This is a genomic window from Bacillus sp. JZ34 (assembly GCF_053903205.1).
Genome location: NZ_CP096403.1, coordinates 230,685 through 346,027, shown reverse-complemented (window position 1 = coordinate 346,027; position 115,343 = coordinate 230,685). Strand labels below are relative to the sequence as shown.

At 46.4% G+C, this 115,343-nt stretch carries 113 protein-coding genes (2 of these 113 cut by a window edge); 45 read left to right on the top strand and 68 right to left on the bottom strand.

Translation table 11 applies throughout. From position 1 onward, the window contains the following. Together M1D90_RS01650 and M1D90_RS01645 are read left to right on the top strand one after the other, a co-directional pair. A protein-coding gene (locus M1D90_RS01650; RefSeq protein ID WP_075212885.1) for a S8 family peptidase crosses the window boundary here: on the top strand, positions 1-2,376 show its 3' portion. It extends 45 nt beyond the left edge of the window; only the last 2,376 of its 2,421 coding nucleotides appear in the window; the start codon falls outside the window, past its left edge; it ends in the stop codon at positions 2,374-2,376. Between the two features lie 123 nt (positions 2,377-2,499). Further along, complete coding sequence (locus M1D90_RS01645; protein WP_023857017.1) at positions 2,500-2,748, top strand: hypothetical protein; 249 nt, start codon at positions 2,500-2,502, stop codon at positions 2,746-2,748. Here M1D90_RS01645 and M1D90_RS01640 read toward each other — a convergent pair. Then, positions 2,745-3,752, bottom strand: a complete 1,008-nt coding sequence (locus M1D90_RS01640) for an LLM class flavin-dependent oxidoreductase (protein WP_025810610.1) — start codon at positions 3,750-3,752, stop codon at positions 2,745-2,747. The two genes, M1D90_RS01645 and M1D90_RS01640, sit on opposite strands and share 4 nt — an antisense overlap. 87 nt (positions 3,753-3,839) lie before the next feature. Here M1D90_RS01640 and M1D90_RS01635 point away from each other — a divergent pair, with 87 nt between their 5' ends. Beyond that, entirely contained in the window at positions 3,840-3,977 is a 138-nt protein-coding gene (locus M1D90_RS01635; RefSeq protein ID WP_023857015.1) for a hypothetical protein, read from the top strand. Positions 3,978-4,005: 28 nt separating this feature from the next. On the opposite strand, the gene nfsA is transcribed toward M1D90_RS01635, so the two are convergent. Next, positions 4,006-4,755 carry an oxygen-insensitive NADPH nitroreductase gene (gene nfsA, locus M1D90_RS01630; protein WP_025810609.1) on the bottom strand — a complete coding sequence of 250 codons (750 nt, stop codon included), beginning with the start codon at positions 4,753-4,755 and terminating at the stop codon, positions 4,006-4,008. Positions 4,756-4,899: 144 nt separating this feature from the next. Here nfsA and M1D90_RS01625 point away from each other — a divergent pair, with 144 nt between their 5' ends. Further along, complete coding sequence (locus M1D90_RS01625) at positions 4,900-6,075, top strand: M20 metallopeptidase family protein (protein WP_456283097.1); 1,176 nt, start codon at positions 4,900-4,902, stop codon at positions 6,073-6,075. Positions 6,076-6,100: 25 nt separating this feature from the next. Here M1D90_RS01625 and M1D90_RS01620 read toward each other — a convergent pair whose 3' ends face one another. Together M1D90_RS01620 and M1D90_RS01615 are read right to left on the bottom strand one after the other, a co-directional pair. Continuing rightward, entirely contained in the window at positions 6,101-7,270 is a 1,170-nt protein-coding gene (locus M1D90_RS01620) for an FtsW/RodA/SpoVE family cell cycle protein (protein WP_023857012.1), read from the bottom strand. Between the two features lie 111 nt (positions 7,271-7,381). Then, positions 7,382-8,566 (bottom strand): FtsW/RodA/SpoVE family cell cycle protein, encoded by a 1,185-nt coding sequence (locus M1D90_RS01615; RefSeq protein WP_023857011.1) that lies wholly within the window; start codon positions 8,564-8,566, stop codon positions 7,382-7,384. A 278-nt stretch (positions 8,567-8,844) separates the two neighbouring features. Between M1D90_RS01615 and M1D90_RS01610 the strand changes: the two genes are divergently transcribed. Further along, positions 8,845-10,200, top strand: coding sequence for a YjiH family protein (locus M1D90_RS01610; protein WP_023857010.1), 1,356 nt, complete (start codon positions 8,845-8,847; stop codon positions 10,198-10,200). Positions 10,201-10,606: 406 nt separating this feature from the next. Beyond that, positions 10,607-10,867: a spore morphogenesis/germination protein YwcE gene (ywcE, locus tag M1D90_RS01605; RefSeq protein ID WP_020453353.1), complete on the top strand. Its 261-nt coding sequence runs from the start codon at positions 10,607-10,609 to the stop codon at positions 10,865-10,867. Positions 10,868-10,916: 49 nt separating this feature from the next. Here the strand turns inward: ywcE and M1D90_RS01600 are convergent, their stop codons facing one another. The 8 genes from M1D90_RS01600 to M1D90_RS01565 all read right to left on the bottom strand — a co-directional run bounded on the left by M1D90_RS01600 (position 10,917) and on the right by M1D90_RS01565 (position 20,097). Further along, positions 10,917-12,116 carry a clostripain-related cysteine peptidase gene (locus M1D90_RS01600; RefSeq protein ID WP_065644447.1) on the bottom strand — a complete coding sequence of 400 codons (1,200 nt, stop codon included), beginning with the start codon at positions 12,114-12,116 and terminating at the stop codon, positions 10,917-10,919. A gap of 17 nt (positions 12,117-12,133) precedes the next feature. Then, a complete protein-coding gene (locus M1D90_RS01595; protein ID WP_026580272.1) occupies positions 12,134-12,589 on the bottom strand; it encodes a GNAT family N-acetyltransferase in 456 nt (151 codons plus the stop codon). Positions 12,590-12,600: 11 nt separating this feature from the next. Next, positions 12,601-14,409: an ABC transporter ATP-binding protein gene (locus M1D90_RS01590; RefSeq protein WP_025810606.1), complete on the bottom strand. Its 1,809-nt coding sequence runs from the start codon at positions 14,407-14,409 to the stop codon at positions 12,601-12,603. Beyond that, positions 14,403-16,328, bottom strand: a complete 1,926-nt coding sequence (locus M1D90_RS01585) for an ABC transporter ATP-binding protein (protein WP_224146318.1) — start codon at positions 16,326-16,328, stop codon at positions 14,403-14,405. Before M1D90_RS01585 ends, M1D90_RS01590 begins: the two co-directional genes overlap by 7 nt. A gap of 42 nt (positions 16,329-16,370) precedes the next feature. Then, positions 16,371-18,371, bottom strand: a complete 2,001-nt coding sequence (locus M1D90_RS01580) for an asparagine synthase-related protein (RefSeq protein WP_145654606.1) — start codon at positions 18,369-18,371, stop codon at positions 16,371-16,373. After that, on the bottom strand, positions 18,368-18,832 hold the full coding sequence (locus tag M1D90_RS01575) for a lasso peptide biosynthesis B2 protein (RefSeq protein WP_023857003.1): 465 nt from the start codon (positions 18,830-18,832) through the stop codon (positions 18,368-18,370). Before M1D90_RS01575 ends, M1D90_RS01580 begins: the two co-directional genes overlap by 4 nt. Beyond that, the gene (locus tag M1D90_RS01570) at positions 18,832-19,104 is read right to left on the bottom strand and encodes a hypothetical protein (protein ID WP_026580277.1); all 273 of its coding nucleotides are present in this window, start codon (positions 19,102-19,104) and stop codon (positions 18,832-18,834) included. Before M1D90_RS01570 ends, M1D90_RS01575 begins: the two co-directional genes overlap by 1 nt. 360 nt (positions 19,105-19,464) lie before the next feature. Next, complete coding sequence (locus M1D90_RS01565; protein WP_026580278.1) at positions 19,465-20,097, bottom strand: response regulator transcription factor; 633 nt, start codon at positions 20,095-20,097, stop codon at positions 19,465-19,467. A gap of 171 nt (positions 20,098-20,268) precedes the next feature. Between M1D90_RS01565 and M1D90_RS01560 the strand changes: the two genes are divergently transcribed. Continuing rightward, entirely contained in the window at positions 20,269-20,385 is a 117-nt protein-coding gene (locus tag M1D90_RS01560; protein ID WP_423734433.1) for a lariocidin family lasso peptide, read from the top strand. Between the two features lie 99 nt (positions 20,386-20,484). On the opposite strand, the gene qoxD is transcribed toward M1D90_RS01560, so the two are convergent. The 5 genes from qoxD to galE all read right to left on the bottom strand — a co-directional run bounded on the left by qoxD (position 20,485) and on the right by galE (position 25,876). Then, positions 20,485-20,850 carry a cytochrome aa3 quinol oxidase subunit IV gene (qoxD, locus tag M1D90_RS01555; RefSeq protein ID WP_023857000.1) on the bottom strand — a complete coding sequence of 122 codons (366 nt, stop codon included), beginning with the start codon at positions 20,848-20,850 and terminating at the stop codon, positions 20,485-20,487. Next, entirely contained in the window at positions 20,850-21,464 is a 615-nt protein-coding gene (gene qoxC / locus M1D90_RS01550) for a cytochrome aa3 quinol oxidase subunit III (protein WP_023856999.1), read from the bottom strand. The genes qoxD and qoxC overlap by 1 nt, the downstream gene beginning before the upstream one ends. Before the next feature lie 14 nt (positions 21,465-21,478). Further along, complete coding sequence (gene qoxB, locus M1D90_RS01545; RefSeq protein WP_025810604.1) at positions 21,479-23,428, bottom strand: cytochrome aa3 quinol oxidase subunit I; 1,950 nt, start codon at positions 23,426-23,428, stop codon at positions 21,479-21,481. A gap of 17 nt (positions 23,429-23,445) precedes the next feature. Continuing rightward, positions 23,446-24,414 (bottom strand): cytochrome aa3 quinol oxidase subunit II, encoded by a 969-nt coding sequence (qoxA, locus tag M1D90_RS01540; protein ID WP_095291511.1) that lies wholly within the window; start codon positions 24,412-24,414, stop codon positions 23,446-23,448. A 472-nt stretch (positions 24,415-24,886) separates the two neighbouring features. Continuing rightward, the gene (gene galE / locus M1D90_RS01535; RefSeq protein WP_023856996.1) at positions 24,887-25,876 is read right to left on the bottom strand and encodes a UDP-glucose 4-epimerase GalE; all 990 of its coding nucleotides are present in this window, start codon (positions 25,874-25,876) and stop codon (positions 24,887-24,889) included. An 800-nt stretch (positions 25,877-26,676) separates the two neighbouring features. Between galE and M1D90_RS01530 the strand changes: the two genes are divergently transcribed. The 4 genes from M1D90_RS01530 (at position 26,677) to M1D90_RS01515 (ending at position 29,959) form a co-directional block, all read left to right on the top strand. Next, on the top strand, positions 26,677-26,826 hold the full coding sequence (locus tag M1D90_RS01530) for an anti-repressor SinI family protein (RefSeq protein WP_023856995.1): 150 nt from the start codon (positions 26,677-26,679) through the stop codon (positions 26,824-26,826). A 538-nt stretch (positions 26,827-27,364) separates the two neighbouring features. Further along, positions 27,365-27,928: a flavodoxin family protein gene (locus M1D90_RS01525; RefSeq protein ID WP_025810603.1), complete on the top strand. Its 564-nt coding sequence runs from the start codon at positions 27,365-27,367 to the stop codon at positions 27,926-27,928. A gap of 181 nt (positions 27,929-28,109) precedes the next feature. Then, on the top strand, positions 28,110-28,424 hold the full coding sequence (locus M1D90_RS01520) for a DUF485 domain-containing protein (protein ID WP_023856991.1): 315 nt from the start codon (positions 28,110-28,112) through the stop codon (positions 28,422-28,424). Further along, positions 28,421-29,959: a solute symporter family protein gene (locus M1D90_RS01515; protein WP_025810602.1), complete on the top strand. Its 1,539-nt coding sequence runs from the start codon at positions 28,421-28,423 to the stop codon at positions 29,957-29,959. Before M1D90_RS01520 ends, M1D90_RS01515 begins: the two co-directional genes overlap by 4 nt. Positions 29,960-30,011: 52 nt before the next feature. Here the strand turns inward: M1D90_RS01515 and xylB are convergent, their stop codons facing one another. Together xylB and xylA are read right to left on the bottom strand one after the other, a co-directional pair. After that, positions 30,012-31,511: a xylulokinase gene (gene xylB / locus M1D90_RS01510; RefSeq protein WP_456283096.1), complete on the bottom strand. Its 1,500-nt coding sequence runs from the start codon at positions 31,509-31,511 to the stop codon at positions 30,012-30,014. Further along, entirely contained in the window at positions 31,511-32,857 is a 1,347-nt protein-coding gene (gene xylA / locus M1D90_RS01505) for a xylose isomerase (RefSeq protein WP_023856988.1), read from the bottom strand. The genes xylB and xylA overlap by 1 nt, the downstream gene beginning before the upstream one ends. 196 nt (positions 32,858-33,053) lie before the next feature. Between xylA and M1D90_RS01500 the strand changes: the two genes are divergently transcribed. Next, positions 33,054-34,217: an ROK family protein gene (locus M1D90_RS01500; protein ID WP_456283095.1), complete on the top strand. Its 1,164-nt coding sequence runs from the start codon at positions 33,054-33,056 to the stop codon at positions 34,215-34,217. Between the two features lie 28 nt (positions 34,218-34,245). On the opposite strand, the gene thiE is transcribed toward M1D90_RS01500, so the two are convergent. The 5 genes from thiE to M1D90_RS01475 form a co-directional block, all read right to left on the bottom strand. After that, on the bottom strand, positions 34,246-34,920 hold the full coding sequence (thiE, locus tag M1D90_RS01495) for a thiamine phosphate synthase (RefSeq protein ID WP_026580283.1): 675 nt from the start codon (positions 34,918-34,920) through the stop codon (positions 34,246-34,248). 1 nt (position 34,921) lies between these two features. Next, complete coding sequence (gene thiM, locus M1D90_RS01490) at positions 34,922-35,731, bottom strand: hydroxyethylthiazole kinase (protein ID WP_059230886.1); 810 nt, start codon at positions 35,729-35,731, stop codon at positions 34,922-34,924. After that, positions 35,728-36,645: a cidABC operon transcriptional activator CidR gene (cidR, locus tag M1D90_RS01485; protein WP_456283094.1), complete on the bottom strand. Its 918-nt coding sequence runs from the start codon at positions 36,643-36,645 to the stop codon at positions 35,728-35,730. Before cidR ends, thiM begins: the two co-directional genes overlap by 4 nt. 130 nt (positions 36,646-36,775) lie before the next feature. After that, the gene (locus M1D90_RS01480) at positions 36,776-37,045 is read right to left on the bottom strand and encodes a YwqI/YxiC family protein (protein WP_020453374.1); all 270 of its coding nucleotides are present in this window, start codon (positions 37,043-37,045) and stop codon (positions 36,776-36,778) included. Continuing rightward, positions 37,042-37,470, bottom strand: a complete 429-nt coding sequence (locus M1D90_RS01475; protein ID WP_059230887.1) for a YwqH-like family protein — start codon at positions 37,468-37,470, stop codon at positions 37,042-37,044. Before M1D90_RS01475 ends, M1D90_RS01480 begins: the two co-directional genes overlap by 4 nt. 483 nt (positions 37,471-37,953) lie before the next feature. On the opposite strand from M1D90_RS01475, the gene M1D90_RS01470 reads away from it, so the two are divergent. Next, the gene (locus M1D90_RS01470; protein ID WP_020453376.1) at positions 37,954-38,340 is read left to right on the top strand and encodes a CidA/LrgA family holin-like protein; all 387 of its coding nucleotides are present in this window, start codon (positions 37,954-37,956) and stop codon (positions 38,338-38,340) included. Then, the gene (locus tag M1D90_RS01465; RefSeq protein ID WP_023856983.1) at positions 38,322-39,008 is read left to right on the top strand and encodes a CidB/LrgB family autolysis modulator; all 687 of its coding nucleotides are present in this window, start codon (positions 38,322-38,324) and stop codon (positions 39,006-39,008) included. The genes M1D90_RS01470 and M1D90_RS01465 overlap by 19 nt, the downstream gene beginning before the upstream one ends. 266 nt (positions 39,009-39,274) lie before the next feature. Here the strand turns inward: M1D90_RS01465 and putP are convergent, their stop codons facing one another. After that, a complete protein-coding gene (gene putP, locus M1D90_RS01460) occupies positions 39,275-40,741 on the bottom strand; it encodes a sodium/proline symporter PutP (protein WP_035337945.1) in 1,467 nt (488 codons plus the stop codon). 99 nt (positions 40,742-40,840) lie between these two features. Then, a complete protein-coding gene (locus tag M1D90_RS01455; protein ID WP_023856980.1) occupies positions 40,841-42,031 on the bottom strand; it encodes a class I SAM-dependent rRNA methyltransferase in 1,191 nt (396 codons plus the stop codon). Between the two features lie 142 nt (positions 42,032-42,173). Between M1D90_RS01455 and M1D90_RS01450 the strand changes: the two genes are divergently transcribed. Then, the gene (locus M1D90_RS01450; protein ID WP_144497892.1) at positions 42,174-42,554 is read left to right on the top strand and encodes a VOC family protein; all 381 of its coding nucleotides are present in this window, start codon (positions 42,174-42,176) and stop codon (positions 42,552-42,554) included. Positions 42,555-42,584: 30 nt separating this feature from the next. On the opposite strand, the gene M1D90_RS01445 is transcribed toward M1D90_RS01450, so the two are convergent. The 4 genes from M1D90_RS01445 to M1D90_RS01430 all read right to left on the bottom strand — a co-directional run bounded on the left by M1D90_RS01445 (position 42,585) and on the right by M1D90_RS01430 (position 44,999). Continuing rightward, entirely contained in the window at positions 42,585-43,523 is a 939-nt protein-coding gene (locus M1D90_RS01445; RefSeq protein WP_234025596.1) for a phosphoglycerate dehydrogenase, read from the bottom strand. 149 nt (positions 43,524-43,672) lie between these two features. Continuing rightward, entirely contained in the window at positions 43,673-44,536 is an 864-nt protein-coding gene (locus M1D90_RS01440; RefSeq protein ID WP_101561336.1) for a glycosyltransferase family 8 protein, read from the bottom strand. Positions 44,537-44,655: 119 nt separating this feature from the next. Beyond that, positions 44,656-44,832, bottom strand: coding sequence for a hypothetical protein (locus tag M1D90_RS01435; protein ID WP_095291354.1), 177 nt, complete (start codon positions 44,830-44,832; stop codon positions 44,656-44,658). Further along, positions 44,829-44,999, bottom strand: a complete 171-nt coding sequence (locus M1D90_RS01430) for a hypothetical protein (RefSeq protein WP_105979499.1) — start codon at positions 44,997-44,999, stop codon at positions 44,829-44,831. Before M1D90_RS01430 ends, M1D90_RS01435 begins: the two co-directional genes overlap by 4 nt. A 310-nt stretch (positions 45,000-45,309) precedes the next feature. Between M1D90_RS01430 and M1D90_RS01425 the strand changes: the two genes are divergently transcribed. From M1D90_RS01425 to M1D90_RS01415, 3 genes are all read left to right on the top strand, one after another. Further along, entirely contained in the window at positions 45,310-46,473 is a 1,164-nt protein-coding gene (locus tag M1D90_RS01425) for a sensor histidine kinase (RefSeq protein ID WP_105980583.1), read from the top strand. Next, positions 46,466-47,107 carry a two-component system response regulator YdfI gene (gene ydfI, locus M1D90_RS01420; RefSeq protein ID WP_023856973.1) on the top strand — a complete coding sequence of 214 codons (642 nt, stop codon included), beginning with the start codon at positions 46,466-46,468 and terminating at the stop codon, positions 47,105-47,107. Before M1D90_RS01425 ends, ydfI begins: the two co-directional genes overlap by 8 nt. Before the next feature lie 114 nt (positions 47,108-47,221). Next, a complete protein-coding gene (locus tag M1D90_RS01415) occupies positions 47,222-49,396 on the top strand; it encodes an MMPL family transporter (RefSeq protein ID WP_231005494.1) in 2,175 nt (724 codons plus the stop codon). A 162-nt stretch (positions 49,397-49,558) separates the two neighbouring features. On the opposite strand, the gene M1D90_RS01410 is transcribed toward M1D90_RS01415, so the two are convergent. The 6 genes from M1D90_RS01410 to M1D90_RS01385 all read right to left on the bottom strand — a co-directional run bounded on the left by M1D90_RS01410 (position 49,559) and on the right by M1D90_RS01385 (position 55,334). Beyond that, positions 49,559-50,299: a YwaF family protein gene (locus tag M1D90_RS01410; RefSeq protein ID WP_023856971.1), complete on the bottom strand. Its 741-nt coding sequence runs from the start codon at positions 50,297-50,299 to the stop codon at positions 49,559-49,561. 94 nt (positions 50,300-50,393) lie between these two features. Beyond that, on the bottom strand, positions 50,394-51,725 hold the full coding sequence (locus tag M1D90_RS01405; protein WP_456283093.1) for an MFS transporter: 1,332 nt from the start codon (positions 51,723-51,725) through the stop codon (positions 50,394-50,396). A gap of 61 nt (positions 51,726-51,786) precedes the next feature. Continuing rightward, positions 51,787-52,935 (bottom strand): galactonate dehydratase, encoded by a 1,149-nt coding sequence (gene dgoD, locus M1D90_RS01400; RefSeq protein ID WP_023856969.1) that lies wholly within the window; start codon positions 52,933-52,935, stop codon positions 51,787-51,789. A 15-nt stretch (positions 52,936-52,950) separates the two neighbouring features. Continuing rightward, positions 52,951-53,577 (bottom strand): bifunctional 4-hydroxy-2-oxoglutarate aldolase/2-dehydro-3-deoxy-phosphogluconate aldolase, encoded by a 627-nt coding sequence (locus M1D90_RS01395; RefSeq protein WP_023856968.1) that lies wholly within the window; start codon positions 53,575-53,577, stop codon positions 52,951-52,953. Between the two features lie 26 nt (positions 53,578-53,603). Further along, a complete protein-coding gene (locus tag M1D90_RS01390; protein WP_023856967.1) occupies positions 53,604-54,557 on the bottom strand; it encodes a sugar kinase in 954 nt (317 codons plus the stop codon). A gap of 18 nt (positions 54,558-54,575) precedes the next feature. Beyond that, on the bottom strand, positions 54,576-55,334 hold the full coding sequence (locus tag M1D90_RS01385; protein WP_023856966.1) for an IclR family transcriptional regulator: 759 nt from the start codon (positions 55,332-55,334) through the stop codon (positions 54,576-54,578). A 229-nt stretch (positions 55,335-55,563) separates the two neighbouring features. Here M1D90_RS01385 and M1D90_RS01380 point away from each other — a divergent pair, with 229 nt between their 5' ends. After that, entirely contained in the window at positions 55,564-56,913 is a 1,350-nt protein-coding gene (locus tag M1D90_RS01380) for a M28 family peptidase (RefSeq protein ID WP_025810590.1), read from the top strand. Between the two features lie 54 nt (positions 56,914-56,967). Here M1D90_RS01380 and M1D90_RS01375 read toward each other — a convergent pair whose 3' ends face one another. Both M1D90_RS01375 and M1D90_RS01370 read right to left on the bottom strand, forming a co-directional pair. Further along, entirely contained in the window at positions 56,968-58,329 is a 1,362-nt protein-coding gene (locus tag M1D90_RS01375; protein WP_023856964.1) for an MFS transporter, read from the bottom strand. Beyond that, the gene (locus M1D90_RS01370) at positions 58,330-58,515 is read right to left on the bottom strand and encodes a hypothetical protein (RefSeq protein ID WP_023856963.1); all 186 of its coding nucleotides are present in this window, start codon (positions 58,513-58,515) and stop codon (positions 58,330-58,332) included. It lies immediately after the preceding gene. A gap of 133 nt (positions 58,516-58,648) precedes the next feature. Here M1D90_RS01370 and M1D90_RS01365 point away from each other — a divergent pair, with 133 nt between their 5' ends. Then, the gene (locus M1D90_RS01365; RefSeq protein ID WP_039073066.1) at positions 58,649-58,963 is read left to right on the top strand and encodes a Ger(x)C family spore germination C-terminal domain-containing protein; all 315 of its coding nucleotides are present in this window, start codon (positions 58,649-58,651) and stop codon (positions 58,961-58,963) included. Here M1D90_RS01365 and M1D90_RS01360 read toward each other — a convergent pair. Beyond that, positions 58,957-59,595, bottom strand: coding sequence for a GTP pyrophosphokinase (locus M1D90_RS01360; protein ID WP_031305127.1), 639 nt, complete (start codon positions 59,593-59,595; stop codon positions 58,957-58,959). The genes M1D90_RS01365 and M1D90_RS01360 overlap by 7 nt on opposite strands. A 213-nt stretch (positions 59,596-59,808) precedes the next feature. Here M1D90_RS01360 and M1D90_RS01355 point away from each other — a divergent pair, with 213 nt between their 5' ends. The 8 genes from M1D90_RS01355 to M1D90_RS01320 all read left to right on the top strand — a co-directional run bounded on the left by M1D90_RS01355 (position 59,809) and on the right by M1D90_RS01320 (position 67,142). Then, entirely contained in the window at positions 59,809-59,892 is an 84-nt protein-coding gene (locus tag M1D90_RS01355; RefSeq protein ID WP_016885663.1) for a YjcZ family sporulation protein, read from the top strand. A 243-nt stretch (positions 59,893-60,135) separates the two neighbouring features. Beyond that, positions 60,136-60,285 (top strand): teichoic acid D-Ala incorporation-associated protein DltX, encoded by a 150-nt coding sequence (locus tag M1D90_RS01350; RefSeq protein ID WP_023856959.1) that lies wholly within the window; start codon positions 60,136-60,138, stop codon positions 60,283-60,285. A 14-nt stretch (positions 60,286-60,299) separates the two neighbouring features. Further along, the gene (dltA, locus tag M1D90_RS01345) at positions 60,300-61,808 is read left to right on the top strand and encodes a D-alanine--poly(phosphoribitol) ligase subunit DltA (RefSeq protein ID WP_023856958.1); all 1,509 of its coding nucleotides are present in this window, start codon (positions 60,300-60,302) and stop codon (positions 61,806-61,808) included. Continuing rightward, the gene (dltB, locus tag M1D90_RS01340) at positions 61,805-62,962 is read left to right on the top strand and encodes a D-alanyl-lipoteichoic acid biosynthesis protein DltB (RefSeq protein WP_023856957.1); all 1,158 of its coding nucleotides are present in this window, start codon (positions 61,805-61,807) and stop codon (positions 62,960-62,962) included. Before dltA ends, dltB begins: the two co-directional genes overlap by 4 nt. 15 nt (positions 62,963-62,977) lie before the next feature. After that, complete coding sequence (gene dltC / locus M1D90_RS01335) at positions 62,978-63,214, top strand: D-alanine--poly(phosphoribitol) ligase subunit 2 (protein ID WP_003186284.1); 237 nt, start codon at positions 62,978-62,980, stop codon at positions 63,212-63,214. Then, entirely contained in the window at positions 63,214-64,383 is a 1,170-nt protein-coding gene (gene dltD, locus M1D90_RS01330) for a D-alanyl-lipoteichoic acid biosynthesis protein DltD (protein WP_025810589.1), read from the top strand. Before dltC ends, dltD begins: the two co-directional genes overlap by 1 nt. 171 nt (positions 64,384-64,554) lie before the next feature. Next, a complete protein-coding gene (locus M1D90_RS01325) occupies positions 64,555-65,646 on the top strand; it encodes a branched-chain amino acid aminotransferase (protein WP_035337973.1) in 1,092 nt (363 codons plus the stop codon). Positions 65,647-65,879: 233 nt separating this feature from the next. Next, positions 65,880-67,142 carry an MFS transporter gene (locus M1D90_RS01320; RefSeq protein WP_020453400.1) on the top strand — a complete coding sequence of 421 codons (1,263 nt, stop codon included), beginning with the start codon at positions 65,880-65,882 and terminating at the stop codon, positions 67,140-67,142. Between the two features lie 102 nt (positions 67,143-67,244). On the opposite strand, the gene licH is transcribed toward M1D90_RS01320, so the two are convergent. The 6 genes from licH to M1D90_RS01290 all read right to left on the bottom strand — a co-directional run bounded on the left by licH (position 67,245) and on the right by M1D90_RS01290 (position 73,579). Continuing rightward, a complete protein-coding gene (licH, locus tag M1D90_RS01315) occupies positions 67,245-68,573 on the bottom strand; it encodes a 6-phospho-beta-glucosidase LicH (protein WP_020453401.1) in 1,329 nt (442 codons plus the stop codon). After that, complete coding sequence (locus M1D90_RS01310; RefSeq protein WP_020453402.1) at positions 68,573-68,902, bottom strand: PTS lactose/cellobiose transporter subunit IIA; 330 nt, start codon at positions 68,900-68,902, stop codon at positions 68,573-68,575. Before M1D90_RS01310 ends, licH begins: the two co-directional genes overlap by 1 nt. 15 nt (positions 68,903-68,917) lie before the next feature. Continuing rightward, positions 68,918-70,270: a PTS cellobiose transporter subunit IIC gene (gene celB, locus M1D90_RS01305; RefSeq protein ID WP_026580296.1), complete on the bottom strand. Its 1,353-nt coding sequence runs from the start codon at positions 70,268-70,270 to the stop codon at positions 68,918-68,920. A gap of 14 nt (positions 70,271-70,284) precedes the next feature. Next, positions 70,285-70,590, bottom strand: a complete 306-nt coding sequence (gene licB, locus M1D90_RS01300; RefSeq protein ID WP_003186297.1) for a PTS lichenan transporter subunit IIB — start codon at positions 70,588-70,590, stop codon at positions 70,285-70,287. A 126-nt stretch (positions 70,591-70,716) separates the two neighbouring features. Next, positions 70,717-72,663: a BglG family transcription antiterminator gene (locus M1D90_RS01295; protein ID WP_145625111.1), complete on the bottom strand. Its 1,947-nt coding sequence runs from the start codon at positions 72,661-72,663 to the stop codon at positions 70,717-70,719. A gap of 325 nt (positions 72,664-72,988) precedes the next feature. Further along, positions 72,989-73,579 carry a DNA-3-methyladenine glycosylase gene (locus M1D90_RS01290; RefSeq protein ID WP_020453407.1) on the bottom strand — a complete coding sequence of 197 codons (591 nt, stop codon included), beginning with the start codon at positions 73,577-73,579 and terminating at the stop codon, positions 72,989-72,991. A 226-nt stretch (positions 73,580-73,805) separates the two neighbouring features. Between M1D90_RS01290 and M1D90_RS01285 the strand changes: the two genes are divergently transcribed. From M1D90_RS01285 to prpB, 4 genes are all read left to right on the top strand, one after another. Next, the gene (locus tag M1D90_RS01285; protein WP_003186304.1) at positions 73,806-74,477 is read left to right on the top strand and encodes a GntR family transcriptional regulator; all 672 of its coding nucleotides are present in this window, start codon (positions 73,806-73,808) and stop codon (positions 74,475-74,477) included. 75 nt (positions 74,478-74,552) lie between these two features. Then, positions 74,553-75,668, top strand: a complete 1,116-nt coding sequence (mmgD, locus tag M1D90_RS01280) for a citrate synthase (RefSeq protein WP_020453408.1) — start codon at positions 74,553-74,555, stop codon at positions 75,666-75,668. 36 nt (positions 75,669-75,704) lie between these two features. Next, positions 75,705-77,144: a bifunctional 2-methylcitrate dehydratase/aconitate hydratase gene (locus M1D90_RS01275; RefSeq protein WP_130569284.1), complete on the top strand. Its 1,440-nt coding sequence runs from the start codon at positions 75,705-75,707 to the stop codon at positions 77,142-77,144. 12 nt (positions 77,145-77,156) lie between these two features. Beyond that, positions 77,157-78,074: a methylisocitrate lyase gene (gene prpB / locus M1D90_RS01270; RefSeq protein ID WP_026580301.1), complete on the top strand. Its 918-nt coding sequence runs from the start codon at positions 77,157-77,159 to the stop codon at positions 78,072-78,074. A 42-nt stretch (positions 78,075-78,116) separates the two neighbouring features. Here the strand turns inward: prpB and M1D90_RS01265 are convergent, their stop codons facing one another. The 4 genes from M1D90_RS01265 to M1D90_RS01250 form a co-directional block, all read right to left on the bottom strand. Next, positions 78,117-79,310: a chromate transporter gene (locus tag M1D90_RS01265; RefSeq protein WP_456283092.1), complete on the bottom strand. Its 1,194-nt coding sequence runs from the start codon at positions 79,308-79,310 to the stop codon at positions 78,117-78,119. 12 nt (positions 79,311-79,322) lie between these two features. Further along, positions 79,323-79,631, bottom strand: coding sequence for a PadR family transcriptional regulator (locus tag M1D90_RS01260; protein WP_020453412.1), 309 nt, complete (start codon positions 79,629-79,631; stop codon positions 79,323-79,325). A 144-nt stretch (positions 79,632-79,775) separates the two neighbouring features. Beyond that, entirely contained in the window at positions 79,776-81,491 is a 1,716-nt protein-coding gene (locus tag M1D90_RS01255) for an ABC transporter ATP-binding protein (RefSeq protein WP_035337976.1), read from the bottom strand. 114 nt (positions 81,492-81,605) lie between these two features. Next, entirely contained in the window at positions 81,606-82,268 is a 663-nt protein-coding gene (locus M1D90_RS01250) for a rhamnogalacturonan acetylesterase (protein WP_035337979.1), read from the bottom strand. Positions 82,269-82,586: 318 nt separating this feature from the next. Between M1D90_RS01250 and bslB (M1D90_RS01245) the strand changes: the two genes are divergently transcribed. Beyond that, positions 82,587-83,153, top strand: coding sequence for a biofilm surface layer hydrophobin BslB (gene bslB / locus M1D90_RS01245; protein ID WP_309539595.1), 567 nt, complete (start codon positions 82,587-82,589; stop codon positions 83,151-83,153). A 226-nt stretch (positions 83,154-83,379) separates the two neighbouring features. Next, on the top strand, positions 83,380-83,853 hold the full coding sequence (gene bslB / locus M1D90_RS01240) for a biofilm surface layer hydrophobin BslB (protein WP_023856950.1): 474 nt from the start codon (positions 83,380-83,382) through the stop codon (positions 83,851-83,853). Positions 83,854-83,893: 40 nt separating this feature from the next. Here the strand turns inward: bslB (M1D90_RS01240) and M1D90_RS01235 are convergent, their stop codons facing one another. From M1D90_RS01235 to sigY, 7 genes are all read right to left on the bottom strand, one after another. Next, a complete protein-coding gene (locus tag M1D90_RS01235; protein ID WP_456283091.1) occupies positions 83,894-85,123 on the bottom strand; it encodes a multidrug effflux MFS transporter in 1,230 nt (409 codons plus the stop codon). A 109-nt stretch (positions 85,124-85,232) separates the two neighbouring features. Next, the gene (locus tag M1D90_RS01230; protein ID WP_396278895.1) at positions 85,233-86,009 is read right to left on the bottom strand and encodes an ABC transporter permease; all 777 of its coding nucleotides are present in this window, start codon (positions 86,007-86,009) and stop codon (positions 85,233-85,235) included. Continuing rightward, positions 86,006-86,893, bottom strand: coding sequence for an ABC transporter ATP-binding protein (locus M1D90_RS01225; protein WP_328038110.1), 888 nt, complete (start codon positions 86,891-86,893; stop codon positions 86,006-86,008). Before M1D90_RS01225 ends, M1D90_RS01230 begins: the two co-directional genes overlap by 4 nt. Beyond that, positions 86,893-87,105, bottom strand: a complete 213-nt coding sequence (locus tag M1D90_RS01220; RefSeq protein ID WP_456283090.1) for a PLD nuclease N-terminal domain-containing protein — start codon at positions 87,103-87,105, stop codon at positions 86,893-86,895. Before M1D90_RS01220 ends, M1D90_RS01225 begins: the two co-directional genes overlap by 1 nt. After that, positions 87,102-87,320, bottom strand: coding sequence for a transcriptional regulator (locus M1D90_RS01215; RefSeq protein WP_302052703.1), 219 nt, complete (start codon positions 87,318-87,320; stop codon positions 87,102-87,104). Before M1D90_RS01215 ends, M1D90_RS01220 begins: the two co-directional genes overlap by 4 nt. Beyond that, positions 87,321-87,644 carry a YxlC family protein gene (locus M1D90_RS01210; protein WP_020453422.1) on the bottom strand — a complete coding sequence of 108 codons (324 nt, stop codon included), beginning with the start codon at positions 87,642-87,644 and terminating at the stop codon, positions 87,321-87,323. Then, positions 87,641-88,174 carry an RNA polymerase sigma factor SigY gene (gene sigY, locus M1D90_RS01205; protein ID WP_023856948.1) on the bottom strand — a complete coding sequence of 178 codons (534 nt, stop codon included), beginning with the start codon at positions 88,172-88,174 and terminating at the stop codon, positions 87,641-87,643. Before sigY ends, M1D90_RS01210 begins: the two co-directional genes overlap by 4 nt. A gap of 153 nt (positions 88,175-88,327) precedes the next feature. Between sigY and M1D90_RS01200 the strand changes: the two genes are divergently transcribed. Then, entirely contained in the window at positions 88,328-89,539 is a 1,212-nt protein-coding gene (locus M1D90_RS01200; RefSeq protein ID WP_456283089.1) for an MFS transporter, read from the top strand. 19 nt (positions 89,540-89,558) lie between these two features. Here M1D90_RS01200 and M1D90_RS01195 read toward each other — a convergent pair whose 3' ends face one another. Both M1D90_RS01195 and M1D90_RS01190 read right to left on the bottom strand, forming a co-directional pair. Beyond that, positions 89,559-89,990, bottom strand: coding sequence for a hypothetical protein (locus M1D90_RS01195; RefSeq protein WP_026580310.1), 432 nt, complete (start codon positions 89,988-89,990; stop codon positions 89,559-89,561). Between the two features lie 305 nt (positions 89,991-90,295). After that, positions 90,296-91,894 (bottom strand): catalase, encoded by a 1,599-nt coding sequence (locus M1D90_RS01190; protein ID WP_456283088.1) that lies wholly within the window; start codon positions 91,892-91,894, stop codon positions 90,296-90,298. A gap of 184 nt (positions 91,895-92,078) precedes the next feature. On the opposite strand from M1D90_RS01190, the gene katA reads away from it, so the two are divergent. The 4 genes from katA to M1D90_RS01170 all read left to right on the top strand — a co-directional run bounded on the left by katA (position 92,079) and on the right by M1D90_RS01170 (position 96,390). Continuing rightward, a complete protein-coding gene (gene katA, locus M1D90_RS01185; protein ID WP_023856947.1) occupies positions 92,079-93,536 on the top strand; it encodes a catalase KatA in 1,458 nt (485 codons plus the stop codon). 117 nt (positions 93,537-93,653) lie between these two features. Continuing rightward, positions 93,654-94,070, top strand: a complete 417-nt coding sequence (locus M1D90_RS01180) for a Fur family transcriptional regulator (RefSeq protein WP_020453429.1) — start codon at positions 93,654-93,656, stop codon at positions 94,068-94,070. A gap of 6 nt (positions 94,071-94,076) precedes the next feature. Further along, the gene (hemH, locus tag M1D90_RS01175) at positions 94,077-95,030 is read left to right on the top strand and encodes a ferrochelatase (protein ID WP_020453430.1); all 954 of its coding nucleotides are present in this window, start codon (positions 94,077-94,079) and stop codon (positions 95,028-95,030) included. 334 nt (positions 95,031-95,364) lie between these two features. Next, on the top strand, positions 95,365-96,390 hold the full coding sequence (locus tag M1D90_RS01170) for a pectate lyase family protein (protein ID WP_026580314.1): 1,026 nt from the start codon (positions 95,365-95,367) through the stop codon (positions 96,388-96,390). A gap of 37 nt (positions 96,391-96,427) precedes the next feature. On the opposite strand, the gene M1D90_RS01165 is transcribed toward M1D90_RS01170, so the two are convergent. From M1D90_RS01165 to M1D90_RS01145, 5 genes are all read right to left on the bottom strand, one after another. Further along, positions 96,428-97,279 carry an NAD(P)H-hydrate dehydratase gene (locus M1D90_RS01165; RefSeq protein ID WP_456283087.1) on the bottom strand — a complete coding sequence of 284 codons (852 nt, stop codon included), beginning with the start codon at positions 97,277-97,279 and terminating at the stop codon, positions 96,428-96,430. Positions 97,280-97,442: 163 nt separating this feature from the next. Beyond that, positions 97,443-99,194, bottom strand: a complete 1,752-nt coding sequence (gene cydC, locus M1D90_RS01160; protein WP_456283086.1) for a thiol reductant ABC exporter subunit CydC — start codon at positions 99,192-99,194, stop codon at positions 97,443-97,445. Next, the gene (gene cydD / locus M1D90_RS01155) at positions 99,191-100,915 is read right to left on the bottom strand and encodes a thiol reductant ABC exporter subunit CydD (RefSeq protein WP_145625368.1); all 1,725 of its coding nucleotides are present in this window, start codon (positions 100,913-100,915) and stop codon (positions 99,191-99,193) included. Before cydD ends, cydC begins: the two co-directional genes overlap by 4 nt. After that, positions 100,915-101,931, bottom strand: coding sequence for a cytochrome d ubiquinol oxidase subunit II (cydB, locus tag M1D90_RS01150; protein WP_020453435.1), 1,017 nt, complete (start codon positions 101,929-101,931; stop codon positions 100,915-100,917). Before cydB ends, cydD begins: the two co-directional genes overlap by 1 nt. Beyond that, a complete protein-coding gene (locus tag M1D90_RS01145; RefSeq protein ID WP_020453436.1) occupies positions 101,918-103,324 on the bottom strand; it encodes a cytochrome ubiquinol oxidase subunit I in 1,407 nt (468 codons plus the stop codon). Before M1D90_RS01145 ends, cydB begins: the two co-directional genes overlap by 14 nt. Positions 103,325-104,114: 790 nt before the next feature. On the opposite strand from M1D90_RS01145, the gene M1D90_RS01140 reads away from it, so the two are divergent. Continuing rightward, positions 104,115-104,903, top strand: a complete 789-nt coding sequence (locus M1D90_RS01140) for a formate/nitrite transporter family protein (RefSeq protein ID WP_145625370.1) — start codon at positions 104,115-104,117, stop codon at positions 104,901-104,903. Positions 104,904-104,987: 84 nt separating this feature from the next. Next, positions 104,988-105,377: a DUF1259 domain-containing protein gene (locus M1D90_RS01135; protein WP_020453438.1), complete on the top strand. Its 390-nt coding sequence runs from the start codon at positions 104,988-104,990 to the stop codon at positions 105,375-105,377. Between the two features lie 17 nt (positions 105,378-105,394). On the opposite strand, the gene M1D90_RS01130 is transcribed toward M1D90_RS01135, so the two are convergent. The 4 genes from M1D90_RS01130 to M1D90_RS01115 form a co-directional block, all read right to left on the bottom strand. Continuing rightward, positions 105,395-106,726, bottom strand: a complete 1,332-nt coding sequence (locus M1D90_RS01130; protein WP_456283085.1) for a malic enzyme-like NAD(P)-binding protein — start codon at positions 106,724-106,726, stop codon at positions 105,395-105,397. Between the two features lie 34 nt (positions 106,727-106,760). After that, positions 106,761-108,158 carry a Na+/H+ antiporter NhaC gene (gene nhaC, locus M1D90_RS01125; RefSeq protein WP_456283084.1) on the bottom strand — a complete coding sequence of 466 codons (1,398 nt, stop codon included), beginning with the start codon at positions 108,156-108,158 and terminating at the stop codon, positions 106,761-106,763. 242 nt (positions 108,159-108,400) lie between these two features. Continuing rightward, positions 108,401-109,828, bottom strand: coding sequence for an aspartate ammonia-lyase (gene aspA / locus M1D90_RS01120; protein ID WP_456283083.1), 1,428 nt, complete (start codon positions 109,826-109,828; stop codon positions 108,401-108,403). Positions 109,829-109,850: 22 nt separating this feature from the next. Then, positions 109,851-110,840 carry an asparaginase gene (locus M1D90_RS01115; RefSeq protein ID WP_020453442.1) on the bottom strand — a complete coding sequence of 330 codons (990 nt, stop codon included), beginning with the start codon at positions 110,838-110,840 and terminating at the stop codon, positions 109,851-109,853. 218 nt (positions 110,841-111,058) lie between these two features. On the opposite strand from M1D90_RS01115, the gene M1D90_RS01110 reads away from it, so the two are divergent. Further along, positions 111,059-111,406: a helix-turn-helix domain-containing protein gene (locus tag M1D90_RS01110; RefSeq protein WP_020453443.1), complete on the top strand. Its 348-nt coding sequence runs from the start codon at positions 111,059-111,061 to the stop codon at positions 111,404-111,406. Between the two features lie 86 nt (positions 111,407-111,492). Here M1D90_RS01110 and M1D90_RS01105 read toward each other — a convergent pair whose 3' ends face one another. Then, positions 111,493-112,539 (bottom strand): lactonase family protein, encoded by a 1,047-nt coding sequence (locus M1D90_RS01105; RefSeq protein WP_095291340.1) that lies wholly within the window; start codon positions 112,537-112,539, stop codon positions 111,493-111,495. Between the two features lie 205 nt (positions 112,540-112,744). Here M1D90_RS01105 and M1D90_RS01100 point away from each other — a divergent pair, with 205 nt between their 5' ends. The 3 genes from M1D90_RS01100 to M1D90_RS01090 all read left to right on the top strand — a co-directional run. Beyond that, the gene (locus M1D90_RS01100; RefSeq protein WP_020453445.1) at positions 112,745-113,434 is read left to right on the top strand and encodes a response regulator transcription factor; all 690 of its coding nucleotides are present in this window, start codon (positions 112,745-112,747) and stop codon (positions 113,432-113,434) included. Continuing rightward, the gene (locus M1D90_RS01095) at positions 113,431-114,411 is read left to right on the top strand and encodes an ATP-binding protein (protein ID WP_456283082.1); all 981 of its coding nucleotides are present in this window, start codon (positions 113,431-113,433) and stop codon (positions 114,409-114,411) included. The genes M1D90_RS01100 and M1D90_RS01095 overlap by 4 nt, the downstream gene beginning before the upstream one ends. A gap of 406 nt (positions 114,412-114,817) precedes the next feature. Beyond that, positions 114,818-115,343, top strand: the 5' portion of a protein-coding gene (locus M1D90_RS01090) for an ABC transporter ATP-binding protein (protein WP_020453447.1). Its footprint extends 248 nt past the window's final position; the window shows 526 of its 774 coding nt (coding positions 1-526); its start codon is at positions 114,818-114,820; its stop codon lies off the right edge, out of view.

The following is a 115,343-nucleotide window of genomic DNA, read 5'->3' as shown; positions in this document are numbered from 1 at the left end:
TTATTTTCGTTATCCACATTCCTCACCGGAGTGCAGGCAACATCCGTTCCCGATCAAAAGTCGCCTGAACTTGAGAAAGCTGAAATCTACGGTGATATTGATGTGACGTCTGATAAACAGACAACAGTTATTGTGGAGCTGAAAGAAAAGTCGCTTGCCGAAGCAAAAGCGGATGGGGAAAAGCAAACGAAAGCTTCTTTAAAAACCGCTCGCAGCAAAGCGAAAAACAGTGCGCTGAAAACACTCAAAAAAGCGAAAATAAACCGCGAATACGACCGTGTATTTTCGGGTTTTTCAATGAAACTGCCGGCCAGTGAAATTCCGAAGCTGCTCGCCGTCAAGGAAGTAAAAGCGGTTTATCCGAACGCAGCTTACAAACCTGACAGCATAAAAGGAAAAGACGTGACACTTGCAGCGGATGCCATTTATCCACAGATGGATAAAAGTGCACCGTACATCGGAGCAGATCAGGCATGGAAATCAGGCTATACCGGTAAAGGCATTAAGGTAGCTGTCATTGACACGGGTGTGGATTACACACATCCTGACTTAAAGAAAAATTTCGGCCCATATAAGGGGTATGACTTTGTGGATAATGACTATGATCCACAAGAAACACCGGCAGGCGACCCGCGCGGAGAAGCGACTGATCACGGCACCCATGTTGCGGGGACCATCGCCGCGAACGGTCAGATTAAAGGGGTGGCGCCTGAAGCAACGCTTCTTGCTTACCGTGTGCTCGGCCCCGGCGGCTCAGGAACAACCGAGAACGTGATTGCAGGCATTGAAAAAGCCGTCGCGGACGGAGCAAAAGTGATGAACCTCTCATTGGGCAATTCACTGAACAGCCCTGATTATGCAACAAGCATCGCACTGGACTGGGCGATGGCCGAAGGAGTTGTCGCCGTTACGTCAAACGGAAACAGCGGACCGGAAAACTGGACGGTCGGCTCGCCGGGAACTTCAAGGGATGCGATTTCCGTCGGCGCCTCGCAGCTTCCATATAATGAATATTCTGTGAGGCTTCCTTCGTATTCGTCAGCAAAAGTGATGGGATACCAGGAGGAAAAAGATCTTGAAGCTTTGAACGGTCAAGACGTGGAACTTGTTGAAGCCGGCATCGGACAAGCTGACGATTTCAAAGGCAAAGATGTGAAAGGAAAAGTAGCGGTTATCCAGAGAGGCGTCATTCCATTTGTGGATAAGGCCGAAAACGCCAAAAACGCCGGTGCTGTCGGAGCCGTGATTTACAATAATGTAACAGGGGAAATCGAGGCCAACGTTATGGGGATGGCTGTACCGACTGTCAAATTGTCGAAAGAAGAGGGCGAAAAGCTTGTTCAACAGATCAAAGAAGGGAAACGCTCTGCTGTCTTTTCTTTCAAATTGGACAAAAAGCTCGGGGAAACGATTGCCTCCTTCTCGTCGCGCGGACCTGTCATGGATACATGGATGATTAAACCTGACGTTTCAGCGCCAGGCGTCAATATCGTCAGCACCATTCCGACCCACGATCCGAAAAACCCTCACGGTTACGGTTCAAAGCAGGGTACAAGCATGGCTTCCCCGCATGTCGCGGGAACGGCAGCCCTATTAAAGCAGGCCAAACCGGATTGGACGCCAGAGCAAATCAAAGGCGTGCTGATGAATACGGCGGAAAAATTGACGGATGAAAACGGAAAGCCTCTCCCTCACAATACGCAAGGAGCGGGCAGCATCCGCATCATCGAGGCCCTTCATGCTTCATCAATTGTAACGCCGGGCAGCCACTCATACGGAACGTTCCTGAAAGACAAAGGAAAACAAACGAAAAAACAAGCGTTCACAATTGAAAACCTTTCTTCATTCAGAAAAGCCTATCAGCTCGAATACTCCTTTAAAGGAGCGGGCATCACGGTATCAGGAACGGAACGAGTCGTGGTACCGGCCCATCAAACAGGTAAAGCAACGGCAAAAGTAACCGTCAATTCCGCCAAAACGAAAGCAGGCACATATGAAGGCACGGTTTACGTCCGTGAAGGAGGCAGAAAAGTCGCCGAAATTCCGCTCCTGTTGATCGTCAAAGAGCCTGACTACCCGCGCGTCACATCCGTAACGGTTGAACCGGGGGCAAAGCAGGGTGCTTACACGATCGAAGCCTACCTGCCGGGCGGGGCTGAAGAGCTCGCATTTCTCGTCTATGATGAAAATCTGAACCTTCTCGGGCAGGCCGGCGTTTATAAAAACCAAGGCAAAGGCTATCAATCTTATCAATGGAACGGCAAAATCAATGACGCCGCAACCCTTAAGTCCGGAAAATACTATATGCTAGCCTATGCGTCCGCCAAAGGAAAATCAAGCTACATTCTGACGGAAGACCCTTTTATCGTCGAATAATGACAAGCCTTGTTGAGAACCACTCAACAAGGCTTTTATATGTTAAAATACGGATAATGCGTTCAGGAGAAGCTCTCCCTTCTCTTCAAAACGTGAAAAAAGCAATCGGAGGACATCGTATATATGCTTTCTTTTATCGTATTATTCGGCTTATCCTTCCTTATTGTCTGCTTTATATTTTTCACGATTTTGTACTTCGCCGTCAACCTGCAGAAGCGCGAGCCCAAGCCTTTTCAAAAAGCAACGGAGCAAACCGTCGATACCGTCATCCTCGTTCCGCTCAGCTGGCTGTTTACAGCTTTATACATATGCATTCTGTTTATTCTTTTCCCGATCCGCCATTTTCTCGATTTTTTTCAGCAAAAACGTTAAATTGACTGATGAAACGCTTCGGCCAGCAGCCGGTAAGATTCCAGCCTGTCTTGAAAATCGTGGGTGATCGTCACCGCCATGATTTCATCCGTTCCGTAAGCGCCGGCCAGTTCAAGCAGCTGTTCCTTCACCTGCCGCGGCGTCCCGATGACCATCCGTTTTCGATTGTCTTCCACTCTCTTTCTTTCATAAGGAGAATATTGATATGACAGCGCCGTTTCCAATGATGGAAAGCCTTCGGTCACTATCCCCTGTTCATTGGCTAATAAAGAGAAATCCAAGCTTTTTGCAAGGTTCTCCGCTTTCTCTTCTGTCTCAGCGCAAATCACAAATACAGCAATGATCACGTTTGGCTGTTCACCCAATACAGAAGGTTCGAACCTCTCTTTGTAAAGTCTGGCCGCCTCTTCTCCGCCTTCGCCGTTAATAAATTGGGCAAATGTATACGATGCCCCTGTTTGGGCGGCAAGCCTCGCGCTTTCCCCTGAGGAGCCGAGCAGCCAGACAGCGGGCGCTGCGGCCACGTTCGGCGATGCGATCAAGTTGGGAAAGCGGTGGTGTTCATCGGCTTGATCGTGTAAATATGTGACGAGATCCTGAATTTGTTCGGGATATTGGTCAGTCATCCGTCTTCCTCCATTTTGAAGAGCCATGGAAGCGATCGGCATCCCTCCCGGAGCACGTCCGACACCGAGATCAATCCTTCCGGGCGCAAGTCCTTCCAAGACGCGGAAGTTTTCTGCCACCTTGTAGGCGCTGTAATGGGGAAGCATGACGCCGCCGGATCCTATACGGATCTTCTCTGTTTTAGCCGCAAGATAACCGATCAGAACCTCCGGACTTGATCCTGCCAAGTTTCTTGAAAAATGGTGCTCGGAAACCCAAAATCTCTTGTATCCGAGGCGCTCCGCCGCTTGCGCGAGCTCCACCGTATGCTGTAAAGCCTGTTCAGGTGTGCTTCCTTCAGAAACGGGAGTCTGATCAAGTATGCTTAATGACAACATCTTTTTCACCCCAAGTCTTCGTTTACTTTTCCTGCGCAAAAAGAAATAATAATATCATGGATAAACCTAAAGGAGCTCCTAATACTGATGAATGAGACGAAGCAAAAAACGCACCCGCCAGTCGTAGAAGAACGCTTTGCAAAAGGCTGTTTATTCGGAATCCTTTTCAGTCTTCCCTTTTGGCTGATGTTTTATCTTTTTCTTCAATACATGCTGACAAGATAAGTCCCCTCCGAGTCGGAGGGGACGTTCCTTACCTTTTGTTCAAACCTTTTCCTTTAACGAATTCATTCATATACGCACGCGGTGGCTTTTTGAGGCTTCCGGTGATCTGGTCTGTCCATTTGTCAGACCGTTTGCCGTCTGTCCGCTTTTGATAATAGTTTGAAATCGTTTCGTCATATGCGGACATATGTTTTTTAAACTCGGCTTCGTCCGCTTGATAGGCATTTTCATGATAAATGTGATCAAGCGGCAGACGCGGCTTTTTATCCGACAGGTTGGCCGGATGGCCGACGACAAGCCCGAACAGCGGCAGAACGTATTCAGGTGTTTCCAGAAGCCCGGAGACTTCGTTCAAGTTATTGCGAATCCCGCCGATATAGCAGATGCCGAGGCCCATTGATTCGGCCGCTATTGACATATTTTGAGCGGCAAGAGCTGCATCGATGACGCTGACCATAAAGGTCTCCGTCCCTTCAAGAGAAGCTGTGATATCTACACCCTTTTCCCGGGCCATTTTGTCATGCCGGTAAAGGTCTGCGCAAAATACAAACAGATGGCCGTTTTTTTCAACATATGGCTGATTTCCGGCCAATTCCGCAAGCTTGCGCTTCTTGTCCGGGTCGGTGACACCGATGATTGAATAAGCTTGAATATAGCTGGACGTCGATGCGCTTTGAGCGCTCTCCACAAGCAGGCGAATCTCTTCTTCGGTCAGGAGCTGATCTGTAAAAGACCTGATCGAACGGTGATTTAAAATTGTTTCAATCGTTTTATTCATCCTTTTACCTCCTCAACCTTTATCATATCCAATATCTGCTTTTCCCTAAAGCAAAACGGTTTGGCGGACTGCAGATGGATTCAATTTCATATGGTAAAATGATAGAATCGTCTTACAATTTTTGAAGCGGAAAGGGAGATGACGGTGAAGTCTGTAATTGAAGAATTAGATGCATTATATCCGGAAATGATCGAACTCAGGAGACATTTTCACCAATATCCGGAGCTTTCCCACCGCGAGGTCAATACACCGCGCACCATTGCAAATTACTTGGAAAACCTCGGGATTGACGTGAGAACAAATGTCGGCGGACAAGGGGTCGTCGGTCATATTAAAGGCGGCCGCCCCGGCAAGACGGTCGCCTTGAGAGCCGATTTCGACGCTCTGCCATTACAGGATCAAAAAAATGTTCCGTACCGGTCGACTGTCCCCGGCGTCATGCACGCTTGCGGACACGATGCTCACACGTCGGCTCTCCTCACAGCCGCAAAAGCCCTGGCAAAGCATCAAAAAGACTTGAAAGGAAATGTCGTGCTGATCCATCAATTCGGTGAAGAGGTCACACCAGGCGGCGCCAAGCCGATGATTGAAGCCGGCTGTCTCGAAGGCGTGGATGCCATTTTCGGCACCCACATCTGGGCTCCGATGCCCGTCGGTCAAGTCGGTGTTACATCAGGCCCGATGATGGCAGCCGCTGATAAATTTAAAGTCACGATATCCGGGCGGGGCGGACACGGAGGCGCGCCTCACTTAACGACAGATGCTTTAATAACAGGAGCCTCAGTCGTCAACCATCTCCAGCAAATCGTCAGCCGCAGAATCGATCCGACGGAAGCAGCCGTCTTGTCGATCGGAACGTTTCATTCAGGCCAGGCGTTTAACGTCATCGCCGAAGAAGCGGTCATTGAAGGAACGGTCCGCACCTTTTCAAAGCATGTCCAAGAGACGATCATCGCCGAGATGGAACGCGTCATCAAGGGCGTCTGCGACAGCAACGGCGCTTCATTTTCACTCGATTATGAAAAAGGCTACCCGCCTGTCGTCAACCATGAAAAAGAAACGGACATCGTCCGCCAATGTGCCAAACGAATCGTCGGCCCTGAAGCCGTCATCGAACTCGAACCGAATATGATCGGCGAAGATTTCTCTTATTATCTAGAACATGTCCCTGGATCATTCTTTTTTACCGGCGCGGGCAATCCGCAGACTGGAGCCGTTTACCCGCACCATCACCCGCTGTTTGATATCGATGAAAAAGGCATGCTGAACGCGGCGAAAATTCTTGTGTCGGCAGCTCTCGCATTTTTAAACCAAGATTAAAGACAGCCTGATTCGGCTGTCTTTTTTACTTAAACATATACCCTTTATATTTTGTCAGCTGGCAGCTGGCGTTATAAACGATCGCATAGCCGATCAAAGCAGACAACACAGAGCTCCCTCCGTAGCTGATGAACAGAAGGGGAACGCCCGTAACCGGCATCAGTCCGACGTTCATTCCGATATTTTGGAATGTATGGATGACGATCAGCGCCGTATACCCGACACAGAAAAATGACGCAAACTTATTATAAGGATGTATCTTATCGATCAGTACGACAAGCCGGTAAATGAAAAGGAAAAACAGGATGACGACAAAAGTACAGCCAATAAAACCGAAACTTTCCCCGATGACGGCAAAGATGAAATCGGTTTGGCCTTCAGGAACGTAGACTTTCAAATTGTTCATACCCGTTCCGAAGATTTCTCCAGAGCCGATCGCCGTAACGGCCTTTTCGGTCTGATACGTATCGTTCGCGTCCTGCTGGCTCGAATCGACCCATGTCATCACCCGGTTGATCTGATATTGCTGGATGTGCAGCGTATCCTTCGAAAACTCCGGAAAATTGATCACCAAAAACAGAACGAGCAGTACGAGGGTGATTCCTGACCCCGCCACAATCGAAATCAGCTTCCAGTTCACACCTGATAAAAACACCATAACGGCGACAAAGAACATGCAGATACCGGCCGTACCGGCGTCCTGCATTAAAATCAAACCGACCGGAACCGCAGATACCCCTGCGATTTTCAGCAAAAGGTGAACATCCTCCTGCATCGAGCGCGAGCCTTTCGGACTTGCTTTGGAAATCACCGAAGCCAGCATCATAATCAGGCCGATTTTCATAAATTCCGACGGCTGCAGCGTGACCGAACCAAATTGAAACCAGCTTTTCGCTCCTTTGATAATCGGTGCGATCGACGTTGGACTGAACTTTAACACGATCAATGACAAGATGCCGAATAGATATATGTATATGCTGAATTTTTCAAGCTGCTCCAGATCAAAATAGAGAAAGCCGACGATCACCGAAATGCCGAGCAGATAAAAGAACAATTGCTTTGCCGGATAGCCCTTCAGTGAAAAAGACGGCTCTGCAGCGTAAACAGCGATCACACTGATTAAAAAGAACATGGCTAATATAAAAATCAAATCTCCCTGATAATAGGGACTTGTCGTATTTTTCTTCTGACCCATTGTACCCCGCCTTATTTCTTCATCAAAAGCACTAACTTTCATTATAACATGAACAACCGTTCACATTGCGAAAAAGGGTGAATAAAATAACAGCCTGCATGCATCAGGCTGTTATTTGAACATATAGCTTTGATACTTTGTTAACTGGCAGCTTGAATTGTAGACAACCGCGAAGCCGATCAAGGTTGCTACGACTGAGCTTCCTCCATAGCTGACCAAAAGCAGCGGGACGCCGGTCACGGGCATAATGCCGATATTCATTCCGATATTTTGAAAGGTATGAATGACAATTAAAGCGGTAAAGCCCGCACAGAAAAATGAAGCAAACCTGCTGAACGGATGTATTCGGTCTATGAGCACGACAAGCCGGTAAATTAGGAAGAAAAACATAATGACAACAAACGTGCATCCGACAAACCCGAAGCTCTCGCCGATGACGGCAAAAATAAAGTCTGTTTGCGCCTCAGGTACATAGACTTGAAGATCGCTTACACCATTTCCAAATACTTTCCCCGAACCGATCGCCAGCTGCGCCCTTTCGACCTGCATTTTATCGTCGGCATTCTGTTCGCTCGGATTGACCCAGGTCATGACGCGGTTGATTTGGTATTGTTCAACCCCGAGTGCTCCCGCGACATCGGGAAATTTGATAATGACAAACAAAATCAAAACAATGACTGTAAGACCCGTTCCGAAGATGAGAGAAATCAATTTCCAGTTCACGCCCGACAGGAATACCATCACAAGAATGACAAACGCGACGATTCCGGCTGTACCCGTATCCTGTTCTAAAATCAAGCCGAACGGAACAATGATAATACCGGCGATTTTCAGCAGAAAGATGCAGTCTTCTTTCAACGTACGCTTGCCGACAGGCCCGTTTTTCGACATGAAGGAAGCCAAATACATGATCAGCCCGATTTTCATGAATTCCGACGGCTGCAGCGTAAACCCGGGAAGCATAAACCAGCTTTTGGCACCGTTGATAACCGGCGCAAACCTGTATGATCCGATATATGCCGGACTGAACTTTAACACGATCAGCATCAAAATCCCGAGCAGATAAAAATAAAAGCTGAGCTTTTCAAGCTGCTCCAAATCAAAATAAAGAAACACGATGATGATAAAGGCCCCCAGCAAATAGTAAAGGGACTGTTTCATCGCAAAGGGTTCATTATATTGATTAAACTGCTGAGCGGCGTACACAGCCACAACGCTTATGATAAAAAAGACAATATAGACAAAAATCAAATCCCCCTGATAAAAGGGATTTGTAATATTCTTTTTCTGACTCATTCGAAATCCCGCCCTTATAATATGACACGATGAAATAATCCAGGAAGACGGCATCCGCTTCCTCACAAATGATATGACGTACAAAAGAATAAAATGTTTCGATTTTATTGCGAACAAATTCCTATTCTATTTTAAAGGATTTTTCCAACTATTGTCGAATGTGATAAATTCATTGATTTTTGATTGATTTGTATTAAAATGAGTAATGTTGCATAAAATTAAACTTTTGCCTCCGGCAGAAGCGATACAGAATCACCAATTCATAAGGAGTTTTTCATTTGGATAAAGCACTTCAAAAGCGTAAACGGCTTGATCTCATAAAATTTTTGGTCCCTTCGCTTATCGGAATTATTCTGTTTATGATTCCCGTTAAAATCGAAGGAAATTTAACGATTCCAATTGCTGTCTTTTCAAATGCATTGCAGAAGCTGCTTCAGCAGCAATTGCCGTTAATCATGACGGTCATCGTAACCGCAACATTTATCTTAACCTTTATCACCAAAACCTTTCATCCGGCTTTCATTAAAAAAAGCGAGTTTTTCTATAACTTGCTGAATGTATCTTTATTTTGGTATATCGTCCGCCTGTTCGGCATGATTTTCGCAGTGATGGCATACTTTAAGATCGGCCCTGAAGCGGTATATGCCAAGAGTACAGGCGGAACATTATTATTCAGCTTGCTGCCCGTTCTTTTCTCCGTCTTTTTATTTGCAGGCCTGTTTCTGCCGTTTCTGTTGAACTTCGGCTTGCTTGAGCTGTGCGGCGCTTTGATGAAAAAGCTGATGAGACCTGTCTTTAAGCTGCCGGGACGGTCATCGATCGATTGTATGGCCTCATGGCTCGGCGACGGCACGATCGGCGTGCTCCTGACAAGCAAACAGTATGAAGAAGGGTTCTACACGAAGCGTGAGGCCGCCGTCATCGGCACGACTTTCTCAGTCGTCTCCATCACGTTTTGCCTCGTGATTATTTCACAGGTTGACCTTGCCCATATGTTCGTTCCGTTTTATTTGACGATATTGCTGGCGGGTGCCGCAGCCGCGGTGATCAGCCCGCGGATTCCGCCTTTATCAAGAAAGGCTGATACTTATATTACAGACCAAGCGGATCAGGATCAAGAGGAGATTCCCGAAGGATACACTCCATTCCAATGGGGACTCAGCCGGGCTGTCGCAAAAGCAAAACAAAATACAAGCGTCAAAGATTTCTTGCAGGACGGAGCCAAAAACGTGCTCGATATGTGGATGGGCGTCGCTCCCGTCGTCATGGCGCTCGGCACAGCCGCACTGATTGTCGCTGAATATACACCTGTTTTCAAATGGCTCGGGCTGCCGTTCATTCCCCTGCTCGAACTGCTCCAGGTTCCTGAAGCCGCCGAGGCCTCACAAACGCTTGTCGTCGGGTTCGCCGACATGTTCCTTCCGTCTGTGCTCGGAAGCGGGATTGAAAGTGAAATGACCAGGTTCATCATCGCCTGTTTATCGGTTACACAATTAATCTACATGTCGGAAGTCGGCGGTCTTTTGCTCGGTTCCAAAATTCCGGTGACATTCCTTGACCTCGTCTTGATTTTTCTCGTTCGGACGCTGATTACGCTGCCTGTCATCGTACTGTGCGCCCACTTTATTTTTTAGACAAATAAGAGGCTCTCGGCGCCAAATGCCGAGAGCCTTTTTTGTTTAGAAAAAGTCGTTGATCCAAGGGGGCTGCGGCCTTATCGTGCGGTCCAGCCTGTCACTTTCTCTTCGTTTCCGGAATCCTGCCGGTTTCGTATAGGGAACGCGCGGTCTTGGCTAACTTTTGCAGGATCAATTTCCTCCACGCATTTTCTCTCCTTCATCCTTTATGTCCTATTGAATCGCCGCGAAAATTGAGCCGATAGTTGGAGCGGAAAATGCTTTCCAGTATGTATCATTTTTCGAAGAACGTGGTATAATAAATGTAACAGAATGTTCACAAAATATTCTCCAATTAGACACAATTGTTGTTTCATTCCGCTTTTTTGGCAGCGCTATCATTATTGAAAGGGGCTGAAAACGCATGGATATGTTTTTCGCTTACTTGCTGATCGCAAGCGCCACTCCTTTATTTTTATGGCTGGACAACAAAAAGGTCGCAATTTCTTCTATTCCGCCAATCATTTTAATGTGGGTCTTCTTCTTTTTCTACATGACCAGCAGCCTTTCTCCTACAGGACACTCTCTCATGATCGTACTCTTTATTCTCAACGTTGTCATCGCCCATGTCGCCGCTTTCATCATTTACGGACTTCCATTGATTCGAAAGCACATGAGCCGATAAAAAAGTGCCGGTTGTTCCGCCGGCGCTTTTTTTGCTGTAAGAGACACCATTATAGATCAAAGTTAAATGCTGAATGGGAGTAATCTTTGATGAATGTTTGATACCGGCCGCTGAAATCAAGCAGGTTGTATATTTTTGATTTTTCCGCAAACCGCTTTTGGTTGTCTCTGGCCGGATAATAAACGGACATGCCGCTTCCTCTCGGGTGCTCAGGAGACTTGATGTTCATGATGACAGCCTTTTTGACGGATTTTACGACCTCTTTCGCTTCTTTCTCAGCTCCGATCTGCTGGCCGATCAAGCTTGACAGATCGGCCAAATCAACCATATCCGATTCATCTGCATAATCTTCGGCAGCGAGACGTGCGTAGTGAAGCAGGCGCTTTCCATCCGGCTCTTTCAATGCCCGGTTCATGCTTAAGCTCAACCTGTCGAGGGCATCGACAGCGTCTTTGACGCGGTTTAATTGAATTAAAGACTGCTGCAGGTCTTCTGTTTCACCGTTTTCTTTTGACTGCTGTATGTAGCCTGCCGCGATTTCCCTGCCAAGCTCTTTCGGATCGATTGAAGGGTCGTCTTGAACAGACTGCAGCGCATATTTGTAATCCCAGCCGTTTTGATTCGTATAGTCGACTGAAGCCAGCATGTACTTTCCATAATCCCTCAAGGCATATGCCGTTTCAATCCCGGCCATTTTACAGTTGTCAAAACCGATTAAATCAAACTTTTGCTTCGTATGTTCATAGGCCTTTTTGATTCCCGACTGGAGCTCGCTTATTTTCATTTTTTTATTGCCGAAATTTTCGTCTCCCCCGTAGCCGTCAACGGAGCCAAGCCCATGCCCCCAGAAGATCAATACATATTTTTTAGCCGGGTATGTTTTGACTCCCCATGTGATAAAATCTGTGACGGAGCCGGGACTGTCCATATTTGTCTTCCCGATATTTTCGAGGGGCGCCAGCTTCTGATGTTCAACTTTCCACCTCTGATTCACCTTGTGACTGATCGACGGGTTCGCCCATTTTTTTGCTCCTCCTGTCTGAAGAACGACATTGACGTTTAAAGATGAACCCGCATCCATCATTTCCTGAATGTCATCGCTTGCCATATGAAAATCGCTTTCCATGTCAGAACCAATCATATATACAAGAATAGTGTAGTCGTCTTTTTCTTTTAATAGAGCGGCTGATGCCGGCTGAAAAAAGGCGACTGAAATAACGGAAACCACAATCCATTTGATCAAGTTCATCTTCTTATGCTCCTTATTTAAGATTCCGGGAAATAAATAAGAGAGTAGTAGCCGTCCTCGTCCGGCTGTTCATGTTCTAATGAATATCCAACGGATCGGAAGCACGCTAAGCACCTCTCGTTATCCTCTTCAATTCCGGCAAACCATTTGTTGATCCGGCTCATTTCCGGCAATGCCATCGTCCTTTTGATGAGCGCTTTTCCATATCCCTCTCCGCGCAAAAACGGATCGACTACAAGGGCAATGTTCCCGGTCAAGTCCTCCTCAACTTCAACCATGACAACGCCGACAGGCTTGCCGTCCTCTAAAGCCGCCCATACCCGGTAGTTTTCATTCCCGTCTGCAAAATTGAACCACTCGTCAAGCGGCATCATCCCTTCCAGCCGCCTTTTCACTTCTGCATCCTCAAACCAAGTCTGCAGCCATTCAATATCTTCTTTTCGAAACAGACGTAGTTCTTCTATATTGCTCATTGTTTTCTCCTTTACTGCGCGTATTTTTCAGCCTGCAGGCGATACAGCTCTGCATACTGGGCCTGATTTTTCATCAATTCTTGATGGGTGCCGGCCTCCGCTACCCTTCCTTTTTCTAAAAATACGATGTGATCGGCAAAACGGGCCGTGCTTAACCGGTGCGAGACAATAATGACTGTTTTGCCTTGCGTCAGCTTTTGCAGCTTATCAAATATCTCTTCCTCAATAAACACATCCAGCGCAGAGGAGGGTTCATCGAATATCAAAATGTCGGCAGACTCATCACGCATAAATGCGCGGGATATGGCGATCCGCTGCCATTCTCCCCCCGACAAATTCCTGCCGCCGAACAGTCTGCCAAGCTCTGTTTCATAACCGTCTTCAAGCTTATGTAAAAACTGATCCACTCCGCCGAAGGCCGAAGCACTTTTTATTTTAGCCAAGTCGGTGCAAGAAGAAATGTCGCCCAAGCCGATATTGTATTTCAATGTCATTTCGTACCGCAAAAAATCCTGAAACACAGCCGCGGCATTTGACCGGTAATGTTCAATATCATACTTATAAAGCGGTAAACCATTATAAGAGATCGTGCCTTGATTAGGATCAAAATAACGCAGGAGCAATTTAACGAGTGTGCTTTTGCCTGATCCGTTTTCTCCCACGAGAACGGTCGTCTTATTCAATGGAATATCGAGCTTATGAATATCAAGAACCGTTTTGGTTCCATCATAAGAAAATTCCACTTGATCACATGTAAATCCTTTTTCCTTTTGAACAGCTGGCGCGGTTTCCCCATTTTCCATGCCATTTTTGCTGTTTAAAAAAGAATGAACATTTCCGAGGTGCCTCGTTTCTCTTGCACCGATCGCAAACGCAGCGAACATTTCATTGATTCCTTCGTTGAACTGAACCGCGGCTCCGATAAACAGCATCACATCCCCGATGGACAACCGACCATAAAAAGCCTGGTGAACGATGTAAATCAGAACGGCACCTGCGGCCAAAGATTGTAATACCGACCAGAACAGCTGATACAGCGCCAGTTTTTTTTGATCGTTGGACAGCGTATGGAGGAGCTCCATCGAGGTGTTTTTATAAAAAGACTTAAAAAAAGGAACAAGATTGTATATCTTGACCTCTCCGGCTGTTTCAGACATGAGAGGGACACCTGCATAATATTCCGCGCGCCGTCTCAGTTCCTGAACCTCTTTCCGTCCTTCAAAGGTCGCGTTGTTTAATTTCGCCTCCCAGTACAGTTTAGGAACGGCCAATATGAGAAACAGCAGCGGCACCCACGGTGCAGACATGCCGATCAGTAAACTGCTGGCTGCAATCATCACCATTCCGCCGAAGGTTTGAGACACGATGGAAACCCACATCGTGACAAAATATTCATTATAGCGGATGATTTGTGTATTGGTATGAAAAGATGCGTCTTCAAAAGCCGCGATATCAGGAATGGAAATTGCCTTTTTCATGAGCATTTCATCAAGATAAGCTTCGAGCTTGGCGGTAAGGAGCCTTTTCTGCATTTCAGCCACAGGCTGAAGGGCATCTACGATCAGCGTAAAAGCAATGTATGCAAAGGCCGCCCAAACAAGCGCATTCCAAGAAGACAGCTCAAACGGCGCCCGTGCAATCTCATCGATCACCTCTGCACTCAGCCAGACTAGGAGCGGTCCGAGCATTGCATTCAGCAGTGTAATAAAAAATAGAACAGCCGACTTAAAAGGGTCGCAGCGCCAAAACAACGATAAACCATAAAAGATGATGGAAGCGGTTTGAGGCAGCTTTTTGAAAAAGGAACAAAACTTCAGCAATATACCTCATCCTTCCCCTGAAACGATTTGGCCTGCATGCGGAACATTCTGCTGTATTCCCCGTTCTTGTCCATAAGTTCCTGATGGCTTCCCTCTTCCGCAATTCTTCCGTTTTTCAAAACCAGTATGCGGTCAGCCATTTTTACCGTACTGAACCGATGGGAAATCATGATCACCGTTTTTCCCTCTGTGAAGCTGTGAAATTGCCGGAAAATATCATACTCAGCCCGAATATCCAAAGATGCGGCCGGCTCGTCCAAGATGACAAGTCCGGCATCTTTCATAAACGATCTGGCTAAAGCAATCCGCTGCCATTGGCCTCCCGAAAAATCGGTGCCCCCCCATTCAGGGCCGATCATTGTTTCCAGCCCTTCAGGCAACTCTTCGATGATTGGTTCCAGCTTAGCCGACCGGGCGGCGTCGCGAAGTTTTTCTTCATCACCTAAAGCTTCCGTTCGGCCTACCGCGATATTGTACCGGAGTGACAATTCGTACTTACCAAATTCCTGAAACACGACCGCCATCTTGTTTCTCAGCTCTTGAAGATCGATCTTGCGGATGTCTTTGCCGTTCACTTTAATCTCACCCTCATCATATTCATAAAAACGGCAGAGCAGTTTGATGAGCGTTGTTTTCCCCGATCCATTCGCCCCTACAATGGCAATTCTTTCTCCCGGTGATACTGAAAAGCTGATTCGATTTAGAACATCGCCTGTGTGCATGTCATTCGGTTCAGGCTGCTCGTCGTGTTCCCGCATTTCTTCATCTTCAAGCTCATCGAGCATATCCAAATCTTCCTCATTCACATCAGCTTCATTTTCCCGGGAGCCGGCAGCCGCTTCTCTGAAAGGATAGCGGAAGGTGACATTTTTGAATTCGACTGCCAGCGGTCCTGCGTCCCCGAGAGATTCGCCATTGGAAGGAAGCCTGATATCCTTTTCGGCGTTCATAAAAAGAAAAAAGTCTCTTCCCATTCTCCATATATCCAACGTATCTGCACCTTCCTTGGCGATATCCCGGAGAGCCGTTGATAATTGGAACACGGCCCCCAAGTACAACGATATATCCCCCACAGAAAAACTGTTTGAATGGGATTGGGACAGGATCCAAAAGTACCCCAAACCCGTCCCCGCCCCCGATAAGAAACCCGTTAAAACCGACCAGCGCGCGCTTCTGACTTGAATATTCCGCAGCACAGAATATAAGCCTTTAAAAGCAGATTGATATAAATCAAGAAAGAAAGATCCCAAGCCAAACAGGCGTACTTCTTTGGCGGATCGTCTCCCGAGCAGAATGTGGCGAGCATATGCGGCCCTCCTTCTGACAGGGGCGTAATCCTTGTGATATTCCCACTCCATTTCATTGTAATGATTATGGACAAAAGCGAATGGAGCGGTAGATAAAATGAGGATGACAGCAAGAACGGGCGACAGGTAGGCAATAATCAAAACAACGCCCGCCAAAGACATAACGGCTGTCACCAAGTTCGAACTGATATTAATGAATTGGGAAGGAAGCCATGTCGAGCGATCCCGCAGTGTTTCCAGCCGGTCCCTGTACTTTGGATCCTCAAAAAAACGCATCCCCGGAATGCGGTCAAAAGCGTCGATTAACAAACTGTTGACTGTGATCATCGACCTCTCAGAAAGCATGGCCTTCACCCATTTTTCCAATGATTTAACGACACTGATCATGACCAGGCTTCCCGCATAAATGACAGCCCATATTTCCGCATAGATGACCGCTTCCTGCTCGACAATGCCGTCGATCATTTGCTTTGAAGCGTACAATTGGATTAAAGGTGCTCCGGCTTCGATCAGCATGAAGATAACCATGCAAATCATCAGCCGCGGACCGGATTTCCAGACCATTTTCCCAAGCAGGCCCGCCGTTTGCAGCGGCTCTTGAATATGCTTCATCTTCCACACATGCTTCACCTTCATTTTCTATACCTATTGTGGTCATTGATACGAGTATATTTTGGCTTTCTCCGGCGTATTGACGGTTTCGATATCAGCCATGACCCTTGGTTTTCCCGGACGGCTCCGGTCGAGAAGGTGCTCCTTCCCCTTGGATGCTTCCCTGAGCCATATTTCCAAGTCAATGACAGATCTCATGTACTGATAGCCCATGCCCAGATCATTATTTGGATCTTCAGAGCGAATAGCCATAGCCAGCAAGTGTTTCCACCATATATCGCGCTTAATGATGCCGAGCTCTTCAACAAAGACGCGCTCTCCCGGTTCAAATAGCTGAAGAACGTGTCTGCGGTCATTCATAAAGCTTTTCCTGGCCATATGGGCATATGTTGTTTTCGTTGATCTGTTATAAACATAGGCAGGCAGGATATCGGTGAAAGATTTGCGAAGAAGCATTTTAGAGCCGGCATAATGTTCTTCAAGCCCTTTTAAAACATCAAAATGCTGTTCAGGCGGTACGGAAAATGAAAATTCGATCAGCCTCCGATCCAAAAACGGATGGTACGTAGGCAATGTCACACCAACAGCATCCATGTACCTCGCTCTCGGCCACAAAAAGTCATAATGGAACCTCTTACCCCACACCGAGAGCTCCCGGCTTTTTCGATAGCGAAGATGATCCTCCTTATTGATCTCCCGTTCTCTCTTTCGGTGTTCTTCAGTAAAATATTCAGGCAGCTCATATTCCGTATCTGACCACAGCAGGTCGTAATAGAGCTTTTCTCCGATATAAGGCATGAAAGGGGCGATTCCGTATTGAAATCCCAGCTTCAGCATCTCTTTCATGCTGCCGCCTGACCATTCGCGAAGCAATTTGTAGATTTCAGAAAACCGTCTCTGCCGAAGCAGAGAATCGATCACTGACACTTCTCCGCTAAAAATGAAATCCCCGCCCTCACCCGTCAGGACAGACGAAGCACCATACTCCTCAGCGATCACTGTAAAAGTCTCATTAACCAGTGAATTGGCTCTCGGATCAGGACCGTCTACAAACCAAAGCGGATCACGCCCGATTTCCGCGTTTGGAATTTTGGCTGTGGCGTCTCCGAGAATGATCAGGCCGGGAATATCCATATCGCGCATCATATTTTTTACAAGGTCCTTGTCATGGCTTAATATCATGTCAGGTTCGGCAAATGATATATTGACGGCCAGCAGCTGTTCCTTCCGTCCGCCTGCAATTGCGGCGGCGGTTACGGCAGCTGAATCCAGTCCGCCGCTTAATTCGACAATATGCTTTTCATCTTTTAAACGATCTGCTGTCACTTCCTGAAAAAGCTCCCGGAACCGCGGAACTGCGTCTCCAGCAAGATCTTTCTTGTTTAACAGCTGCGAAAGTCCCCAATAGCTGTGCGCATGAACCGCATGATCCCGGCCAAGAAAAGCGTAGGACGCCGCAGGCACTTTGCGTATTCCTTTAAAAAACGTCCGATCTTCAAAGCCGTTTTCTCCTACAGCAAAGCCTGAAGTAGGAAACATTCTGCACACATTTTGATCGATCGCAAAAGGAATGTCATGAACAAGCAAAAGGATGCGCAAGTCATTCGCTGCAAACCATTCTCCTTTCGGACTGACCCAGTAGTAAACAGGACGGGTTGCGTATATATCAGTCGCCAAAACAAGGCTATGTAGACTGTCATCCCACCACATCATCGTAAATTCGCCATGCGAGTGAGACAGCATGGCAGCTTGATCCTGCTTCAAAGACACGTACAGCTTGTCATATTGTTCAATCTTTCGGGTGCCATCCGATTTTGCGTTAAGACCGCCGCTGATCCAGCCGTCTAAGATGACGGGATGCAAAAGATTTATTTGAGTTGTAGGTCTAAAAGCTTCATCGTATCGGATATGCGCTTCAGCCATGTTTGCGATCCCGCGGCTGTAGCTGTGAATCCGTTCCACCCGTCCCCATTTCTTGACGGCGGAAACCCACTCATGCCATGCAACGGTGTTGTCTCCCTGCATTCCAAACCATACTTTCATACTAGAGATAACACCCACCTTTCAGCGTAAGCGCTCATCTTATACGTCTGTAAAACTTTTAAATCCTTATTTTTATGATTCGGATCGATCGATTTGCCGTTTTCCATTTGAACCCACGCATGAGAAAACAGCTTGTCATCAATTTTCTTGACCCCGATCATGAGATCAGCATCAAACCCATTGCTGAATAATATAGATTGAATCGTTAATGCAATAGAAACGCATGAAGTAACCAAATGGTCGTCTTCATCAAGCGAATATAAATATTCGCCGTTCTGGTGCAGTTCGTCTATATCAAGCAGCCCTGCACCTCTTTGCTGTGCGCTTGCATACAGCGGAAACAGATGGATCGCAATTTTTTCATAAGCTTCTTCAAAATCATGATTTAACAGCATCATACGTACAAAAGCATGAACGGTTGTAAAATATTCGTGATTTTTGACAAGCGCTCTTTTTTTCATCAGCTTTTATCCTCTATTTCAATCAGCTTATGATGTGTCAGTTCCTGTATCGCCTCATTTAATATCGCTGACAGTTCTTCCTCTGTCTGATCGAACGCCGATTGCCACTTGATCAGAATATCTTTTTTATCCTTTCGCTCATTTTCAATTTCGATCCACAGCTCTTTTAAAGCCCCTTCCAATCCGAAATACTGCCCATTGTCCAGGTTTAGGACGATGCATTCATTTTCCAACACGGTTGTCGCTGTCTCTTGATTTCGAATAATTTTCAAAGATTAGACCTCCCCGGTATGCATGATTTCAGAAAAATAAAGGAGAAGAGAGCCGGCAAGCTCTCTTTCAGCACTTTATGCATGATGTTCTTTCCACGCCCTTGGCGAATGCCGTTATCATTTCAGCTTTGGAGCGTTTTAAAAAGAGCCTGCAATGCGACGATACCCCTGAATTTACCAACTGACCACATGAATCAGATTATCACAGGACAATATCAAAAAAACCGCAAAAAACTACCGAAAACCGACATGAATAGCCAATGGCATCAATGGGCCATTATTACGGGATTTATTCGGAGGAAAAAGAAAAAGAGAGCCTATCGACTCTCTTTTGCAGGGAAAAGCAAATATATACTTTGTCTAAACTTTCTGCTTGATCAAATTAAGCATCGTTCCTTTTTTTACTGCGCAGTACCGTGACGTTACTTTGAGCTTTTTATAGATTTTGCTCAAGTGATACTCTACGTTGCGCGTCGACATTTGTAGGTCTGCTGCGATCTCTTTATTTGTTTTACCGCTGGCCACCTTCTGCAAAATATCCAGTTCTGTGTCTGTTAAATGCTCGTCCACCGCGAGATCGGAATCAAGCCTCAGTTTTTGCAGCAAGCCGTCGGGAAATAACACAGCCCCTTTTAAACACAATAAAATACTCGAAGCAATCATGCTGTCTGTATACGATTTATCGATAAACCCTTTAACTCCGGCCTCAATCAGCTTATTAAAATATGAGTGAATTTCATCTCCCGAAAACATAATGATAATTTTGGATTGAGGTGCGGTTTCCAGCGTTTTAAGAGACAGTTCCAACCCGTTCATTCCCGGCATTTTTAAATCATAAAGAAAAACGTCTATATGTACCTCTTGATTTTTTAAGAGGTCGAGAGCTTCATTTCCTTCGTGGCAAACGATGACATCCATATTATATTTTTTTAATATTTCCTTCATTCCGGATGTCAGAACCCTGTAGTCGTCTACTAACAACACGCGTATCATCAGTAACACTCTCCTTAAATCAGTTTCCTCCGAACAAATACCGCAATAAAAACCCTATGAATAGAATTGAAGGATGATGTCGGGTTTTAGTGCCTTTTTGTGGTTTTTACCACTTTATTCTATGATAGCATGAATATGTAATCAACTGGAAGTAATAAGGAGGTGACACAGATGCGCAAATTGGAAACTGCCCAAGTTAAAAACTATGGTACATTCCTGACTGTTACTCTTTCTAAAAAGAGCAAGCCGGGCGACGGCAAATTCGGCCGCGGCGTAAAACGCGGTTAAGAGTGTATGAGAAAGAGAGAGCCTGTGGCTCTCTCTTTTTCCGTTCAGCAACCAAAAAAGAGTGCGGATCGTTGAAATCCGCACTCTTTTGCCAATCAATTAATGTCCGCTGTGCTCAGAATGTTTTGCACCTGGAGTACCGCCCTCAGGGTTGTCTCCGTGATAGTTGTGAGCAGCAAAGATCCAGACGGAACCGGCAATAATCGCAACCGCAATAAATGCGGCAAACAGCGTATTCCCGACTTGGATTTTGCCGCTGTCACTTTCAGTCATATGCATAAACATTAAGAGCTGAAGTCCAGCTTGGATGATCGCAAAACCGAAAATAATCCACAGCTTTGCAGCCATGCTTAAATCCGTATAAATCACCCACAAGGCCAGTAAGGTCAGCACAATGGACAACACGAACCCGACAATATGCTTCCAAGGAAAGTGGCTGTGTTCAGCCGATTGTTTTGCTGCCATTATACATTCACCAACCCTATCAAATAGACGCCGGTAAAGATGAAAATCCATACCACGTCTAAGAAGTGCCAATACAAACTTGAGATAAACAGCTTAGCAGACGTTTGCGGGGTTAGGCCGCGCTTTTTCGTCTGAAGCAAAATGCCGATAATCCAGAAGATACCGATCGATACGTGCAGTCCGTGTGTTCCCAATAGAACAAAGAAAGATGACCAGTAAGCACTTGTCGATAAAGTGGCACCTTCGTGTACATAATGATTGAACTCATAAAGCTCATAGCTGACAAACCCAGCACCGAGCAACAGGGTAATGATCATCCAGATCATCACGCCTTTCAAACTGCCGCGGCGCATCTCATGCACTGCGATGCCGCATGTGAAACTGCTCGTTAACAGCAGGAACGTCATGATTAAAACGAGCTTTGCGTCGAACAGTTCTGCCGGCAGTACGCCCCCCGCTGTTCTGTTATGAAGAACAGCATAGGTCGCAAATAACGTAGAGAATAAAGCAATCTCCGCTCCAAGAAAAATCCAAAAGCCAAGGATATTCAACCTTCCGATTTCAGAACGGTATTCCATAGGAGCGTTAGAATTGCTGTGTTCTGCATGTTCCATCAATCCCGCCTCCTTTACTTGGCATTCTTTCGTTCAGTCTCTTTTATTTCCTCAACACTTACATAGTAGCCGTCGTCATATTCAAATGAACGAAGAATCATACAGAGGAATACACCGATCAGACCGACGATTCCCATCCAGAACCATTCAAAGACAAGCCCGAATCCAGCAAATCCGAAGCATAATGACATAAGAAACGGACGGCCTGAATTGCTCGGCATATGAATCTTTTTAAACTTGCTTTCAGGATGAATCTCGACATTGTCTTCCTTCATTTGCGCAAATGCGTCAGGTGATGTAACCTCAGGCAGAACCGCAAAGTTATAGTGCGGCGGGATCGCAGAAGATGTAGCCCACTCAAGCGTACGACCCATTCCCCAAGCATCTCCTGATTCTTCGCGTTTTGAATGACGGAAGCTGTAGAAAATGTTGTAGCAGAGAACGATGAATCCTGCGGCCATCAGCAATGCGCCGAATGTCGCAATCATGTTCAATGCAGTCCAGCCGTCTTCTGCTCCGTATGTGTAAATACGGCGAGGCATTCCTTGCAATCCAAGGAAATACATCGGGAAGAAACAGATGTTAAAGCCCGTCATGAACAGCCAGAAGAACCATTTTCCGATGCGTTCGTTCAGTTTGTGACCGAACATTTTCGGATACCAGAAGATCAATCCGGCGAAACATGCAAACACAGTACCCGCGATCAGCACATAGTGGAAGTGCGATACGAGGAAGTATGTGTTGTGATATTGATAATCCGCAGCTGCCATCGCAAGCATAACGCCCGTAACACCGCCGATGACGAAGTTCGGAATAAATGCAAGCGACCACAGCATCGGCGTTGTGATTTTGATTCTGCCTCGATGCAGCGTCAACAGCCAGTTAAAGATTTTAACTCCGGTCGGCACCGATATCGCCATCGTCGTAATCGAGAAGAACGAGTTGACCGCCGCACTGTTGCCCATTGTGAAAAAGTGGTGCAGCCAAACGACGAAGCTGAGAACCGAAATGGCAACAATTGAATAAACCATTGCTTTGTAGCCGAACAGCTGCTTTCTTGCGAATGTCGCAATGATTTCTGAAAAAATACCGAAAGCAGGCAAAATAACGATGTAAACCTCAGGATGTCCCCAAATCCAGAACAAGTTCGCCCACAGCATCGGCATACCGCCGTTCGCCAAGGTGAAAAAGGCTGTTCCGAACAAGCGGTCAAATGTCATCAGCGCCAAAGCCACTGTCAAGACAGGGAATGCGAAAATGATAATCACACAAGTGATCAGCGTTGTCCAAGTGAACATCGGCATCCGCCATAGGGTCATGCCTTTTGTACGCATTTTCAGGATGGTCACCATAAAGTTAATCCCGGTGAGAAGCGTACCGATACCCGCGATCTGAAGTCCGAGCAAGTAATAGTTCTGCCCAGGCCCAGGACTCAGCTCATTGCCTGCAAGCGGCATGTAAGCCGTCCATCCTGCATTCGGCGATCCGCCGATGACGAATGAAATATTAAACAGCATCGCTCCGACCATGAAGGTCCAGAAGCTCAAGTTGTTCAAATACGGGAATGCAACATCGCGCGCACCGATTTGGAGCGGTACGACGACGTTCATTAATCCAATAAGAAACGGCATCGCCATGAAAATGATCATGATCGTACCGTGTGTCGTAAACACTTCATTATAGTGGTTTGAATCTAAAAAGCTGTTATTAGGAAGCGTGAGCTGGGCACGCATCATTAACCCGTCGACGCCGCCGCGGAAGAACATAATGACTGCGGCAATGAGGTACATGATTCCTAAACGTTTATGATCGACGGTGGTAATCCATTCTCTCCAAAGCCATTTCCATTTTTTGAAGTATGTCAGCACAAATACGATTGCAATGGATGTAAGCAAAATGGAAATCTGTGCTCCAAGAATTAATGGGTCACCTGTAATTATGAATTCGTCCCATTTCAAATTCATGCAAGCTTCCTCCTTTCCTAGTGAGAATCTTGGTCTTCAGATTGTTTTTGATCTTTGTTTGTCTTCACGTTTTCAAACGGATCTGATTTTGAGTGCGGAGACAATGGTTTATAGCCCAATCTTTCGCGCGCTTTAATGGCGTATTCCGCATCATTTCCGTGGTTAACATACTTCAGGTGTGTCGATGAGAACGTCATTTCGTCCGCATGCTGAGGAAGCATCAGTTCATCGTACTGGTTTTTCGTCAGCTTAGGAGCTTCTTTCTGCGTTTTCTTCACCCAGTCGTTAAACTTGCTTTCAGATACCGCTTTGACATTAAACTGTTGTTCTGCAAAACCTTCACCTGTGAAGTTTGCATTTCGGCCTTTATAAGTACCCTCATGGTCTGCCTGCAAATATTGCTCCATTTCCATTCCGGACATGGCATATTTTTGCCCGCCAAGCTGCGGAATCCACAGTGACGCCATAGAATCGGCAGATGAGATTTTAAACAAGATCGGTCTGTCTGTCGGGATATTCAAATAGTTGACCGTTTCGATATCCTGTTCCGGGTAGCTGAATACCCATTTCCAATCGACAGATGTCGCATATACGACCAAAGGTTCCTTGTCCTTTGATGCTTTTGGAGCCTCTTCTAGAGAATAAATTGTTTGAACTGTCGGCACTGACAGCGCAATAACAATTAAAATCGGAACCACTGTCCAGACGATTTCTAAAAATGTATTGCCTTCTACTTCCGGGCTGTAAGGAGACTTTCTGTCTTTACGCTCACGGTATTTCACAATCATCACAGTAAAAAGGACAAATACGACCGCTACGATAAACAGCATAAATCCAATCGATAATAGAATAAGATCTCTTTGCTGCGAAGCAACCGGTCCTTTAGGATCCAATACCGCGATTTGACTGCAGCCGCCCAATAAAAAAATGGAGGAAAGTAGAGTCAGCATAATCAGTGGTTTAAATGCTCTGAACAAGAGGATCACCATCCTTCCTTAAATGATGTCTAAAATTTGGTCAGAATATCTAAGATAAAAGGATTCTGAAAAACTTTTTTCTTCTACCTTGCTATGCTATCAAAATCTTCACCAATTAGCCTTATTTTTTTCGATTGTTCACCTTTTTTTCACCCAAATGTCACAAAATCGTCAAAATTTGTTCATGATATTATGAATAATGAAGGAAATAGACTGGTAATTTTTTAGTTCTTTTTACACACATAGCAAGAGCTGACAAATCCCTCCGAAACAAAAAATCTGTCAAATTTAGGTTTACCACAATAAAAAACTTTGGCCAATCATTAATTTAACATTGTTAAATTTTTTCATAGTGAATCATTATCTTCCTCCATTCCTTTTCCCTGTTGACAGCACGCTTTAAACTTCAAAACATCAAAAAAGAGCTTCCTTCTGTAACTGAAAGCTCTTTTTCATCCTATTTAATAGGCGTCACCGCATTCTAGCTTTGATAGCCGTTCGGATGTGCTTTAAACCACTTCCACGCGCTGTCAATGATCGTTTCCAGCTCGGCGTATTTCGGCTGCCATCCCAGTTCTTTCACTGCTTTTTCAGAAGAGGCGATCAGCTGTGCCGGGTCTCCAGCACGCCGCTCTGCAACCTCCGCCGGTATCGGGCAGCCTGTCACTTTCCGGGCTGTTTCAACGACTTCTTTGACCGAAAAGCCCGTGCCGTTTCCGAGATTGTATACAGTGCTTTCTCCGCCCTTTCGAAGCCTTTCGACAGCGAGAATATGCGCGTCGACCAGATCCATTACATGGATGTAGTCTCTGATGCACGTACCATCTGCAGTCGGATAGTCGTCGCCGAAAATCATAATCTTGTCGCGTTTGCCAAGCGCGACTTGAAGAATGATCGGGATCAGGTGCGTCTCAGGCTGATGATCTTCGCCGACCAATCCGTCTACATGCGCACCGGCAACATTAAAGTAGCGAAGGACGACATGACGGATTCCATATGCTTTTTCAGACCACTTCAGCATTTTTTCAATCGCGAGCTTCGTTTCCCCATACGGGTTTGTCGGATCCGTCGGATCTGTTTCCATAATCGGCACACGATCCGGTTCTCCGTATGTTGCAGCCGTTGATGAGAAGACAATTTGCTTTACATCGAACTCTTTCATGACCTTTAACAGGCAAACGGCTCCGTAAACATTGTTGTCATAATATTTGAGAGGATCTGTTACGCTTTCTCCAACCAAAGAATCGGCCGCGAAATGCATGACAGCCTCAATCTCGTTTTCCTGAAATACTTTTCTTAGGAATGCTTCATCGCGCAGATCTCCATTATAGAAAGAAGCTCCCTTTAAAGCCGCCTCTTGATGTCCAGTTTGCAGGTTATCAATAATCACTACTTCTTCATTGCGGCTTAACAGTTCCGCTACAGCATGGCTTCCAATATAGCCCGCCCCTCCGCATACTAATATTGCCAATTCATTTCTCTCCTTTCAGCGGCGTTATTCTTCCATTTTAAGTCTATAAAACGCCTGTGAATCTCTTTTTTAATCCTAAGATGATATATTCGCTTTTTCATTTTACCACCTTCAGCATTTTCCAGCTCGTATTTTCATCATTTCTTCAAATAAAAACTAGGGGCAAAACAAGTGGAAAGGTTTCTGTTCCATTAAATGCCTTACAAGGAATAGTTCGGGTTTTTATCCATTACAATGGTTTCATCCTGGTGAATTAAAGCGATTTTGAGGCAAAAGCTATACTTTTTTCTCTGCATTTGAAACCAATGTTCTTTTTTTCCACTTAATACTGGTCGATAATAGTATTTTCGTATTACCCTTCTTTAACCCATACAGCAACTAAGCCGAAAGGACCCTCCCTACCCACCATGTCTTTATTCTAAATCATTCCTTGAAACCATTGATTTTCCAATACTTTTTCGTAATAATCTGCCAAAAATCTCTTTCTTATTTTTAGAATATTCAAAGGATATTCGGCTGCAATTGAGAAATTCTTAATAGGGAAAAATGATCATTTTTAATTGAATACTATCCAGTCAGTAATTGATTGTTTATTATTATAAGTAAGAATCTAAGATTTTTTGGTTTTTTTAGTCAGTTATTTAGGGAATAGGTAGGTTTATCAAAGATGACTTTGTGAATTTTTTATGAAATTTGTCATTGTTTTCACATGGCTGTTGTTTTATAACTTTTATTGCATCTCAAGGAAAAACCGTTTTTTTCTTTGAGGTGAACAACGTCTTATCATATTGGAGGAAGCTATGAATACTCAAACGAAACACAAGTTGGACAAAGATTGGGTGATTTTGATGAAGGAGGCGAAAAAACTTGGGCTGCAAATTGAAGATGTGAAAGAATTTCTTCACAGTCAGCCCGTCCAAAGCGATGCTGAAAAACCGATAAAGCAGTAAGCGTTTAGAAGCATCAGTTATCCAAAAAAACAGGCGGTTCTGTTGAATCTTGATCTATCAAGATGATCCAACCGGCTGTTTTAACGAGTGTTTTAATTGATAATGACGTATTTGAGCAGCAGGCCTGCTGCCTGTGTATAGATTCTGTCTGCTCCATAGAAACGCGCGTTTTAAGGAGCAGCCTTACCTTTGCCCTGTACATAGGTCGTTTCATTTTTCCAGCTTCACTCTCTTAAGGGGTACCAGACCGGATTGAATAAGGCGTTTTAGAGCCATTGCTAACCAACGCTGACGCCAGCAGTCCCATTCACTTTCTTCTGCATCGGTTTCGATTGCCTTTCTCCCGAAGGGGGGCGGAGCTTTTCGTCTTGATCCTTCTGATAATATCCTCATGCTTCCTTTCCATTCTCTCTTTTCTGTTAAGTTCGCTTATATAATCGATTTTTCCGATGGTAAATATCTAAAATATCAATTTTACTGATGATTGTTGTTATCTTAAACTGAATTCATGACCGATTCCAAAGGAGGATGAAACAATATGGGGATAGCAGCAATCTGCGGAAGCTCCCGTGAAAATGGAAATACGGAAGAACTGATGAATCGATTAGTAGACGGACTTGATGCCGATAAGATATTTCTGCGAAACTATCACATTCAGCCCGTATCGGACTACAGGCACAGCAATACAGCCCCTTTTTACCCTGATGATGACTACAGAGACCTGATCAGCCGGGTGCTGGAGAAGGATATCCTAGTTTTCGCCACTCCGATCTATTGGTACGGCATGTCGGGTCTGATGAAAAATTTTATTGACCGCTGGTCACAGACATTGATAGAGCATGGAAGATCTGCATTTAAACAGCAAATGGCGAAAAAAACGGTCTACGTGGCAGCTGTCGGAGACGATGATCCCCGCTTGAAAGGGCTGCCGCTCATTCAACAGTTTCACTACATATTTGATTTTATGAACATGACATTCGACGGCTATTTGCTCGGCAAAGGAAACAAGCCCGGCGGCGTGATAACAGACCGGGAAGCGATTGCGTCTGCAAATGAACTGAGAAGGAAGCTGACAGAGGCGGAAACGAGGCGGAAGGCATGACAAATGAGAAGAAAAAGGTGAACAAACGGTTTCTTTTATGGAAAAAACATTTATTCGAGATGATCAGGTCTTTCATCTTATATAAATAAAACGCTGTGTGAAAATTGAAGAATAAATCCGGAGCGTGTTACATACCTTTGTTGTATCTTTTCAGACAAACACAAGGAGGGGCAAAGAACAAATGAGAGAAGGCAAAATAGATTACAGCAAAGCTGCGGCATCTCCGGAGTTCCAGCGGTTGTTATCACGGAAACGGGCTTTTATTGTACCGATGACGATTTTCTTTCTGCTCTTTTATTTCCTGCTGCCGGTTATGACATCATACTTCACATTTTTGAATCAGCCGGCAGTCGGAGCCATCACATGGGCATGGGTTTTTGCGATAGCTCAGTTTGTTATGACATGGACGCTGTGCATTATGTATACAAAAAAAGCCGGTCAATTCGATCAAATTGCAAGCGATTTCAAAAAGAAGATTGGAGGCGTTGATTCATGAGTGCCACAGCCTTTATTCTGTTTCTTGCCATTGTTGCTCTCACGCTTGTCATTACGTATTTCGCGGCCAAACAGACAAAAACGGCCAATGAGTTTTACACGGCGGGAGGAGGGCTTACCGGCATTCAAAACGGACTGGCTATTGCGGGAGATTACATGTCAGCGGCTTCTTTCCTCGGCATTGCCGGGATGATCGCTTTGAACGGGTTTGACGGTTTTTTCTACAGCATCGGCTTCCTCGTCGCTTATTTAGTCGTGCTTTACATTGTGGCAGAGCCGCTCCGAAACCTCGGCAAATTTACAATGGCGGACATGATTGCCTCTCGTTTTAAACAAAAGAAAATTCGCGGTGTCGCCGCATTAAACACGATCACGATCTCCACCTTTTATATGATTGCACAGTTAGTCGGCGCCGGTGCGCTGATCAAGCTTCTGCTCGGCATCGATTATACGCTGGCCGTGTGCATTGTCGGGGTTTTGATGACCATATACGTCGTATTCGGAGGAATGATCGCAACCAGCTGGGTCCAGATCATCAAGGCCGTTCTCTTGATGGCAGGGACGCTCATTATCTCAATCATCGTTTTTTCAAAATTCGGCTTCAGCCTGACGAACATGTTTGAACAAATGAAAACAGCTACTCCGCTTGGGGCTGATTTTTTGAACCCCGGCAATAAGTATAAAGTTCCTCTTGAAACACTTTCACTCAATTTGGCACTCGTCCTCGGGACAGCCGGCCTGCCTCACATTCTCATCCGGTTTTATACAGTAAAAGATGCCAAAACGGCAAGGAAATCGGTAATCTCGGCTACATGGATTATCGGTATATTTTATATTATGACGGTCTTTCTCGGTTTTGGTGCTGCCGCGTTTGTCGGTTTTGAAAACATTTTAGCTGCCGATAAAGCGGGGAACATGGCTGCACCGCTGCTTGCTCAGGCGCTCGGCGGAGATTTTCTGTTCGCCTTCGTCTCAGCCATCGCGTTCGCAACGATTTTGGCGGTGGTCACAGGCCTTGTGCTGTCGGCGGCATCCGCTTTTGCGCATGATATATACAGCCAGATTATCAGAAAAGGCGCGGCTACGGAAAAAGAGCAAATGATCGCTGCAAGATGGGCTTCCATCGGCGTATCCGTCCTTTCGATTCTGCTTGCTGTCTTCGCCCAATCGCTGAATGTCGCGTTTCTTGTCTCGCTTGCATTTGCCGTGGCGGCAAGCGCCAATCTGCCGCTTATTATCTTCACCGTCTTCTGGAAAAGATTTAATGCGGCCGGCGCTTTGGCCGGCAGTCTGACCGGTCTTTTAAGCGCGCTGATTCTCGTCTCCATCAGCCCGAGTGTCTGGGACCCGGCCGGAAACGCTATCTTTGTTGGAGAACCGCTGATCCCGCTTTCCAACCCGGGTATCATCTCCATTCCGCTCGGCTTTCTAGGCGCTTATCTCGGGACGATTCTGTCTTCAAAAACCCCTGATCAAGAAGCATTTGCAGAAATTCAGGTCAAAGCACATACAGGCATTCACATGGATCAATCTTAAACTGGATGCACACCCGAAAAAAACTTATGAGCCGGCCGGCTCATAAGTTTTTTTATTCCCGAAAGCTCGCCAGCCGCTCGTTCAGCGCTTTCGTGTGCCGGTAGACATCTCTATAAATTTGAAACAGAGCTTTGTATTGTCTGCTGTATTCACGGCGGGGTGAAAAGGTTTCTTTGATGAGAACGAATCGGTCTGCACAAGCTTCAAGCGACGGAAACCAGCCGCACCCGACGGCCGCGATCATGGCTGCTCCATATGCCGGCCCCTGTTCGCTTGTGAGTCTGATGATGTCGGCGTTGAAGATATCCGCCTGGATTTGCAGCCATTGATCGCTTTTGGCGCCTCCGCCGATTGAAATCACGCGGCTGATATCCTTTCCCGCGGCACGGAATTGTTCAATGCTCTCGTGTAGGGAGAATGTGATGCCTTCAATGACGGCTCTGACGAAGTCCGCCCGTGTATGTGCGCTGTCCATCCCGATGAAGCTGGCGCGAATATCTGCGTCGGCATGAGGGGTTCTCTCCCCTGACAAGTAAGGGGTAAACAGCAGCCCCCGGGCACCGGGACGGGAATGGTCAATATCGCTAATTAATTCGTCAAATGACGTTTGCCCGGCAAATACATCTTTAAACCAGCTGAAGCTGCGTCCTGCGGAAAGCGTCACTCCCATTGAATAAAACGCATTGGGGGCGGCGTGGTTCAGAAAATGAATATTGCCATCAAACGCTTGATCTCGGTTTGATTCATATGTGAGAACAACCCCTGAGGTGCCTATGCTGCAAATGGCCGTTCCTTCTCTTAAAATACCGGCGCCGACCGCGCCGCATGCATTATCAGCGCCGCCGGCAAACACCTTGACTTCAGGAGCCAGACCGGTTTCAGCCGCGAATTCCGGACTGACGCCGCCGACACAGGCGCACGGCTCAATCAGATCCGGACATAAGGACTCCGGGATGCCGAGCTTGCTGCAGATTTCCCCGCTCCATGTCTGATGTTTCACATCGAGCAGGAGCGTTCCGGCCGCATCTGAATATTCGCTGTGCAGACGCCCCGTCATCGTGTACCTGACGTAGTCTTTCGGCAGCAAAAAAACGGCCGCCTTTTCAAACAGCTTTTTTTCATGTTCTTTCACCCATAAAAGCTTCGGAAGGGTAAAGCCTTCGAGCGCCGGGTTTTTCGCGATCTCGAGCAGGCGCTCCTTTCCGACTTTCTCGTTAATCAGACGGCATTGTTCGGTTGTCCGTGTATCGTTCCACAGGATCGCGTTTCGCAAAACCTCTCCTTTGCCGTTTAAAAGTACCAATCCATGCATCTGTCCGGAAAAGCTGATCCCTTTAATCTGAGATGCTTTTCCCGGGAAATGCATAACTAATTCCTTAATGGCTTCCTTCGTTTTTACCGCCCATTCTGCGGGATCCTGTTCAGAATAACCGGAATGGGGCTGAATGATGGAAAATGGTTTGGAGACCTCGCCGCACAGCTCTCCCCGCTGATTGACAAGGATGATTTTAACCGCGCTGGTGCCGAGGTCGACCCCGATCACGTATTCCACTAGCGTGTCTCCTTTTCTGCCGGCGCTTCGCGCAAAGCGTTCAATAAGTAACGGTTAACGGTCGCTTTCAGTCGTTCCTGGCGGCCTGACTGATTTTCAATTTGGTCGTGTTCAAGAGCGTATGCGGCAAGCTTATTCAGATCGGTGCGGCCTTCTTTGATCTCAAGCCCGATCCCTTTCGTATAGCTTTCATAACGCTCTTCAATGATCTGGTCGAGGGCTTTGTCTTCAAGCAGACGGGAGGCGACTTTCAAGCCGACTGCATACGTATCCATTCCTGCGATATGAGCGTGAAATAAGTCTTCATCCGCAAAAGACGGGCGCCTTACTTTAGCATCGAAGTTAATGCCACCGGTTTTAAACCCGCCTGCTTTCAAAATTTCATACATCGCAAGTACTGCAGAATACAGATCGGTCGGGAACTCATCAGTATCCCAGCCCAGGAGCAAATCGCCCTGATTGGCGTCAATGGAACCCAGCACGTCGTGCAAGGCGGCCACCCGTAGTTCATGCTCAAATGTATGCCCGGCCAAGGTCGCATGGTTCGCCTCAAGATTGAGTTTAAAATGGTCTTTTAAACCGTAAGTTTCTAAAAAAGCGATCGTTGTGGCCGCATCAAAATCGTATTGGTGCTTCGTCGGCTCCTTCGGCTTCGGCTCGATCAAAAATTGGCCGTCAAAACCGATTTCGCGCGCATACTCAACCGCCATTCTATAAAATGAAGCCAAGTTTTCGAGTTCAAGCTTCATATTTGTATTCAGCAATGTTTCATAACCTTCTCTTCCGCCCCAGAACACATAGTTTTCCGCTCCAAGCTCCTTGGCGATATCCAGTCCTTTTTTCACTTTTGCGGCCGCATAGGCATAGACATCCGCATTGCAGGAAGTTGCGGCCCCGTGGACATACCTCGGATGGGTAAACATATTGGCTGTATTCCAAAGCAGCTGAACACGGCTAGTCTCCATCATTTCTTTAAGAAAAGACGACATTTGATCCAAATACGTAAATGTCTCACGCAACGTTGCTCCTTCATCAACGATATCAACGTCATGAAAGCAGAAATAGGGCACGCCGAGCTTTTCAAAGAATTCAAAAGCCGCTTCCGCCCGGGCTTTTGCTTTATCCAAAGGATGTGTCATCCGGTTCCACGGCCGGAACATCGTCCCGTCGCCGAAAGGGTCTTTCCCGTCCGCATCAAAGGTATGCCAATACGCAACAGCGAAGCGAAGATGTTCCTTCATCGTTTTGCCGCCGACGTATTCATCAGGGTTGTAATATTTAAATGCGTAAGGATTTTCCGAATCGGCTCCTTCATACTCAATCACTCCGACATTTCTAAAAAACATTCCGATCTCCCCCTTCACTTTTCCTTGCAAAGCAAACGTTAAAAAATAAGTTTGTTTAACCATTAAACTAACTTCCTTGTATTTATTTTACAAGATGAATCAACCGCTTTCAATGGAAATGAAGGAAAAAATTGAGTTTTCTAAATTTGTTATACTATAATAAATTCACAGCTTCAAAACAATGGAGTGATTGACATTGAATACAGCGGATCAAGCCCTTGTAAAAAAAATGAACAAAGCTCTGATTCTTGATCAGATTATTGAGAACGCACCCATTTCAAGAGCAAAACTTTCGGAAATAACGGGATTAAATAAAGCGACCGTTTCCTCCCAAGTATCTTCCTTGCTTCAAAAGGACATCATTTATGAAACCGGCCCCGGCGAGTCAAGCGGCGGCAGGAGGCCCGTGATGCTGAAATTCAATCGAAAAGCCGGCTATGCGGTCGGTATAGATATCGGAACCAATTATCTGATTGTTGTGTTAACCGATCTTGAAGGGCATTTGATTGAACAATTCGAACGGACGCTGGATGAAGAAGACATTCAGGCGACAGAAGAGGCATTAATCGAATTGACAGGGCTAGCCGTTGACAAAATACCGCCTTCCCCATACGGATTGACCGGAATCGGCGTTTGCGTACCCGGCTTGGTAGACAACGAACGGCAGGTGGTGTTTACGCCAAATAAGCCAATCCATTTGATTCCATTAAAGGAAAAACTGGAAGAAAGGTTCGGCGTTCCCATTTTAATTGAAAACGAAGCAAACGCCGGCGCCGTTGGCGAGAAGAAATACGGAGAAGCCGGACAGCTGGAGCATGCCGTGTTTGTCAGCATTAATACCGGGATTGGTTTAGGGATTTTAATGAATGGAAAACTGTTTAGAGGTGTGCAAGGTTTTTCCGGAGAAGCCGGGCACATGTCCATTCACTTTGACGGCCCATTGTGCCGGTGCGGGAATAGAGGCTGCTGGGAGCTTTACGCTTCGGAAAAAGCCGTCTTCTCTCACTATGGAGCGAATTCCGAAGCCCCGCTTTACGAAACCGTTAAAGAACTTGCAGACCGCAGTGATCCGGGGATGATGGAGACGTTTGAAAGATTCGGTTTTCATATCGGCATCGGACTTCTCAACATCTTGAAGACGTTGAATCCCGATACGATTATCTTGCGGAATACCATTGTAGAATCCTATCCGATCATCGTCGATGCGATTAAAAAAACGATTGCCTCAAGAAGTGCTGCAGAAGCCTTGTCTAATTATCATTTGAAAATCTCCTCGCTTGGCCGCACTGCCTCATCGCTCGGCATGTCCTCCCTGGTGATCGGGCATTTTCTGGAACGGTTTATGAACGAGAAATTTTAATTTTTATATCAAAAAGCGCATATTCCATTTAGGAATGCGCGCTTTGTTTAGCAGCTTGCACTTTCTTGCTGAACGCCTCGGCGGCCGCCTTTGGATCGGCAGCTTTGCTGATGGCGCTGATGACACTGATGCCGTCAGCGCCGGCCTCGATGACGGGGGCGCAGTTTTCGGCCGTGATCCCGCCGATTCCGACCACAGGTATGCCAATCCCCTGCCTGCGGAGCTCTTGAATGAGCGAGACACCCTGCACAGCTTTTGTATCCCGCTTTGTTTCAGTCGGGTAAACCGGTCCTGCACCGATATAATCCGCTCCATCCTTTTCCGCCTTTACGACTTCTTCAAGTGTATGCGCGGAAACACCGAGGATTTTGTCCCCGATTCTCGCTCTGACGTCGGCGGCCTTATCATCATCCTGCCCGATATGCACCCCATCGGCGTCAAGCGCAAGCGCGAGTTCTACATCATCGTTGATGATAAACGGAACATTGAACTGTTTGCAAAGAGCCTGCACCTGTCGAGCAAACGCCTTTTGATCTCCTGCTTTTAACGCGCCCTCGCCTTTTTCGCGGAATTGAAAAAGTGTCGCACCGCCTTTTAAGGCTTGTTCAATGACAGTTAAAGGATCCCCTGCAGTATTGTTTGAACCCATAATAAAATAGACTGACAACAGATCTTTTATCGTTTCTTTTGAGACTCGCGTCATCTTATTCCACCTCTCTGATCCTGCCGCGTTCTTTTATATCCATCGCTTCAACAGCGGCAAGCTGATTCAAAAACTCGATTTGAAAGCTTCCGGGCCCCAGGTTTTCCGTTTTCTCCGCGGCCAACTCGGCCGCCGTTCCATAAAAAGCGGCTGCAGATACAGCGGCATGGCAAACGTCTTTTTCAACGGCGCAAAACGCACCGATGACAGAGGTAAACAGACAGCCTGTCCCCGTCACTTTCGTTAACAGTTGATGTCCGTTGCCTACGGTATACGTTTTTGTTCCATCCGTTATGACATCTTCAGCTCCGGTTATGATGACGGCTGTATCCCATAATTTCGCGGCTTTTTTGGCGAGCTCTGTTCTGTCGCCGCTCCCTTCGCCTGCATCCACGCCTTTGATCAGCCAGTCCTCTCCAAGCGTGTTGGCAATTTCCGCGGCATTGCCTCTGACGGCGGAAACCTTCACTTCGCGCATAATCGCTTGAGCCGATTCTGTTCGAAACGGCGTCGCCCCAGCACCGACTGGGTCAAAAATAACCGGCACACCGTGTTCATTGGCGGACTTTCCTGCAATGATCATCGATTCAACAGATTCCCGGCTGAGCGTGCCGATGTTCAGCACAAGGGCTCCGGCGATCTTTGCCATGTCGGCGGCTTCTTCCCTCGCATACGCCATCACCGGCGATGCGCCGAGAGCCAGTAAACCGTTCGCCGTAAAATTGGTGACGACATTGTTTGTCATATTGTGTACGAGCGGTTTTTGCTTTCTGACTTTCTGAATTCCTCTTGCGGCATCTTCTAGATTCATTCGGCTGCATTCCCTTCTGTTTTTGAATTTTCGCTCCATATATACGATTTTGTATGATCAATCCACGCCCTCGCCGCGAACGACAGATAGCGGTCTTTTCTCCAAATGACGGCGACATGCCAAGGAATGGCCGGCCTCACCAGCGGAATGATTCTCACTCTTTCCGGGTCAAGATCGCGGCAGATTCTTTCGGGCAAAAGCCCGATTCCAAGGTTAGCGGAAACCATTTCGCTGATGAAATCCCATTGCGAGGTTTCATAAATGACATTCGGCTGAAATCCAGCCTTCAAGCAAGCCGTAATGATCCGTTCGTGAAGAACAAAGTCTTCCCGGAAAAAGATAAACGGTTCTTCGCTTAACTGCCGAAGCTCGATCTCATCCGCATCGGCAAAACGATGAGACGGGTGGACGATCAGCATCAAGTCTTCTTTTACGATTGTAAAGGAGTGAAAAATCTCCTCTTTTGCAGGCAAGACGACAACGCCGATATCAAGCGATCCGTCTTCCACTCCTTCCTGCACTTTCACAGAGCCGTGCTCAACAAGCTGAAAGGTGACGTTCGGATATTTGTCTCTGAAATCCCCTATCACTTTCGGAAAAAAGCCGGAGCCGATCATCGGCGGCAAACCGATCCGCACGTGCCCTTTTTTGACGTCTATCAAGTCATTCAGCTCTGAAGTTAAATTTTGAAACGACTTGGTGATTTCCTGGGCCTGCACATACATGCTTTGCCCCGCATCAGTCAGCTCGATCTGACGCCCCCGCCGGTAAAACAGCTCGATCCCGAGCTCTTCTTCAAGATTTTTAATCATTTTGGAAATTGTCGGCTGAGATATGTATAATGACTGAGCGGCTTTTGTGAAGCTTTTCAGACGGGCTACCTCCAAGAAATAGGTTAAGTGGCGTATGTCCATTTGTTTGACACCCTTTCAGAGTTCCTGCTTGTATTCATATTCTAAACCAATTTCATTGTTTTCTGCACCCCCGTGGAGCACCCTTCTACATCAACATAAAAAAACGCCGCCGGCATACAGCCGGCAGCGCCTATCTTCGGGCAATCGCTTCATCCTGTTCCTTCAGCGTGTCCACATTGGAGCGGGTGTCCTCAATGTTTTTACGAACAGCCTCTTTATACTGTTCGACCATATTGCAAATTTCGGCTTCGCGTTCAAGCCACTTTTTCGTAAAATCAAGGTTGTTCCGCCCGAGCGCTCCGGCTGACGGGCTTTTTAAAGACACGGCTTGAAGCGTGCTGCTTACTTGCTCCAGCTGCTTCATAACCGCTGCATGGTTAAGTTTAATCGTTTTGCTCATTTCAACCACCCTTTTAAACCGTTGATTGTGCTGTGCAGAGCGTCGACGGCCTCCTCTCCTTTTTCCATCAGAAAGTCCGCCCGGTCGGCCGACCAGCTTGCAGCTTGAACAGCCCCTTTTTCAGAATCTAAAGCAAATATCTTTAAATCAATTTTATGAATATACCGATCATATTCATCGGTGAAAATTCTGTACATTGCCGTGTGCGCTTCATCACGTGCTTCGTCAAAATCGGCTGCCCTGCTTCCGGTCCACGACTCATCAAGGTTCGGACGCAAAATCTGCCTGATTTCTTCGACTCCGAGGTTTTGTTCCCGCTCTACATCGCGCTTTGCCCGCTCCAGCCTTGCAATTTGTTCTTCCAGCTCTGCCGCCTTATGAGAGAGGACACCGTGTATTTTTTGCAGCGTGTCTGAGTAGTCCATTATTGTCACCTCTGAAATTGCAGTATGATTCGCATGGATTGTTTCCTTGTCAAATTATGATTCGGTTGGTTTTTCATAGATTCACATCTTTGACTGGACTTGCTCTCATTTCCAATATTTATAGTTTAAGTCGAAAATCACGGATGTTGAATAGGCTGTAAATACTGTTTTTAGGGATATATACACAGTTCATCATCTTCCTCACAGCGCATTTCAAGGACATATAACCCGTCTTTTTGAATCATCTGTACACCGCTTTCATCGCGGACAAGTCTAAAGGCACGGGAATATGGCAGTTTAATGGTCACAAAAAATCGCCAAATGATTCCGGACGACAATTTCTAGTTTTAGTCAGGAAACTGTTTCTTTTGACCTGATTTGCGCTTTTAACTATAGACAAAATGAATAATATCTATTCTGTATATGTATTTTACCTATACTTAAAACTCATGTACACTCATGTTTAGAAAGGGGGATAATGACATGAAAACATTCATTAAAGGATTAGGTCAGGTCGCTCTTTTGTTTTTATTCGCGCGTTTCATGAATCTGATTGCCGAGGTTCTTCATATAAACATTCCCGGCAGCATTCTCGGGATTATCGTCATTTTTGCGCTTCTTCATTTCAAAATCATTAAGCTGGAATGGATTGAAATCGGCGCCTTGTGGCTTCTCGCGGAGCTGCTTTTGTTCTTTGTCCCTTCAGCCGTCGGGATTATGAACTACGGAGATATTCTGGCTGAATTCGGCACAAGCATTATACTCGTTGTCCTCATCAGTACATTCGTCGTCATGGTGTCGACCGGAATGCTGACTCAATTGATTGCCAAAAGAAAGGAAAGGAAAAAAACATGCTCATCGGATGCTTAAGCCTGATCGCAACAGTGTTAATTTATCTGGGCGCAAAAGCGGTGTATTCACGCCATCCAAAGGTATATGCGTCACCTTTATTGGTCACGCCGGTGATACTTGTCGGCCTGCTGCTTTTCATCAATGTGCCCTTTGAAGCGTACAATGCGGGCGGTCGCTTGTTGACAGACATGCTCCAGCCGGCAACCGTGGCTTTTGCGATTCCGTTGTACAAATACTTTCCAGTCTTGAAAAAATACGCGGTTGAGATCATTATCAACGTGACTGTAGGCTGCTGTATCGCGATCCTGTCAACAGCGTTTATCGCAAAACTTTTCAAGCTGAATGAAGACCTGATTGAGAGCCTCGTTCCCAGATCGGTCACAACGCCAATTGCAATGAGCGTTTCTGAAATGATCGGCGGAATGCCCGCGGTGACCGCTGTTTTTGTTATATTGACCGCCCTGTCCGGGTCAGTGATCGGACCGATGGTCATTCGCTACTTCCGGATTGATAATGAAATTGCAAGGGGCGTGCTGCTTGGCACAAGCGCCCACGGCGCAGGTACGTCAAAAGCATTTGAGCTCAGCTCCGTGTCCGGAACGATTTCAAGCGTATCGATGATCCTGGCTGCGATCATCACGCTTTGCGCAGCGCCGTTTCTCATTTCCCTTATTGCAGTGTCGTAGTTGAAAAATAAAAAACCAAATTGGGGAAGTTTTTTCCGCCAATTTGGTTTTTTTCATTTAGACATCGAGCAGCACATCAGCAATACTATAAAAGAAATACACCGAAATCCCAACCGAAAAGTGTGAAATTTCCCCGATCCATCCGCCGCCATTTCCGAAAAAATTCATCGCTTTTTTCTTTGAAAAATGTCCACAGAAATCCCGTGAAAGCCCCTGTGAGAAAAGCGGCCGTCAACAATACGTTGACAAAGACCATCACCCTATTCTCAACCTTTCAGCTGTTCAACCGCCGTCTCAAATTCCTTTTCAATCTCTACGGACGGCTTCTTTGTCATCAGGCTGACGACGATGATCACGACTGTACAAACAATAAATCCGGGAATGATTTCATAAACCGGGTCAAAAGCTTTTACTTGCTCCCACACAATAACAGTCAACGCCCCGGACAGCATCCCTGAAAGCGCGCCCCACTTCGTCATTCGTTTCCAATACAGACTCAGCAGAACGACAGGACCAAAGGCCGCTCCGAAACCTGCCCACGCATAGCCGACAAGATTCAATATCGTTTCATTCGGATGAAGCGCCATCATGAGGGCGATCAGTGAAATCGCGAGGACAGACAGCCTTCCGACAAGAACAAGTTCTTTGTCAGAAGCTCCTTTCCGGACAAACGCTTTATAAAAATCCTCTGTCAGCGCGCTTGAGGTTACAAGAAGCTGTGAAGAAATCGTGCTCATGACAGCTGCTAAAATGGAAGCCAGCAAAAACCCCGTAATCATCGATGGGAACAAAAGGTCTGCCAACTTAATGAATATCGTCTCGGCATTCTTTAACGAAAGATGATTTGCGCTGAAATAGGCGATGCCGACGAGTCCTGTCAGCATCGCGCCGCAAATCGAAAAGATCATCCAGCCCATGCCGATTCTTCTGGCACTCTTCAACTCTTTCACGCTTGAAATCGCCATAAACCTGACAATAATATGAGGCTGTCCAAAGTAGCCGAGCCCCCACGCCAGTAAAGAAACAATACCGATTGCGGTTGTTCCTTGAAACGGACGGAGGAGGTCCGGGTTGACCGCGTTCACTTCCGAAAACGCCGGCGCAATTCCCCCCAATTGGACAAATACGACGATCGGCATTAAGATGAGCGCAATAAACATGATCGTCCCTTGAACAAAATCGGTCCAGCTGACAGCCAGAAAGCCCCCGAAGAGCGTATAAAGAATGACAACCCCGGCCGTCAGCCAGATGCCGATCCGATAATCAAGGTGGAATGCGGTTCTGAACAGCTCTCCGCCCGCCACCATTCCGGATGATGTATAAAAAGTGAAAAATACTAAAATAACGAAAGCCGACGTCACCCGTAACAGCCTTGAACCGTCTTTAAAACGGTTTTCGAAATAATCGGGTATGGTAATGCTGTTGCCGGCCGTTTCCGTATACGTTCTCAGCCTCGGCGCAACATACACCCAGTTCAAATACGCGCCGATTGTCAGACCGACAACGATCCAGCCGCTGCTCAATCCGTTCAGAAACATCGCACCAGGCAGCCCCATTAATAGCCAGCCGCTCATATCGGAAGCACCTGCGCTTAACGCGGTGACGGCGGGGCCCAGATTTCTTCCGCCAAGCATGTAGTCGGTCAAATTTGAAGTTCTTCGATATGCAAAATATCCGATAAAAAGCATTCCTGCCATATAAATACCTATCGATATTAAAATTCCGTAATCCATAACTTCCCCCTGCCTGAGTTTTTCGCGTAATATCAATATACATGAATAATTGATCGACAGGTATTGTTTTTATCGCAAAATTTTCCCCCGCCCTTAACATTAACGGCGGCGGATCCGCAAAAAGACAACTTTTAAATAATCGCCTTCAGGATAGCTTTTCACCGTTTTGAAATCTTCGGGAAGCGAATGCTCCTCAAGCACTGTAAAGCGCGTCCCTGTTTCTTTGCATGCCGCTTCGATAAAGCCTTTGAATTTTTTCATCCCAAAAGCGCTGCTGTTCGTCGAAGCGACGATCACACCTTGATCTTTAGTGATTCGAATCGCGTCTTTCAACAGATTTTTATAATCCTTTGCCGCGCTGAATGTATGCTTTTTTGTTCTCGCAAATGAAGGTGGATCAAGGATGACGAGGTCAAAGGCGAGTTCTTTTTTGGCCGCGTATTGAAAATATTTAAAAACGTCCATGACTTTAATATCATGAGCTTCATAATCCAGCCCGTTCACGCTGAATTGTTCGATCGTCCTGCTTAAACTGCGGTTTGCAACATCAACGCTCGTTGTTTTTTCAGCGCCTCCAAGCGCCGCCGCCACAGAAAATGCACCTGTATATGAGAAGGTGTTGAGCACGGTTTTTCCTTCCGCATACCGGTCCCTAACCGCCTTGCGGACATGGCGCTGATCGAGAAAAACGCCTGTCATCGCACCGTCATTGAGGTAAACGGCAAAATGTATGCCGTTCTCTTTCACAATGATCGGAAATTCCCCTCTCTCTCCTCTGACAAAGTCGTCATCTTCTACATACTGCCCGGCCGTATTAAACCGTTTTTTCTCATATACGGCTTTATAGTCTGTCAATTCATCGAGGGCTTCCATAATCGCTTCCTTAAACGTATAAATCCCTTTGCTGTACCATTGGAACAAATAGTAGCCGTCATAATAATCAATCGTAAAGCCGCCGATTCCGTCGCCTTCCCCGTTAAACAAACGAAAAGCGGTCGTATCCGGGTCTTGAAAAAGCGATTTTCTGGCCTGAAAGGCGTTCGCCAGCCTGCTTAAAAAGAATGATTGATCAATTGATTCCTCTTCGTTTCGGGTCAGAATCCAGCCGATCCCTTTGTTTTGCTCGCCATAGTAGCCCTTTCCCAAAAACGTGCCGTTTTCATCGGCAACCCTGATCAGCGAACCTTCTTTTATGCCGTTTTCTTGCGAAGAAACAGCTTCTTTTTCAATTAAGGGATAGCCCTTTTTCATTTTTGCAGCGAATGGATGTTTTATTTTTAATGTATGCATTTGATTTCAGTCCTTATTTTAAATTCTTCTCTATCCTACCATAACGCCTGATCAATATTCTTATTCATCATGTAATCGAGATAATTGACAGATGATTCCGACCTTTCTAAAATGATGGAGAAACAAAAGGAGGAATGGCGTAATGGCGCGAATTGACCACGTAGGACTGATGGTGAAAAACATTGATGCTTCGATCGCGTTCTACCAAAATGTGATCGGAATGACGCTGAAAGGCAGAATGACCCATACAAACGGCATCATGAAGCTGGCTTTTTTAGGCTTTGAGAACAGAGACGAGACAGAGCTTGAATTGATCGAGGGATATAACGACAGTCTTCCTCAGGAAGGAAAAGTACATCATTTTGCCGTCTCAACCGATGATATCGAGGCTGAATTCGCCCGCGTAAAAAGCGCCGGCATCAAGCTGATGGAAGACGAGATCACCGTATTGCCAAACGGCTTCCGCTATTTTTTTCTTTTTGGGCCCGAAGGAGAAATAATTGAGTTTTTTCAAAGAACATAACCGGATGCGGCTTTTCGCCGTTTCCAGTCTTTAAGAAACGCGGAAAGCCGGCGGCTGGTTTTCGATAAACCTTTTGATGTTTTGATATGTCACCTCTTCGATGCGCCTAATGCTCTCATACGTAGCGCCGCCGATATGCGCCGTGCATATGACATTGCCGAGACTAGTGATCCGGGCGGCCGGCGGTTCGGTTTCAAAGACGTCCAATGCTGCACCTCTGATCTGTTTTTGTTCAAGCGCTTGAATGAGCGCGCTTTCGTCTACCACTTCTCCGCGGGCAATGTTGACCAGGTACGCGGTTTTCTTCATTTTTGCCAGCTTTTCTTGATTGATCAAATGATAGGTGGCAGGTCTTAATGACGTGTTGATACACACAAAGTCAGATTTTGCCAGGAGATCGTCAAGCTCTGCAAACCGTACATTCAGCCGTTTGGCTGCATTGTAGTCTTTGTATGTGCCGTACGCCAAAACGTTCATATGAAACCCGGAAGCCCGTCTTGCAACCTTTTTGCCAATTTCCCCAAAACCGATAAGCCCCAGCGTTTTTCCATCGAGCTCATAGCCCATCTCGGATTGCCACAAACCGGCTTTGACTGCGGCGTTTGACTGCGGGATCGAACGGGCGCCAGACAGCAGAAGGCCGAATGCCAAATCGGCGACTGCCGAGGCGTTTTGGCCGGGTGCATTCGTGACGAGGATTCCTTTTTCGCTTGCATATTCTACATCAATATTGTCGATTCCCGCACCGAATTTCATGATATATCTTAGTTCCGGGGCGGCGTCGATCAGCTCCCGGTCCACTTTTTCAACGCCGGCGATATAAATATGAACATCCTTGATATGAGTCAGTAAATCCTGTCTCGTCAACCGATTGGAATCCAAAAATGCAAATTCGGCGCCGAGCCGTTCGACCCTTTCCTTCAACAGCGGCGCTGCGCGGTAAAACAGTCCGTTAAGTGTCAACAGCACTTTAACCAAAAGCGCTCCTCCATTCGTCAAAAATTTTTGCAGCCAAGAAAAATGCTTGTTTCCAAAAGGAAACAAGCGAATATGGGGATACGTCAGGGTTTGTTATCATTATATCGATTCATCCTGCGATTTAAAATGAGATTGGCATGTTAGCTGACATGGTTTTTAGACAATTTGGCCGGCTGGTTAAAGGCTGTCGACTGCAAATACTTAAAATATTGACGGGCGTACGGGTGTGAGGTGTTTGAATTCCAAGGCTTGTTTCCGCCGCAGAAATGAACGATTGCCGGGTTTGCCCTTGTTTCCATATAGCGCTTTTGATCGATGAGGGAAGCCGGCGTTTTTTCTTTTAAAATAATGTGTGTTTGGGCGTTCCACCTCGGATGAAGTTCGAGCCACTGATCATAAAGAATCGCATTCAACGCGTCTTGGTCATGAAACATAAACATGTCTTCATCGTTGTTATTGATGAAGTCGATGACTTTTTTCGAAATGTTGTTTTTTCTCCAGGCTTCCATATCGATGATCATGATACCTGAGTTAAAATATTTTGCTTCGTCGCTGATGTTCATCTTTTTCAGCCGTTCATGCTGGCCTGCATCTTCTACTGCCGCTGCGAAATAAGGTGAAATGTCCTTGTCCCACAACTTCGATATATCCTCTAACACTAAGGCGTCGCAATCGACATAGATCATTCGTTTGACGGATTCGTCATCAATCAGATCGGGGATGGAAATCCGATAGTATGCCGCTTTTGTAATATGGCTGCTTTCGACCGCACGGTCATACTGGCTTTTTTCTACATTCAGAAATGTAATAGGGGCTCCGAATTGAAGGGTCGTCTCTTCCAGACGCTTTTTATTTTCCGGTTCAATCCCTCCGTCGATGACATACAGTTTCACATCGCGCGTCTGATCCATATTCGTCAGCAATGATGCGAACATCACGCTTAAATGCTGTGCGTAGTTATTGTCTGTACATGAAATAATATGCATGGTTCGGTCGCTTTTCATATGTCTTCCATCTCCTTTTCTTTTTTTGTTCTATTCCCTTTTTTTAAAAGATAAACACCGTCGATAGGCTGAAAAAAAAGGATCATGCAAGATCCTCTGATTGTATGGCGTCTATTTCACTATCTTTTGGCAAAAAGCTTCTTTGAATAAAAGTAAGGGTAGCCAATAATGATGATTGGAGCTGCTAATGTAAGGAGCATCCATGAGCCTGAGTGAATGTCTCTAATGACTCCAATGAATATACAAGTACCGATGAGAAAATATAATAAAGCACCTAAAAACCAATACATATTCATTCCCCTTTTTCTTTACACATGTTCTTGGATTGACTATTTTTGTTTATATGTTTGTCTGTTTTTTCGTTCGTATTGCTTAATCGATCAGGGCACTGATTTTTTGACACTTTCTCAGTTCTGATTCCTTTTCTTTTTAATGATAAAATTGTGAGATCAATCGATTTCAATGTTGATCATTCCTTTAATAAATAGTGAGTTCCTCATGATTTTAAATGTAAATTTGAAAAGATAAAACGTACATAAAGGCAGAACGCTTATGTACGTTTGGGCAATGATCATATGTTTGGGAACATCTAATGGTTCACTGCACCTCGGTATTGTTGTGTTCTTTCTCTTCCTATAAAATGATTGGATAAATGTATGTTCACTTTCAATAAATTTCATGAATCTCTGTTCGGTTAAACTGTTAAAGGAAGTGGATGAGGTTTGAATCCTTTTAAAGAAAAGCATTACTCACATGATAGACGGGCATTAAATATGCTTGCGCTCAGAGTGCCGGGCCTGGCTTTTATTCTCATGATCTATGTAGCCTCTGTCGTGCTGCAATTTATTATTGGGAGCTGGTCCATTTTATTGCTTAACGTGTTTACAGTATTGACCGCCATTTTTGCTTTGCTGCATTGGCATTCATATCGCTGGGTTAAGAAAAGGGTCATTCTATATTTTGTGCTGCAAGGTTTGATCACTTTTACACTGGCTAATATCATGACTGGCTTCTTAGTGCTGGTCATCATCGGCCTTTATGCATTTTTGATTGGACAGATTGCAGGAATAGCAGACAGAAGAAGGACTTTCCTCATACTGTATTTACTGCTTCTGCTGTCAATCAATGCAACACATCAGATTCACAAAGGTGATTATTTGCATTTTCTTGTCATTGCCGTACCTATTATGATCGTGATTATTACTTATGCCGCTACATTATTTGCCCAAGTCGATGAAAAGATAAAAGCTCAGCTGACTCTTGAACGGCTGGAGCTGGCTCATCAGCAGGTCGAACAGCTGACGCTGCAAAACGAAAGGCAGCGTATGGCCCGGGACTTACACGATACGCTTGCTCAAGGGCTGGTCAGTTTAAATATGCAGCTCGATGCTATTCATGTTCATCTCGCCAAAGGCAACACAGAGAGAGCAATAGAAATCATTCAACAATCAATGAAAAGAGTGAGAGGTACATTGGCCGACGCGCGTTCAGCGATTGACGATCTGCGCAGCAAAGCAGAGGAAATCGGTTTTCTAAAAGAAAGAATTACCTCACTAATGGATCATTTTCAAGAGTCGACAGGCATGGGTGGTTTTTTAGACTACCGATTACATCAGATATTAGACGTTCGTACAGCTGAAAACTGTTATTACATCATTGGAGAATGCATAACGAATGCAGCAAAGCACGCTGAAGCAGAAACGATATCGGTATCCATTTGGGATGATGATAAGGGGAGGCTCCATTTAACTGTCAAGGACAATGGCAAAGGATTTGATGTTGAAAAGAGCAAGAAAAAGAGAGGACATTACGGGCTTCTCGGCATAGAAGAACGCGTCAGAGCCATGAAAGGCCAATTTAATATAAAGAGTACAAAATCAAAAGGAACACAAATTGAGATCACAGTACCAATTCAGGGAGAGATGCAAGATGAATAAGGTTTTAATCGTTGATGACCATCTTGTCGTGAGGGAAGGTCTGAAGCTTTTAATTGAAACGAATGATCATTACACCATCATAGGAGAGGCCGAAAATGGCAAAGCGGCAGTCCGTCTTGCAGATGAATTAAAACCGGATATCATTCTCATGGATTTGTATATGCCGGAGATGAGCGGGTTAGAAGCCATTAAACAAATAAAAGAAAATCATGACATCCCTATCATTATTTTGACTACTTATAATGAAGATCACTTAATGATCGAAGGAATTGAATTAGGGGCGAAAGGATATCTATTGAAGGATACGAGTTCAGAAACCCTTTTTCATACAATGGATGCAGCAATAAGAGGAAACGTGCTGTTGCAGCCTGAAATCTTAAAACGTCTGCAAGAAATCCAATTGGAGCGGATGAAAAAACAGAGCAGTGATACGCAGCTGACAGAAAAGGAAGTCATTGTTCTAAAAGCAATTGCTAAAGGTCTTAAAAGCAAAGCGATCGCCTTTGATTTGGGCGTCTCTGAGAGAACAGTAAAGTCCAGGTTAACGTCCATTTACAATAAATTAGGCGCGAATTCAAGAACTGAAGCCGTAACGATTGCCATGCAAAGAGGCATTCTGACATTAGACAAATAACATCAAATTTGAAATTTGCCCAAACGTACATACCCGAATGTACGTTTTTTTTATTTCATTGTCCACTACAATGAGGAGGAATATGATCAAGCAATGTGTTGAAAGGAGATTATCATGTCAAAAATGTTATATAAATTAGGAGGATGGGTTGCTCGCCATCGCATAAAAGTTATATGCGCGTGGATCGTTGTGTTAGTTGCTTCGATAGGGCTTGCCATTACGTTAAAACCAAGTTTTTCTGAGGATATGTCCATACCTGACACACCTTCGGAAAAAGCGATGGATGTCATTCAAAAAGAATTTCCTCACGGCCCTGATAAAGGGAGCATACGGGTGATTTTCGGTGCTGAAGATGGAGAGAAACTTACTGCAGAGTCAGCCAAAAAAGCAATAGAAAATACGTTAAAGGAAATCGATAAAGATGGTTCTGTTGACTCGATTGCAAGTCCTTTTGTGACAGGAACAATCGCGAAAGACGGCACAGTTGCCTATGCTGATATCAAGTATAAATCATCAGCAGATGATATAAAGGATTACTCTATCAAACACTTAAAAGACAGTTTGAAAATGGCTGATTATGAGGGACTGCAAGCTGAGCTGAGCGGTGATGTACCGGGAGCCGAGATGGAGATAGGCGGTATCTCTGAAATTGTCGGCATTATCCTGGCCTTTGTAGTGTTAGCCATTACATTCGGCTCTTTATTAATAGCAGGCTTACCGATTTTAACTGCACTGATTGGATTAGGTGTTAGTATTGGACTTGTTTTGATTGGAACACAAGTTTTCGATATTGCTTCCGTCAGTCTTTCATTAGCCGGAATGATTGGCCTTGCTGTTGGGATTGATTATGCTTTATTTATTTTTACGAAGCACCGTCAGTTTCTAGGCGAAGGCATACAAAAGAATGAATCTATTGCCAGAGCTACCGGAACAGCTGGGAGTGCAGTCGTTTTTGCCGGACTTACTGTTATTGTCGCACTTTGCGGATTGACGGTTGTTAACATTCCTTTTATGTCTGCAATGGGGCTGACAGCAGGGCTTAGTGTATTGTTAGCTGTTCTCGCCTCAATCACGCTTGTTCCTGCCGTCTTATCGATAGCGGGGAAACGGATGGTTCCGAAATCAAACAAGAAAAAAGATAAACAAAGCGCTGAAACAAATGTCTGGGGACGCTTTGTCACAAAAAACCCTATCATGCTAAGTGTATGCAGCATTCTCATTTTGCTCGTCATTAGTATTCCATCTATGCATTTGGAACTGGGCTTGCCTGATGCAGGGATGAAAGCGAAGGATAATCCGGAACGCCGGGCATATGACTTGCTTGCCGACGGTTTTGGAGAAGGATTTAATGGTCAATTAACAATCGTAGCGGATGCTACAAGTGTGACAGAAAATAAGGCGGAAGCCTTCACAGATGCAGTGAAAGAAATAAAGGAACTAGACCATGTAGCGAGTGTCACTCCTGCAATGCCTAATAAAGAAGGGAACTTTGCTATCATTACGGTCGTTCCTGAAACAGGTCCAAATGATGTGGCAACGAAGGATTTGGTAAAGGAAGTACGCAGCTTATCAGATAAAAACGGGGTAGATTTGCTCGTTACTGGATCGACTGCCGTGAATATTGACATTTCAGATCGCCTGAATGATGCGATACCGGTGTTTGCTGTGCTCATTGTAGGTTTTGCGTTTGTATTGCTGACAATCGTATTCCGTTCGCTGCTTGTGCCTCTTGTTGCTGTTGCTGGTTTCGTATTGACAATGACTGCCACTCTTGGGATCTGTGTATTTGTTTTACAAGACGGGAATCTCGTCGACTTTTTCAAAATACCAGAAAAAGGGCCGATACTCGCGTTCTTGCCGATTTTATCTATTGGAATTCTGTTTGGATTAGCCATGGATTATCAAGTATTCCTTGTCAGCAGAATGCGTGAAGAATATGTGAAAACAAAGAATCCAGTACAAGCGATTCAAGCCGGATTAAAACACAGCGGTCCTGTTGTCACCGCAGCCGGCCTGATCATGATCTTCGTTTTTGCAGGATTTATCTTTGCTGGAGAAGCTTCTATTAAAGCCAACGGGTTGGCTCTTTCCTTTGGTGTGCTCTTTGATGCCTTTATTGTAAGAATGACACTGATTCCAAGTGTCATGAAACTGATGGGGAATGCAGCCTGGTATTTGCCAAAATGGCTGGACAAGATTATTCCGAATGTGGACATAGAAGGGCATCAACTCACGAAGGAAATACAGCCAGAAATAGATTATGAACAAAAGAAACAAATCAGTATGTAATAGAAAGCAGATCTTTTACGAGATCTGCTTTTTTCTTCATATTCCTGATCACGGTGTGAATGATTAGTTAAAAAGGAGACACTCATGGCGCATCACTCATTTTGATTTTTTAAAGTCTCTTGGCCAATGAAATACGGCCGAACCTATTCAGAAATACAGGAATCATGCAAGATCCTTTTTTTCTTTCACCTTCCTGGCGATCCAAAACGGCAGATAGAGAAGATAGAAGAAGACGATCGTGACCGCTTCCGCTGATAAAAGATACCATGGCCACGGCCCGAGCACGTCTAACAGCGAAGCTCCGCCGCCCGGCTTTTTCATCATGTACATATAGTTCGACTTCAGCAAACGGTTGATTAAAAAGATGAATGCCCCATAAATATTGACGAGAAGAAACGTGACCCAGAGAGAGCGCACGGTCGGCTTATACTTCTCGGCTGCAATCATCAGAAGGCAGGCCAGTACGACGATTCCGTGGGAAATGAAAAATTCAAAAAAGCGGAAATGAGGAAAGCCGTACCTTCCCAAGTCAGGCGTCAGAATCGCTTGCAAAGCGCTCCCCAAACCGGCAAAATAAAGAAATTTAAACAAGGTGAGATTTTTCGTCAATAACAGAATGATGACAAGATAAACCGAAAGGTCGCTGAGGTGAAGCGGCAAACAATAACGCGGCGTCCAGGAATTTACATAGATAAACCAGGAGTGGTAGCTGATTTCAGAAATCAATAAAACCGCCACAAACGCATAGCGAAGCATCCGGTTCCACCGCGGTTTTTGCAGCGTCTTGCGAAAGACGAACAAACAAACACCGAGCGCTGCAAGCACCAGCAAAGTCAGTATATGAGATGTTGAAAAAAATTGAAACGAGCCGAGCTGATAATCTTTTTGAAAATATGTTTTCATCTTAAGCACCTGTCATCAAAATATTTTAACGTTATTTTGTGACAAACCATGATCTATTATTCAAAAAGGCCGCCGAATGTCCGGCAGCCGGGTGTCACATAGAAATAGAATCGTTTTCTTTTACATTATCATTGACCTGAATCCGTTCAACCTTTCCGACAAGAAAGATGTAGGAAAGGGCTCCCAGAAGGGCAAGGGTGCCGATAAAGACGAGGGCGGGCGCAAAGCTTCCCCCGTTTGCGAGAAAGCCGATGACAATCGGAACGATAACGGAGGCGAGGCTGCCGACAAAATTAAATACTCCGCCGGTCAGTCCGATCAAATGCTTAGGCGCTAAAGACGATACAAGCACCCATGTAATGGAGGCCAGACCGTTTCCAAAAAAGGCAAGCGTCATAAATAAAATGATCAGTGATGTCTGATCGACATAATTGGCACCGATAATGGAAATAGACAGGATCAATCCGGTAATAATCGGTGTTTTGCGGGCAACCCCGGCCGATACGCCCCTTTTGATCAGAAAGTCGGACAGGAAGCCGGACAACAGAACACCGATGAACGCCGCAAGAAACGGAAGCGAGGCGAGAAAACCGGATTGGAGAAAATCAAGGCCTCTATATTTTACAAGGTATGTCGGAAACCATGTCAGAAAAAACCATAAAGTCGAATTAACGGCGAACTGTCCAATATATATACCCCACAGCTTGCGATGAGCGGTCACTTGTTTAAAATGCTTCCAATTAAATGCCGATTTTTCCTTTTCGGAAGTCCGGCCGCGGCGGACGATCCCCCCGCCTTTTTCTATATGATCAAGTTCAGCCTTGTTTACCTTTGGATGACGGTCGGGATCTCGGTAAAAAGTATACCAGATAAGGCCCCAGATGATGCCGATCACCCCAGTTACGATGAACAGGCCGCGCCAGCCGACGACATGCTGGATGGCGCTGAGCGCCGGCGTTAAAAACGCAAGGCCGGCAAATTGCCCCGACGTATAAAACGCAATGGCTGAAGCCCTTTCCTGTTCAGGGAACCATGAAGTCACCACCCGGTTATTGGTCGGAAAAGCCGGCGCTTCAAACGCCCCCGTCGCAAGACGCAACCCGAATAGAGAACCGAAGCCGCGGACAAACCCCTGAAGCAATGTTGCGAGCGACCAAGTAACCAAGGTAAAACCGTAGACAAGCCTCGGGCCAAACCGATCGACAAGCCCGCCTCCCGGTATTTGCAGGGCGCAGTATGCCCAGCCGAAAGCGGAAAAAATCAAACCCAGTTGAACGGCAGACATGTTTAAATCGTCTCCAATTGCAGAAGCTGCGACTGAGATATTGCTTCGATCCATATAATTGATCACGACACATACAAAAATAAACAGCAGTACCCGCACTCTAACCTTTGTCGGCTTCTCTTTTACAGCAGCTTGTTTCATGACAGGCCCTCTCCTTTTATTTGTTTGTAATGACGGACATCTTTTGAAAACGGTATCATTTTTACCATTCAGCTATGCTTCCGTCCTTGTGCCGCCATACCGGATTGCGCCAGTTATGCCCGATATCAGCCATTTTCCGGACATGATCTTCATTGATGTCCACCCCAAGGCCCGGGCCATCCGGAATCCGGACATAGCCGTCTTCATAGAAAAACACCTTTTGATCCACGATATAATCAAGCAAATCCGTGCCTTTGTTGTAATGGATTCCTAAGCTTTGTTCCTGTATAAATGCATTGTGGCACGTTGCATCAACCTGAAGGCAGGCCGCCAGAGCGATCGGGCCCAGCGGACAGTGAGGAGCGGCGGCGACATCAAATGCTTCCGCCATCGACAGGATCTTTTTGCATTCGGTAATTCCGCCGGCGTGTGACAAGTCAGGCTGAATAATATCGACATAGCCGTCAGTCAGCAGATCTTTAAACTGCCACTTTGAAAACATTCGTTCTCCGGTCGCAATCGGAATTGAGACGAGGCTGGCGATATCGCGTAGCGCCTCGTTGTTTTCCGGCAGAACAGGCTCTTCTATAAACATCGGGCGAAACGGTTCAAGCTCTTTTGCCAAAATCTTCGCCATCGGCTTGTGCACCCTGCCGTGAAAGTCGATGCCGATTCCAATGTACGGGCCGACAGCTTCTCTGACGGCTGATATTCTTTCAATCACCTGATCGATTTTTTCATGTGAATCAATGTATTGCAGCTCTTCCGTGCCGTTCATTTTGACGGCTGTAAAGCCTTGGTCAACCACCTCCTTGGCAGCGAGGCCGACGTCTTGAGGCCTGTCTCCGCCAATCCAGGAATAGACCTTGATCGATTCCCTGCTCTTCCCTCCGAGCAGCTGATGCACGGGCGCATTGTAAAACTTGCCCTTAATGTCCCAAAGCGCTTGATCGATTCCTGCAATCGCGCTCATCAGAATGGGTCCGCCCCGATAAAATCCGCCTCTGTACATGACATTCCAGTGGTCTTCAATGTTCATCGGGTCTTTGCCGATTAAATATTCCATTAACTCGCCGACAGCCGCCTTAACTGTCGCCGCCTTTCCCTCGATTACCGGCTCTCCCCACCCTGTAATGCCTTCATCCGTTTCGATTTTTAAGAAAAGCCAGCGCGGTGGAATTTGGAAACACTCGAATCCCGTTATTTTCATCTCTGATCTCCCCTTTTACTGTTTTGCTGCTTCAACAAATTGCTTTGCTTTTTTGGACAGCTCTTCTAAAAACGCGTCATTCACATCTTGATGAGCCCTCACAAGTGAACCGCCGATTCCAGCACCGACCGCACCGGCCTGTAAAAACTCGTGAAGGTTTTCCAACCCTACCCCTCCCGTCGGAAGCAGCGGAATATGCGGAAGCGGTCCGTGGATATCTTTGATATAGCCAGGCCCCATCGTTCCGGGAAATACTTTGATGATGTCTCCACCGCTTTCATACGCCGTCAATATTTCCGTCGGGGTAAAGGCGCCCGGAATGCTGATCGCTCCATATCGCTTTGTCAGCTTGATCGTCTCTTCATGAACAGTTGGCGACAGGATAAACCGCGCGCCGGCTAAAAGCGCCGCTCTCGCAGATTCGGGATCAAGAACGGTTCCCGCTCCGATAAGCATTTCGTCTCCAACATCTTCTGAAACCGCTTCAATCGCTTTGATCGCTTGAGGGGAATTAAGCGTAATTTCCACAAGCCTGATGCCGCCCGCTTTTAAGGCGCCGGCAATGCTCACTGCCTCCTCCGGATTGTATCCGCGGATGATCGCAATCACTTTTTGTTCTTTGATTTGTGACAATACATGCATTTCTGCCACCCTTTCTTTACGGTTTTTTATCGGCTGACATCTTCTTCATCAGATTGTTCCATAAACGCAAACAGTGAATCGCTGTCAGGCAGCCCTTCAATATCACCGTTTACCGCAGCTACCATGGCGCCGACGGCACAGCCGCGTTTGACAGCTTCAGAAAGCGGAATATGATCAATCAAACCCGATAATACACCGGCTGCAAAGCCGTCTCCGGCACCCACGGGGTCCGCTGCAGTCTGAATCTGATAGCCTTCCGCATAGCCGTTTTCATTCCCGCTGGAATAATAGGCGCCTTTTGCACCAAGCTTGACGATGGCGGTTTCAGCCCCGTGCCCGCGGATGGCTTCCGCTATTTTTTTCTCATCAGCGGTGCCGAACAAAAAACGCCCTTCGCTCAAGCCGGGAAGCACGATATCAGACTGTTTGATCAAATCAAACATCGTCTGCCGCGCCCGCTCTCCGTCCCAGAGCTTTTTTCGAAAATTCGGATCAAATACAACGCATTTATTGTGCTTTTTGGCGAGCTCCACTGCATAAAACACTGCATCTGAAGCGCTTTCACTTAAAGCCGGGGTAATTCCCGTAATGTATAAAAACCCCGCTTTCTCAATGTATGGCTCATCAATATCGCTTTTTTTCAAAAAACTCGCCGCTGAAAGCGTCCTGTAATAGAAGACATTGACTTTGGCCGCGCTTTTCTTTTCTTTAAAAAACAAACCGGTCGGCGCCGTGTCATCGAGCTTCACTTGGCTGACATCGACTCCTTCTCCTCTGACAGCAGAAAGAATCATCGCCCCGAACTCGTCTTTTCCAAGCCGGGTAATCCAGCCGGCTTTTTTCCCGAGCTTCGAAAGTCCGATCAGCGTGTTGGTTTCTGCGCCCGCTATTCTCACCTGATAGTTTCTTGCGTATCTGAGAGGGCCGTCTTCATTCGGAGTGAACAGCGCCATTGTCTCTCCTATGCTAATAACATCCATCAGAACTTTCCCCCTTTGCTAAAGCGGCTTTTTAAATCCGCCAATGCTTTCTGTAATTTTTCCGGCTGTGTGAAGCAGCTGCTCAACGATAAGCGCCTTTCTTGCGAGCATGCGCTCCTTTGGCCCGGCGGTGCTGATCGCCGCATTCATTACGCCATCCGGACCATAGACAGGAGCCGCCAGACAAAACAAACCTTCTTCATTTTCTTCATTGTCAACGGCATATCCCTGTTCCAAAAATGTCTGCAGCTGCTTTTCCAGCTCATCTCTGGCGGTGATGGTATGCCCGGTAAACCGGATAAATTCCATGCGGTCGAGCAGCCCTTCCCTTTTGTCCTCCGGCATGAATGCCAAAAATGCCTTGCCAAGCCCGGTGCAATATAGCGGCTTGCGCGAACCGGGCTGTGCGGTTGTTCTGATTGACCTGTTGTTATCGATTTTTGCGATGTAGACGAGCTGATCATCGGATAGAACGGCCATAAACACCGTCTCCTGAACGCCGTCCATCAGCTGTTTTAAAAACGGAACACCTTGCGACGAAATGTCGATCGACTCCATGGCAGCGGTTCCAACTTGGATCAGTTTTGCCCCCAGCCTGTAACGCTTGATAGCATCCTGCTGAAGGTATCCTTCATCCAAAAGTGTAGCGGCCAAATTGAATGTACTGCTCTGCGGCAGCGACAATTCTTTGCTGATCTCCTTTACGGTTAATCCATCCGGATGATTTGACAGCAATTCAAATATACGTACAACACGTACCGCGGATTTTACTGACATGACACCCTCCAACATTCACATATGTGATTCAAAATCAGGATCCTGATAATTCGGACGTATTCTAAACAGAAAGAATGCTCACGTCAACCATCCTATTAAACAAAAAAACTTTTTTATCAAACTTCAAATTACTGGTCTATCGAATCATTTATCAGATGCATGCAGGATTCACCCGCTCAGCTGCGAATATCTCTTCTCAGGAAAACAAGACCATCAAGGAGGTTTATGTATGAAGAGAAAAATGATGATGATCGGATTGGCGCTATCCGTAATAGCAGGCGGCGTGTTCGCCGATGGAACGGGAAATGCTGTTCAAGCGGCGCCTCAGGAAACAGCCATCGCAAAAGATGTCGAAAAATTCAGCAAAAAATTCAACGAAAATCGCGCCTATCAAACGATTTACCATTTAAGCGAAACAATCGGACCGCGTGTGACAGGCACGGCGGAAGAAAAAAAGAGCGCCGCTTTCATCGCCTCACAGATGAAAAAATCAAATCTGAAAGTGACCACACAAACCTTCAGCATACCTGATCGGCTGGAAGGAACGCTTACCGTTCAGGGAAATAACGTGCCTTCGCGGCCTGCCGCCGGCTCCGCCCCGACAACAGCAGAAGGCCTGGCAGCTCCTCTCTATGATGCCGGCCTCGGCCTGCCCGGCGACTTCACCGAGGAAGCGAGAGGCAAAATCGCCGTCATTTTAAGAGGCGAGCTGACATTCTATGAAAAAGCAAAAAACGCTGCTGACGCAGGCGCAAGCGGAGTGATCATTTATAATAACGTCGACGGCCTCGTCCCTCTGACTCCGAATCTCAGCGGTAATAAAGTCGATGTTCCGGTAGTCGGCGTCAAAAAGGAAGACGGAGAAAAGCTGCTTTCTGAACAAGAAGCGATCTTGAAGCTGAAGGCTCATAAAAATCAAACATCGCAAAACGTGATCGGCGTCCGCAAAGCAAAAGGTGTCAAAAATCCGGACATCGTGTATGTGACTTCGCATTATGACAGCGTCCCTTATGCTCCCGGAGCCAATGACAATGCCTCCGGCACTTCAGTCGTCCTTGAACTGGCCCGGATCATGAAGACGGTTCCAGCCGACAAAGAAATTCGCTTTATTACATTCGGTGCCGAAGAAATCGGTCTCCTCGGATCGCGCCATTATGTCAGCACCTTGTCAGAGCGGGAAGTCAAACAGAGCGTTGCCAACTTTAACTTAGATATGGTGGCGACAAGCTGGGAAAATGCTTCACAGCTGTACATCAATACACCCGACGGTTCGGCAAACCTCGTCTGGGAGCTAAGTAAAGCCGCTTCTTTAAGCCTTGGGAAAGACGTATTATTTTTACATCAAGGCGGTTCATCCGACCATGTCCCATTCCATGAAGCCGGCATCGACTCGGCCAACTTCATTTGGAGAGAGCCGGGAACAGGTGCATTGGAGCCTTGGTACCACACTCCTTACGACACGATTGAACACATCAGCAAAGACAGGCTGAAAACAGCCGGTCAAATCTCGGGAACAGCCGTGTATAACCTGAGCAAAAAAGAAAACAGAAAACCGTCTTACAGCTCAGTCGCCCAATAATATTAAAAAGGAGCAGATCGAATTGATCTGCTCTTTTTTTTATACCGCTTCTTTTCAATCCTTCATCAGCTTAATAAACCGGAAGCTCATCAAAACGCTGCCGATGGCAACCACAATCATGACCACCCCCAGATCCTGAAAATGACCCGCGGTTATTTCTTCTCCAAACAACAGACCCAGAATGACGGACGAAAAGATCGAGCCAAGATAGCGGCATGTTTGGAAGAGCCCCGAAGTGGTCCCGACGATGTCCGGCGGACTTGCCGTAAACATGGCAGCCTGCAGGGCGACATTGCCGAGTCCGTAGCTGACCCCCAGCAAAGAGAGGATAATGCCTTTCCACAACATCGGTGCATCGACAAAAAACAATGTAAGCAGGATGGCGCCGGCCGCCATTATGCAAGAACCAATGAAAACAGGCTGCGTTTCACCTGAACGGTCAATCCATCTCCCGACGAAAGGTGAAATCAATACGCTCGTCCCGGACATGAACAGCATCAAAAGACCGCTCGCTTGAACGGAAAGGTGCATTTCATCCTGAAAATAACTCGGAAGTCCAAAAAACAAACAGTAGTTAAAGATGTTCAGCATAATAAATTGAGCATAGACCGAAGTTAGCGTCCTGCGCGCGATCAACAGTCTGATATCAATAAACGGGCTGCTCACTCTCAGCTCCCACCAAACAAACATCAAAAGCAAGACAAGCCCGAACATCCCCTCGGCAAAACGGGGCTCGCCCGTGCTCAATGAGAGCAGGAATGCCAGCAGGAGAACGATTCCGCCCGCAAACAGAAGAATCCCGGTCAGATCAAGCCGCTTGATGACGGCGCGGACATTTAAGCCGGCTTTTTTCTCATCTTTCGGAAACATGTACATCCCCAGCAAAAAGCTGAACAAAATAAATGGAAAGTTCACAAGGAAAATGGCGGGCCATCCCCCGAGAACGATTAAAAATCCCCCCACAGTCGGTCCAAAAGCGGTCATAGCCGAAGAAAAAATGGACAGCACACTTAGTGCCGACGCCCGCTTTTCATGAATGTGGCTTCTGATCAGGCCCACTCCCGAAGGATAAATGGCGCCGCTCCCAATCGATTGAAACAAACGCATGATCAGCAAGACGGAAAAAGCCGGTGCGAGAGGAGCGCCGATTGCCGATACGGCAACGAGAACAAGCCCTGACAAAAACATCTTTTTCCGACCGATTAAATCGCCGATTTTTCCCGTGACAGGCTGCGCGACCGCACTGGCTAAATAAAAAGATGAAATCAGCCACGATACGGTTGCAAATGAAAGATGAAACTCATGCTGGATGCTGTGCAGCGCCAAAGAAATCATTGAAGAATTGAGCGGATTCAGCATCGTCCCTGATGCAACGGCTGTTAAAAACAGGGCGCGGTTCTTTTTCAATCCGGCCATTTACTTAGGGTAAAGCAGCCTTTCGCCAGCTCCGTCCGCTTTACCTTCCGCACCCGCATCACGGTCGAAAGCATTGCCGACGGTCCCGTATAAAGCAGCATCAAGCCGTTGCGACTCCCGGTTCATCATCGCTGCCGCTCCGTTTTGCAAACCGCATTCCGCAAGTTTTTCAATATCCGATTTCATTTTTAGACCTCCTCGTGCTCTTATCATTTTCTTGTTTTCTTTTTTCGATTCATGACAGTCATAACCTTTGATACAAAGGAGCGTTCTTCCTCTTTTCTTTTAGTTGAAAAACATATTTGACGAAGCTGGCATAGTGAAAAGTTCACAAAAGAAGAGCGCGAAGGCATCGCCGGGCCATGATTTCCAAAACAAAAAGCGGAAAGAAGTCGAGCGTCTTGCCGGAGATCAGGTGAAAGTGTGGATGAAGAGCGCGCTCGGCAAACTGCAGGGTGAATACCGGACGGACGTCTTGAAATTCTGGAATCGAAAAGCGGAAGGGAAATGGGATGAGATTTTCACCGAATCCGATATTACATATGAGGTTGATATTCAAGGAGTGACAACTTCGGGTCAAGCGGCAGAAAAAAATAGCAGCCGGGCTAAAAAATGCCCGGCTGCTTTTTATTGATCCGCTTTTGTTCGAATATGAAGCATCTTTTCATCCAGATAGTTCGCGATGTCAGCCGCTTCTTTCAGCTCATCCGTGAGCTGGTTCGGCACTTCATTGTTCAATTTGTAGTAGATTTTATGTTCGAGGCTCGCCCAGAAATCCATCGCGATCGTCCTGATTTGAATCTCCACCTTGGCGTGCTCGACGCGGTTGGTCAAGTAAACAGGCACTTCTACAATCAGATGGAGGCTCCTGTATCCGTTCGGCTTCGGATTTTTAATGTAGTCTTTCATGTTTAAAATCTTGATGTCTTCGTGTTCCTTCAGCACTTCAACCATATTGTAAATATCGGATAAAAACGAGCAGACGATTCTGAGACCTGCGATATCATTGATGTGCTCCTTAGCGGCCTTTGTGGTAATATCGCAGCCCTTCCGCACAAGCTTGTTGATCAGGCTTTCAAAGCTTTTTACCCTTGATTTCGTATGCTCAATCGGGTTATGGCCATGGATTAAATTATATTCCTGGCTGATAATCGAAAATTTCGTATCCATTTGATCCAAGGCAAATTTATAGACAAGGAGTTCGTTCTTCCAGTCCTCCATCAGGTTTCTTAAATCTTCTATCTGGGCTTCAGGCAGTCCTATCATCTTATCTATCGCCATATCCATTATATTTTTCTCCTTATGACATCATATCGTTTTTTCAGTTAGTAGACGGGCACATCCACGGTAAAGTTTCGACTTAAATCGCAAGATCAAAAAGTGGTCTGGTTGATCATTTTCCACTTTTATAAATTTATTTCCCTTTCAAAAGTCATAAAACATTCATATTCTGTATTACCACTTTTCGGAGGTGAGAATATGTCATACTCTAATAGCTTCGCTTTGATCGTTGTATTATTTATTTTGCTGATCATTGTGGGTTCCGCTTTTGTAAAGTATTAATTCCTTCACGCACTTCCGACAAACTGCAGGTTCATATCGAAAAGCGCTCCGCTTTTCATATGAGCCTGTTTTTTTGTGATTTAAAAAGAAGTTATTTCCACAATAACAAAAAATGTTTATAATAGGATAGGCTCTGAGCTGACAACGCTCAGAAATAAAACTCTCCCACAAATGAAACTTTTATACAACATTTTCGTCTTATACTGTTGTTAAGGCAATTCAATAACGGAAAGGAAAAGATCAATGTTAAATAAGCTAAAAATGTTGTATGAAAAAACAACAATGAAGTGGCTGCTCAACACTTCCTATTACTTTCTTATTCTCGTACTGCTGTTTTTAATTTACGGATTCCACACAGCAAATACAGGTTCATATATTTATAATGACTTTTAATGGAGAAAAAAACAATGAAACTGATAGAAACTATTAAAAAATACGCGCAAACACAACCCGATACCCTTGCTTTTGTGAATGAAGAAGAAAAGCTGACATACGGAGAGCTTTGGTCACAATCTGAGCGCCTTGCCGCGCGGATTCAAAGCGAAGCATTAACAGAGGCTTCTCCGATCATTGTCTACGGACATATGAAACCGGTCATGGCGGTTTCTTTCCTGGCTTGCGTGAAAGCCGGCCATCCGTACATTCCAGTTGACGTATCGATTCCGGCAGACCGGATTCTGAAAATCATCAACAGCTCAAAAGCCGAGCTTATACTCAATAACTCAGGCACTTCGGTTGACACGGGAGATGCCCTCATTTCCGTTGTGGAACCGGGCGTTCTTGAAGGAGACGGGGTGCCGGAGACAGATCCCGGACGCTGGGTTCACGGTGAAGATACCTTTTACATTATCTACACATCCGGAAGCACGGGAAATCCAAAAGGCGTGCAAATCTCAGCCGCCAATCTTCAGAGCTTCACAGATTGGATCACGAATGACTTTCCGGTGGAAAGCGGCCAAGTGTTCTTAAATCAAGCCCCGTTTTCCTTTGATTTATCGGTGATGGACCTTTATCCGTGCCTGCAGTCCGGAGGCACATTATGGACGGTTACGAAAGATATGATTAACCGGCCGAAACTGTTGTTTGAAGCGCTGAAACAATCCAACGTCAACGTCTGGACATCAACGCCTTCATTCGCACAAATGTGCTTGATGGATCCGTCTTATTCTGAAGAGCTGCTTCCTGAACTGAGCTTGTTTATGTTCTGCGGAGAAACGCTTCCCGCGTCAGTCGCCAGACAACTTAAAGAGAGATTTCCGAAGGCTCGTGTTTTTAACACATACGGCCCGACCGAAGCGACTGTTGCCGTCACTTCCATCGAAGTAACAGACGACGTATTAAACAAGTATTCTTCTCTTCCCGTCGGTTCTGAAAAGCCGGAAACCGAGATCGTGATCATCGATGAAGACGGAAAAGCCGTCCAAGAAGGGGAAAAAGGCGAGATCATTATTACCGGAGCCAGCGTCAGCAAAGGCTATTTAGGCGAAAAAGCGCTGACGGAAAAAGCGTTTTTCTCTTACAACGGCGCCCCTGCTTATCGCACCGGTGACGCAGGGTACAAAGAAAACGGCCAGCTGTTCTTCCTCGGAAGACTCGATTTCCAAATCAAACTGCATGGCTACCGGATTGAGCTTGAAGAGATCGAATACCAAATCAATCAGTCCCGATACGTGCAGTCGGCGGTCGTTATTCCATACTACCGCGAGGAGAAAATCGAGTATCTGATCGCCATGATCGTGCCTGCCGAACACGATTTCGAAAAGGAATACCAGTTAACCAGCGCGATTAAGAAAGATTTGGGCAGCAAGCTGCCTGCATATATGATTCCGAGAAAATTCATGTATCAAAAAGAGATTCCGATGACAGCAAACGGTAAAATTGACCGCAAGAGATTAAAAGAAGAGGTAACCGTATGACACCCTATGGTTCATTTCTTTTCTTCATCATATTAGGAATTTTACTGGCGCCGACCATCATTCTCGGACTGAACGGAAAAAGCTTCCGCTTATATAACATGGCGGTTTCCGTTCTGGTTCTGGCGCTTATTTTTTCAAACAGCCTGCACGGGCTGATCATGCTGTGCCTGTTTACGCTTTGGCAGATGGTTCTGATCAAAGGCTATATCGCTTACCGTCTCAAAGCGAACAGCGGCATCGTATTTTGTCTCGCTGCAGCAGCTTCTATCCTGCCTCTGGCACTGTCAAAGCTGCTGCCGTTTTTCGCCGTTGACAACTGGGCAACATTTCTCGGTATCTCGTATTTAACTTTTAAAGGGGTTCAGCTCATCATTGAAACCCGCGACGGTCTCATTAAAAAGCAGCTCCCAATCAGCAGACTGCTTTACTTTATTCTCTTTTTCCCGACCATCTCGTCAGGTCCGATCGACAGGTACCGCCGTTTTGAAAAAGACGATCAGACGGTATGGACGAAGGAGCAATACGAAGAACTGCTTTACAAAGGAATCAATAAAATCTTTCTCGGCTTTTTATATAAATTCATTATCGGCTATTGTATTAATACGTATGTCATTATGAAACTGCCGTTTTTGACTTCCGGCAGCATCTCGCATGGCTTGGCATACATGTATGCGTACAGCCTTTATCTGTTTTTTGATTTTGCCGGCTACACTGCTTTTGCGGTCGGCGTCAGCTATATCATGGGAATCAAATCCCCTGAAAACTTTAATAAGCCGTTCATCAGCCGCAATATTAAAGATTTCTGGAACCGCTGGCATATGTCGCTTTCATTCTGGTTCAGAGACTACGTGTTCATGCGCTTTGTCCTTTGGATGACGAAGAAAAAATGGATCACAAACCGGATGGCTGTTTCCAATATCGGATATGTGCTGCTGTTCCTTCTGATGGGTGTCTGGCACGGCCTTGCCCCTCAGTACATCGTCTACGGGCTGTATCACGCGCTGCTCATGGTCGGCTTTAACTTCTTTGAAAAATGGAATAAGAAATACAAGTGGTGGCCGAACAATAAGTGGACGACAGCCGTCTCAGTCGTGGTGACCTTCCACTTCGTATGTTTTGGATTTTTAATTTTCTCAGGGAAACTAATACACTAAAAGGAGATTTTCATAATGGATTTTAATCAAGAAGTACTTTCAGTTTTAGCAGAGGTATGTCAGGACGATATCGTAAAGGAAAATCCGGATATTGATATTTTCGAAGAGGGAATCCTCGATTCCTTCGGCACGGTGGAATTGCTGCTTGCATTCGAAAGCCACTTTAACATCACAGTGCCGATTACAGAGTTTGACCGGGATGCATGGAACACGCCAAATCAAATCATAAAGCAGCTGAATGAGTTGAGATAATGAAAAAGCGTTTTTTATTCGGGCCAATCATCTTGGCATTTTTACTTTTTTTCACCGCGATCTTGATTCCAAATGCATGGCTGGCAAAACTGGTTCCTAAAGATCGTGTCGAAACTTCAGCTACAGAAATAAACCCGATGATGTTCCAGGGTATGTATCTTCAAGGCAAAGCGCTTGAAGATCCGAAATATCTGCCGATTTACGGATCATCGGAATTGTCCCGGTTAGATGCCTTTCATCCGTCTAACTATTTTAAAGTAAACAACCAAGGGTTCACGCCTTACCTGGTCGGGAAAGGCGGTTCACAGTCCTTGATTCATGCAATCAACTTTGCGGCGCAGTCTGGTCAATTAAAGGGCAAGAAAATCGTTTTCATTATTTCTCCGCAGTGGTTTCAAAAAGACGGCTCGGACGAATCCCACTTTGCGCCGAACTTCTCGGCTTTGCAGGCATACGATCTTGTGTTCAATCAAAATGTCGATCCCGAGCTGAAGAAAAAAATCATCAAACGCATGCTTAAATTTCATGCAGTTACAAACGACGCTCTGCTTTCAGCCCTTTTTAAAGCCGAGCTCGATCAGGACAAAGTGGCGCTGTCCCTTCTGACGCCGCCGGCAAAAGCTTACCGGAGCATTCTGGAGAAAAAGGACATCTACTATTCCATGGTTGAAGGAAACGGACCGAAGCGGACCATTTCCCAGGATGTAAAAAACAAATCGTGGGATGAATTAAAGCAGATGGCCGAAAAGGTCGGCGCCAAAGAATCCCGCAACAATGAGTTTAAAATTTCAAACGGCGTTTATAAGAAATTGAAGCCGAAGCTGAAAAAGCTTAAAGGCCACAATAAAAAGATGAACTATGCCGAGTCAGTCGAGTTCCACGATTTCCATCTCATGATGGATGTTCTGAAAGAATCCGGCGCAGAACCGCTGTTCATCTCGGTTCCGGTCCACGGCAAGTTTTACGACTATACCGGCTTCCCTAAAAAAGGCCGGACAGATTTCTATAAAAAGATTAAAAAAGAAATCGAACAAGAAGGCTTTCAAGTTGCTGATTTAACGAATCATGAATATGATCCATACTTCTTGAAAGATACGCTCCACCTTGGCTGGAAAGGCTGGGTTTACGTCGATCAGGAGATCGAATCCTTTTATAAAAAGTCATCATAAAAAAGGATTCCCCCATGGGGAGTCCTTTTTTTGTCCGATTTAAATTTTTAAAGTTTCCAAAAATTCTATTTTGCAAATTTCTCTGAAATCTATTGCGATTATCAAGAGAAGGTTTAAAATAGAAGATAAATATTTTTTGGAAAAAGACTAGAAACGGCAGGGAGAATGAATATGACAAAACAAACGATCAGCGTACAGCTCAGTACAGCAAAAAAGCAAAAGCCAGAGGCTGACCGGCTCGAATTCGGCCGGACCTTTACCGACCACATGTTTATCATGGACTATACGGCTGAAAACGGCTGGCACGATCCGAGAATCGTTCCTTATCAGCCGATTGAAATGGACCCGGCTGCAATGGTTTACCACTACGGGCAGTCCGTTTTTGAAGGGTTAAAAGCTTACTTATCAAGCGAAGGCAGCGTTCTTCTGTTCAGACCTGAAAAAAACGTCGAGAGGCTCAATAAATCCAACGACCGCCTCTGCATTCCGCGGGTTGATCCTGACACCGTTCTGGAAGGGCTGAAGCAGCTGGTTCAGATCGACAAAGAGTGGATTCCTCAAGCTGAGGGGACATCCCTTTATATCCGTCCGTTCATTATTTCAACGGAACCGTACCTCGGCGTCGCTCCGTCCAATATGTATAAAATGCTGATCATTTTATCGCCGGTTGGATCTTATTACAAAGAAGGCATCCGCCCTGTGAAAATTGCCGTTGAAAGCGAATTTGTCCGTGCTGTGGCAGGCGGTACAGGCAATGCGAAAACGGCCGGCAACTACGCGGCGAGCCTGAAGGCTCAGGAAGTGGCGGAAAGCAAAGGCTTCTCGCAAGTACTTTGGCTTGACGGAGTAGAAAAGAAATACATTGAAGAAGTAGGCAGCATGAACATCTTCTTCAAAATCAGCGGTGAAATTGTCACTCCGGCTCTAAACGGAAGTATTTTGGAAGGCATTACGAGAAATTCCGTCATTCATCTATTAAAACAATGGGGACTTTCCGTAACCGAAAGGAAAATTTCAGTTGATGAACTGGTTCAGGCTCACAAAGACGGTCTGCTTGAAGAAGCGTTCGGCACCGGAACCGCCGCTGTCATTTCCCCGGTCGGCGAGCTGATCTGGAAAAACGAAAGCCTTGTGATCAACAGCGGACAAACAGGCGAAATCGCCAAAAGGCTCTACCAAACGATCACCGGTATTCAGAAAGGCGCTTTGCCTGACACATTCGGCTGGACAGTTGAAGTTGATAAAGTCAGCCAATCCTGCTAAGCGGTTTAAGCTCTCTTTTGCAAAAAAGAGGGCTTGCACCCTTATCGCGAAATGTACCGGCGGCAGGCTCTGTTTCCACACCGCTCGCCCCTCTTTTTCATTCCGCCTAGTCAATCCCCCGCACAAAACGATTCCATTTTATATATTTTATGTTAAAATTATCAATAACCACACCGGAAAGGAGAGATTATCCGTTCTCATGTAACATGCAAATCAAGAAAGGACGCTGAACAATGGATCAAACAAAATTGAGCGTCTGGGAAAAGAATTACACGTTCCTTTTCATCTCCAGGCTAATCAAAATCTCGGCTGACTGTTTTGCCTTCAACTCTATTTTATGGTTCTTAATTTTTGACGGAAAAGGTGCAATCGGCACCTCCCTGCTTCTTGCCGTCACTTTCCTCCCCGAAGCCTTTTTGGCGCCGGTTACAGGGCCTTTAGTCAAAAGAAGCGCCCTGAAATTCTGGATGTATTTTTCGGATTTAACAAGAGCAGCCGTCGTCATTACAATACCGATTTGCTACTTAAACGGCTTTTCACCGATGTGGTTTGTTTTAGGGCTCATGATCATCCATTCGGCAACTGGTGCGACTTATAACCCGGCGTCGATTACGCTGATTCCGCAGATCGTGAACGAAAATCTCATCCAAAAAGCCAACGCGATTCTCCAGTCTTCTTCAGAAATCATCAGGCTGGGAGCCGTTACATTGTGCGGTGTGCTGCTGACTTTTATCGGTCCTGCAACGACTTTGGTCTTTTCATTTATCTTTTATATCATATCGGGCCTATTCGTGCTTTGCATCAAATACACCATCATCCGGAATCAATCACAATCTAAGTCTCTTGCTCAAAGAGGTACATATTTTGCGAGATTAAAAAGAGGATTTACATTGGTGAAAAACCACAAAATATTATATCCGCTGGCGATTTACTGCATCTTCATGAACCTGGCGGCTTCACCCTGGGAAGCCCTTTCTGCGGTATATGTTGCAGAGGATTTAAACGGAACGCCGTTCATCCACTCGCTGCTGAAGGCTACGACGGCAGGAGGAGCATTTTTACTTGGTTTTATCCTTGCAAAAGTAAAAATCAACAGGTACGGACTCCTTTTCATCACGGCAGGCATACTTGAAGGTGCGGCTTATTTTATCGCTGGACTGAATACTTTCCTGCCGCTCGTATTTCTCGCAGCCTTTGCATTCGGAGCAGCCATCAGTTCGATCAATGTCCCCGAATTCACGATTATCCAGACATCTGTCGAAGGGGATGACCAGCCTCAAGTGTTCGCAGTCATCCATATGATCACAAATCTATCGCTTCCTTTAGGAGCAATTGCCTGCGGATATGCCGCAAAAACGCTTGGCGCGGGAAGCGTGATCGCAATCGGCGGCTTCATCGAAATCATTGCGGGCATCGGCATCCTCATATTCACTCAGCTTGCCAAAGCCCGGCAGTCAGATCTGGTCAAAGAAAAAGAAGCAAGCGCAAATATGTAGGCATGAATGGGACGGCCGCTGTTTCGCCGGGCCATTCGGACACGGCGGCGCCTATATCTATTAAAAGGTTCCGGCTGACACACCGGAACCTCAATTTTATTCCTATGCTTCTACAGATCTAAAAAACTGCGGAAGATGCTCTTTATGCGCTTCAAGCATTTCGTCCAGTATTTGTTTCGCAATCTTGTCGGACGGAACGAGCGGGTTGATTGTCATGGCGACAAGCGCGGTGTTGTAATCACCTGTAACAGCCGCTTCAGCCGCAACCCGTTCGAATGATTTGATTTGCTGGACAAGGCCCCTCACGGTGACAGGCAAATCTCCGACCGCGATCGGTTTCGGCCCGTTTTTCGTCATGACACAGTTGACTTCCACTGCGGAGTCATCCGGAATGCTTGCGATCGCTCCGTTATTCATCGTGTTGACAGGCTGAATATCGTGCTTATCATTATAAATCGAGCTGATCAAGTTGCAGGCGGCATCACTATAATATGCGCCGCCGCGCTTTTCAAGCTGGGGCGGTTTGATCGCCAGCTCCGGATCTTTATACAGCTCAAACAATTCCTTTTCAACTTGCTGAACGACCTCTGCACGCGTCCCTTCCGTTTTTGAAGCCTCCAGTTCATGTTCAAGCATCTCCTGCGTTTTGTAGTAGTAGCGGTGGTAGCCGCACGGAATCAGGCCGAGACCCCGGATAAAGTCAGGTTCCCACGATTCTCCGGAGATGTTTTTCATCGTCATCGCATTTTCGGGATCTGCCATCGCTTCGATCACTTTGTCTTTGACGCTGACGCCGTCCAGGAAAACGTCGAGTCCGAACACCATATGATTTAATCCGGCAAATTGAATGTTTATGCGGCTTTCATCAACATCAAGCGCTTTTGCAACCCCCATCTTCATGCCGATCGGCACATTGCAGAGCCCGACGACTTTTTTCAAATTAGAGTAGCGGAGCAGTGCTTCAGTCACCATGCCTGCCGGGTTGGTAAAGTTGACAAGCCACGCGTCAGGGCACAGTTCTTCGATGTCTTTTGCAATCTCAAGGATGACCGGAATGGTGCGGAGCCCCTTGAAAAGACCGCCCGGTCCATTTGTTTCCTGTCCGATCACCCCGTATTTTAATGGAATTCGTTCATCTTTTGCCCTCGCTTCGAGCAAACCGACGCGGAATTGCGTCGTGACAAAATCAGCGTCTTTTAAAGCCTCCCTGCGGTCGAGCGTCAGATGGACTTCGATCGGGACGCCCGCTTTTTCGACCATTCGCTTCGCCAGCGTGCCGACGATATTGAGTTTTTCTTCCCCTTCCGGTATATCGACGAGCCAGAGCTCGCTGACCGGAAGTTGGTCATGCCGTTTGATTAATCCCTCGACAAGCTCGGGCGTATAACTAGAACCTCCGCCAATTGTTACGATTTTCAATCCTTTTTTCATCAATTGACACCTCCGTGGACATTCATTTTTTCATACAGCTCGACAATCTCCGCGGCCAAATCTTTCATGGTCATCGCATTCATTAAATGATCTTGGGCATGAATCATGAGAAGTGAGGGTTCGGTTTTCGCCCCCTTCGCTTCATTTTGAATCAAAGCTGTCTGAAAATGATGCGCCTTGATCAGTTCTTCGTCAGCCGCCCGGATCTTTTCTTTTGCAGCGGCGAAATCTCCCTTTTTGGCTTCGGCTATCGCTTCCATGCAAAAGCTCCTGCCGTTTCCTCCGTGAAGGATAATTTGAAATATCGTTCGTTCCAATTCCTCGGACATCTTGGCACCCCTTTTCTATACACTGGCCTGTTGACCGTCGCTTACGGCCGTTCCGGCCTCCAGTTCGCTCTCTTCTCTCAGCTTTTGTAGATCCCACATTCTAAAGAACGGATAGTATACGACAAACGAAATCAACAAATTAATCAACTGCATGACCGCTCCGGAAATTTTCCCTCCTGTTGCTAAATATCCGGAAAAGCCGGGCGGCATTGTCCACGGCACCGCAATCCCAGCCGGCTTTGCGACAAGACCTGTACTCATTCCAATATAGGTGGCCGTTAACATTAACAGCGGCGACACGATGAACGGAATCAGCAGCATCGGATTCATGACGATCGGCATGCCGAAAATAATCGGTTCGTTGATGTTAAAAATAGCGGGACCGATGGCTAATCTGCCGAGCTGTTTCATCTGTTTGCTTCGCGCTCTAACAAACATCGTAATGACCAAAGCCAAAGTGGCGCCGCTTCCGCCGATGTTAACCCAAATCTCAAAAAACTGTGTCGTAAATATGTTTGGGAGCGCTTCACCGGCTTGGAAAGCGAGGCGGTTTTCGTCCATCGCACCGTACCAGATCGGCGACATCACTCCGCCGACAATATTTGCTCCGTGAAGGCCGCAGGACCACAGCAGCATTTTCACAGTTTCGGCTATAAGGCTTCCGCCGAGACTGCCTCCAAGGATGGACAGAGGTGTGCCTAAAAGTACGTTGACGACATTATGGAGGCTTCCAAACGGCGTCATCTCAATTAAAAGGCGCGCCCCCCAAATCGAGCCGATAACGGCGAATCCCGGAATCAGAGCGATAAATGATTTGCTGACAGCCGGCGGTACGCCGTCCGGCATTTTGACGACAATATCCTTTTGAACGATCCAGCGGTAAACCTCAGTCGAGAACATTGCGATCAGCATGCCGACAAACAGACCTTTGCTTCCCATTAATGAAATCGGGATGCCGCCCGACACTAAAATTTCCTCTGTTGCGCCTTCCGGTGTGAACGGAATCTGGTAGGGGGTCGCAAGCAGAAAAGCTGCTACGGCAATGGCACCTGATGACAGAGCATCAATGTCGTATTTTTCGGCCAGCCGGTAGGCGATGCCGAACGTTGCGATCAGCGCCATAATGTCAAAGCTGACATTAACCGGGTAGCTTAATTTATCAGCCCATTGCTCGCCGAAAATCCCCGCCATGAATTCCGGATATCCCGGAATCGGCAAATTGGCTAAGATGAGAAACAGCGATCCGATAATGATTAATGGCATGGTCAGAATAATACCGTCTCTGAGTGCCTGCAAATGGCGCTGGGCGGCAATTCTGCCGGCAACCGGCATGACCTTCTCCTCTAAAAACGCATTAAACTTATTCACTTGTGCCGCCTCCTTTAAGAGCCGGCAAGCTGTTCGGCGGATTTTAACACTTCTGCCCCATTACAAGTTCCGTAATGGACCGTATTGATGACATCGACGGGTACACCTTTCGATTCTCCTAATTTTTTTAATTGCGGGAGCATGTAACGGACTTGCGGGCCAAGAAGCAATACGTCGGCTTTATCGATATGATTCTGAACCTCTCCTCCGGAAACGGCCCAGATTTTATAGTCTTTGCCTTGTTCCTCTGCACTTTTTTCCATTTTCGTCACAAGCAGACTCGTTGACATTCCTGCAGCGCAAGCTAGTAAGATATTCATGTTCATATGTCCCCCTTTTACGTATCGTGTATGATCTCTTTTACAGTTCCATCATACAATGAAACCGTTTTCATATACACTTAATGATTTTCCTCAGTGAAGAGGAAAAAAGACAAGGGGACATCTTCATTTTGCATATCGATGAGCCGGCCTGCTTTTTTTGAAGACGGACATAAACTCCCCGTACGTTTTGCATTTCAGAAGCTCCCGGACAATGACCCTGTCATCTAAAACACGGCCCAAAAATTTGTACATCTCTTGCAAATTTGCTGTATTGTCCTTTTCTACGCAAAGAAGGCAAACGAATTGAACCCTCTTATTCTCCCAGACTATCGGTTTTTGCAGCGTACAAACCGCCCAAAAAGTCGAATCGGTTTTTGGTGCCATCGGATGCGGAATTGCAACCAGATTACCGAAGCAAGTGGGCGCAACGGCCTCCCGTTCAAAGACGGAGGCTTCAAGCCCAGCGTCTGCAAGCCCTGATTGCATCACTTTTCCGCACAGAAAGCGGAGGACCTCCTCTCGGGAAGACAGACTTTCCTGCAAAAAGACGAGCTGTTTTTTCGTATAGGTCGAAGCGATTCCGTCATCTTCAGCAAGCACCTGTTCTATTTTCGTTAAATCTCCCCCTCCCAATATGGCGTTAACTTGAATCACCGGAATAGGAAGATCAGCGGACAGCGGTATGGTGCTGATGACAAAATCGAGTGCATGGAGAGACATTTGATTCAGCTTGTAGTAATCAACTGTTCCAAGGATTTCAAGCTTTGAACCGAATGTAGCCCGCAGTCTGTCTTGAAGCAGCATGGCGCTTCCGGCTCCTGACGCGCAGACAATCATGCAGCGTTTTGAGGGCCTGTTCATGTTTCGTCTTTCCATGGCTGCGCCGATATGCAGAGCGAGATAGCCGACCTCGCTTTCCTGAATGTCAAATCCCGTCTCTTTTTTGATGACTTCACCAGCTTGAATCCCGGCTTCAAATGCGAGGGGATAATTGGCTTTAATTGCGTCCAGCATCGGATTTCTGATATTCATGCCGTATCTGCAGCGATTCAGAGCCGGTTTCAGGTGAAGACCGAGACCGATTTTTAATTCTTTGTCATTCCCAATGCCAAGGGTAAATTTTTGATCGATGGCTTTCATGATCAATTTCGTCACCCGGTCTGTCTCTTCATCCATCATATTTTCGATTGCATCGCTGCGAATGGAGGCCATAACCGTCCTTTTCGCGCCAAGCAGATGGATGGCGATGTAGGCCGTTTCTTTATCCGGAAATGCCACTTGCAGCTTTTGTTCAAGAGTGCGGACAATCTCCTTCGCCACTTCATATTCTTTATGATTCATAATCTCCTTTACATCTTTGGAATAAAGAGAAACATGTTTGCCGCTTCGAATACGTTTGCATGCAATGGCGACGTGAATGAGAAGGTTGTTTAGTCCGATATCTGAAAGAGAAATGTGATCTTCGCTTATTTTTTCTAAAATCGTCTGACGGATCATAGCCAGCTCTTCTTTTGGGAGGATGGATATCCGGGTGTTCATAATATCAATATCCGTTTCCCGCTTTGGAAAAAGGTGCTCTGCGATGCAGGATCGCAGCTTCATCTCATCTCCCTTCAGCTTAAAGCCGTAATTCGGTTTGATCTCCAGTTCGATGTCGTAAGGTTTAAGCCTTTTCTTCACATCTCTCATATCGTTTTGGACCGTCGATTTGCTGATAAACATCTCACCGGCTAAATCTTCAAGTTTGACATACTCCTCAGTTAAGAGAAGCCTTTTTAATAAATAGAGAATACGCTCATTCGGAAAAACGGGAGTAGAAAGCTCTTCATGAAATGTGTGCTGCAGAAGCTGGCGAAAGAGGCGGTCATTCTTGATGGAGAGCCGATAGCCTGCACCTCTGATCGATTGAACGGCAGCGCCGTTTTTGGAGAGAAGCCGGTCTAATTCTTTCACATCTGACCTGATCGTCCGAGAGGTCACATTTAGCTCATTGGCCAAATATGTGCTGGTTAACGGTGATTCTGCTCCTATCAATTCGCCGAGGATAAGCTTAAGCCGAGCATTGAGCATAGAAAAAGACCCTCCCACTAAGATACTTGAACCGAGACCAAACCCATACACTCAGGTATATTCATTCTTTTTGTGAAATTTGTCTCATAGTTAAGTAAATTCTATTATGGCTGCGCTTTCAAGTCAATTTGGCCTTTCTCCAAGAAAAAAAGCCGGTTACCCGGCTTTCAGATTCTTTTTCTCTCTTCGGCTTTTGATGATTTTCCATGCGATCGGATAGATGACAGGCGCCCATTTGACGGCGCTTTTAAACACTTTTTTCATAGCTTGACTCCCTCCTGTTTTTTTATTGTTTTCCCTGTTGAACGGGAGCCAAACCTTTTAACTATCTTGAGACATAGCGGTTTTCTTTTATCCAGAAACGCCAAGGGTATTCCCTCGCTTCTCCAGAGTTGTCAATTCCAATTCGCGGGCCGCACAAAATGTTCTGAGGTTCATATCCTTTTGCGATATAAAGCGGCGGCGATGTCAACGGTCTGCCGTAATCGTTCATCGTGATGGAAAGCGCTTTTGTCAGCTTTCCCGGTCCGTTCGTCCAATCGCGCGGTTTCTTTCCGCTCCTTCGCTTCTCCATCAGCGCGAGGCCTTCATGGGGTTCAAGCGCTCTGATCAGCACGGCCTCAGGTTCATCGGCTCCTCCGCTTACAACATTGATGAGTGTGTGGGTGTGCATGGTGTACGTATAGACCAAGCCGGCTTCATGAAACATGATTTCCGTACGTTTCGTCCGGCGGTTGCCGTAGCTGTGCGCCGCTCTGTCCCCGGGCCCTCTATAAGCCTCTGTCTCCACAATATATCCTGAAGCAGTCCCTTCTTCTGTTTCCTTGACAAGAAGACAGCCTAACAGGGATTGAGCGAGTTCAATTGTTGGTTTGCTATAAAATTCGAGCGGGAGAGGTTCGTGAGCTGGATTCATTTTTGGATGGCCTCCTTTTTGCTCAAAGGCGAAATGCCTCTTTGTCGATTGTGATATATTTTACCATTTTCGACAGACGGGATGCCAGAAAATGAAGGTGCCTTGATTAAGATGAGGATCTCCCATTGATTTTATTTTTCAGTCTTTCATGGATGACATTGACATATCTGTATTATTGTATACAATAATAATTATATTCTGAAAAAAGGAGGCGAAAGCTTTTTTCATGCACTCTTCAAATCCAGTCAAAAGACAGTCTGCAAGTGATTACGCTTACAATGAATTAAGAACGAAGATCATCGAACTTGAATACCCTCCCTCTGAACAGCTTGCTGAAGACAGTCTTGCAAAGGGTTTAAACATCAGCAGAACTCCTCTTCGCCAGGCTCTTTACCGGCTGGAGCTTGAAGGATTGGTCAGTAAACAGCCGAACGGCCGGCTTCGCGTATGCCCGATTTCGCTCGCTGAAGCGAAAGAGGTTTTTAAAGTTCGGGAAGCGCTTGAAGGACTGCTCACTGCCGAAGCCGCACAGCTGGTGACACCGGAGAGCCTTCATCAGCTTGAAGACCGCATCGAACTGATGAAACTGGCTGCCGTAAAGGGCCGCAAAACAGATACGGTCAAATACGGATCAGAATTTCATTCCATCTTGCACGCCATCAGCACAAACGCAACCGCAAAACGTTTTCTGGATCAGCTTGAAAGCAGGATTGAACGGTATCGCAGAATCAGCGGATACAAAAATCCTGACTACAAACCGTCTGTATCTTTCAATGAACACTTGGACATTTTTAATGCCGTCAAAGAAAAAAACAGCGTTTTGGCAGAAGCCGCCATGCGTTCCCACATTAAACGAAGCTTGCGTTCCATTGAAGAAACGCTGGAACGTTCATACTAATCCGCCGAACAGCCAATGCCATTCTCACAGCACGTTTTTGACACAAAAGTTAAAAAACGAATAAGAGGTGGAAAAATGGGCAAACAAGGTGTATTTAAACCGGGATTAGAAGGCGTTATTGCTGGGGAAACGAACATTTCCTTCTTAGATACGGAAGCGGAACAAATCGTCATTAAAGGCTATGATTTAATCGAACTTGCAGAACAAAAAACATATCTTGACCTCGTCTATCTCCTCCTTCAAAATAAACTGCCTGATCCAATGGAATTGCAAGGAATTGAAAGCGCTATAAAAAATTCGTATGAACTGCCCGGCGGAATCTATACCATTCTGAAGGCGCTTCCGAATAACACCCATCCGATGGATGCGCTCCGAACCGGGATTTCCGCTTTAGCTGGATATGATCCTGAATTGAATGACAGGTCTCCATCAGCAAACAGAAGCAAAGCGCTGCGCTTGATCGCACAGGTTCCGAATATTACCGCCAACAGCTACCGCATCCTTCACCAGAAAAATGTCATCACGCCTGATAAACAGCTTTCATTCAGCCAGAACTTTTTATACATGCTGACGGAAAAAGAACCGACTCCGGAAGAAACAGCCGTCTTTGATCAGACATTAATGCTGTACAGCGAGCACGAAATGCCGAACTCCACATTTGCCGCAAGAGTCATCGCATCGACAAACACAGACATATACGGTGCTTTCACAGGCGCCGCTGCATCGCTTAAAGGACATTTGCACGGCGGCGCGAATGAAGCAGTGATGTACATGCTGCTCGAAGGAGAAACAAAATCGGGCTTCTGCAAGCTGATTGAGCATAAGTTAAGCAGAAAAGAAAAAATCATGGGCTTCGGCCACCGCGTCTATATGAAAAAAATGGACCCGCGCGCAGCCCTGCTGAAAAAGGCGCTCTATTCGCTATCTCATAAAACCGGCCGACAGGATTTATATGAGATGTGTGATGCCGGCGAAAAGCTGATGCGCGAAGAAAAAGGCCTGTATCCGAACCTCGACTACTATGCGGCTCCGGTCTATTACCTGCTCGGCATACCGATCGATCTCTATACTCCGATATTTTTCGCGGCACGTTCTGTCGGTCTAAGCGCGCATGTCATTGAACAGCACGAAGACAACAGGCTGTTCCGCCCGAGAGTTCACTATACCGGACCGCGTCATCTTCATCCATAGTTCGCCTTTGATTCAGAAAGAAGGGAGATAAATGTTATGAAAACAGAAAGTCAAACGCTCCAAAATTGCGATCAATTGCTGGAAGAGATCGCAGACTATACGGTAAATGCCAAGATTTCAAGCGAAGAAGCGATTGAAACCGCCCGCTACGTCTTAATGGATACACTGGGCTGCGGCATTTTGGCGCTCAAATACCCGGAATGCGCCAAACATCTCGGCCCGATTGCCCCGGATACCGTCGTCCCGAACGGCACCCGCGTCCCGGGAACGCAATTTGTGCTCGATCCTGTTCACGGAGCCTTCAATATCGGCTGCATGGTTCGCTGGCTCGATTATAATGACACATGGCTGGCAGCCGAATGGGGCCACCCGTCAGATAACCTTGGAGCGATTTTAGCCTGCGCTGACTATGTCAGCAGGCAGCGGCTCGCGGCGGGCAAGGAACCGCTCACCATTCACGATGTATTAACGGCAATTGTGAAGGCTCATGAAATCCAAGGCGTCCTTGCTCTCGAAAACAGCTTAAACAGAAACGGGCTTGACCATGTGCTGTTTGTAAAAGTCGCCTCCACTGCTGTGGCATGTGCACTATTGGGGGGGACAAAACAGGATGTTGTCAATGCCGTCTCCCAAGCCTGGGTCGATAATTCAAGCCTGCGGACGTACCGTCACGCTCCGAATACCGGTTCGCGAAAGTCCTGGGCTGCCGGTGATGCGACAAGCCGCGGCGTGAGGCTCGCAATGATGACCTTGAAGGGCGAAATGGGATATAAAACCGCTTTGTCCGCTCCAATGTGGGGTTTTCAGGATGTCTTATTCGGCGGAAAAGAATTGACGCTCGCCAGACCGCTCGACTCTTATGTCATCGAAAATGTCCTTTTTAAAATTTCGTATCCGGCGGAATTCCACGCACAAACGGCTGCTGAAGCCGCGATCAAGCTTCACCCTGAAGTGAAGAACAGACTTGATAACATCGATCAAATCGTGATCACGACTCACGAATCGGCCATCCGGATTATCGACAAAACGGGAGAATTACACAATCCGGCTGACCGTGATCACTGCCTTCAGTATATAACAGCGATCGGGCTGATCTACGGCGATATTACCGCTGACCATTACGAAGACGAAACCGCGCAAAATCCGGAAATCGACAGACTGCGCGAAAAAATGACCACAGTCGAAAACAAACAGTATTCTACCGATTATCTCGACCCGGAAAAACGCTCGATCGCCAACGCTGTTCAAGTGTTTTACAAAGACGGCACACAATCGGAAAAAATCGCGGTCGAATACCCGATTGGTCATCGGCGCCGCCGCAACGAAGGCATCCCGCTGTTAAAAGAAAAATTCACCAATAACTTAAAAACGCGCTTTCCGGCGGGGCAAGCGGAGCGAATCAACGCCCTGCTGAATGACCCTCGCCAATTAAGCGGTACACCTGTGCCGGACTTTATGGAATTGTTTGTGATTTAGGAGGTTTTGAATATGTGGATTGTCTCGAAACAATCAACTCAGGAAGAACTGGCCAATACATTCAGAAAGCTGATGAAAGCGCCTGATATTTTGAAAATACCAGGCGTTCATGACGGGATGGCAGCCATTACCGCAAAAAACATCGGCTTCAAAGCGCTCTACCTCTCCGGGGCAGCCTACACGGCAAGCCGCGGACTCCCTGACCTCGGAATGATTCATTCCCAGGAAATCGCTGAAAAAGCCAGCGAACTTGTGAGAGCCGCAAATCTTCCGCTTTTGGTCGATATCGACACCGGCTACGGCGGTGTCCTAAATGCGGCGCGCACGGCGGCCGAAATGGCTGAAAGCCGGGTCGCAGCCGTTCAAATCGAAGATCAGCAGCTGCCTAAAAAATGCGGACATTTAAATGGAAAGACGCTTGTCCCGGCAGAAGACATGATCGCAAAAATTAGAGCGATAAAAGAAACCGCCCCTTCACTCGTCATTGTGGCACGCACGGATGCAAAAGCAGCGGAAGGAATGGAAGCCGCCGTCAGACGCGCCAATTTATATGCCGACGCGGGAGCCGATGCCATCTTTCCGGAAGCATTAACGAGCGCAGCCGAGTTCAAGGAAATGGCCTCATCCATTAAAGCGCCGCTCCTCGCCAATATGACCGAATTCGGAAAAACGCCTTATTACACGGCTGACGAATTCCAAATGCTCGGCTGCAGCATGGTTATTTACCCGGTAACCTCCCTGCGCGCTGCCGCAAAAGCTTATGAACGGGTCTTCGCAGAAATTTTCGAAAAAGGCACGCAAAAGGGTGTGCTCGATGACATGCAGACGCGCGAAGAATTATATGATGCGATTCAATACTACGACTATGAAAAATTGGACGAAAATATCGCCAAAACGGTGCTTCCCGAAATCGGAAAAGAACATCGTTAATACGAGAAAAAAGGCTGCCGAATTGTCGGCAGCCTTCTCCATTTACAGCAGTTGCATCAATGCACCGCCGGCAGCACCGGCTGCAACGATGATCCATGGCGGAAGCTTCCAGTAGACAAGCAGGCTGAATAAAACCGCGGCGAATGCAAAATCAACCGGCGCCAATATCGAGCTGGTCCAGATCGGATGATAAAATGCGGAAATCAATATTCCCACAACGGCTGCATTCACTCCCATTAAAGCGCCTTTCACTTTAGGATTGCGGCGCAGCGTATCCCAGAAGGGCAGCGTCCCCAAAATCAGCAGGAACGCCGGCAGAAAAATCGCCGCTGTGGCGAGCATTCCGCCTTGCCAGCCGCTGATCACCGCACCAAGATATGCAGCGAATGTGAACAAAGGCCCCGGGACAGCTTGAGCGGCTCCATACCCGGCTAGAAAAGCCTCTTCGCTTAACCAGCCCGTCGGTACAAATTCCCGTTCTAATAACGGCAGGACCAGATGCCCTCCGCCGAAGACTAAAGAACCCGACCTGTAAAAACTGTCAAACATGGCAATCCAGCTGGAAGATGTCAGTTCTCTGAGCATCGGCAGCAGTATGAGAAGCCCGAAAAACAAGCTGAGACAAACCGCCGCAAAACGGCGCGACACTGGAAATCGCATGACAGAATCATCTGTCTCAACTTGCTCTTTATAGATGAGATAACCGGCGAAAGCGGCGAGCAGGATGACTCCGACCTGTGTAAAAGCCGTCTGCCAGAGAAGGGTGGCGACTAGAGCAAACAGCGCGATCGCCTTGCGCCTTTTATCAGGTGTCAGCTTTTGCGCCATCCCCAAAACAGCATGGGCGACTACGGCTACGGCTACGATTTTCAACCCATGAATCCAGCCGGCTGTCCCGATATCGAAGCCTTGCAGAATCATAGCAAATAATACGAGTGCTATGACAGATGGGAGAGTAAACCCGATGAACGCTAAGATGCCTCCAATGATGCCGGCTCGCATGACGCCGATTCCGATCCCCACCTGGCTGCTGGCAGGGCCGGGCAGGAACTGGCATAAAGCGACCAGATCGGCATAGTTTTTTTCGTCCATCCATTTTCTTTTGCGGACATATTCAGCATGAAAATATCCCAAATGGGCGATCGGCCCTCCGAACGATGTCAATCCAAGCCTGGTTGAAACGAATAGAATTTCAAGCAGCGACCTCAAGCTTCGGTCCGCTTTATGCTTTGTCATGATTTCACTCCTCTATTCTTTAATTTCTTTAAACAGTTCATATGCTTTCAACCTTGCTTCCTTCAGTACGCTTGCTCCTTTTTCCGTAGTTGAGTAGTATTTTCTGATTTTCCCGTCCACATTCTGTTCTTCTTTTCGAAGAAGTCCGTCAGATTCCATTGAATGAAGGATCGGATACAGCGTTCCCGCACTGATGTTATATCCGTGCTCTTTCAATTCCTCAAGCATCCACAAGCCGAAAATCGGATGTTCGCTGGCGTGGTGCAAAATATGAATTTGAATAAATCCCAGAAATAGCTTTCGCAATACTTTATCTTCCAATACCGCACCCCCTTTAACGAAACTCAATATCGAAATCCGATATCGACAGTTTATAACGAAAGTGTAGCATCGGTTCTCTCTCTTTTCAAGGTCTTTTGCCCTTAAAAAAACAAGCCCAAACATGGGCTTGCCTGTTTCAAACATTTACGACTGATACTGTACACGATGAAGATTCGCAAAAATACCGCCGCGCTCAACCAGTTCATCATGTGTTCCTTCTTCTGCGATTCCGTTTTCTGTCACGACCACAATCCGGTCGGCATTGCGGATCGTAGCAAGTCTGTGAGCAATGACAAGCGTCGTCCTGTCTTTTGCGAGCTCTGTCAAAGCGTTTTGAATCACCTGCTCCGTCTCTGTGTCAAGTGCTGATGTGGCTTCGTCCAATATGAGAATCGGCGGATTTTTAAGAAACATCCTGGCGATTGCGATCCTTTGCTTTTGGCCCCCTGACAGCTTCAGCCCTCTTTCGCCGACTTGGGTCTCATAACCGTCCGGGAGCGACTCGATCAGCTGTTCTAAATGCGCCATTTTGGCGGCCCGCTGAATCTCTTCATCTGTCGCATCCAGTTTTCCGTAGGCGATGTTTTCGCGGAGCGTCCCCGTAAAAAGAAACACATCCTGCTGGACGATGCCGATTTGCGAACGGAGAGAACGTTTTGTCATGTCGCGAATATCGATGCCGTCAATTGTGATGGCTCCGCCGTCTATATCGTAAAAACGCGGAATCAGCGAGCTGATCGTCGTTTTGCCCGCTCCCGAAGGGCCGACAAAAGCGACCGTTTCTCCGGCTGTAATTGACAGATCGACGCCTTGCAGGACAGGTTTATGTTTTTCATAGCCGAACGTCACATTCTTGAAGACGATGTTTCCTTCCAACAGCTGAACATCAATCGCATCTTTGCGGTCGACAATCTGCGGCTTTGTATCGATCAACTCCGTAAACCGCTTAAATCCTGCCATTCCTTTCGGATAAAGCTCCAAAATGGCGCTGATTTTATCAATCGGCTTAAACAACACGTTGACATAAAGAACAAACCCGACGAATTCCCCGTAGGACATATTCCCGGAAAAACTGAGCCAAGCTCCGTACACAAGCACTGCCAGAATCATCAGCCGCGTCATCAAAAAGGTCCCCGCAGTCGTGAGAGCCATCGTTTTGTAGCCTTTCAGCTTCGCCTTGCGGAACTTTTGATTGTTCTTTAAAAACCGGGAAATCTCAAAGCGTTCATTCGTAAAAGATTGAACGACGCGAACGCCTGAAACACTGTCCTCAACCCTGGCGTTAACATCGGCGATTTCGCTGTACATCTGGCGCCAAGCGCGGTTCATCCTGATATTTGAATAAGTGATTAAAATAATCAATAACGGCACAAACAGAACAGCAACCAAGGCAAGCTTCACATTAATCGTCAGCATGATCCAAAATGCACCGAAAAAGGTCATCACGGCGATGAACAAATCCTCCGGTCCGTGATGGGCCAGCTCTCCGATATCAAACAGATCATTTGTGATGCGGCTGATGATATGTCCAGTTTTTGTATTGTCAAAGTATCGGAAAGATTGGCGCTGTACATGTTGGAAAAGCTCCTGGCGCATATCCGTTTCAATATTGATGCCGAGCTTATGCCCGAGATAATTGACAATGTATTGCAGGCCCGTGCTGAGCAAATAAATCAGTAAGAGGCCGATGCTTACCCAGACAATTTCAAGCCAGTCTCCCCCGGGAATCAGCGTATCGATGAACCACTGAACGACTAGGGGAAAAGCCAGCTCAAGCACTGCGACGATGATCGCACTGCTGAAATCGATGAAGAACAGACGTTTATGAGGTTTATAGTATGAAAAAAAGCGGCGTATCATAAGATGATGTGCACTCCTTTTGAGAATCTTTACGAGATTGATCGTATCACAGATTGGCATCGGAAGTGCAAAAATTTTGAAAAATAATTGAAAATTATTCTCAAGTAGACTGTTTTATAAAGGAATTCCCGTTTCTTTTGCTCCCTGTGCAACAAGCTTAGCCATCTCATTTGCACCGAAATCGCAAAAATGGGTGTCATCCCTGGCTCCGTCCGGATAGTTGGGTTGTTCCCCCGGTTCAAGCCATAAAAACAGCTTTTTGGAAGCTTCCGGGCCCAGCGATTCAAGCAATTGACGGCTTTTGGAGGCGAGATCGATGAGCGGCACCCGAAGCTCTTCCGCAAGCTGTATCATCGCATCAGGATAGTCGCCGTGGGTATTTTTGAACCGGCCGTCGCTTTCAAATGATCTTCTCTGGACCGGTGTAATGAGGACCGGATTGGCTTTTTTTAACCGGGCGTCATCTATATACCGGCGCAAGTGCTGCTTGTAAGTCGTATATGGCTCTGTATAGCGATCATCCGGCTTTTGGTCGTTATGACCAAACTGGACAAACAAATAATCGCCGCTTCGGATCTGTGTCATGATTCGCTCCAGCCTGCCTTCTTCAATAAAGCTTTTTGAACTTCTCCCTGATGCCGCTTCATTGCGGATCAAAACACCGTCTCTTAAAAACGCGCCAATTTTCTGTCCCCAGCCTGCACGCGGCGCCCTGTCGCTATCATAATCGCAAACCGTTGAATCCCCGGCCAAAAACAACTGAACGTCTCTCATTATCCATCCCCCTCATTCCTTTTTGTTTTATATTAAAAGGCCCCTCAAAGAACCGCAACCCAACATACATATTTGCCCATTTTGTTCTTTATACGACTCCTTTTTATAAAAAAGGCTATAAATTGATAGAAAACTATCAATTTATACTAATTTTTTTTAGAAATTTATCTAAAAATATTTACTTGGATGGTAAATGGTGATAGATTAAGTAAACAAGAAAAGGAATATAGTTGATCGCGATCTCGTTTCTACCTTTTCTTGAAAATAATAGGACGTCCTCTACTTTTTAACTTTAACATTGCATTTAGGAGGAACTTATCGATGCTTAAACGAAAATTCATTCGCAAAATCAGTGTTGGTCTATTAGCTTCTGCAGCATTGTTTTCATTTATCATTCCTACCCAAGGGGCAAATGCCCAAGAGGTGAAAACAAATCATTTTAGAGGACCGATCTTTTGTCCGCCGCCATTCAAGCCGTGGCCTAAGCCGCAGCCGGATTATCCGCAACCGGATAACCCGACTCAGAAGCCTGTGCTTGAGGCAAAAACCATTAACAGCAATAAAGAGTGGTCAACTTCTGACATCGAAATTACTTATAAACCAAACACTTTTGTCGGTTCAAGCTATGTTGAATTTCATTTTCCATACCGTTTTCATGCAAGCACAAGAGATACACTAAATGGAAAAACACTTGACTATACACAAATTTTAAATGATGGACAAACGGTCCGAGTTCCCGTCTATGCTTTAAGCTCTTCTGAGTTCAAATTAGTGATGGTTCGGAAAACGCTCCCAAATGCAGGGACTCACAGAATTACTGCTGAACTGCAACAAAATGGAAAAAACATCAACCATGCTGAAACAACTTTGGAGATTGTTCCTCGTTAAATCAATGTTCGGCCTGCCGGCATCAATTTGCCGGCAGCTGTTCTGCTGTATTTCCCTTTACATATCATGCATTTTTTAAAAGTTTTTAGAATTTTTCTCAAAAAATATTTACTTGAATGGTAAACGGTGATAGATTGATGGAGCAGGAAAAGGAATATAGTAGATGATGAACTTATTTTTTCCTTTTTCATCTTTTTTAACAACATTCATTAGGAGGGGGAAGTACATGTTAAAACGTAAATTTATCGGTAAAATGGGAGTCGGGCTATTAACTTCAGCAGCATTGTTTTCTTTCATTCTTCCGACGGAGGAAGCGAGCGCCACTTTTTTCAGAAACGCTCCGACGCTTCATGTCGAAACGGTTGACAGCAACAAAGAGTGGACAACCTCAGACATTGAAGTCACTTACAAACCGAACTCTTTTGTCGGTGCAAGCTATGTTGAATTTAACTTTCCATACCGCTTCCATGCGAACACAAGAGATTCGCTGAACGGCAGAACACTGAACTATACACAAATTTTAAATGACGGGCAAACCGTCAGAGTGCCGGTTTATGCTTTCAGCTCTTCTGCGTTCAAACTGGTCATGGTTCGGAAAACGCTTCCAAACGCAGGAACCCACAGAGTCACTGCGGAGCTGCAAAAGTTCGGACGAAACTACAACCACGCTGAAGCTACAGTTGATATCCTGCCACGCTAAAACATTTCAGCCTGCCGGCAAAAGAACCGGCAGGCTTTTTTCATTTAAGCGCTGCCCGCCGAACCAGCATGTTAAAACAAGCGAGCGCGCTTATATTGCAAAACAGAATGACGACTGCCATCGGTAAAGCTGTATGGCTTCCGCCAATACCGACGAGCGGCGCCGCGGCAGCTCCTAAAATAAACGGAAGCAGTCCTAAAAGCGCAGATGCGCTTCCGGCCGATTTACCCTGGCTCTGCATCGCTAAGGATCCGCTGGTCGTCGTCACGATTCCGATGCAGGAAACCACGACAAACAGCGGAATTAAAATCAGAATCAGCGGTGCTTTGAAAAAGACAGAAACAAATAAAACAACGCTTGCGGTAAAAGACAGCAGCAAACCGCTCCGCAAAAGGGAAGCTTCGCCGAACCGGCCGGCAAGCCTGCCCGTAATCTGGGCCGCGATAATGATGCCCAAGCCGTTTAATGCGAAACAAAAACTAAAGGCTTGCGCCGACAATTTGTAAATGTCCTGCAAAACAAACGGAGAGGCCGATATATAGCCGAACATCCCCGCTACGATCAGCCCTTGCGCCAAAGCGTATCCCATAAATGTGCGCTGGCCGAAGAGCCTTCCAAATGATACAAACGTCTCTTTAAACCCGCCTGCCGTGCGGTTTTCCGGAGACAGTGATTCTTTAACTCCGAATATAACGGACAAAATCATCAGCAAGCCAAAAAGGCCGATAATGAAAAATACGCCGTTCCAAGTCGTCCATTTCATCAGCTGGCCGCCCGCTACCGGGGATATGATAGGCGCAATCCCGTTAACCAGCATCAAGAGCGAAAAGAACTTTGTCAATTCTGTACCAGAATATAGATCACGAGCAATCGCGCGTGATATGACAATGCCGCCTGCACCCGCTGCACCTTGAATAAAGCGCATCGCAATCAAGACCCATACAGAGGATGTCATAGCACATAAAAATGAGGCCGCGGCAAAAACGGACAGCGAAACGATCAGCGGGAGCCTTCTTCCAAGGACATCGCTGAAAGGACCGATGACAATTTGGCCGATTGCCAGCCCCAGTAAACACGATGTTAAACTGAGCTGAACGACGGAAGCATTCGTATGTAAATCAGATGCCATCTGCGGAAGGCCGGGCAAATATAAATCGATCACAACCGGACCGATTCCCGATAAAATACCCAATATGACAGCGATCCATACCCTGTTCGGCTTAGCTTTTGACTGAGCCGCAAGATCTGTCTGGCTGTTAAGCGTACCCATTGGATCACTCCTTTTTTATATTTTGAAATACGCCCTCGAAACCTTTCAATGTATTGTACACCTTAAGCTATGAAGATAACAATTAGAAAAACCGGGCAAGCCCGGCTGATTAGTAAGATTCATATCTTTTAAAAACAAAAACGGTGCACATGAACAAAAGCAGCACAATTCCCAAAGACGAAAACACCATCCAGCCGAAAGCATTATCCCATGAACCGTGCATGATAAAATAGTCAGCCTGGCTTTTCGCCTTATCAGGCATCCATTCGGTAAAACGGGGAAATAAGGAACCCGCCAGTGAAACGAAGGCGATGAAACTGATGCTCATGCCGGCAATCCCCCCGATATGACGAAACAGGGCACCGAAAAACATCGTGACCGACATGACAAATACAATCCATATACTGTACACGAATAAACTAAATAAGAACCGGTTAATTTCAACCTTGCCGAATAGAAGGTTTGTATAATAAAAAGCCAAACCGTAGCTCACAGCAAACGAAACCAATACGAGCAGCACCTGCTGAAGCCACTTGCTGCCGATATACTGCAGCGGGCTGACAGGTCTCGCCATCACCAATGAAAGGGATCCTTGGTTTCGTTCGTGGACAATGCTGCCCATCACACTGAAAACGAAAATTGCAGTACCAATCGTGCCGAACTGGGACAAGGTGCTCGCCATCACCTCTTCACTTCCCGGCTTTGGTATGTCGATCACAGCTCCCTCAGGCAAATTCCCGGCCATATCGATAATCTGAGGCATATAATACAGGGTGAGCGGCTGAATCAAGCCCAGAAGGATCAAAATGACTGGCAGCCAAAGCAGCTTTCCGTCCCTCCAGCTTTCCGTCCATTCTTTTTGAAATAACATAAAAAATGAATTCATAGCCCCATCACCTTCAAATACATATCTTCCAAGGACATCGTTTTTTGTTCAAAACGAACAATCGATACTTGCCTGCTCAAGCATTCAGCCAACAGCCGGCGGCTGTCAGACCGATCTGTTAAATAAAATTCAGCTTGTGAAGGCTTATGATACACGACTTTGCTGACATAAGGCAGGTGTTCCAGCCATCCTTCAAGGCTCTCTTCAGCTGTCAGGATATAAGATGGCTTTAAATGCCGATTCTTCAATCTGTGAAGCGGACCTGACCATTTGACAGCCCCTTCTTTCAGCATGATCACTTGATCGCACACCTCTTCGGCATCATGCAGCACATGAGTCGAAAATAGAATTGTCATCTTCTTTTTTAAATCTTTCATCATATCAAGGACTTCGCGCCGCCCCGCCGGATCGAGCGCAGAAACAGGTTCATCCAAAATCAACAGGCTCGGCTCATGAACCAAAGCCTGCGCAAGCCCGAGCCTTTGCTTCATTCCTCCTGAAAAACCGCTGATTTTCCGGTCTTCTTCCTTTTCCAGACCGACATAGCGCAAAGCGGTTCGACTCTTTTCCAGGGCTTCACGACGTTTCATTTTAGAAAGTCTTGCAGCAAACACCATATATTCCAAAGCTGTCATCCATGAAAAAAACGCAGGATGCTGAGGCAAATATCCGATTTCCAGCCTGTTTATCGATTCCCTCCCCAAAAAGCGGATGCCTCCTGATGTAGGCGCCAATAAACCGGAAAGCATTTGCAATGTCGTCGTTTTTCCCGCTCCGTTCGGCCCGAGAAGGGCAACGCATTGCTGATACTCAAGGTCGAAGCTGACATTTCGGACAGCTTGGTCCTGCTGATACATTTTTGTTAAACCATTGACGGACAGCATCACACCCGCCTCCTCTCATATGTTTTTTTACCGATGATAAAGTAAGAGACGGGACCGACAAAACTGATCCCGAAAATGATCAAAATCCACATCCACTTTGGGCCATTCGTTTTCTCCTGTTTGATACAATCGACCAATGCGGACACTGCTAAAATGAAATACAGAACAATGAAAGGAGCGAGCAGCGCCCAAGGTATATCTGTTTCAGTCATGATGACGGCCTCCTTTTCTTATGAAACGGCCTTACAACAAATAAATAATAGAATAATAAAGGCATCGGTATTTGGATCAAGCCCCATATGCCCCAAAACCACGCATTGGCTCCTTTTTTCTTCGCATTAAGAAATAGAAAGATACTCTGCGCAAATAAAAGCGGTGAAATGTAAAGCAGCAGCATCAATTTTTCCTGAGTCATATCAAGATTCATTTAATCAGCCTCCCCGTCAGCCGCACGCCGCCTTTTTTCTAATAGGGCGAGCGCCGGCAGAAATATAAGCGCCGCACCCTGCACCATGATAAAAACAGCCGGCACTTGAACGGAAATCGTCAAGTAAGCCGATAAAATCACCAGCGCCATGACGATAAAACAAAGCAATTCCTTTTTGAGCGCCCGCTTGCGTTCTTGCTTAAACCGCGCTAAACGCTGATTCAGTTCAAATACTTGAGGAACCGGCGGCACAAAAGTATCATCCATTCTTTCGAGTTCGCGTTTCAACTGTGTAATCGTTTCTTTTTCGTCTCGGTCGTTCACTGTCCCCACTCCTTTCGAATCTTCTTTAATCCATGATGCACGCGCGATTTGACGGTACCTTCTTTTATTTTCAGCATGTTTGCCACTTCAGGATAAGTAAACCCGTAATAGTGCCTTAACAAGATTGGCATTCTGAACTCTGGCTCAAGAGCAGCAAAAAGCTCCAAGTATTCGCTCCATTCGTGGCCGTGAAGGGCAGACTTCCATTTCATTTTTCGCAAGGCTTCCTCTCCTGCTGCTTGCGTTTTGCGGTTTTCGCGTTTTTTCCGGCGCTGATGGTCGATAAACAGCCGGGAAGCAATTGAAATCAGCCATGTTGAAAATTTCGCGTTGCCTTGAAACTGATGAAGGCTGACATACGCTTTCAGCATCGTTTCCTGGACCAAGTCCTCTGTGAGATCTGGGTTCAGCGTTAATTTCAGAACATATTGATATACAAAAGGATAGTGAAGCTGAAACAGTATCGTAAAAGCCTCATCTTCCCCGTCTTTTGCCCGTATGATCAGTTCTTTTTCATCTGCTTGATCCACTAAAACGCCTACCCCCTTTCTTTTTGTCTCTGTATCTAGGACGACGGCTGCAAGCAAACCGTTCAATTGTATTTCAATAAGATAAAAAATCATCTTGTTTTCCGAGCGGGGTTTATGATGTACTGGAATTTAAAGGGGTGTGAGTAAAAAGGGATGGAACTGCAAAAACAAATCGTCTATGAAGAAAAACAAATTTTAAGGAAAGATCATATCATCTTTTGGGGTGCCGTCTTTTGTTTCTGGTTTGCTACATACATCTATGTCCCTGTTTTCGGATTATATTTAGACAACATCGGATTTTCATATTCAGCGATAGGAATAATACTCGGAAGCTACGGCGTCACCCAGATATTACTGCGGTTTCCGTTCGGCATCCTGTCAGATGTTCTTTCGCCGCTTAGAAAACAGCTGTTGATCAGCGGCTTTGCAATGTCTCTGTTGAGCTGCTGCATATTTCTGTTGTCCGATTCGTTCATCATGGTGATCACGGCCAGGCTGCTCGCCGGTATGACTGCGGCGATGTGGGTGATGGCAACCGTTTTATACTCGCAGTATTTCACAAAAGATCAATCGTCAAAAGCGATGGGCATCCTGCAGTTTTTAACGGTTCTCCCCCAATTTGTCAGCATGGCTGTCAGCGGATACCTCGTCCATTTGTTCGGCTGGATGTTTCCGTTTTGGATCGGTGTTGCCGTTTCGTGCATCGGGCTGATTCTGTCATTTTACATTAAAGATAACGGCCCCCGCCATACGGCCAAGGAGATGGCTTTGTCAGACTATGTTAAACAGACGTTGCGTCTTCCTGATTTAAAAGCGATTACAACATTATCGTTTTTAGCCCATGCCGTGCTATTTATGACCGTGTTCGGGTTCACGCCGATTTACGCGGAATCGGTCGGCATTGATGAGAAGCAGCTGATTTGGATTATGTGCGCTTTTTTTGTTCCGCAAACGCTGGCTTCCGTGTGGTGTATCTTTTACAAAGTAAAGGCCGCCGATGCACTGATATGGATATCTTATGTGATAACGGCTGTTTTCTTTTCCTTGCTGCCGTTCGCCGAGACCCTTTTCGCAGTGTGTGTGATCCACGCCGTGACAGGACTGACATTGGGGTTTATTTTTCCGCTTTTGGTCAGCAAAGTCGTCCAGCTTGGTACGCCTCAGCTCAAAATGTCTGTGATGGGTTTCTATCAATCTTTTTATGCGCTCGGTTTTTTTCTCGGACCGGTTGTGGCGGGAAAAACGGCTGAACTGTTCGGGCTGCCGGAGGTTTTTTGGTTTGCCGGGGCTTTGTCATTAGCAGGGGCAGGAGTGATGCTCGTTTCAAAGCAGTTTTCGATACGTACAAAAAGCAGGCGGGGATGATGCCTGCTTTTTGGCTTGCTCAATAAGATATTTTAGCAGAGCCGGCAGGATACCAATTGCCATTCTGCGCTTTTGCCCATCCGTAAACCATATCGCCTGAATTGACCTTTTCTCTGATCAGCTCAAGCCTTTCGCTTGAGTTTGCCTCATACCTGCTTCCCGTTTTTGCCGGTATTTTCACAGATAAAATGTTGTCCTTTAATGTATCAGGCTCCTCATCAGTGCTTGTCCATGCGACTCTTTCATAATAAGTCTGATTAAACGGACTCTCCAATCCTTTAATATAAAAGCGGACTGTTTTGCCAACCACCTTGACATCTGTATATGCCGTGCTGTAGGGATGAATCGATTCCTGAGAAATTGACTTTCCGTATGCCAAAACAGACGTTCCGCCAGCACCGCAAAGCATGATTCCCAACATGAAAACGACCGCTGCCAACTTTTTCAACATGAAAACTCCTCCTTTTTTCAACTCTTTATACATGCTTGATTTTACCATATTTTCCGTTTTATTCTTTGCTATGGATTTGTACATTTGTTGAATATAGGGAAATATTGGTTAAAGGGAGTAAGCGGGGATAAGCTTCTTTTGCTCGTTATTTTCTCGACAAATTGGAGCGAACACCCTAAACCTCTTTCTGTATTCTTCTTTTTCCTCCACTGCTGAACCGATTGTCTCCATTATTCCAAAATAAAAAGGATACGCTGAAGCGCATCCATATCTTAATATCAGTTTGAATAGATAATGATGATCCTTTAATAAGGATCTTCACTATGGCCTTTTTCTTCCGCCTGTCTCGGCGCATCTTCGGCGCCTTCTGCCCCGATCGGCTCCCGGCTGGATGTATTTTGGCTGGAAGCGTTTTTTAATCCTTCTTCGACCCTGCTGCCATATTCCTTGTCGCATTGCTTGAGCATCTCGATCATTTTCGTTTGAATTCTTTGATCGCAGGGGGCAAGTGTATTGACCAGATTCGTAATCAGCTCGTCCTTTTCCCAGTCTTCGAATTGCCTGTACGTGTCCCCGGCCTGCTTGAAATTATTCTGCCTTTCGATACTTTCGCGCACCAGATTTCCTTCGACATGCGGGGTATATTCTTTGCCGTCCTGCTTCGCTTCTTTCAGCCCGTTGATAGTTGAAGGTTCATAGTTGATGTGCGGGCTTTGATTTTTGCCTAAGTCGACCTTGTACTGCATCTGGCCGCCCCGCTGATTGGTTGCCACCCTTTTTTTCGGCGCATTGATCGGCAGCTGCAGATAGTTGGCCCCTACCCTGTATCGCTGTGTATCAGAGTAGGAAAACGTACGTCCCTGAAGCATTTTGTCATCGGAAAAATCAAGTCCGTCGACAAGAACCCCTGTTCCAAATGCCGCTTGCTCGACTTCTGTAAAGTAGTCTTCGGGATTTTTGTTTAATACCATTTTGCCGACAGGAAGCCAAGGAAATTGCTCCTCAGGCCATAGCTTCGTATCGTCAAGCGGATCAAAATCGAGTTCAGGATGCTCATCATCGCTCATGATTTGAACGAACAACTCCCACTCGGGATAGTCTCCCCGCTCAATCGCTTCGTATAAATCCTGTGTAGCGTGATTGAAGTTCTTCGCCTGAATTTCTTCCGCCTCTTTTTGCGTCAAGTTTTTTATGCCCTGCTTCGGTTCCCAGTGATACTTCACAAGGACGGCTTCTCCTTCTTGGTTTACCCATTTGTACGTGTTGACACCGGACCCCTGCATCTGCCGGTAGTTTGCCGGAATGCCCCAAGGAGAAAACAAAAATGTGATCATGTGCATGGCTTCAGGCGTGTTGGAAATGAAGTCAAAGATTCTTTCGCCATCCTGCAAATTCGTAACCGGGTCCGGCTTAAATGCATGGATTAAATCAGGAAACTTCACCGCATCGCGGATAAAGAAGATCTTCAAGTTGTTTCCGACTAGATCCCAGTTCCCGTCCTCCGTGTAAAACTTAACGGCAAATCCGCGGGGATCGCGAAGCGTTTCCGGTGAAGATATCCCGTGGGTCACCGTCGAAAAACGGACAAACACCGGGGTTCTCTTCCCTTTTTCCTGAAACAGTTTTGCTCTCGTATATTTTGAGACCGGCTCATCGCCTGCTGTTCCATAAGCTTCAAAATAGCCGTGCGCTCCGGCCCCCCTGGCATGGACGACCCGTTCGGGAACCCTCTCCCTGTCAAAGTGGCTGATCTTCTCCAAGAAATCATAGTTCTCCAATGTGGAAGGCCCCCGGTTGCCCACGGTCCTGATATGCTGATTGTTTGTGATCGGGTGGCCCTGCCGGTTCGTTAACGTCTCATCCGTCTCCATGTCAGATTTCTGCTCGTTTGAATGCTGATCCATCTCCGTACCTCCTTTATTTGGAATTAATAATAACTTATCCCAAATGAAGGGAGTTATTCAGTTTTAATATATTTAATCAACGATAATGAATTTTTCTTTATAATTATTATAAATAAATATTGTTTTTTTCTTGAGAAATGTTATCATTATTTTGTAATTAAAATTTACGCGAGGTGATCCTTTGATGACGACAAATAAAAACAACCTAACAACCAGCTGGGGCGCTCCCGTTGGAGACAACCAAAACTCAATGACAGCTGGTTCACGCGGACCGACGCTGATTCAGGACGTCCACTTGCTCGAAAAGCTCGCCCACTTCAACAGAGAGCGTGTGCCTGAACGAGTTGTGCATGCAAAAGGCGCCGGTGCGCACGGTTACTTTGAAGTCACAAATGACGTTTCCAAATATACAAAAGCCAAATTTTTATCAGAAGTCGGAAAACGCACACCGTTATTCGTCCGTTTTTCCACTGTTGCAGGCGAAAACGGTTCAGCCGATTCCGTCCGCGACCCGCGCGGATTTGCTGTTAAATTTTATACAGAGGAAGGGAACTATGATCTCGTCGGAAACAACACACCTGTTTTCTTTATTCGCGATGCGATTAAATTCCCTGATTTCATTCATACACAAAAGCGCCATCCGGTCACACATTTGAAAAACCCGGATGCCGTATGGGATTTTTGGTCATTGTCTCCAGAGTCCCTTCACCAGGTGACCATCCTGATGTCTGACAGAGGCATCCCCGCCACTTACCGGCACATGCACGGTTTCGGTTCCCACACATTCAAATGGGTGAATGCCGAAGGAGAAGGCGTCTGGATCAAATACCACTTCAAAACAGAACAAGGCATTAAAAACCTGACCGAAGAAGTGGGGACAAAGATTGCAGGTGAAAACCCCGATTATCATACACAGGACTTGTATGAGGCGATTGAAAAAGGAGACTTCCCGGCATGGAAGCTGTACGTTCAAATCATGCCGCTGGAGGATGCGGATACGTACCGTTTTGATCCGTTCGATGTTACAAAAGTATGGTCGCAAAAAGATTATCCGCTGATTGAAGTCGGCCGCATGGTTCTAAACCGCAATCCGGAAAACTATTTCGCAGAGGTTGAACAAGCTACATTCTCCCCTGGAACATTGGTGCCCGGCATTGAACCGTCTCCCGACAAAATGCTCCAGGGACGCCTGTTCGCATATGCGGATGCGCACCGCTACCGCGTCGGCGCAAACCATAACAGCCTGCCGATCAACCGTCCGAAAGCGGACGTCCATAATTATCAAAGAGACGGACAAATGCGCTTTGATTCAAACGGCGGGGGCTCTGTCTACTATGAACCGAACAGCTTCGGAGGCCCTCAGGAATCTCCTGAAAACAAAACAACGGCTTATCCGGTGTCTGGTTCGGCGGACAGCACTTCTTACGACCATAACGACCACTACACACAGGCTGGCGATCTTTACCGCCTCTTGAGCGAAGAAGAGCGGACTCGTCTTGTCAGCAATATCGTAGGTTCGATGAAGCAGGTGACAAAAGACGAAATCAAGCTTCGGCAAATTCAGCATTTCTATAAAGCAGATCCGGAGTACGGCACACGAGTTGCCGAAGGATTGGGCTTGTCCGTTCCGCAGGAAGTTTAAGGCTAAATCATTTCAATCATTCTCAATGAATATTCTCATTTTCTCAGGTACAGGCACCCGTCTTCTTAAGCATGCGGGTGCCTGACCTTAATCAAAGAACGACAGGGGATGTTACGTGTGGAAGACGAACAGCTCGTCCCTTTCTTAAAGAAGCGGGGTTTACGAATAACGGCTCAGCGCGTCCTGATTTTAAAAACGATTGCTTCTCTGGGCGGCCACCCATCGGCGGAAGACATTCACCGGGAATTGCCGTACATGAGTCTCCCGACAATCTACAGCAACTTGAAATTATTTGTGAAGCTCGGCATTTTAAAAGAGCTGTCCCACGGAGACGCAAAAAGCAAATATGAATTATTTACATCAGAGCACTATCATGTTGTCTGTAAATCATGCGGAAAAATCGCTGATCTGGACTATCCTCACCTCAAAGAGGTTGAGCATGCAGCAGCACAATTGACGAACTTTAAAGTGAACTCGCATTATTTAGGGATTTACGGAATCTGTACAACATGCCAAGAACAGCAGCAGAGGTGAAGACATATGAACCGAAAAAAAGTCGGCCTGTTAGTCATGGCATACGGAACCCCTTATCAGGAAGAAGATATCATTCCGTATTACACGCATATCCGTCATGGAAAACGGCCGTCCGATGATATGATTGAAGACTTGAAAAAACGCTACAAGCATATCGGCGGAATCTCTCCGCTCGCGGAAATTACGCTCGCTCAGGCAAAAGAGCTGGAAAAAACGTTGAACGAGCGCCAAGATGAGGTCGAATACGTGATGTATCTCGGCTTAAAACACATCTCTCCGTTTATCGAGGATGCGGTTGAACAAATGAAAAAAGACCAAATTGAAGCGGCCGTTTCCGTCGTCTTAGCTCCCCACTATTCCACCTTCAGTACCGAAGTATACAATCGGCGCGCCAAACAGGCCGCAGCAGCAATCGGCGGCCCCCGGATCGCATCGATTGACGAATGGTACCAGGAAGAAGGCTTTATTCGCTATTGGTCTGAAGAAATCGGCAGCATTTTAAACGGCATGTCTGAAAAAGAACGAAAAAAAGCGGTTCTTGTATGCTCAGCACACAGCCTGCCGGAAAAAATCAAGGAGCATGGAGATCCATACCCGGATCAACTCGAGAAAACGGCCCAACTAATCGGAGAACAACTGTCGTTTGACCAGATCGCCGTAGGCTGGCAAAGTGAGGGCAACACACCCGATCCGTGGCTTGGTCCGGATGTCCAAGACTTAACAAAAGAACTGTATCAGGAAGGCTTCCGGTCATTTATTTACGCACCGGTCGGATTTGTCTCTGACCACTTGGAAGTGCTGTATGACAACGACTATGAGTGTAAAGCGGTTACGGACGAGCTTGGCGCAAGCTATCACCGTCCGCCTATGCCGAACACCGATCCGCGCTTCATCGATACGCTTGCCGCAGTCGTTGAGCGAACATACAACAGCACAGAACAGGAGAAAGCGGGACTGTAAATCGCTCCGAAAAATGAAAAACTGAAGAAAACATGATTTAGAAGCAGAATCTATGGCTATTCATTTCCATAGATTCTTTTTTTGCACCATTATGATGAAAGACCTTCAACTAAAAATGCGCTTATTCTCAGATTCGTGTCATTTGGCATAATCACCAGCTTATGCGCAAATCCAACTCACATCATGATTATTCAGATTATTCAGAAACGTATGCTATGCTCTCTCTGATTCCAATAAAAGGGAGGGATCATCAGTGTCCATCACTTGGCATCCGCCGTAATTGTAAGCGCTTCCTATATAGCGGCGGCATGAAAAAAGAATAGGAGGAATGAATGTGAAGAAATTAATCAGCATCATCTTTATCTTTGTATTAGGGGTTATCGGGTCTTTGACAGCGGCGGTTTCGGCAGAAGCAGCTTCTTCGTTAAGCTCGGGCAAAGTAAATCCGCTTGCCGATTTCAGCTTAAAAGGCTTCGCGACACTAAACGGCGGAACAACAGGCGGAGAAGGCGGTCAGACGGTAACCGTAACAACGGGAGATCAGCTCATTGCGGCATTAAAAAATAAGAATGCAAATACGCCATTAAAAATTTATGTCAACGGCACCATTACAACCTCAAATACATCCGCATCAAAGATTGACGTCAAAGACGTGTCAAACGTATCGATTGTCGGGTCAGGGACCAAAGGCGAACTCAAAGGCATCGGCATTAAAGTATGGCGAGCCAACAACATCATCATCCGCAACTTAAAAATTCACGAAGTAGCTTCCGGCGATAAGGACGCGATCGGCATTGAAGGCCCTTCTAAAAACATTTGGGTTGATCATAACGAGCTTTACCACAGCCTGAACGTTGACAAAGATTACTATGACGGATTATTTGACGTCAAAAGAGACGCCGAATATATTACATTCTCTTGGAACTATGTGCACGATGGCTGGAAATCCATGCTGATGGGCTCATCGGACAGCGACAATTACAACCGGACGATTACATTCCACCATAACTGGTTCGAAAATCTGAATTCGCGGGTGCCGTCATTCCGTTTCGGAGAGGGCCACATTTACAACAACTATTTCAATAAGATCATCGACAGCGGAATTAATTCGAGAATGGGCGCACGTATCAAAATTGAGAACAACCTTTTTGAAAACGCCAAAGATCCAATTGTCTCTTGGTATAGCAGTTCACCAGGCTATTGGCATGTATCCAACAACAAATTTGTAAACTCCAGGGGCAGCATGCCGACTACCTCTACTACAACCTATAATCCGCCATACAGCTACTCACTCGACAATGTCGACAATGTAAAATCAATCGTCAAACAAAATGCCGGAGTCGGCAAAGTCAATCCATAAACTTTGAGGTGAAACGTTCGGAGGCATTCCGAGCGTTTCACTCATTTCCATCCTCATACGCTTTCCAAACCGTAGGCAGCAGATCGGAAAGTTCATGTGCGAGAAGCGTATGGGCCGATCTGGTCTTTGTCCATGCGTCAGCACATGCGCCATGCAGGTGGACAGCATTCAACACCGCTTCTCTCGGATTCTCATGACAGCACAGCATTCCGAGAAGCATCCCGGTTAACGTATCTCCGGTTCCTCCCTTTGCCAGCGCCCCGTTTCCCGTTACATTCCTCCAGCACTTGCCATCCGGGAAAGCAATGATCGTTTCATTGCCTTTCAATACAAGAGTAACACCGTGTTCCTCTGCATAATCTCGAGCATAACCGGCCCGGTTCGTCTCAATTTCTTGAATGGACAAGCCTGTCATTTTCGAAAATTCCCCCGGATGCGGCGTTAATATCACCGGTGCTTCCCTTTCTTGATACGTTCGTTTTGAAAGAGCACCCGCATCAAGGACAACCGGGCAGTCTTTCGTCAATACATTCCGGACCGCTTGCACAGTCATTTGCGAAGGCGGCAGCCCCGGCCCGATCGCAATCGCCCGGTAAGGTTCGGCAATCTCGCCGGACGCCGCCTTTTCTAAGCCGTCCCGCCAATACGTCGCTTCAGGGAGAACGGGGACGATCAACGGAATGGCACTTCCGCACGTTCCGATGACAAGCTTTCCAAGACCGCTCCGCATCGCCCCAATTCCTGCAAGGAGAGCCGCTCCCGGCATATCATCGCTTCCCGCGAGCAAAAGGCCGGTTCCATAAGTTCCTTTATGACTTCCATTCCCCCTTTTCGGCAATGAGCCCTTCACACAGTCTTTCGTCCATATCGGCAATTGTTCTGCAGACATCCGGATCACACCTTTCAATACAAAGTTTAAACAAACGTTTAATTAAATACTAACTGAATATACCCTTCACCGCTCTTTAACATGCAAAATAAAAGCAGTTGATGAGCGGGCCATATAAAAAAAGACAGCTTCTCGGCTTGAAGCTGTCTTTTGCGGTTTTCTACTAAGAAAGCCGGCCGACAGGCGCATCCAGACGATAAAGTCTTGAATAGCGCCGATTGTTTTCCAAAAGCTGCTGATGGCTCCCTGCCATTGCAAGCTTCCCTTTGTCTAAAAACAGAATCCGGTCGGCCGCTTCGGCTCCTGCCAAATGGTGTGTAATCCATAGAACCGTCTTTCCATCAAGCACTTGAAACATCGTTGATAGAAGCTCTTTCTCTGTTTTAGGATCAAGACCTATAGTCGGTTCATCCAATACAACGATTGGCGCTTTCTGCAGCAGAATCCGCGCCAATGCAATCCGCTGACGTTCTCCGCCTGAAAAACGAATGCCCGTTTCCTGAACAGATGTATGATATCCTTCGGGAAGAGACTGAATATAATCGTGAAGTTTCACCTGGCGCGCCGCCCAATACACGTCCTCATCGCTCGCGTCAGGGTTTCCGAGCCTGATATTATTCAAAACCGTCGTATCAAACAGATGCGGCTGCTGATTAAAAACGGAGACTGCGCGTGAGATTTCTCCCTGAAGAGACTGCGCAGAAATGCCGTTCAATGTAATGTTTCCTTTAGAAGGAGCGAGCGCCCCTTGTATTAACGACAAGATCGTCGATTTACCAGCGCCGCTCGGCCCGAGCAAAGCGGTCTTTTCCCCCTGCTTTAATATAAATGAAACACCGTCCAACACCGGATGGCCTTCTTCATAAGAAAAACAAACATCTTCAAAGCGAAGCGTGACATCGTCCAAACCTACAGCCTCCGCCCGTTCCTGCTGAACAGCGCCTCCAATTTCTTCCCTTTTCGGCGGCTCAAGCCCGTCCATTCTTTCTAAAGAATCCTGATACTCAGGGATTGACGCCGCTGCGTCTGAAAGCGGAAAGAAAGCTTCTGTCAAAGGAAACACAACAAGGACAAACGCTGCAATAAACACAGGAGCCAGGGCGCCTTCCGCGCTTTGTCCGCCCGCCCATATTAACATCAGAAGAACAAGTCCTGCCGCCAGGCATTGCATGGCAAAGTCCCTCCAACGACTGAAGCGCATCCGTTTCTTTTCGATCGCCAGCCATTCCTGCTCGGCCGCTTCATACGCATGGACGAAGTCATTTTGCCGGCCGCTGAACACCCAGTCGCTCACGCCCATGACCGCGTCTGTCAGCTGACGGTACAAGAGGCTTCGTCCTCTTTTCAGCACAACATTTTTCGCCCTTGTCACAAGCAGGGAAACAAGCGGAACAAGAAACACGAAAACCGCTGCATAGATCGCGATCAGCCCTGCAAAAGGCCATGAAAAAAAGCCAATAGCAGTGATGAATACGCCATATAAAAGAAGCGCCGACAGCCCGGGAAATACCGTTCTCAAATACATGTCCTGCAAATGCTCAACATCGTCGGCCAAAATGCCGAGCATATCCCCCGTCCGAAAGCGTTCACGCCATTTTAAAGCTTGAGGTTCCAGCATCCTGTAAAGCCTGACGCGCATATCGGATAAAATTTTCAAGATGATATGGTGTCCGGTCAACCGCTCAACATAGCGCGACACCGAGCGCAGAATCCCGAAGGTGCGGACCGCTACGATCGGGACATAAATCATCAAAACATTTTCCGGACGCGTAGCCGCTTTGGATATTAAATAACCGGAGGTAAACATGAGAGCTGCAGCCGAGCATGCCGTCAATCCGCCAAGCAACACGACAATGATCAAAAGCCTTATATTTTTCTTGATATAGGGTAGAATCCACCCGTCTTCATTGTTCATGATGCACCTCCAAACGACTGCGCCTGCACAAGCTCGTAATAAACGCCCCGCTTTTCAATCAATTCTTGATGTGTACCGGTTTCAGCCACCTGTCCATTCTTCAGCACGATAATTTCATCCATATCAAGCATCCAGTGAAGACGATGAGTTGCCATAAAAACCAGTTTGTCTTCAAACAATTTCAGCATCGTTTTTTTCAATTCGTATTCTGTTTCGATATCCAAGTGAGCGGTCGGCTCATCTAAAAGGAGAATCGGACGGTTGCCTAGGAAAGCCCGGGCAACGGCTGTGCGCTGCGCCTGTCCGCCGCTTAATGCCCTCCCGCCTTCACCGATCCGCTCCTCTAAGCCGGACGGAAGCTGATCAATCAGCTCCGTCAGCCCGGCGGCTCTTGCTGCCTGTTCAACTTCTTCGTCAGAAGCGCCGGGATGATAAAAACGGATATTGGCTCCGAGCGTATCCGGAAAGATATAGGGATGCTGCGGAATATACAGGAGCTGATTTTGCCAGCTGTCTGTCTGCAAATGCGTCCTCTCTTTTCCCCCGACTTTGATCACGCCGCTTTTCGTTTCCAAGAAACCGCCAAGCACATCGATAAGCGTAGATTTTCCGGCACCGCTTTCTCCGATGATTCCGATTTTTTTCTTTCCTTTAAACGATAGAGAAATGCCGGATAATGAGGAGTTTTCCTCCTCATCATGCCGCACCTCTACATCCTTGAACTCGATTTGATCGTCGTCTGACCATCGCTCAAGATCCAAAGGCGCCTCATCCTTGAAACCGGGCGACTCCAATATCGCCTTGATCGCTTTACCGGCTTCCCGTCCGTTCAACGTAGCATGATAGTCATTGCCGACTTCCCGGACAGGGAGAAAAAACTCAGGCGCAAGAATCAGAATGGCTAGCGCCGGCTCCAGTATGATAGTGCCGTCAACAAGACCGAGACCGAGAAAAACGGCTACGGTTGCCACGGACAGCATGGTGAAAAAATCCAGTGCAAACGAAGACAGAAAGGCAATTTTAAGCGTGCCCATCGTCGCTTTCCTGTACCGTTCGCTCACATGAAAAATATTCTTCGTATGTGAACGGCTCATGCCCAGCACTTTCAATGTTTCCAGACCGCGCAAGGAATCAGTAAAATGATTTGAAAGCATCTCATACGTCTTCCACTGGCTGTCCGCTTTTCTCTTTGCCGCATAGCCGAGAAGGATCATAAATGCGATTAAAATCGGCATCGTAATCATTAAGACTGCAGCGGAGGATGTGTCTTTAAAAAAGACATAACAGACAACCACCGGCGGTATAACAGCCATGCTGATCATTTTTGGCAAAAACAGCTCCAAATAGCGGCGAAACTGCGCAATTCCTTCCATCGCGAGTGTGACGACGTGACCTGTTCCTTCTTTTCTCGCCAGTCTGGGGCCGGATTGGAAAAGCTTCTCCAAAAACTTTTTCCTCAGGTCGGCCCCTGTCTTGGCGGCATAATCAAAAATCAGCCTTTGCCTGACAAGGGTCACGACATGGCGGAATAAAAAAGCGGCGGTAAATAAGATGATCAGCGGAACAAGCGAACCGACCCGCTCGCCGTTAAAAAGGCGGGTCACCGCTTCAGCAAGCCATTCGGCCTGCATGATAATAGCTGCGCCCTGCATGCATGTCAGTACGGTGAGTGCTGCAAGAATTCGCTTCATTCCTTTATATTGCAAAAGATCTTTTCCCATTAATAAATCATTGGCTCCTTACTGCTGACCCGTTTTCGAAAAACATAGTAGCTCCAGATCTGATAGCCCAGCACGAACGGAAGCAGTGACAGCGCGACGATCGTCATCACTTTTAAAGAATAGTCTCCTGATGAAGCATTATAAACCGTTAAATCATATGCGCTTTTGACCGAGCTGATCATAACGCGCGGGAACAGCGCAGTGAAAATCGTCGCCACTGTGAGGGCGATCCCAGCCCCTGTCATAGCAAATGTCCAGCCGTCGCGTTTTTGTTTCATAAATACGATCGACAGCACATAACAAACGACAATCAGAGCCGCAAGAGGTATCGTCACATGTCCCCTGCCCGTGAACAAGTCCGTTTCAAAAATGGATAAAGCAACAAAGGCAACAAGCGCCGCCAAAACGGCGAATACGACTTTTTTAGCCAGCTGTCTTGCCCGGTCGCGCAAATCGGCTTCCGTTCTCAACGTAATAAAGATCAGGCCGTGCAGCAGGCAGAGAAGTGTAACGGTGACTCCCCCTGTTACGGAATAGACGTTCACATAGTCAGTAAAACCGGCGTGCAGATTCATATCGGCATCAATCGGCATACCACGCAAAATACTGGTAAATAAAACACCGAACAAAAACGGGGGCAGAATGCTGCCGAAAAATACGACCCAATCCCATGTTTTCTTCCATTTTGCGGTTTCGACTTTCCCTCTAAATTCAAACGCGACTCCGCGTCCGATCAATGCAAGAAGAACAAAGACAAACGGAATGTAATATCCGCTGAACATCGTGGCATACCAGTTTGGAAAAGCCGCGAAAATCGCGCCTCCCCCAGTCAGCAGCCAGACTTCATTGGCATCCCAGAAAGGGCCGATCGTATTGATCATCACCCTCCGTTCAAGCTCGTTGCGTCCGAGAAACCGGGTCGCCATTCCGACGCCGAAATCAAAACCTTCAAGAAAGAAAAAACCGATGAACAGCACAGCGACTAATATAAACCAAAGTTCATTAAGAGATACCATGGTAAACCTCCTGATCAAACGGGTCTGTCGATACGGAATCATCATGATGGTGGTCATGGTGTGCAGCCCCTTTTTTAATCTCCCGCACAAACAAGTAGACAAGAACGAGCGCCAGTACAAGATAAATCGCTGTAAACGCGATGACGGAAAACAGCAGCATTCCCGCTGATACGTTCGGCGACACGGACTGCGCCGTTGTCAAAATACCGAACACCGTCCACGGCTGGCGTCCGATTTCAGTCATGATCCACCCCGCCGTATTTGCAATGAATGGAAAGGCGATTAAAGCCACCATCGTCCGCAAAAACCATTTGCTTGTTTCAAGTCTTTTACGGAAGCTGAGATAGAGGCCAGTCAAAGCGGCAACGATCATTAAAAGTCCTGAACCGGCCATGATTCTGAAGCTCCAGAACGTCGTTTTCACCGGCGGAATATAATTTCCTTCTCCGTATTTTTCTTCATATTGCTTTTGCAGCGTCTTCATTCCGGGCACATCGCCGCTGAATTGTTTATAAGCCAAATAGCTGAGCGCATACGGGATGCTGAGCTCTGATTTGTTTTCCTGCTTGTCCGCGTCAATGTTCGCAAGCACCGTCCAAGCTGCAGGATCACCGCTGTCATCCCAAAGCGCTTCGCTGGCAGCCATTTTCATCGGCTGGCTCTTCATCAGATGCTGGGCCTGCTCATGTCCGCTGAACGCTACGCCGATGCCGGAAACAAGCGCCACAATCATCGCGATTTGAAAGGATTTTTTAAAAAAGAGCAATTCCTGTTTTTTCAGCATTTTATACGCGCTGACACCGGCAATGAAAAACGCTCCAGTGGCAAGCGCACCGAAAATGACGTGCGGAAATTCAACCCATAGCTGCGGGTTTTTAATAATCGCAAAGAAATCGGTCATTTCCGCGCGGCCGTTTTTGATCGCGAATCCGACAGGCTCCTGCATAAACGAGTTGGCCGCTAAAATCCAAAACGCCGACATGATCGTTCCAAGCGAAACAAGCCAGATGGACAGCAAATGAATCTTCTTCGGAAGCCGGTCCCAGCCAAATATCCACAAACCGATAAACGTCGATTCCATAAAGAAAGCAAGCAGCGCCTCCACCGCGAGCGGAGCGCCGAATACATCACCGACAAAGCGGGAGTACTCCGACCAGTTCATTCCGAACTGAAATTCCTGTAGAATCCCGGTGACCACACCGACTGCAAAATTAATTAAAAATAAGTGCCCCCAAAATTTAGCCATCGTTCTGTAAATGTCTTTTTTCTTTACGACGTATAGAGTTTCCATTAAAGCAACCATAAAGACAAGCCCGATTGACATCGGCACAAAAATAAAGTGAAAGATCGTTGTTGAAGCAAATTGAAATCTTGCCAAAATGAGTTCGTCCACTGTTCCAGTCTCCTCCTCTTTGTTCTAGCCGGACCGTTGCCGAATGGCATCACCCTTGCTCAAAGTTTCACATGAATCTTATGAATATGATCACAGACAAAAGGGTGACCTTGGCCCGCATTGATGTTCCGATATTATCCGGATGGTTATTTATACCTGTACTTTACCGCGAATCCCTTCTTAAATAAAGTACATATTCCCTAATTTATGGATGTCATTGTGACAATTATCCGAAGAAATTATAGATATTTTGTGACGCGGTGGTTAACAAGAACTAAATCAGCATGAGAAAAATGCCCCTCATTCCCGCGGAGCATTTCGTCATTCAACGATTGCGATTCTCTGCGCAAAGCCTTGCGGATCAAAAGAATACCGTTATATGCAATCAAACAAATTCGGCGCTTTCCTTCAGTTTGAAAACGCCTGACGGAAAGTCCTGCTATTTTGTCCAATCTGTGAAATCTTCCCTCAGCCTTTTGCGCACGTCCTTCATCTATGCTTTCATACAGCACCAGCTGATTGCACTGCGCATTTAACCTGCTTGCTGCCGTATCCCTCCCTGTCGAGCTATCTTTGAAACATCGCTCCCTCAGGCTTTTACGAATGGATGGAATATTTATTACTTAAAAATAAACAATAACGATACCTTGTTTATTCTATGAAAATCGAACCATACATTTGTTCAAACAAAGTACACAAAATTTGTGAAATGTTTCACAATATCCTGCTATACTTAGTTTGTATTTATGATAGATACTTCTTAAGTAAACACTTGATGGTGGTGGAAAACATGGAATCAAAATCACTTGTTCTAGTCGAAGAGCTTGCCTTAAAAAAGCAAAGCATCTTTATGCAAAGCCCGCTTCGTTATCTTTTACGAGCTATGCTGGCCAGTATGTTTATCGGGTTCGGAGTCATTGTAGCGTTTAAAACGGGGAATCTATTTTATGTTGAACATTCTCCGTTCACATATCCAATTGCAGCAATCACATTCGGGGGCGCCATCATTCTGATCGTCTATGGCGGAGGAGATTTATTTACGGGAAATACATTTTATTATACATTGGCTGCGCTTCGTAAAAAAATGCATTGGCCCGCTGTTATCAAGCTGTGGATGTTCAGCTATGCAGGAAATTTAATGGGCGCCGTGTTTTTCGCAGGCCTCATCTTTGCGACCGGTTTATTTAAGGATCCTTCTTCCACCGGCTTTATACTTAGCGTGGCGGAACATAAAATGAATACGCCGGTGACCGAATTGTTCTTCAAAGCGATTTTGTGTAACTGGCTAGTCTGCCTTGCGTTCTTTGTTCCGATGGCGCAAAAAGGAGACGGAGCGAAAATGTTCTCTATGATGCTGTTTGTTTTTACTTTCTTTATTTCCGGTTATGAACACAGCATCGCGAACATGGCCACTTTTGCCGTCTCTCTGGTCACCGAGCATCCGGATACGATTTCGATTGCAGGCGCAATCCATAACTTGATTCCGGTAACCCTCGGGAACCTGATCGGAGGCGCGTTTATGATGGGCTTCATGTACCACTATGCAAACAAGCCGGGCGGTGAAGAAATCATCAAATAAAAAGATTGTCCATTTTTAAAGGATTCTAAATATGCAGGTTCCCTTCATAAAATCGTGGTAACTTTAAAAATGGAGGTTCAGCAGATGCAAAGTTTTCATTCGCTTTGCCAGCAGTTTGGACATATTTTAAATGGGGAGCCGCACATTGAACACGGTGTCTGTTCTGTCAGCATCAAACGGAATTTGCGCGTCACGATTCAAGGAAGGCCAAGCCGTGGAGTCGGCATGGAAGAAGTCATGTTCGAGTCGCTCGATCAAAACGGAATCGCCTTGAATATGGCCGAAGTTGCCATTTTGCCTGAAGAAATTCCGTTGTTTACAAAAAAGCTTGTCGATCAAGGCATCATCATCAGCGCTCTCCACAATCATTGGATTTTTACAAAACCGAATATTTTATATATTCATTTTCAATCTGTAGAACCGCCGTTAACATTCGCAAGAAAAACAGCTGCCGCTTTATCCGTATTGCGATAAAGCAGCAGCTGTTTTCTTTATCCGTTCATTTTTCCCATTTCTGAAAGTGCGACCCTTTCGACTGCTTTGGCCACAATCTCGTGAACATCAGGATTCAGCGGATCAGGCACAAGATCGCCTTGTTTTGTGCAGGATGCGATCGCTTCGGCGGCCGCGACCAGCATTGGGTGGCTGATCGATTCCGCTCCGGCATTTAACACGCCCCTGAAAATACCGGGGAACCCCAGCACATTGTTGACAGACCGTCCATCCGCAGCGTAGGCTGCCCCGGCCTCAAGCGCATCCTCAGGCTCAATCTCCGGCTTCGGATTGGACAGAGCCAAAATCACCTGGCCTTCCCGAACCCATTTCTTATTGATCAATCCCGGAACGCCGGTTGTCGCGACGATGATATCGCAGCTTTCCATCAATTCTTCGATGCTTTCAGCCGCATGGCCGCCATAGTTCTCTAAACGCGCCATCGCCTCAAGCGATTTATCCGTTCCGATGACACGTTTTACCCCATATGCCATAAACATTCTGCAGATCGCGACCCCTGCCGCACCCAGGCCGATTTGGCCGACATGGGCCTGCTTCAGATCGACCCCTGCACTCTTGGCGGCTGAAATGGCGGCCGCCAGTGTCACCACCGCAGTACCGTGCTGGTCGTCATGCATGACCGGAATATTCAGGTCGTTTTTCAGGCGCTCTTCGATTTCAAAACAATGCGGTGAACCGATGTCTTCAAGCAAAATACCGCTAAATCCGGGCCCAATGTTTTTAACCGTCCGCACGATTTCGTCAGGATCATTCGTATCAAGCAGAATCGGAACTCCGCTGATGTCTGCAAGCTGGTCGAAAAGCGCGGCCTTCCCTTCCATAACAGGCATTCCCGCCACAGGCCCAATGTCTCCCAAGCCTAGGATGGCCGTACCGTCCGTTACAATTGCAACCGAATTGCCGATGCCTGTATAGATATTCGCTTTTTGCGGCTCTTCTTTAATAAGCTCGCACACATTCGCGACACCCGGCGTATACACCCGCCGCAGATCAGCGAGCGAGCGAATCGGCATCTTGCTTTTCACGCGGATTTTGCCGCCTTCATGTGCAGCCAGTACGTCATCTGAAACGGTATGAAGATGGATGCCTTCTTTTAAGTTGCGGATCACTTCAAGGATCTCGGTAAGCTGTTCTTCATGCTCAACTTGAACCGTAATGTTCCGCATCGTATAATTCGGCCCCACCTTGATCGTTTCAACCTCTCCGATATCACCGCCGGCAAGGCCGATCGCCGTTGTCACCTTTCCAAGGTTTCCTGGTGCTGAAGGGATTTCCAGCATCAAATTCCGAATAATATTGTTGCCATTCATAACAGAATACCTCCATCAATTGTTTTAAAATCGGCTACTGAACCGGCGAGTCTTTTTTATCGGTGTACCAAATAAATTTACCTGTGTATCCGTACAAAATCGCAAGGCCGATTGAAACAAAGCTCAGCCACATGAACGGCAGATAAGAGAAGGTTGACACGCCGAGAATCCCCGCCATATATATACCGTTGTCTGACCACGGCACCATGCCTGACGTCATCGTACCGCCGACTTCCGCGTTTCTGGAGAGCACCCTCCGGTCAATTCCGAGCTTGTCATAGCTTTTCTCCATAATTTTCGGTGTTAAAATGAGCGAGACGTACATCGCGCAGCCGAACACATTCGCCAGGAAAGCGACGATAATCGTCGAGAATGTGACGTCGCCGGCAGAAGTCAGCTTTTGCTGGAATTTGGACACGATCACTTTTAGAACGCCTAAGTGCTCCAAAAGGCCGCCAAAGCCCAGACCGAGAATGATAACGACGACCGAACCGAGCATGCCTTGAATTCCTCCGCGGTTTAAGAGCTCGTCCATAAATTTGATCCCGGTGTCGATGGAAAAGCCGTTGTATGCCGTGCCAAGTGCATCCGCAAAATTCATGCCTTGGAAGACCGCAGCCCAGATCGCCCCCAAAAGTGCGCCGATCGCGATCGTCGGCACAGACGGCTTTCTCATGGCCAAAAGAACGATAACGATAACAGCCGGAACAAGCATCCAAATATGAATATCAAACGTGTTTTGCAAAGAAGATTTCAAAAATTCGACTTTCTGCAAATCGACATTTTTACTACCGTAAATAAATCCGGTAATGGTGAACAACACCGCCGTGATCAAATAGGCGGGAACCGACAAATACAACATCGCTCTGACATGGGTAATCACTTCGACCTTTGAAAGGGATGACGCAAGCACTGTACTATCGGAAAGCGGTGATAATTTATCTCCGAAATAGGCGCCGGACAGCACGGCTCCGGCTACAAGCGGAAGCGGTAGCCCCAGCCCTTCACCGATTGCCATCATGGCGATCCCGGCCGTTCCTACAGTACCCCAAGACGTACCTGTGGCCACAGAGGTGATCGAACAAATAATGAGCGTGGCAAGCAGGAATATGCTCGGATGGATAAACTCAAGCCCGTAATAAATCAAAGTCGGCACAACACCGCCGGCTATCCATGTACCGATCAGAGCGCCGACGGCAATCAGGATCAATATCGCTTCGAGTCCGTTTGAAATTCCGTTTGTAATCGATTTTTGCAAATCTTCATACCGGTGCCCCAGGCGCAGACCGAGCAAAATCACTAAAAACCATGAAATAAACAATGCCAGCTGAATCGGCAGATCAAATTTGACTGTAAATGAACAAACTATCGCTAAAAATGCACCTAATACACAAATGATTTCCAACATTGATGGCAACCGTGCTGTTTTCAACCTAAATCCCCCTTGTTATTGAAACGCTTTCAAAATAAGCTACATAAAAATAGCAATCTGCTTCAATTTTTTCTTAAAAATTTAACTAACAACGAACAGTATACCACGAAAAAGGCTGACGCGGTACCACTTCACCGCTGTTGTCCTTTCTCTTCATAAAGTTATTGAAGGAAAGCGAAAACACTCTGTGTTTCTATCCCGGTAAAATGCTTCAGAGTGTTTTCGCGTACTGTTTTTTCAGCTTAATCCCGATTTAAAAGTTCAGCCCCGGCAATCCCCGGTTTTGTCATTTCATAAGGATTCAAAATCAGATCAAGCTCTTCTTCTGTCAACACATCGTTTTGAAGACAGAGATCGCGGACGGATTGCCCTGTTAAAATCGCTTCTCTTGCAATTCTTGCAGCTGCTTCGTAGCCAAGATGCGGGTTGACCGCAGTAATGACGCCTGCGCTTTTTTCTACATATGCCTTTAAGCGTTTTTCATTCGCTTCGATTCCTGCTACACAGTGATCGGTAAACGAACGGAATCCGTTGTTCATGATGCTGATGGACTGCAGGAGATTAAAGACGAGCACTGGCTCCATCACATTCAGTTCGAGCTGTCCGGCTTCAGAAGCGAGACAAATCGTATTGTCGTTTCCGATGACTTGGAATGCGATTTGGTTGATCAGCTCGGCCATAACCGGATTGACTTTCCCCGGCATGATGGATGAACCCGGCTGTCTTGCCGGAAGAGAAATCTCAGCAAGTCCTGCACGCGGACCTGATGCCATCAACCGAAGGTCGTTGGCGATTTTCGACATGTTCATCATGCATACTTTTAATGCAGCCGAAACTTCAGTGTACGCGTCCGTATTTTGCGTCGCATCCACCAGATGGTCAGCGCCGACTAGCGGAAGACCGCTGATCTCAGCCAAGTGCTTGACAACATTTTCAATATAGCGCGGATCCGCGTTCAATCCCGTTCCAACCGCGGTAGCGCCCATATTGACTTCATACAGATGCTGACGCGATTGTTTAATCCGTTTGATGTCGCGTTCAATCACGCGGCTGTAAGCTTCAAATTCCTGCCCAAGGCGGATCGGCACTGCGTCTTGAAGATGTGTGCGGCCCATTTTAATGACGTGGTCAAAGTCGCGCGCTTTTTTCTTAAACGCGTCAAGCATGTATTCCATTGTGTCCAGCAGCTTTTCCAGCTGCTTGAGCGTTGAAATGTGAATCGCCGTCGGGAATACGTCGTTTGTCGATTGAGACATGTTAACGTGCGTATTCGGACTCAGGTGAATATACTCGCCTTTGTTGTGGCCGAGCAGTTCAAGTGCACGGTTTCCGATGACTTCGTTCGCGTTCATATTCATTGAAGTTCCTGCGCCGCCTTGAATCGGATCAACGATGAATTGATCGTGCAGCTTTCCTTCAAGGATCTCATCAGCGGCTTGGACAATGGCATCTCCAAGGCCTTTATAAAGACGTTTTGTCTCCATGTTGGCAAGCGCGGCCGCTTTTTTCACCACTGCCAGCGCTTTGATCATTTCTTCGTGGACTTTATATCCTGTAATTGGAAAGTTCTCCGCTGCCCGCAATGTCTGAATACCGTAGTAGACATCGGCCGGAATCTTTTTTTCTCCGAGAAAATCCTTTTCCGTCCGGTATGTCATTTCAGTTTTCATTTTTTAACCCTGCTTTCTTTTTTTAGATGATGATATCGTCTGCAATTGGCGTTTCCATAATCTTTTTGACTTCAGCTTGTTGTCCGGTTTTTCCTAGTGCCCACATCAGCTTCGGAACGATCGCTTCGGTGTTCATATTCCTCGAGCGGATGATGGCATCTTGGTTTACCTTGCGGCCGACCTCGTAAATGCTCATATCCTCTCCTTCTTCAAGGCATTGTGTCGTAATAGCTACGACTACTCCGGAATCGATCAGCTCGTTCACTTTTTCTAAAATGTTTCTTTTCTCAAAAGGAATGCCGCCGCTTCCGTAGCTCTCAATCACAATACCTTTATATGAACCTTTCAGACAATCAAAAAACTCAGGCTTTAATCCGGGATGAAGCTTCACCAGACAAACATCGGTATTTAAGGAGGTATCGAGTTTCAAAGCGCCTGGCTTCACTTCGGGAACCCGTTTGTTATACTCGATCTCCTTGTCATGAATGAAAGCAACGTAAGGATAATTGATGCTTTCAAATGCATCGTAGCTTTTTGTTCTTAATTTGATCGCTCTCGTGCCTAAAATGACGCGGCCGTCAAAGACGACGTAAACTCCGCCGATACCGTCGCACGCGAAGCGGACCGCATCTTTAATATTTTTTTTCGCATCCGTTTTCTTAAATGTAATCGGAACTTGGGAACCTGTAATCGCAACAGGCTTATCAATATTCTGCAGCATGTATGAAAGCGCCGCCGAGGTGTAGGCCATCGTATCGGTTCCGTGCGTGATCACAAATCCGTCGTAGCTGCTGTAATTCTCATATACAGCCTCAGCCATCATCACCCAATGTTCAGGCTGCATGTTGGTGCTGTCTATATCCATTAAAGATTGGCAATCTATCGTATAATTAGAATGGTCATCAGATAAATAGTTGAGAAGCTCTTCCGCTTTAACCCCCGGAGCCAGTCCGTTTTCGCCTTCTACTGAAGCGATGGTCCCGCCGGTGGTCAACAGCAGTAACTTTTTCATGTGCTACACCTCTTTAAGAAGTAGTTGTTTTATACAGTATAAAGCATGTTTTGTTTTTACGAAGAAGGCTTGATACATCAGGAATGTATACGCTTTATGCGTACCTTCAATGCAATTATAGTCCTCAAATGTGAAATAATCAAGAAACTTTATTCATTTCGCGTACACTTTTGCTGATAATGTGCTATAATCACTGTGTATTAAAAGGAGCGTAAGATATGAATTTAGATCGATTAACAACACTGAGAAAAAATAAAAAATGGTCATTGCAATATACTGCCGACCGCCTCGGTATTGCGAAAAGCACTTACGCGGGCTATGAATCGGGCTACCGCCGCCCTTCTTTAGAGGCGCTTATCGAAATCGCTGATTTATTCAATACTTCCACTGATTTTTTGCTTGGCAGAGTTGACGATCCCCGGGATGAAAAGGCTAAAAACGAAGCCATTGAACTGACGGAATGGGATAAGCTCAAGCTGGCAGTCGACGGGACGCTTCTTTCCGAAGAAGAAATCAAGCAGATGGTTGCGTTTATCAAGGTCAAAAAAGAGCTGGATGCGGGGTAAAATGACAGCGGTTAACCGCATGCTGCAAGTGTTATAAAAAGAAAAAAACTTGACTGGCCTTTTTAGCCAGTCAAGTTTTTTTGCTTTTATTGATGTAAAAATTTCACACAAACCGCTTCAGGAGCAGGAACTCCGGACTGCAAATGCGTCAGCCGGCCCGTTGTCCGGTCTCTTTCAAACAATGTCAATGTCCCTGTTTCCTGGTTGGAAGCGATTAAAAATTGTTCTGAAGGATCAATCTCAAAGTCGCGCGGCCATTCCCCTTCAGTTGATACGTGTTCAACCAGGGAAAGTTCGCCCGAATACTCGTTGATGCTGAAGACGGCGATGCTGTCGTGTCCGCGGTTTGAAGCGTATACAAATTTGCCGTCTTTAGTGACATGGATGGCGCCGCCCTGGCTTGCACCGTCAAACCCTTCCGGCAATGCCGAAATGACTTGAATCTCCCTGAATTCACCCAAATCAGGATTGTATTCCAACACGATGACTTCATTGCTCAGCTCCGTTAATACATACGCATACTTTTCCTGCGGATGGAACTCAATATGCCTCGGCCCTGACCCCGGTGCAGTTGCGTGTTTTTTCACCGCTTCAAGCCGGTCCTCTTTCAATTGATACGTAATGATATGATCCGTACCGAGATCGACGGCTACTGCATACTTCTCATCAGGTGTGAATCCGGAATAATGAGTATGCGCTTTTTCCTGCCTCTCATGCGGTCCTGTTCCCTCATGCTGCACTTTTGCTGAAGGCTCAAGCAAGCCGCGGCTTTCATTTAAAGGGTATACCATGATCGTCCCGTTGTGGTAATTGGCGGACAGAACATAGCGGTTATTCTGATCGACGCTGACGTGGCAAGGCGATGGTCCTTCCCCGGCCTGCTGGTTGACGAAAGTCAGCTCTCCTGTGGAGCCGTCAACACGGTATGCGGCAACCCCGCCATTATCGCCGTCTTTGACCACTGCATAGAGCATTTCATTGTCTTTGGCGATATTCAAATATGTCGGACTGCCCAGCTTTGCTGCCGGCTTTGGCGTGCTTAACGCCTTTTTTTCCGTATCAAGCTCAAATGTATAAATCCCTTCGCTGTCTGCTTTTGTATATGTTCCGATATAGCCTCTGTATTTTGCCATTTGATCCTCTCCTTTTTTGACAGTCGTCCATTCCTATTTTAACTCACAGAAACTGAATTATCATGATCTGGTATGCAAAAACCTTAAGCGCTCACATGAAAAAAAATTTTTTATGATATTCTTAACTTAAGAGACCTTCACTGCCGCTTTTATAATGGAATCGCTCATTTTCGGCAGCGGAGACTTGTTCATAGGAGTGTTCAAAATGACGAAAATCATGATTGTCGAGGACAGCGAAGACATTCGGAAGCTTTTATGCGATCATTTAGAAAAATACGGATACGAAACTGTTGCAGCTACTGATTTCACCTCTATCCTTGAAATGTTTCTCCAAGAGAAGCCCGATCTGATATTGCTTGACATCAATCTGCCGGCATACGACGGGTACTACTGGTGCCGGCAAATCCGCCAGCATTCGACTTGTCCGATCATTTTCATTTCAGCGAGAAGCGGAGAAATGGATCAGGTCATGGCGATTGAAAACGGCGGCGATGATTATATAGAAAAGCCTTTTTCCTATGAAGTGGTGCTCGCTAAAATTAAAGGCCAAATTCGCAGGGCATTTGGAGAATACGCCGTTAAGCAAGGAGAAAAAGTGATTGAATTTGAAGGCGTTCAGCTGTTTGTCGAACGATTTGAGCTGCGCTGCCGGGATGAGAAGCTCGAGCTTTCAAAAAAGGAAAGCAAACTCTTGGAAGTGCTGCTTGAAAGAGGAGAAAAAGTGACAAGCAGAGACCGGTTGATGGAGAAGACATGGGAAACCGATACATTTATAGATGAAAACACGTTAAATGTCTATATTACAAGGATTCGCAAAAAATTGCGAAGCATGGACGTGCCCTTCTCAGTTGAATCCGTGCGGGGCGAAGGGTATCAGCTGAGGGCGAAATCATGAAGCTGTTCCTAAAAAACCATGCCGTTCTCATTCTTCTGTTTCTTTTTCAGGGCGGATTCGTGTTTTTTTACTATTGGTTTGCCGGCATGCAGACTTTCACCCACCTTTTTTACATTCTCGGCGTTCAGCTTCTGGCGCTGGCGCTTTATCTTTCGTACAAATGGTATGAAGAACACAGAGTCTACCAGTGGCTCGGCTCAGAACAAAAAGATACAGAAATTCCTTTTTTGGGGACGGCTGAATTTTGCTCAGAGCTCTATGAAAAACATATGGAGCTGAGCCGGCTCCACCACCGCAAAATACATGAGATGGAGTCCAAGCTGGAAGACAGGGTAACCTACATGAATCAATGGGTGCATCAGGTGAAAACACCGCTTTCCGTCATCAATCTGATCATCCAGGAAGAGGACGAACCCGTTTTTAAACAAATCAAAAAAGAAGTCCAGCAGATTGAATACGGACTGGAAACACTCCTCTATTCATCAAGGCTTGACCTGTTTGAAAAGGATTTTAAAATTGAAGCCGTGTCACTTGGCGAGCTGCTTCATTCTCAGATTCAGCGCTATAAACGCTATTTTATACAGCATCGGGTCTATCCAAATAAACAGGTTCCCGCTGAAGACGCCGTTATTTACTCCGATCGCAAATGGCTCAAGTTTGCCGTTGGCCAGGTTATCACCAACGCTGTGAAGTATTCGTCAGGAAAAAGCGAACGCATCGATATGACGATATTCCGTAATGGCGAACGCATCATCCTGGAAATCAAAGATTACGGAGTCGGAATTCCTTCACAAGATTTGAAAAGGGTATTTGAGCCTTATTACACCGGGGACAACGGACGACGCTTTCAGGAATCAACGGGCATCGGCCTCTACCTTGTAAAAGAGATTGCGGAAAAGCTCAATCATGATGTGAGCATCGCTTCAGAAGAAGGGAAAGGAACGACTGTGCAATTTTCGTTCCTTACAAAAATGTAAGTCTTCTTTAATAAAACCGCATAGCTCATCCATATCCTCCTTGATATGATTTGTTTACACAAACAAACGTGGCAAGGAGGATTTTTTATTTGGAATCCAAGTTTATGAAAAGAATCGACACAATCGATGATACGCTTTATGCGGAATCATTTTTATGATCGACTTCAGGGCAGGCGGACCCTCAGCCATCTGATCGCCCAAATAAACGTCACTTGTTCAGCGCTTCTACATGATCTTTTCCTTTTTGTTCGTCATTATCGACGCGCTGAACAAAAAACGAGGCCCGCCATACTTTGCTTCTGCACACCGGCCATTCAGCATTCCGGATGGGTACTGGAGTGGATGTGAAGAATCGCAACATATTGGAAGCGGGCACCCCTAAAAAGCACCGCAAAAGGAGGATATCATGACAGACATGCTGATCGTTAAAAACATCAATAAAACATATAAAGGACAAGTCTCTCATCAGGCTTTAAAAGATATTTCATTCAATGTCGAGGGCAGTGAGTTCACGGCGATCATGGGGCCGTCCGGCTCCGGAAAAACGACGCTTCTCAATATCATTTCGACGATTGACCGCCCCGATTCCGGCGACATTTTGATTCGTGGAGAAAATCCGCATCATCTGAAGAGGGCCAAGCTTGCCCACTTTCGCCGCAGACAGCTCGGATTCGTATTCCAGGATTTTAATTTGCTGGATACGCTGACGATCGGTGAAAATATCATGCTGCCCTTAACGCTTGAAAATAAACCGCTTTCCGTCATGGAAGATAAACTTCAGGCGATTGCTGAAAAACTCGGCATCGAACAACTTCTGAATAAACGGACGTTTGAAGTATCCGGCGGACAAAAGCAGCGGGCGGCCATCGCAAGAGCCGTCATTCATCAGCCCGCTCTCATCCTCGCCGACGAACCGACAGGAAACCTCGATT

Coding starts and splice junctions, on each gene's coding strand:
- M1D90_RS01320 (WP_020453400.1), top strand. CDS start 65,880: ATGGATCAAACAAAATTGAGCGTCTGGGAAAAGAATTACACGTTCCTT.
- M1D90_RS01100 (WP_020453445.1), top strand. CDS start 112,745: ATGACGAAAATCATGATTGTCGAGGACAGCGAAGACATTCGGAAGCTT.
- M1D90_RS01620 (WP_023857012.1), bottom strand. CDS start 7,270: ATGGGTCAGAAGAAAAATACGACAAGTCCCTATTATCAGGGAGATTTG.
- M1D90_RS01165 (WP_456283087.1), bottom strand. CDS start 97,279: ATGTCTGCAGAACAATTGCCGATATGGACGAAAGACTGTGTGAAGGGC.
- M1D90_RS01415 (WP_231005494.1), top strand. CDS start 47,222: ATGTCAAAAATGTTATATAAATTAGGAGGATGGGTTGCTCGCCATCGC.
- xylA (WP_023856988.1), bottom strand. CDS start 32,857: ATGTTTTTTAGAAATGTCGGAGTGATTGAGTATGAAGGAGCCGATTCG.
- ywcE (WP_020453353.1), top strand. CDS start 10,607: ATGGATATGTTTTTCGCTTACTTGCTGATCGCAAGCGCCACTCCTTTA.
- M1D90_RS01405 (WP_456283093.1), bottom strand. CDS start 51,725: ATGAAACAAGCTGCTGTAAAAGAGAAGCCGACAAAGGTTAGAGTGCGG.
- M1D90_RS01575 (WP_023857003.1), bottom strand. CDS start 18,832: ATGAAAAAAAGAGCGCTTGTCAAAAATCACGAATATTTTACAACCGTT.
- bslB (WP_023856950.1), top strand. CDS start 83,380: ATGTTAAAACGTAAATTTATCGGTAAAATGGGAGTCGGGCTATTAACT.
- M1D90_RS01200 (WP_456283089.1), top strand. CDS start 88,328: ATGGAACTGCAAAAACAAATCGTCTATGAAGAAAAACAAATTTTAAGG.
- M1D90_RS01470 (WP_020453376.1), top strand. CDS start 37,954: ATGAAAACATTCATTAAAGGATTAGGTCAGGTCGCTCTTTTGTTTTTA.
- M1D90_RS01440 (WP_101561336.1), bottom strand. CDS start 44,536: ATGAAAAGCGACCGAACCATGCATATTATTTCATGTACAGACAATAAC.
- M1D90_RS01595 (WP_026580272.1), bottom strand. CDS start 12,589: ATGAGCAATATAGAAGAACTACGTCTGTTTCGAAAAGAAGATATTGAA.
- M1D90_RS01480 (WP_020453374.1), bottom strand. CDS start 37,045: ATGAGCAAAACGATTAAACTTAACCATGCAGCGGTTATGAAGCAGCTG.
- M1D90_RS01455 (WP_023856980.1), bottom strand. CDS start 42,031: ATGCATACATTAAAAATAAAACATCCATTCGCTGCAAAAATGAAAAAG.
- M1D90_RS01310 (WP_020453402.1), bottom strand. CDS start 68,902: ATGTCCGAGGAATTGGAACGAACGATATTTCAAATTATCCTTCACGGA.
- M1D90_RS01095 (WP_456283082.1), top strand. CDS start 113,431: ATGAAGCTGTTCCTAAAAAACCATGCCGTTCTCATTCTTCTGTTTCTT.
- qoxC (WP_023856999.1), bottom strand. CDS start 21,464: ATGGAACATGCAGAACACAGCAATTCTAACGCTCCTATGGAATACCGT.
- M1D90_RS01395 (WP_023856968.1), bottom strand. CDS start 53,577: ATGCATGTATTGTCACAAATCAAAGAACAAAAAGTGATTGCGATCATC.
- nfsA (WP_025810609.1), bottom strand. CDS start 4,755: ATGAATAAAACGATTGAAACAATTTTAAATCACCGTTCGATCAGGTCT.
- M1D90_RS01135 (WP_020453438.1), top strand. CDS start 104,988: ATGCAAAGTTTTCATTCGCTTTGCCAGCAGTTTGGACATATTTTAAAT.
- M1D90_RS01585 (WP_224146318.1), bottom strand. CDS start 16,328: ATGAAGCATATTCAAGAGCCGCTGCAAACGGCGGGCCTGCTTGGGAAA.
- M1D90_RS01195 (WP_026580310.1), bottom strand. CDS start 89,990: ATGTTGAAAAAGTTGGCAGCGGTCGTTTTCATGTTGGGAATCATGCTT.
- M1D90_RS01230 (WP_396278895.1), bottom strand. CDS start 86,009: ATGAATTCATTTTTTATGTTATTTCAAAAAGAATGGACGGAAAGCTGG.
- M1D90_RS01290 (WP_020453407.1), bottom strand. CDS start 73,579: ATGAATCCAGCTCACGAACCTCTCCCGCTCGAATTTTATAGCAAACCA.
- M1D90_RS01645 (WP_023857017.1), top strand. CDS start 2,500: ATGCTTTCTTTTATCGTATTATTCGGCTTATCCTTCCTTATTGTCTGC.
- M1D90_RS01375 (WP_023856964.1), bottom strand. CDS start 58,329: ATGGCCGGATTGAAAAAGAACCGCGCCCTGTTTTTAACAGCCGTTGCA.
- dltB (WP_023856957.1), top strand. CDS start 61,805: ATGACACCCTATGGTTCATTTCTTTTCTTCATCATATTAGGAATTTTA.
- M1D90_RS01110 (WP_020453443.1), top strand. CDS start 111,059: ATGAATTTAGATCGATTAACAACACTGAGAAAAAATAAAAAATGGTCA.
- qoxB (WP_025810604.1), bottom strand. CDS start 23,428: ATGAATTTGAAATGGGACGAATTCATAATTACAGGTGACCCATTAATT.
- M1D90_RS01515 (WP_025810602.1), top strand. CDS start 28,421: ATGAGTGCCACAGCCTTTATTCTGTTTCTTGCCATTGTTGCTCTCACG.
- M1D90_RS01435 (WP_095291354.1), bottom strand. CDS start 44,832: ATGAATATGTATTGGTTTTTAGGTGCTTTATTATATTTTCTCATCGGT.
- prpB (WP_026580301.1), top strand. CDS start 77,157: ATGTGGATTGTCTCGAAACAATCAACTCAGGAAGAACTGGCCAATACA.
- M1D90_RS01105 (WP_095291340.1), bottom strand. CDS start 112,539: ATGGCAAAATACAGAGGCTATATCGGAACATATACAAAAGCAGACAGC.
- M1D90_RS01475 (WP_059230887.1), bottom strand. CDS start 37,470: ATGGACTACTCAGACACGCTGCAAAAAATACACGGTGTCCTCTCTCAT.
- katA (WP_023856947.1), top strand. CDS start 92,079: ATGACGACAAATAAAAACAACCTAACAACCAGCTGGGGCGCTCCCGTT.
- M1D90_RS01355 (WP_016885663.1), top strand. CDS start 59,809: ATGTCATACTCTAATAGCTTCGCTTTGATCGTTGTATTATTTATTTTG.
- hemH (WP_020453430.1), top strand. CDS start 94,077: ATGAACCGAAAAAAAGTCGGCCTGTTAGTCATGGCATACGGAACCCCT.
- M1D90_RS01600 (WP_065644447.1), bottom strand. CDS start 12,116: ATGAACTTGATCAAATGGATTGTGGTTTCCGTTATTTCAGTCGCCTTT.
- M1D90_RS01190 (WP_456283088.1), bottom strand. CDS start 91,894: ATGGATCAGCATTCAAACGAGCAGAAATCTGACATGGAGACGGATGAG.
- M1D90_RS01325 (WP_035337973.1), top strand. CDS start 64,555: ATGACAAAACAAACGATCAGCGTACAGCTCAGTACAGCAAAAAAGCAA.
- M1D90_RS01580 (WP_145654606.1), bottom strand. CDS start 18,371: ATGAAAGTATGGTTTGGAATGCAGGGAGACAACACCGTTGCATGGCAT.
- M1D90_RS01560 (WP_423734433.1), top strand. CDS start 20,269: ATGCGCAAATTGGAAACTGCCCAAGTTAAAAACTATGGTACATTCCTG.
- M1D90_RS01265 (WP_456283092.1), bottom strand. CDS start 79,310: ATGACAAAGCATAAAGCGGACCGAAGCTTGAGGTCGCTGCTTGAAATT.
- M1D90_RS01530 (WP_023856995.1), top strand. CDS start 26,677: ATGAATACTCAAACGAAACACAAGTTGGACAAAGATTGGGTGATTTTG.
- M1D90_RS01385 (WP_023856966.1), bottom strand. CDS start 55,334: ATGTCAGTAAAATCCGCGGTACGTGTTGTACGTATATTTGAATTGCTG.
- M1D90_RS01235 (WP_456283091.1), bottom strand. CDS start 85,123: ATGGGTACGCTTAACAGCCAGACAGATCTTGCGGCTCAGTCAAAAGCT.
- licB (WP_003186297.1), bottom strand. CDS start 70,590: ATGAATATCTTACTAGCTTGCGCTGCAGGAATGTCAACGAGTCTGCTT.
- M1D90_RS01390 (WP_023856967.1), bottom strand. CDS start 54,557: ATGGATGTTATTAGCATAGGAGAGACAATGGCGCTGTTCACTCCGAAT.
- M1D90_RS01360 (WP_031305127.1), bottom strand. CDS start 59,595: ATGATAGGACTGCCTGAAGCCCAGATAGAAGATTTAAGAAACCTGATG.
- ydfI (WP_023856973.1), top strand. CDS start 46,466: ATGAATAAGGTTTTAATCGTTGATGACCATCTTGTCGTGAGGGAAGGT.
- M1D90_RS01380 (WP_025810590.1), top strand. CDS start 55,564: ATGAAGAGAAAAATGATGATGATCGGATTGGCGCTATCCGTAATAGCA.
- M1D90_RS01425 (WP_105980583.1), top strand. CDS start 45,310: ATGCTTGCGCTCAGAGTGCCGGGCCTGGCTTTTATTCTCATGATCTAT.
- M1D90_RS01285 (WP_003186304.1), top strand. CDS start 73,806: ATGCACTCTTCAAATCCAGTCAAAAGACAGTCTGCAAGTGATTACGCT.
- M1D90_RS01140 (WP_145625370.1), top strand. CDS start 104,115: ATGGAATCAAAATCACTTGTTCTAGTCGAAGAGCTTGCCTTAAAAAAG.
- thiM (WP_059230886.1), bottom strand. CDS start 35,731: ATGAATCTAGAAGATGCCGCAAGAGGAATTCAGAAAGTCAGAAAGCAA.
- bslB (WP_309539595.1), top strand. CDS start 82,587: ATGCTTAAACGAAAATTCATTCGCAAAATCAGTGTTGGTCTATTAGCT.
- M1D90_RS01450 (WP_144497892.1), top strand. CDS start 42,174: ATGGCGCGAATTGACCACGTAGGACTGATGGTGAAAAACATTGATGCT.
- qoxD (WP_023857000.1), bottom strand. CDS start 20,850: ATGGCAGCAAAACAATCGGCTGAACACAGCCACTTTCCTTGGAAGCAT.
- licH (WP_020453401.1), bottom strand. CDS start 68,573: ATGAAAAAAGGATTGAAAATCGTAACAATTGGCGGAGGTTCTAGTTAT.
- M1D90_RS01255 (WP_035337976.1), bottom strand. CDS start 81,491: ATGATACGCCGCTTTTTTTCATACTATAAACCTCATAAACGTCTGTTC.
- M1D90_RS01615 (WP_023857011.1), bottom strand. CDS start 8,566: ATGAGTCAGAAAAAGAATATTACAAATCCCTTTTATCAGGGGGATTTG.
- M1D90_RS01370 (WP_023856963.1), bottom strand. CDS start 58,515: ATGAAATCGGATATTGAAAAACTTGCGGAATGCGGTTTGCAAAACGGA.
- cydC (WP_456283086.1), bottom strand. CDS start 99,194: ATGAACAATGAAGACGGGTGGATTCTACCCTATATCAAGAAAAATATA.
- M1D90_RS01275 (WP_130569284.1), top strand. CDS start 75,705: ATGAAAACAGAAAGTCAAACGCTCCAAAATTGCGATCAATTGCTGGAA.
- M1D90_RS01410 (WP_023856971.1), bottom strand. CDS start 50,299: ATGAAAACATATTTTCAAAAAGATTATCAGCTCGGCTCGTTTCAATTT.
- M1D90_RS01130 (WP_456283085.1), bottom strand. CDS start 106,726: ATGAATGGCAACAATATTATTCGGAATTTGATGCTGGAAATCCCTTCA.
- M1D90_RS01640 (WP_025810610.1), bottom strand. CDS start 3,752: ATGTTGTCATTAAGCATACTTGATCAGACTCCCGTTTCTGAAGGAAGC.
- cydD (WP_145625368.1), bottom strand. CDS start 100,915: ATGGGAAAAGATCTTTTGCAATATAAAGGAATGAAGCGAATTCTTGCA.
- putP (WP_035337945.1), bottom strand. CDS start 40,741: ATGGATTACGGAATTTTAATATCGATAGGTATTTATATGGCAGGAATG.
- mmgD (WP_020453408.1), top strand. CDS start 74,553: ATGGGCAAACAAGGTGTATTTAAACCGGGATTAGAAGGCGTTATTGCT.
- dltA (WP_023856958.1), top strand. CDS start 60,300: ATGAAACTGATAGAAACTATTAAAAAATACGCGCAAACACAACCCGAT.
- M1D90_RS01520 (WP_023856991.1), top strand. CDS start 28,110: ATGAGAGAAGGCAAAATAGATTACAGCAAAGCTGCGGCATCTCCGGAG.
- dltC (WP_003186284.1), top strand. CDS start 62,978: ATGGATTTTAATCAAGAAGTACTTTCAGTTTTAGCAGAGGTATGTCAG.
- M1D90_RS01465 (WP_023856983.1), top strand. CDS start 38,322: ATGCTCATCGGATGCTTAAGCCTGATCGCAACAGTGTTAATTTATCTG.
- M1D90_RS01350 (WP_023856959.1), top strand. CDS start 60,136: ATGTTAAATAAGCTAAAAATGTTGTATGAAAAAACAACAATGAAGTGG.
- M1D90_RS01565 (WP_026580278.1), bottom strand. CDS start 20,097: ATGATACGCGTGTTGTTAGTAGACGACTACAGGGTTCTGACATCCGGA.
- M1D90_RS01225 (WP_328038110.1), bottom strand. CDS start 86,893: ATGCTGTCCGTCAATGGTTTAACAAAAATGTATCAGCAGGACCAAGCT.
- thiE (WP_026580283.1), bottom strand. CDS start 34,920: ATGACGCGAGTCTCAAAAGAAACGATAAAAGATCTGTTGTCAGTCTAT.
- M1D90_RS01220 (WP_456283090.1), bottom strand. CDS start 87,105: ATGACTGAAACAGATATACCTTGGGCGCTGCTCGCTCCTTTCATTGTT.
- M1D90_RS01215 (WP_302052703.1), bottom strand. CDS start 87,320: ATGAATCTTGATATGACTCAGGAAAAATTGATGCTGCTGCTTTACATT.
- M1D90_RS01635 (WP_023857015.1), top strand. CDS start 3,840: ATGAATGAGACGAAGCAAAAAACGCACCCGCCAGTCGTAGAAGAACGC.
- cidR (WP_456283094.1), bottom strand. CDS start 36,645: ATGGACATACGCCACTTAACCTATTTCTTGGAGGTAGCCCGTCTGAAA.
- M1D90_RS01115 (WP_020453442.1), bottom strand. CDS start 110,840: ATGAAAAAGTTACTGCTGTTGACCACCGGCGGGACCATCGCTTCAGTA.
- M1D90_RS01295 (WP_145625111.1), bottom strand. CDS start 72,663: ATGCTCAATGCTCGGCTTAAGCTTATCCTCGGCGAATTGATAGGAGCA.
- M1D90_RS01525 (WP_025810603.1), top strand. CDS start 27,365: ATGGGGATAGCAGCAATCTGCGGAAGCTCCCGTGAAAATGGAAATACG.
- cydB (WP_020453435.1), bottom strand. CDS start 101,931: ATGGTATCTCTTAATGAACTTTGGTTTATATTAGTCGCTGTGCTGTTC.
- dltD (WP_025810589.1), top strand. CDS start 63,214: ATGAAAAAGCGTTTTTTATTCGGGCCAATCATCTTGGCATTTTTACTT.
- dgoD (WP_023856969.1), bottom strand. CDS start 52,935: ATGAAAATAACGGGATTCGAGTGTTTCCAAATTCCACCGCGCTGGCTT.
- aspA (WP_456283083.1), bottom strand. CDS start 109,828: ATGAAAACTGAAATGACATACCGGACGGAAAAGGATTTTCTCGGAGAA.